The following is a 115,343-nucleotide window of genomic DNA, read 5'->3' as shown; positions in this document are numbered from 1 at the left end:
GCGACCGCCTGAACCGCCTCGCAATGGTCAGGCACGATTGCACTCTCGCGCCGATAGCCAGCGAGGAATCTGACATTCGCGGCCCTCCGCGGCGGCGGCTCGGTGGCGACCTCGTATCGCCACCCCTTGGCCTCGACGACATCCCGAGTCAAGTTCAAAACCCTTGCAACATCATCATTATCAAGCCTTCGAGCAGGCTTTACGTCAACGACGACCGGGCCGGAATCAGTATCGAGTAGGAAGTCCGGAACGTGCCTCCGCAGGACACCATCGACCTCAGTCGCGAGAAGGAAAGGCTGGGCCACGATGCCCCGAACCCGATCGTCGAAGTCTGCGAGCATCAGGTTAGCGAGCTCCAGGCGGGACTCATAGATCACCAGATCGCGGGTAGTGCTCGACCAGTACCACCCCGAGTAGTGTTTCTGCCCTCGATACCAGCGAAATGTGCGCCACGGCGCTGCCTCGCGAAGGTCCTCCATTGCGGCCGACTTCCACTCCACGGTCCGCTCACAGAGGTCCTCACCGCGGCGGAACGATACTTCCACCGCGGTCCCCGCGGAGCTGCCGGGCGACATGGTCTTGACGGTGCCACTTCCGCCCTCAGATGCGGGGACGTGCCCCGGCGTGTCCCAAACAGTTGGCGGATCCGCCAACTGTCCGCCACGTAGCTTGGGATTCCGCCACGGAATCTGGGACCCTACAGCAGGAGCGTCAGCCCTTGGCCATGTCCACGAAGCGGCTGTAGTGCAGCTGGTGGGCGACGGTGACGGTGGCGGTGGGGCCGGCGCGGTGCTTGCCGAGGATGAAGTCGGCCTCGCCTGCGCGGGGGTCATCGCGCTCGTAGGCGTCGGGGCGGTGCACCAGCACGACCATGTCGGCGTCCTGCTCGAGCGAGCCGGACTCACGGAGGTCGGCGACCTGTGGCTTCTTGTCGGTCCGCTGCTCGGGACCACGGTTGAGCTGCGCGACGGCGATGAGCGGAACTTCGAGCTCCTTGGCGAGCAGCTTGAGCTGCCGGGAGAACTCCGAGACCTCCTGCTGACGCGATTCGACCTTCTTGCCCGACGTCATCAGCTGCAGGTAGTCGATGACGATGAGCTTGAGATCGTGCCGCTGCTTGAGGCGGCGGGCCTTCGCACGGATCTCCATCATCGTGAGGTTCGGCGAATCGTCGACGAACAGCGGCGCCTCGGAGATCTCCGACATGCGGCGCGCGAGGCGGGTCCAGTCGTCGTCGGACATCTTGCCCGAGCGCATGTCCGCGAGCTTGATCCGCGCCTCCGCCGAGAGCAGACGCATGACCACCTCGGTCTTGCTCATCTCGAGGCTGAACAGCACGCCCGGCATGTGGTGCTCGATGGTGCAGGAGCGCAGCACGTCGAGCGCCATCGTCGACTTACCGGCACCGGGACGACCGGCGACGATGATCATCTGCCCGGCGTGCAGTCCGTTGGTGAGCGCGTCGAAGTCGGTGAAGCCCGTGGGCACGCCCATGCTCACGCCGCCCTGGGAGGCGATCGCATCGATCTCGTCCATCGTGGGCTGCAGCAGCTCCTCGAGGATCACGTAGTCCTCGGAGGCCTTGCGTTCGGTCACGTCGTACACCGCGGCCTGGGCGCGATCGACCACCTCCGCCACGTCCGCACCGTCGGACCCCGAGTAGCCGTACTGGACGATCCTGGTCCCGGCCTCCACGAGGCGGCGCAGGATGGCCTTCTCGGCCACGATCTCCGCGTAGTAGCCGGCGTTGGCCGCGGTGGGCACCGTGGAGATGAGGGTGTGCAGGTAGGGGGCGCCGCCGACGCGCTTGAGCTCGCCCTTGCGATCGAGCGTCGCGGAGACGGTGACGGCGTCCGCGGGCTCACCCGCGCCGTAGAGATCGAGGATCGCGTCGTAGACGGACTGGTGCGCGGGCCGGTAGAAGTCACCGGGCCGCACCACCTCGAGTACGTCCGCGATGGCGTCCTTGGAGAGCATCATCGCGCCCAGCACCGACTGCTCCGCCGCGATGTCCTGCGGGGGCTGGCGGCCGAAGTCCTCGGCGGGCGGACCGTCGGGAGCGGACTCCGCGCGCTTGACCGGTCCCGGAGTGAACTCCTGCTCGTCCGTGACCGACACCGCGCACCCACCTCTCCTCGTGTCCCCCGCCCGCCGGGGGCGGCGAGGGCTCGCCAATACACACTTCTCTACCGCGCGGCACCGACAGTTTCCGGAGGGACCGCACGGGCGCGCGCTCAACGCACGTGAACGCTAGGCGCTCCGCTCATCACCGCAAAGCGGAGCTGTGGACGAAACTGTGCATCCACTGTGGACGGCGCGCGGTCAGGGTGGGGACGCCGGTGTGGACCGATGGGGAAAACCTGTGGAAACTCCGCGGCGCATCGCGCATCGCTCCAGTTCATCGCGGGTGGGGTGGAGGTGCGCCGTTGTGGACTGAAGTTCCTCAGCGTGTCGCACCGTCCTGACATTCGGGCGTGTCGCGAGTGAATCGGCCACCGTCGCGCCGACAAAACCACCCTCCGTTGTTACCGGACGGTCACCTGCCGGGGCCCCTACCAGCATCAATGGGTCATGCGCCCACGGTGCACCTTCTTCCCGCGCGCGTCGCCGCGTATTCTGAACGCTGCATCACCCACTGCGGAAGGACCCACCCGATGAACCTCTCCACGATCACGACGCGCACAGCCGGCGTCGCGGTCGCGCTCGCGGCTACCGCCACGTGCGCCATCGGAACCGCAGGGGCCGCCCCGAACCCCGCGCCGCCCGCGCCGCCCGCGCCGAAGCCCGCCTCCGTCACGGCGACCTGCTCGAGCGCGAACCCCATGTTCGTGGTGGGCGGCCAGATGCTGAACTGGAAGGTGACCGCCACCGTCGGCGGCAACGGCCAGATCCTAGTCTCCGCATCCGGCGACGCGGGCGCGCGCGACCTCGTGCTCAGCCAGTTCGCCTCCACCGCCACCCTGTCGTGGAACAACACGACCAGCGGGAAGTTCGGCAGCGGCAAGCTCAGCGGCACCGGCCAGCTGCCCGTGCTGAACAAGACGCCCTTCACCACCGGCAAGGGCGCGGTGACCTTCAACGTGATCATCAAGGCCGGCGCCGGCACCGAGTGGATCGGCACCCAGACCAGCACCCCGTGCGTCGGCACGATCGTGGTCTGATCCGACCCCCGAACAGCGAAGAACCCCCACCGCCCCGAAGGGCGATGGGGGTTCTTCCGTTCTACGCGTCTTACTGCGCGGCGACGGTGAGCGCGAACTTCGCGCGCACGTCGGGGTGCAGCACCACGACCACCGGGAACGAGCCCGTGGACTTGATGTGGCCCTGCGGCAGCTCGATGCTGCGCTTGTCGACGGCGGGGCCGCCTGCGGTCTTGAGCGCGGCGGCGACGTCGGCAGCGGTGACCGAGCCGAAGAGCTTGCCCGACTCGGCGGTCTTCACGGTCAGCGAGACGGACTCCAGGCCCTCGATGGCCTGCTTCAGCTCGTTGGCGTGATCGAGGCCGCGCACACGCTTGGCCTCCTGGCTACGACGGATGCCCTCGACCTGCTTCTCGGCGCCACGGGTGGCGACGATGGCCAGGCCGCGGGGCAGCAGGTAGTTGCGGCCGTAGCCGTCCTTGACCTCGACGGTGTCGCCGGGCGCGCCCAGGTTGTCGACGTCGGCGGTGAGGATGAGCTTCATTTCTTCACCCCTCCTTAGCGGGTCGTCGACGTGAACGGCAGCAGAGCCACCTCACGCGCGTTCTTGACGGCGATCGCGATGTCGCGCTGGTGCTGGACGCAGTTGCCCGTCACACGACGGCTGCGGATCTTGCCCCGCTCCGACAGGAACCGACGCAGCAGCGTGGTGTCCTTGTAGTCGATCTTGGTGTTCTTCTCCTTGCAGAACGTGCACGCCTTGGCCTTGACGGCCTTCTCGACGCGCACCTTCCGGCCATTGCCCTTACCGGCCATGGTGTTGGTACTCCTTGATGAGGTCTACTGGGCCACCGGCGAACCGGTCGGGCCCTTCACAGTGTTCGATCCCGGGGATCAGAACGGCGGATCGTCGTTGCCGCCGCCGAAGCTGCTCCCGGCCGCGGGGGCACTGCCCCACGGATCGTCTGCGGGCTGGTTCTGGCGCGGAGCCTGCTGGACGGGCTGGCTGTAACCGCCACCACCGCCCTGGCCGCCGCCGCTGAAACCGCCGCCGCCACCACCGCCGCGCTGAGTGCGCGTCGGCTTCGCAGTCGCGTACCGCAGGGAGGGGCCGATCTCGTCGACCTCGAGTTCCACCACCGTGCGCCGCTGGCCCTCGCGATCGTCGTACGACCGCTGCTTGAGCCGGCCGGAGACGATGACGCGCGTGCCCTTCGTGAGCGATTCGGCGACGTTCTCCGCCGCCTCACGCCAGATGTTGCAGCGCAGGAACAGCGCCTCGCCGTCCTTCCACTCGTTCGTGTTCCGGTCGAACGTGCGGGGCGTGGAGGCGACGGTGAAGTTGGCCACCGCCGCACCCGACGGGGTGAAGCGCAGCTCCGGGTCCGCCGTCAGATTGCCGATGACCGTGATGATCGTGTCGCCTGCCATGGTGTCTCTCCCTGTAGTTAGTGCGCGACTAGTTCTGCCGCAGCACCTTAGTGCGCAGCACCGACTCGTTCAGCTTGAGCTGACGATCCAGCTCGTTGACCGTGGCCGGCTCGGCGGTCAGATCGATCACCGCGTAGATGCCTTCGGCGTTCTTGGAGATCTCGTAGGCAAGACGGCGCTTGCCCCAGATGTCGACGTTCCCGATCGATCCGCCGTCCTTGCGGACCACGTTCAGGAAGGTCTCCAGCGAGGGCGCGACGGTGCGCTCATCCAGGCTCGGATCCAGGATCACCATCAGTTCGTAATTACGCATGGGCTTTTCGCCTCCTCCTATGGACTATGCGGCCGTGGACTCTCCACGGCAGGAGTGTTGCCGACAAGGCAACCGGACCAGGGTACCCCAACCCGCCGCCACCAGCGAAATCACCGGACTGACGAGCGAGCCCGGAAATTCGTCTCAAAACCCTACCCAGATAGAGAACATTCCCTAACATGTGGCAGGAAGGAGGTGAGCTATGACATCGCAACCGTCCCAGGAGGCGCCCGCCGCCAGGCCCGGCCCCGTCGACGCGCTCCGCAGGAACCTCGACGACAACGCGCTCGGCCCCGTCCGCACCCTCGGGCGCACCGTCGAACTCGTGCTCCATGCGCTGGTCTCGATGGTGACCGACCTCCTCCGCGGCCGCATCCAGTTCCGCGAGATCGTCGTGCAGTCCTGGTTCCTGGTCAGCGTCACCGCCGTCCCCGCCTTCCTCATGGCCATCCCGTTCGGCGTCATCGTCACCATCCAGATCGGCAGCATCGTCAACCAGATCGGCGCCGGATCGCTCATGGGGGCGGCGAGCGGCCTCACCGTCATCCAGCAAGCCGCCCCCATGGCCGCCGGCCTACTCCTGGGCGGCGCTGGGGCCTCCGCGATCGCCGCCGACCTCGGCTCGCGCACCATTCGCGAGGAGGTCGACGCCATGCGGGTCATGGGCATCGACCCGGTGCGCCGGCTCGTGGTGCCGCGGATCCTCGCGGCCGCCTTCGTCGCGCCGCTGCTGTGCATCTTCATCACCGTGGTCGGCATCGGCGCCGCCTACTACCTGGCCGTCGCCGGGCAGAACGTGACGCCGGGCAGCTACTGGCTGAGCTTCGGCGCCTACGCCACCACCAGGGACTTCGGCTTCTCCCTGATCAAGGCCGCGATCTTCGGGGTGATGATCGCCGTCCTCGGCTGCCAGCACGGGCTCGAGGCCAAGGGCGGCGCCCGCGGCGTCGCCGATGCGGTGAACACCACCGTGGTGGTCTCCACCGTCGGCATCATCGTGCTCAACTTCGCACTCACCCAGATCTACACGACCTATTTCCCCATGAGGGTGGGCTGATTCCATGACCATCGCCCCGTACCGCCCGAGAGGCTTCCGCTTCCTCGGCCGCCTGACCGACTCGGCGCGCGGCGCGCTGGCCCGGCTCGGCCAGATGGTGTCCTTCGTCGCCGCGTCCGTCGCGCTGATCCCGCACGCGCTGCGCAACTACCCGAAGCAGACGATCCGCACCGTCACCGACCTGACCTGGGGACGGGGTGCCGTGATCGTCGGAGGCGGCACGTCGCTGATGATGGTCGTCCTCGGACTCGCGGTCGGCGGCACCGTCGCCGTGCAGGCCTTCGCCTCGCTCGATCTGCTCGGCATGGGGCCGCTCACCGGCGTCATCGCCGCCCTCGCCAACACCCGCGAGTTCGCGCCGATCCTGGCCGCCGCGGGCTTCGCCGTCCAGGCCGGATGCCGGATGACGGCCGAGATCGGCGCCATGCGCATCACCGAGGAGATCGACGCGCTCGAGGCGCTCGGCCTGCGGTCCATCTCCTTCGTGGTCAGCACCCGGATGATCGCCGGCGTCGTCGCGATCGTCCCGATCTTCCTCATCGCGATCATCGTCAGCTTCTTCGCCTCCAGCACCATCGTGACGCTGGCGCAGGGCGACGCGGCCGGCACCTACGAGCACTACTTCGAGCAGTTCCTCTCCCCCGCCGACCTCGTCGCGTCCATCGCCAAGGTCGTGGTCTTCATCTGCGCGGTCATCCTCATCCACTGCTACCAGGGCTTCTTCGCCGCGGGCGGCCCCGAGGGCGTGGGCGTGGCGTCCGGCCGGGCCGTGCGCGCCTCGATGGTCGCGATCGTGGTGCTCGACATGCTGATGACGATCGGCATCTGGGGCACCACCAGCGAACTGGTCTTCCGGGGGTAGCGGCATGACGACGAGATGGCCCTCGCCCGTCACGGGCATGATGACGCCCGGCCCCGTCCTGCTGCGCCGCGGCATCGCGGTGATCCTCGCCGCCCTGCTCGTCGGGCTCGCGTTCTGGGCGGTCCGCGCGATCGTCACGACGCCGCCGAAGTCCCTCACGCTCGTCGTCCGCAACGTCGCCCCCGGCGTGGCCCCCGGGACGGCCGTCGAGATGGATGGCCTGCGCGTCGGCGAGGTCACCGACATCGTCGACCGCGGCGCGGGGCGACTCGGCGTGGCCATGCGGCTGAACGGCGCCGCTGACGATCTCGTGACCGACGCGGTGAAGGTCTCCTACGCCGCCGGCAACACCTTCGGCATCACCGTCGTCGCGCTCACGCCGGGCCGCGGCGGCCGAGTGCTCGCCTCGGGCGCCTCGTGGGAGCCGATGTCGGCGCCCGACGACAGCACGATGGCCTCGCTGCTGCGATCGCTCAGCACCATGGAGCGGGAGAGCTTCCGCCCTCACATGGCCCAGCTGATCAGCCAGCTGGACACCACGACGCGGCAGTTCCTGCCGTTCCTCGGCGCCGTCGGCGCGATCGCCGAGGCGAACGCCGACACCCAGCGGATCCCCACGTCGCAGACGCTGCCGACGATCGCCGCCACGCTCAAGGCCCTCGACGCGTCGAGCCGGCAGATGCTGCCGGGCCTGCGGGAACTGTGGTCCTGGCGCGGCCCGGACACACCGGGATACCCGGAACGGCAGACGGCCACCATCGACGCCCTCGCGAAGGACTTCTCCCCCGCGCTGGCGGCCCTCCTGAGCAAGCCGAACGTCGCCGCGCTCACCGAGGTGCTGGTGCCCGTCCGCGAGCTGTCCACCCGGATGGTCGCGAGCTTCCCCGACGCCGCGCGCAACGGGCGCCAACTCGAGGAGCTCATCGAACGCGTGCGACGGTCCATGCCGGACAACGGTTCCGGGCCGGTCCTCAACCTCGACGTCACCTTCCAGCGGTTCCCCGCCATCGCATCCCTGCTGCCGCCCGCCCCCCAGTTCTCGGTGACGCCGCCCGGAAAGCCCGCCCCGGCGAAGCCCGGCGCACCGTCGGGCACGACGACCGCACCGTCGGCCTCCGCCGCACCGACCACTGCCGCGCCGACCACGACGAGGGGCCGCTGACGTGCGCACCGCCCGCCATCCCGGAACACTGCTCCTGATCTTCGTCGTGCTGATCGCGGTCGGTGCGGCATTCACCGTGCGCGCCCTCACGCGGCCCGCGCAGGCCGCGCAGACCTCGTACACGGCGATGTTCACCAACGCCTCGGGGCTCCGCTCGGGCGACGACGTGCGACTACTCGGGGTACAGGTCGGCAAGGTCCGCGACGTCACGCTCGACCAGGACGACGCGGCCCGGGGCTCGCTCGCCAGGGTCGAGTTCACGGTGGACCGCGATCAGCGGCTCACCTCGGCCACCACCCTGTCCATCCGGTTCCAGAACCTCACCGGCCTGCGCTACCTCGATCTCTCGCCGAGCGACGCGCAGGCCCCGGCGATCGCCGCGAAGTCCACCATCGGCACGGACCGGACGGTGCCGTCGTTCGACGTGACGACCATCTTCAACGGCCTCCAGCCCGTACTGGCGGCCATGCAACCCGAGCAGATCAACCACCTCGCCCAGTCGATCGCCGCCGTCGTCGAGGGCGACGGTTCCGGGCTCGGACCGCTGCTCGACGCGCTGCAGACGCTGAGCCGCTTCACCAACGACCGCTCGGCACTGCTCCAGACCCTGGTGCGCAACCTCAAGACGATCAACGAGAGCCTCGGCGGGAAGTCCAGCGCACTGCCCACCGTGATCGGCTACCTGCAGGGCATCGGCACGGTGATGCGGGACGCCGCACCGTCCACGAAGACCCTGTCCGACCAGGGCGCCGAACTGATGACCGCGGCCGACGCGCTGCTGCGCGGCGCGGGGCTGCAGCCCGCCGGCTACACCCTGCTCGAACTCGCCCGTCCCGAACTACCCCGCCTGCAGGGCCTCGTCGACCTCGCGGCGCTCCTGCCCGGGCTCTTCGCGAACCTGACCCAGCAGCCCGTCCCCGCCGCCGGCGGCGACACGGGGTGCAGCCGCGGCGAGGCGCAACTGCCCGCCGGACTACTCGTCTTCCTCCGAGGATCGAAGGTGACGCTGTGCAAGCGCTGAGCCTCCCCACGAACCTGATCCGCGACGGCTACCGCCTCGCCCTCACGCTGGCCTCCGGTGCCGAAGAGGCGTGGGCCCGTCCGAGTTCGAAGCGACGGCAGCTGCTGTTCGGCGTCGCCGGAGTCGCGGTCGCGGTGATCGTCATGATCGCGAGCTCGGTCCTCGCCGTTCGCCCTCCCGGAACCACCACCTACACCGCGGACTTCCCGGAGGCGGGAATGATCCGCGCCGGCGACGACGTGCGCGTGGCCGGAGTCTCCGTGGGCTCCGTACAGCAGGTCGCGCTCCAGGGCGACCGCGTGCGGGTCGGGCTGCGCATCAAGAAGAAGGTGCACATCGGCGATCAATCGCGGGTGGCCGTGAAGATGCTGACGGCCGTCGGCGGGTACTTCGTCGACATCGACTCCCTCGGCACCGCCTCCCTCGGCGCGGCCCCGATCCCGCCGTCCCGAGTCCGCATCCCGTACAGCCTGGTCCAGACCTTCCAGCAGGCCGAGCCGAAGATCCGCGCGATCGACCCGACGCCCCTGCGCGAATCGCTCGCGCAGATCCAGCGGGCGACGAGCGGCAAGCCGGGCCAGATGAAGGAGCTGCTGTCCACGCTGCAGGGCGTGGTGCAGAGCATCTCCACGCAGAAGGACGAGGTCGGCGGCTTCGTCCAGACCCTGTCGGACTACTCCGCCGCCATCGACCGCAACGGCGACATCCTGACCCAGGCCATGCGCGATATGAACATCTACTTCTCCACCGCGCGCCTGAACGTTGCCGGGTACAAGCGGTTCATGAGCGCCCTGGACATGGTCCTCAAACGCATCCTCCCGGCGGCCAACTTCTACCAGGAGAACCTGGCCTCGATGGAGGCGCAGGTCAATCTCATGTCCGGCCAGATCGGCGGGCTGCTCGCCAAGTACCGGAAGATGATCGACGACGCGATGTCCACGCTCCGGCGCCTCCAGTCGTCGGTGAAGCCCGACGGCACGATCGTCTTCGACGGCTCGGTACCGACCCTCTCGTCGCAGTACTGCATCCCCCTGGAAGGGGCACCGTGCTGATGTTGACCAAGGCCCTCAGCTCGAAATGGCTCGTCACCGCCGTCGCGGTCACGGTGGTCGGATCGATCATCGCCGCGGCCCTGTACATCTCGCGCACGCCGGCCACGAAGCAGGCGAACTACTGCGCGCTCATGCCCGACGCCATCGGGCTGTACGTGGGGAACCCCGTCACCCGGCTCGGCGTTCCGATCGGGAAGGTCACCGAAATCCGGCCCGAGAACGCCTCCGCCCGCGTCGAATTCACCATCGACGCCGATCAGCCCGTGACCTCGGGCACCGGTGCGGTCACCGTCGCCGCCTCCCTCATCGCCTCGCGGCAGCTCGCACTCGTCGACGAGGCCCGCAAGGGCGGCCCCGCGCTCCGCACCGGGACGTGCCTGACGAGCACCAAGACGCCGCAGTCGCTCAGCCGCAGCCTCAGCTCCATCGGCGACGCGGCGGCCAAACTCACCACCGGCGGCGGCCCCGAGCAGGCCAAGCAGGTCCAGGACTCGATCACCTCGCTCGCCGCTGCTGTCGACGGCACCGGGCCCGACGTCAACGGGGTCATCGGGAGCCTCGCCACCCTGCTCGACGATCCCGGGCCGGGCATCGGCGACGTCGGCCGCACGATCGATTCGCTCTCCTCCCTCACCGGCGGCATGACGTCCAACTGGGCGCCGCTCAAGCAACTGCTGGTGACCGCCCCGAACGGCCTTGCGGACATCATCGTCCCCACCGCGAAGACGACCGACACGCTGGCGCAGGCGCTGATCCCGCTCGGAAAGCTGCTGCGGGACCTCATCTCCCACTACGGCCACAACCTGTGGCCGATCCTCGACACCGTGATCCCCGCATCGCGCCTGGTGAGCGCGGGAGTCCGCAACTGGGGTGACCTGCTCGGCTTCCTCCCGCCGCTGATCGACGCCTTCAACGTCTCCTTCGACCAGCGCACGCTGGGCCTCAAGGTCGTCTTCACCCCGCCGTCGACGAACATGGCCGCGCGGAATCCGGAGCTCACCTGCTCGAACATCAACCGGATCGCGCCCGGACAGTGCCGGGTCGTCGATCCCGGCCACATCAACGTCGATCTGATCTCCGCCATCCTCCGTGGGACGGGAGCCGCCCGATGAGACGTACTTCGCTGCGCAGCCGGATCACCCGTGGTCTGCTCCTCCTCGCCGTGCTCGCGCTCGGCGTCGTCGGAGTGCTGCGGGCCAGCCCCTCGACCCTGCCCAACCCGGCGTCGTGGGGATCGTCGGGATGGCCACTGCGGGTCGAGTTCTCGAACGCCCTGAACCTGCCCGATCAAGCGCAGGTGCGGTTCAACGGGCGGGCCGTCGGCACGATGAAGTCGGTGCGCCTCGACGGCGACCGCGCCGTGGCCACCCTGACCATCACCGAACCCGCCAGCATTCCCGCCGACACCACCGCCGAGCTGCGGCAGGACACGATCCTCGGCGACGTCTACATCGGGCTGGTCTCCGCTCCCACCTCCACCGCGCAGCCGATCCGCGCCGGCGGGCTCATCCCGCTGGCGCAGAGCCGCCCGCCGGACCACGTCGAGGACCTCATGACCAGCCTGTCGGGCTTCCTCGGCAGCGGCGGTGTGGCCCAGCTCGGGAACACCGTCCAGCGCATCGACGGTGCCTTCCCGGACGATCCCGCCCGGACCCGCATGATCACCGACAACCTCGCGTCGACGGTGATGGCCTGGGCCAACGACACCAAGTCCCTGGACGAGGCGCTCCGGTCCGTGGTCTCGGTGACGGGCGCCGTCGCCGCCGAACACCGGATGCTCAGCGAGTACCTCGCTCCCGAGGGCCTGCGACGCTGGGCCGTCATCGCCGAGACCGCCCGGGTGACCGAGGTCTTCGCCTCCCTCGCCCCGCTCCTGCAGAACTCCGCACCGCTGACTCCCGGCCTCCGCGATCTGGCGGCGCTCCTCACCCAAGTGGTGAGCCCGGTGCTGCTGCTCGACCGTCCCGTGGGGGCGACGCGGCCCGATAACCTGATCAACCTGCGGAACCTGTTCCGCGACACCATCATTCCTTGGGTCGAGCACGGACCGAAGGTGAACGTGGTCAAGGTCTCCGACGGCCCGGAGGTCCCCTCCGCGGAGAAGGCCGAGCAGGCGCTGCGCGCGATGCGGATGATCGGGGCGGTGCGATGAGGAAGGAGTTCCTCGCGAACGCGATCACCTTCACCGTGGTGCTCCTCGTGGGCCTGTTCATCCTGCTGTACGGCTACATGGGGATGCGGCCCGGCGTGCAGTACACGACGCTGTCCCTCAAGCTCGCGCACACCGGGCAGCTGGCGCCCGGATCCCCGATCCTCCTGCGCGGCGTCCGCATCGGCGACGTGACGGGGATCGAACCGTCGACGGAGGGGGTGAAGATCGCCCTGCGCTACCCGTCCGAGTACCGGATCCCCGTGGACTCGGCGCTGTCCGTCGAGCAGCTCAGCGCCCTCAGCGAGCCGTACGTGGAGATCGCGCCCCGCTCCTCCGGCGGGGCCGTCTTCACCTCGGGTGCGGTGATCCTCGCGACCGCGGTCACGCAGTCGCGCTCGGTCAGCGATGTCTTCCAGGCGCTCTCCGCGCTCAACCGCACCGCCGACACCGGTGCACTCGGGAGCATCGTGAAGACGGCATGGCAGGCCACGTCCGGGCGCGACGACGACCTGGCCGCCCTCAGCCGCGCCGGCCAGTTGCTCAGTTCGACGGTGCTCAGCCGGATGCCCGCGATCCGAACGATGTTCGGCAACACGCAGATCTACTCCGCGGATCTGGGGTGGACCGCCGACGCCGTCCGTCGCCTGGGGGCCGAGTTCGAGAACACGTCGACGGTGGTGCTCGGCGCCATCAACACCGTGCTGCGATTGGTGACCGAGCTCGATGCGCCGAAACCCTTCGTCGAGACCATCGACCCGTTCATCAAGCGGCTCACGCCCTACCTCGACGAGCTGCTCCCCGCGTTGGCCACCACCGGTGGCCCGTTCATCTCGATCTTCTCGGCGCTCAACCGCACGGTGCCGCTGATCGACCTGAGCGCGCTGCTGTCCAACGCACTGCAGGTGGCCGGGACCGACGGTGCCGCCCGCGTGACCCTGACACTCCCCCGCCCGTGATCAGAGAGGATCCCATGCCGCACGAGCAGGACGACCCCGACGAGGTCTCCACCGAGCAGCCGGCTCCGGCGAAGCCGGCGAAGACCGCACCGGAGTCGAAGGCGAAGCCGCGCAGCGGCGCTCCGCACCGCACCGACGACGCGGGCCCCACCCGCCGCACACCGTCGGGCACGTTGCGCACCGTGCTCGCCACGGTGGTCGTGGTGGCGCTCGCCGTGGTCTCCGTGCTGTTGTACCTGCAGACCCGGACGCTGAACTCCGAGCGGCACGCGGCGTCGGACCGCGCCCGCGCGGAGCAGATCGCCTCCGACTACGCGGTGAAGGCCGCGACGATGGACTACCGGGACCTCACACCGTGGCTGAACGCGGTGAAGGCCGGCACCACACCGGAACTGTCGAAGAAGTTCGATTCCATCGTCGATCTCATGCGCGAGGTCATCACACCGCTCCGCCTGACCTCCAGCGGCAAGGCCTCGTTCGCCCGGACCACGTCCGAGGTGAACGGGATCTACCAGGTCAAGGTGGCGGTGGACGTCTCGACGCAGAACATCCAGGCGCCGCAGGGCACGCTCAGCACCAGCACCTACTCGGTCAGCCTCGACAAGAACCGCAACTGGGTGATCACGGAGGCCGGCGACCCCGCGAACCCGTCCGCCGTGCTCAGCGGCGTCGGCGGCGCGCCCTCGGCGGCCCCGTCGGCCTCCGCCCCGCCGCAGCAACCCACGACCCCGACGATGCCGGCGCTGCCGGGCACGCCCAACTGACCCGCGCGACCGGCCGCCCACGAAGGACGAACGATGCTGCAACGCTTCCTCGACTACGAGATGAAGGTCTCCGAGTTCATCGGCTTCTTCATCCTGATCGGGATCCCGTACGGGATCATCGGCCTGGTCTGGTCACTCACCCACATGGATCATCTGGGGAACCTCAGCGGCGTGGACCGCATCGTCTCCTTCCTCGGCGCGATCGTCTGCTGGCCCGTGCTGCTGTTCGCGAATGTGACGATGCGGTGATGGCGCTGGTGTGGATCATCGACCTGGTGGTCCAGTACGTGAAGATCCTCGGCGGGCGCCAGCGGGTGCCCGCCGTGGTGCGGCTCGCGGCGTGGCTGCTGCTGCTCGCCGCCGCCGTCGCGGGTGCCGCTGTCATCGCGTTCGGCCTGGTCCGTCTCGACCAGTACCTCGCGCCCCTTCCGCCGACCCGCTAGGAGCACCACATGTCGTCCTCGCAGCATCCGTCCGGGAGCGTCGATCCGTCCGACGGTGCGTCGCTCACCCTCGAGCGCACGCGCATCGCGATCCCCGGGGTCCATCGTCGCTACACCTCGCGCGATCTCGCCGTCACCGATGCGCTCGACTTCTGGGGCTTCGCCGGCGCCGCCGCCAATGTCGCGATGCAGATGATGAATCCCGGTGTGGGACACGGTGTCGTCGAGTCGACGGTGGAGAGCGGAGCGCTCATGAAGCGGCCGTGGAAGCGCGCCCGCACCACCACGCAGTACCTGGCGGTCGCGATCCTCGGCAGCGAGAAGGAGAAGGAGGCCTACCGCGAGGCCGTCAACGTGGCGCACCGGCAGGTGAAGTCGAAGCCGGGAGCGGCGGTGAAGTACAACGCCTTCGACCGGAATCTGCAGCTCTGGGTGGCCGCGTGCCTGTTCGTCGGGTTCGAGGACGCCTACCAGTTGCTCAACGGGAAGCTCCCCGAGAACCAGGCCGAGAACTTCTACCAGTCCTGCGCGACCCTGGGCACGACGCTGCAGGTGCCGCGCGACATGTGGCCCGCGACGCGGGCGGAGTTCGACGACTATTGGCTTCGCGCGTGCGCCGCGACCTCGCTCGACGAGCCCGTCGCGACGTACCTCGACGACCTGCTGAATCTGCGGATGATCAACCGGCCCCTGCGCTTCGCCTTCGGCGGGCTCCTGAAGTTCCTCACCGCGGGTTCGCTCGCCCCCTACTTCCGCGAGCAGATGGGCGTGCGGTGGACGGCCGCGGATCAGCGGCGTTTCGACAACCTCTTCGTCTTCGTCGGGTTCGTCAACCGGTTCATCCCGCGGTTCCTCCGGTTCGGCCCGACCCGATCGCTCATGTTCGATTTACGGCACCGGATCGCCGCGGACAAGCCCCTCGTCTGAGCGCGGCGTCAGGCCGGGAACAGCACGGCGCACACCAGCGCGTAGACCTCAGCCTGGAACTGCGCGTCCTGATCGAAACGGCGGGTGCGGCCCACATCGAAGACCACGGCGAAGGCCGCGTGCACGAGGAAGGTGGCCTCCGCGGCGCTGAGCTCGGGCCGGACGGCCACGACGGCGTCGGCGAAGGCCGCGATGTTGGCGCGCTGGACCCCGGCGAGCCGGCTGCGATCGGCGTCCGGCACGTTGCCGATCTCGCGGAAGTAGACGGACATCATCTTCGAGGTGCGGAAGGACAACTGCACGTAGGCCTCTGCGAGGGCGGCCAGGCGCGCCCGGGGCTCGTCGACGGCGGCGACGACCTCGTCGATCATGCGGACCGTCGCCTCGCCGGCGCGGTCCAGGGCGCTGACGAGGATGCCCGCCTTGCTCGGGAAGTAGCGGTACATGCCCGACGGGACGATGCCCGCCGCCCGGCCGATCTGCCCCATGCTCACGTTGTGGAAGCCGTGCTCGAAGATCTGCTCGATCGCCACGTCGAGCACCTGGCCCTGCCGGCCGGCGTCGGGCTCGGGCTCCGGTTCCGGCGCGACGGTGTACGGGGCCGGCGGGGCGGGCAGCGCGAGCACCTGCCGGGCGGCGGCGGCCAGGACGGCCTCGGCCCGCTTCTGCGCGAGGACGGTGCGGTGCGCCGTGACGCTGCCGGTGACGCTGATGAGCGCGACACAGCGCAGGTCGATCTCCGTGCGCTCGACGCCCGGGAGGGCCGGCTCCGCCGCGTCCGCGACCGTGTCGATCATGGCGGTGAGCTGCTCGCGGATCCGGGCCCGGTCCTCTCGCTCGAGGAGCCGCTGCTCCCACCGGAACAGGCCGCCGGTGTTGCGCCGCTCGAAGGAGACGCCCAGGGCGGCCTCGATGATGGCGTCGATCCGCTCCTGCGGGGGCTCGTCCGCGATGGCCGCCGCGGCGGCGTCGACGGCATGGCACAGCGCGTCGGAGGCGGAGGTGATGGCGTGCTCGAGGAGCGCGTACTTGTTCGGGAAGTGGCGGTAGACGGCCGGGCCGCTGATGTCGAGCGATGCGGCGATCTCCTCGATCCCCACACCGTGATAGCCGCGCCGGGAGAAATCCTCAGCGGCGACCCGCGCGATCTGCTCGCGCCGGTCCTTGGGCCGCTTCCGCCGCGCCTGGGTCACGTCTACTCCTCTTCACACACGTCCGCATCGAGAATACTCACTGTCCGGAGCCTGTCCGCGGTGTACCGTCAACTCTATAAGTAAGTGAACGTTCACACACCGGATCGGTGAAACGACCGAGAGGAACCCGCATGACCACGAGCGCCGAGCCGAAAGCCCCGGGCCCCGCGGCGGTCGGCACCGCACCGTCGTCGCCGCCCGAGCGCGTCGTGGACCCCGTCGGCGACGGCTATCGGATCGCGATCGCCGCGCCGCAGCGGCCGGCGCACGTGCTCGCCACGATGGCGGAATCCATGGACATCGCCTCCCTCGCAGAGGGCGCCGCCAACGTGGTCATGCAGCTTCTGAACCGGCCGGTGGCGTACGGCGTGATGGAGTCGCCCGTCGAATCCGGTGCGCTGTACAAGCACCCGGTCAAGCGCACCCGCACCACGATCTCGTACCTCGCGGTCGCGGTCCTCGGCACGCCGGCCGACAAGGAGCGCTACCGCGAGGCCGTGAACACCGCGCACCGTCAGGTCCGCAGCACCGCCGCCAGTCCGGTCAAGTACAACGCGATGGACCGCGGGCTGCAGTTGTGGGTCGCGATGTGCCTCTACGTGGGCTTCGAGGACACCCACCAACTTCTGCACGGCAGGATGGACCGCGAGCAGCGGGCGCTGTTCTACCGCGACTCCGCACCCCTCGGCACCACGCTGCAAGTGCCCGCCGAGCTGTGGCCGGCCACCCCTGAGGAGTTCGACGCCACGTGGGTACAGCTCTGCCGGCAGAAGATCACCCCCGATGAGACAACCCGCGCGTACCTGCGGCAGCTGGTCGATCTCACCTTCGTCGGCAGCCTCCCGGCACCGCTCAAGGCCTTCAACCGGTTCCTGACCGCGGGCTTCCTCGCGCCGCGCTTCCGGGAGGCGATGGAGATCGAATGGACCGCCCGCGACCAGCGCCGGTTCGACCGGTTCTGGCGCGCGGTCGCGTTCGCGAACGGATTCGTCCCGCTCGCGCTGCGCCGCCTGCCCTACCGCCTGCTGCTCGCCGACCTGCGCCTGCGCTCAAGGCTCGGCCGACCGCTCGTCTGACGGCGGGCTTCGTCGCCGATCGACGGGCGGGCCCGCGGGGAGGGCGCCCTCGGTGCCGCGCGGCCTGCTGCCCGGGTGCCGCCCGCCGTGACCGGCGTGTGGTGGATCGTGCCCGCTGGGCGAACACGATCCACCGCGGGGCGAGGACCGCCCGGGATCAGCCGAACTGCTGGCGCAGGACGGGCTTGGTGACCTTGCCCGTGGGGTTGCGCGGCAGCGCGTCGATCACGATCACGTCGCGCGGGTGCTTGTACCGGGCGATGTGGTCGTTGAGGAACTCCGAGAGCGCCTCCACGGTGAGCGCCGCGCCCTCGCGCAGCTGCACGACGGCGACCACCGCCTCGCCCCACTTCTCGTCCGGCCGGCCGATCACCGCCACCTCGGTGACATCGGGATGCGCCGCGACGGCGTTCTCGACCTCGACCGAGTAGATGTTCTCGCCGCCCGAGATGATCATGTCCTTCGCGCGGTCGATCACGTAGACGAATCCCTCGTCGTCCATGCGCACCAGGTCACCGGAGTGGAACCAGCCGCCGTGGAAGGCCTCCCGCGTGGCCTCGAGGTTGTTCCAGTAGCCCGACATCATGTTGGGCCCGCGGTAGACGATCTCGCCCACCTCGCCGCGCGGAACGTCGTTGCCCTCCGAGTCGATCACCCGGGCGGCGACGGTGCGGACCACCTTGCCGACGGAGCCGAACTTGCGGAGCGTGTCGGCGCCGGAGAGGGCGCAGGTGACGGGCGACATCTCGGTCTGGCCGAAGACCGCGCAGATCTCGGCGTCCGGGAAGGTCGCGGCGAGCTCACGCAGGAGGATCTCGCTCGCGGGGGCGGCGCCCCACCAGACGAACTTGAGCTTGAGCGTGCGCGGGCGCACCTTCTGCTCGTTCACCGCGAGCTGCCACTGCATGGGGACCATGAACATGCTGGTGATGCCCTCGCGCTCCAGGGCGTCGAGCGTCTGCGCCGGGTCGAAGGCGCCGAGCGGGAAGACGACCGAGGTCAGGCCCTGCAGGAACGCGGTGGCGAGCACGCCGAAGCCTGCGATGTGGAACAGCGGGACGGCCACGGCGCCCACGGCGTCGGGGTCGACGACACCGGGCGCGACCAGGTTGTTCCAGCCCTGCGCCGCCATGTTGACGTGGGTGAGGACCGCACCCTTGGGGCGGCCCGTGGTGCCCGAGGTGTACATGATCAGCGCCGGGGAGTCCTCCGGCACGTCGACGTGCGGGTCCGGCCGGCCCTCCCCGACCAGATCCTCGTAACCCAGGGCGCCGGCGGCCTCGTCGGCACCGTCGAACCGGATGCGCAGGCCGAAATCGGCCCCCGTCGCGGCGACGCCCGCGACCAGCGGATCGAAGGGCGCCTCGTAGATCACGGCACTGCACATCGTGTCCTGCACCAGGTAGGCCACCTCGGGCGGCGCCATGCGGAAGTTGACCGGCACCGCGATCGCGCCGAGCGCGGTGACGCCGAGCGCGGCCTCGACGTACTCGATGCGGTTCAGGCCCAGGATGAGCACCCGGTCCCCGGCCGCGATCCCCCGCTCCGCGAGCGCACCGGCGAAGGCGCCCACCCGCTCCGCCAGACCCGCCCAGGTGACCTCCTTGTCGAGGTAGCGCAGGGCCGCCTGCCGACCGCGCATGACGGCGTGGTTGCGGACGCTGTTGTTCCAGGTGTTGCGCTGCGAGCTGCGCGGTTCCTCGGACCGGGGGAACCAGGCGATGTTCTCAAGAGACGTCATGTATGCGATTGTGTTCTAGAACATGTTCGACGGGAGCCGAATCGCGCAAAGTTAAAGAATAGTGATTCACTTGTGACATTCCCCGAGACAGCACCCGATGGAAGGAAGACCGTGCCCGAAGCATTCATCTACGAGGCGATCCGCACGCCGCGCGGCAAGCAGCGCGGCGGAGCGCTGCACGCGACCAAGCCACTGGACCTGGTGGTCGGCCTGATCGACGAGCTCAAGACCCGTTTCCCCAGCATGGACCCCGCCGCGATCGACGACATCGTGCTCGGCGTGGTCTCCCCCGTCGGTGAGCAGGGCGGCGACATCGCCCGCACCGCCGCCACCGTCGCGGGCCTGCCCGAGACCGTCGCCGGCGTGCAGATCAACCGGTTCTGCGCCTCGGGCCTCGAGGCCACCAACATGGCGGCCCAGAAGGTCGCGGCAGGCCTCGGCGACGACCTCGTCCTCGCGGGCGGCGTCGAGTCGATGTCGCGCGTGCCCCTCGGCTCCGACGGTGGTGCGATGCACCAGGACGTCACCACCAACTACGACACCTACTTCGTGCCGCAGGGCATCGGCGCCGACCTGATCGCGTCGATCGACGGCTACACCCGCGAGGACGTCGACCAGTACGCCGTGCAGTCGCAGGCCAACGCCGCCGCCGCGTGGGACAACGGCTGGTTCGCCAAGTCCGTCGTGCCCGTCAAGGACATCAACGGCCTGACGGTGCTCGACAACGACGAGCACCGTCGCCCCGGCACCACGCTCGAGGGCCTCGGCAAGCTGCGCCCGGCCTTCGACGGCATCGGCGAGATGGGCGGCTTCGACGCCGTCGCGCTGCAGAAGTACTACACCGTCCCGAAGATCAACCACGTCCACACGGGCGGCAACAGCTCGGGCATCGTCGACGGTGCCGCGCTGCTGCTGATCGGCAACGAGAAGGGCGGCCAGAAGGCCGGCCTGACCCCGCGCGGCCGCATCGTCGCCACCGCGGTCACGGGCTCGGAGCCCACCATCATGCTCACCGGCCCCACGCCGGCCACCGAGAAGGTTCTCGCCGCCGCCGGGCTGAGCAAGGAGCAGATCGACCACTGGGAGCTCAACGAGGCCTTCGCGTCCGTCGTGCTGCGGTGGATGAAGGACATGAAGCTCGAGCGCGAGCAGGTGAACCCGCTCGGCGGCGCCATCGCGCTCGGCCACCCGCTCGGCGCGACCGGCGCGATGCTGGTCTCGACGGTGCTCGACAACCTCGAGCGCACCGGCGGCCGCTACGGCCTGATGACCCTGTGCGTCGGCGGCGGCATGGGCATCGCCACCATCATCGAGCGCCTCTGACCGGCCGGAAAGACTACGGAGAGACACAATAGACATGGCTGAGAACATGATCCGCTGGGAGCAGGACGCCGACGGCATCGTCACCCTGACGATGGACGACCCCACCAGCTCCGCGAACACCATGAACGACCTGTACCGCGAGTCGATGGCCGCGACCATCGACCGTCTGGAGGCCGAGAAGGACTCCATCACGGGCGTCGTGCTCACCTCCGCGAAGAAGACCTTCTTCGCCGGCGGCAACCTGACCCTGATCCGCCAGGCCACGAAGGCCGACGCGCAGCAGGTCTTCGACAACGTCGAGTCGATGAAGGCGCAGCTTCGTCGCCTCGAGACCCTCGGCAAGCCCGTCGTCGCCGCGATCAACGGCGCCGCCCTGGGCGGCGGCCTCGAGATCGCCCTCGCCACGCACCACCGCATCGCGGCGGACGCGCGCGGCTCGCAGATCGGCCTGCCCGAGGTCACTCTGGGCCTGCTCCCCGGCGGCGGCGGCGTGACCCGCACCGTGCGGCTGCTCGGCTTGCAGGGCGCGCTCATGGGCGTGCTGCTGCAGGGCCCCCGGATGAAGCCTGCGAAGGCGAAGGACGTGGGCCTGGTCCACGAGGTCGTGGGCACCGTCGAGGAGCTGATCCCGGCTGCGAAGGCGTGGATCAAGGCCAACCCCGAGGGCGGCGTGCAGCCCTGGGACGTCAAGGGTTACAAGATCCCCGGCGGCTCCCCGAGCTCGCCCGCGATCGCCGCGAACCTCCCCGCCTTCCCCGCGAATCTGCGCAAGCAGCTCAAGGGCGCCCCGATGCCCGCGCCGCGCGCCATCATGGCCGCCGCGGTCGAGGGCGCGATGGTGGACTTCGACACCGCCTCCGTGATCGAGGGCCGCTACTTCGTCTCGCTGGCGACCGGCCAGGTGTCGAAGAACATGATCAAGGCCTTCTTCTTCGACCTGCAGACGATCAACGGCGGCGGCTCGCGCCCCGACGGGTACGACAAGTACACCGCCAAGAAGGTCGGCGTCATCGGCGCCGGCATGATGGGCGCCGCCATCGCCTACGTCTCCGCCAAGGCCGGCATCGAGGTCGTCCTCAAGGACATCGACATCGAGGCCGCCAAGCGCGGCAAGGCCTACTCCGAGAAGCTCGAGGAGAAGGCGCTGGCCAAGGGCCGCACCACCGCCGAGAAGTCGGCGGAGCTGCTCGCCCGCATCACGCCCACCGTCGACGCCGCCGATTTCGCCGGCGTGGACCTGGTGATCGAGGCCGCCTTCGAGTCGGTCGAGGTCAAGCACAAGGTCTTCCAGGAGATCGAGGACATCGTCGAGCCCGACGCCATCCTCGGCTCGAACACCTCGACGCTGCCGATCACCATCCTCGCCGAGGGCGTCAAGCGCTCCGAGGACTTCATCGGCATCCACTTCTTCTCGCCGGTCGACAAGATGCCGCTGGTGGAGATCATCCGCGGCGCCAAGACCTCGGATGCGGTGCTGGCGAAGGTCATCGACTACACCCTGCAGATCAAGAAGACCCCGATCGTGGTCAACGACTCGCGCGGCTTCTTCACCTCCCGCGTGATCGGCACCTTCGTCAACGAGGCCATCGCGGCCGTCGGCGAGGGCGTGAACCCGGTGCTCATCGAGCAGGCGGGCCAGCAGGCCGGCTACCCGGCCGCGCCGCTGCAGCTGATGGACGAGCTGACCCTGACGCTGCCGCAGAAGATCCGCAAGGAGACCCGCGCCGCCGCCGAGGCCGCCGGCAACCCGCTGCCCGTGCACGGCAGCGACGCCGTGGTCGACGCGATGGTCGACGCGGGCCGCACCGGCCGCAAGGACGGCGCCGGCTTCTACGACTACGTGGACGGCAAGCGCACCGGCCTCTGGCCCGGCCTGAAGGATCTGTTCCCCGGCGGTAACGACATCCCGCTGCAGGACATGATCGACCGGATGCTCTTCGCCGAGTCGCTCGAGACCGTGCGCTGCTTCGACGAGGGCGTCATGGACTCCGTCGCCGACGCCAACATCGGCTCGATCTTCGGCATCGGTTTCCCCGCGTGGACCGGTGGCGTGTTGCAGTTCATCAACGGCTACGAGGGCGCCGACGGCACCGTGGGTCCGAAGGCCTTCGTCGCCCGCGCCCGCGAGCTGACCAAGTACGGCGAGCAGTTCACCCCGCCCGCCTCGCTGGTCGCCAAGGCCGAGGCCGGCGAGACCTACGAGTAGGACTCACTGAGTCGCAGGCCGTAGTACGCCGAGGGCCCGGCACCGTCATCCGACGGTGCCGGGCCCTTCGCGGGGGAGCGGTAGTACCGCCCGGCCTTCGGCTACGGCTGCGCGTCGAAGCGAGCGCCCGCGGGATCATTCTTCAGCACGCCGATCACGATGGCGCCGACGATGCTGAGGAGGCCGACCACGGGGATCAGATTCACGATGAACAGCGCGAGATACCACCACCCTGACTGGTTGGCATCGTGCAGGCGCCGAATCGTCAAACCGATCGTCCCGAAAGCGACGGCGAGCAGGCCGAGCATGACGATGACCGCCAGCACCAGGAACACCCCCGCACCGGCGCCGTCACCGAATGCCGAGCTCATCCCCGCGAGCGCACCCGCGGCAAGCGCGATCAGCATGACGAGGGCCAACGCCCACCAGTACTCGCTCTGCGACGCGCGACCTGCGGCGACGAAGTAGTTCTGGAAGAAGCGCTTCACCGCTTCGCCGAAGGTCGCACCGCGCAGCGGGACGGTCAGGTCCTGCGGGTCCCGGTCCACCGTCGGCGGTGCGGTGTAGTCGTACGTCATGACATCCCCCTTGCATCAGTCGGCCGCCTGCACGGCCATGAACAGGGGAATTCAGGATTCAATATCTCCAACCGCCAATGTGCCGTCCGTCACGGAATCGGCCGGCACCAGGTGGCTCCGCTCACCGTGGTGGCTGCGGCCGAACATCTTTCGAAGCGTTCTGCGACGGAACGCCCTGGATTCGTCGCAGAGCGCTTCGAAAGATGTTGCCCGGCCTTCGGACTGCGCCCGCGCCGCCCCTGCGGTCAGTCGGTGAAGCGGGCGGGGCGCTTGTTCAGCATCGCGTCCACGCCCTCGCGGTGGTCGTCGGTCTTGAGCAGGATGACCTGCGACTCCGTTTCGCGACGAAGGGCATCGTCGAGGCCGGCGAGGGTGGCGGCGTTCATGGCGCGCTTGGTGGCGGCGATGGCCTCCCGTGGGCCGGATGCGAGCTTCGCGGCGGCCGCGGCGACGGCACCGTCGAGCTCCTCGGCCGGGTGCACCGCGGTGACCATCCCAGCGGCGAGCGCCTCCGGGCCGTAGAGACGCTCGCCGAGCAGCGCCATCCCCATCGCACGGGTCCGGCCGATCGCCGCGGGGACGAGGGCGGTGGTGCCCGCGTCGGGTAGCAGCCCGATGCCCACGAAGGGCAGCAGGAAGTAGGCGGACTCGGCGACGAAGGTCAGGTCCGCGGAGAGGGCGAGGCCCACGGCCATGCCCGCGCACGGCCCGTTCACCTTCGCGATCACGGGGATCGACGCCCCGACGATCGCGCGGATGTACGCGTTCACGGCCTCGAGCGCCTCCTGCGGCTCGGCGGCCTCGCCGGCGAGGTCGGCGCCGGTCGAGAAGGCCCGGCCCTCGCCGGTGACCACCACGACGCGGACCGCGGGGTCGGCGTCGGCCTCCTCGATGATGCGCGCGAGCTCCCACGCTGCACGGATACCGAAGGCGTTCATGCGCTGCGGGCGGGCGATCGTCACCGTCAGGACGCCGCCCGAGAGGTCGCGCCGGAAGTCCTCGCTCACGCCACGCCCTCCGCGACCTTCGCGAGCGGAGCGAGGCGGCGCTCGATGATCGCGCCGCCCTCGGCGATCATGCGCTCGATGAGCGCGGCGCAGGTCGGGACGTCGCGAATCAGGCCCTGGCACAGGCCCACGCTCCAGATGCCGGCCTCCACGTCGCCGTCCTCGAAGACCTTGCGGCCGCGGGCGCCGGCGACCAGGTGCCGGATGTCCTCGAACTCGCAGCCCTGCGCCTCGGTCTCGACCACCTCGACGGAGACCGAGTTCTTCGCGACGCGGGCGGTGTTGCCCAGCGTGCGGAAGATGAGTTTCGTGTCCAGCTCCGAGTTCTCGACGATCTGCGCCTTGACCTCCGGCGCGATCGGCGACTCGACGGTGCACAGGAAGCGGCTGCCCATGTTGATGCCGTCGGCACCCAGGGCGATGGCGGCGACGAGTCCGCGCGCATCGGCGATGCCGCCCGAGGCGAGGATCGGGATCTCGAGCGCGTCGGCCGCGGCGGGGATGAGGACCAGGCCGGGGATGTCGTCCTCCCCGGGGTGGCCGGCGCACTCGAAGCCGTCGATCGACACCGCGTCGACACCGATGGCCTGGGCCTTGAGCGCGTGCCGGACGCTGGTGCACTTGTGAATCACCTTGACGCCGTTGTCCTTCAAGTAGGGCAGGAACTTCGCTGGATTGGACCCGGCCGTCTCGATGATCTTCACGCCCGACTCGACCGCGGCGCGCAGGTACTCCTCGTAGGGCGGCGGGTCGATCGTGGGCAGCACGGTGAGGTTGACGCCGAAGGGCTTCGACGTGAGCTCGCGGGCGCGCGCGATCTCCTCGCGCAGGTCCTGCGGCGAGGGCTGCGTCAGCGCCGTGAGGATGCCGAGGCCCCCGGCCTCGGACACTGCCGCGGCGAGCCGAGCGCGCCCGACCCACATCATGCCGCCCTGGACGATCGGGTACTGGACACCGAACTGCTCGGTGAAGCGCGTGGAGAACATGTTCCGAAAGCTAGCACAGATGAGAGAACAGTCTCTAACATATCGAGCAGAAACCTGCTTCGAACCTGGAGGACCCCATGACCGCACCGTCGAAGACCGCGACCGGCGAGTTGATCTCGACCGACCCGCGCACCGGCGCCGAGGTGGCCCGCTTCCCCATCGCCGATGCCGCTACCGTCGCGGAGACCGTCGACCGCGCCCGCGAGGCCGCACAGTGGTGGGCCGGCCTGGAGCCCAAGGCCCGCCGGAGCTGGCTGCTGCGCTTCCGCGCGGAGCTCTCGCGCCGCGCGGAGGAACTGGCCGGGGTGGTCTCCGCCGAGACCGGCAAGCCCACCGACGACGCGCTGCTCGAGGTGATGCTCGCGGTGGTGCACATCGACTGGGCCGCGAAGAACGCCGCGAAGGTGCTCGGCCGCCGCAAGGTCTCCGCGGGCCTGCTCGGGGCGAACCTCGCCGCCACCGTCGAGTACCTGCCCTTCGGTGTGGTCGGCGTCATCGGCCCGTGGAACTACCCCGTCTACACGCCGATGGGCTCGGTCACCTACGCGCTGGCCGCCGGCAACGCCGTCGTCTTCAAACCGAGCGAGCTGACACCCGCCGTCGGGCAGTTCATCGCCGATGCCTGGCACGCCGCGTGCCCCGGGCAGCCCGTTCTGCAGGTGGTCCACGGCGCCGGGGAGACCGGCGCCGCGCTGTGCCGCTCCGGCGTGGACAAACTGGCCTTCACCGGCTCCGCCCGCACCGCGCGCACCGTCATGGCCGCCTGCGCGGAGAGCCTGACCCCCGTCACCATCGAGGGCGGCGGCAAGGACGCGTTCATCGTGGACCGCGACGCCGACATCGACACCGCCGTCTCCACCGCGGCCTTCGGCGCCTTCGGCAACGCGGGCCAGACCTGCGCCGGCGTGGAGCGCGTCTACGTCGTGGACGAGAGGTTCGACGAGTTCGTCGAGAAGCTGGTCGCGACCTCGAAGAGCATCCGCGGCGGCGATGACGACGGCGCGAACTACGGCCCGGCGACCATGCCCAAGCAGCTGCAGGTCATCGCGAGCCACATCGACGACGCGCTCCGCCGCGGTGGCCGGGCGCTGGTCGGCGGTCGCGAATCGGTGGGCGAGACCACCGTGCAGCCCGTCGTGCTCGTGGACGTCCCCGAGGATTCGACGGCCGTCACCGACGAGACCTTCGGGCCCACCGTCGTCGTGAACCGGGTGAGGTCGGTCGAGGAGGCCATCGAGCGCGCGAACGACAGCACCTACGGGCTCTCCGCGGCGATCATGACCCGCGACGTCGCCCGCGGCCGCGAACTGGCCCGCCGGCTACGCACCGGCGCGGTCGCGGTCAATTCCTTCCTCTCCTTCGCCTCCGTTCCGGCGCTCCCCTTCGGCGGGCTCGGCGACTCCGGATTCGGCCGGATCCACGGTGCGGACGGGCTCCGCGAGTTCAGTCGACCGCAGTCCGTGGCGGCGCAGAAGTTCGCGGCCCCGATGAACCTGCTGTCCTTCGAGCGCAAGGCGCGCGACATGACGACGGTCCGGCTGATGCTCAAGCACGTCTACGGGCGGTAGCCCTCAGAAGGTGGTGGTGTTCGCGACGTCCACGCTCACCCCGTGACCGTCGCGGGTGAAGACCGTCCTACCCGCCGAGGCCTCCACCGTCCAGCCGAAGGCGCTGTAGGTGTGGCCGTACCGGATCGTGGTGGCGGGGTCGGTGACCGCCATGTTGCCGTAGTACCAGCTCAGGTCGCCGCCGCGGTAGACGAAACCGGAGGCGGGCTCGCCCGTCTTCGCGCGGTAGATCTTCCCGAACTCGCCGGACTGGCACTCCACCAGCTCGGCCCGGATGTTGCAGGTGGTCTTCCCCGACTCGCTCACCACCCGGACGGCCCTCCCCGGGGTGGTCGGCAAGGCCGTGACACTCACGCGGACCGTCGCCGACGGTGCCGCCGGCGTCGGCTGCGGCGTGCCGGTGGAACCGGTGCCCTGCTGGGCGCTCGGCGCGGCGGTCACCGTCACCGTCGATCCCGAGCCGGAGGACGAGCGATCCCCGCACCCCGCCGCGGCCACCGCCACCAGGACCAGCGCTCCCGCGACCTTCATCGACGACCTCATGTCCGCTCCTCCCGTGCCGCATCGGAGCGGCTCATATCCTGGGGATCGGCCGGCGATGCACGATCGTTAACAAGGGTCCTGACTCTGCCGTACGGTGGGCGGCGTGAAGGCATGGGCGGGTCCGACGGTGGCGGTACTCGGCGGGGGTGCGATCGTCGCGTCCTCGCTCGTCGCGGCGGTCACCGGCCGCGGCCTGCGGTACACCGCGGATTCGATGGACACCGTTCCCTGGTGGCAGCCGTGGGCTCCCGTGGCCGCCGGCCTCCTGGTCGCGCTCGCGACCCCCGCGCACCGGGTGCAGACCGACGCGCCGTCGAACCCGAGGCCGCAGGCCTGGGCGCTCCTGGCGTGCGGAGTCGCCTTCGCGGCCGCGCTGATCGTCCTCGGACCGGAGGAGCCGAACTACACGGTGCTCAAGCTCGTGCTGCTGCTGGCGGTCCCGGTCGCGGTCTTCGCGCTCGACCGGCGGCGGGGCCGGCGCTGGCCGGGCCCGACGGCGCGCGCGGGCTGGACACCGGCGCCCACCGTCGTCGCGTACCTGGCCGTGTACCTGGCGCTCGACGACCGCAGTGGCGACTTCCTCGCCGGTATACCGCTGCTCGATGCGGTGCTCCTGCTACTCGTGGGCTTCGCCATGAACGCGCTGCTCGAGGAGGTCTTCTACCGGCGCTGGCTGCTCACCCGCTGGCACGCGGTGCTCGGGCCGTGGGCGGCCGTCGCGCTCTCGGCGGTGGTGTGGGCGTCCTGGCACGTCGCCATCCAGGGCACGGGCGATCTCCCGCTGGACGCGATGAACGTGCTCGCGAACCAGGGCGTGAGCGGGCTGTTCCTCGGCTTCCTGTGGCTGCGCTACCGGGTGATGTGGCCGCTACTGGTGATCCACGGCGTGTGGAACGCGAACCCGCTGCAGCTGCTCACCGGCGGATCGTGACAGCACCGTCGACCGGACCGTCCGGCCCGGGCCGATAGGGTGGGGCGCATGTCCCGGCCCAGTTTCCGCCCAGATCGGGTGGCGTGGACCGTGCTCGGTCTCACCGTTGCAGCCCTCGTCATCGGCTACCTGATCAAGGCGCAGTGCACCGGAGCCCCCTTCGACGAGTTCGGCCGCTCCGAGGGCTTCGCCTCGACTCCCGGCCGGATCTGCTACTCCGACCTGCAGTTCCTGTGGACGGGCCGCGAGGTCAACAATCACGTCTTCCCGTACCTCACCGGGTGGATCGACGGCGACGGCAAGCTGCAGGGCGGCGCCATCGAGTACCCGGTGCTCAGCGGCCTGATGTTCTGGATCGGCGCGATCGGCGCGAACAACGACGCCGAGTTCCTGCTGCACATGGCGCTGCTGCTCGCGCCCTTCGGCATGCTCACCGGCTGGGTGCTGGCGAAGGTCTCCGGTCGCACCGCCGCGCTGTGGGCGCTCGCGCCGCCGCTCGCGCTGTACGCCTTCCACAACATGGAGCTGCCGGTCGTGGCCGCCGCGACCCTGGGCTTCGGCATCATGGCCTGGGCCGACCGGACCGGCGGCTCCGTCCGGATACCGGCGATCGCGACGGCGGCGGTCCTCGCCGTCGGCTTCGACCTGAAGATCTATCCGGGCCTGTTCGTCGCGCCGCTGGTGCTGTACGTGCTCACCCACGGGAGGGACGGCACCGTCGTCCTGCCCGACGGTCCCGGGCGGCGCGCCCGCGTCGACTGGCGCCTGCTGGACTGGGTGGGCGCGGCGGCGACCGCGGCGACCGCCGTGGTGGTGGCCGTGGCGATCAACGTGCCCTTCATGGTCTTCGGCTTCGAGGGCTGGCGCGCCTCGCTGAAGTTCCAGGAGCTGCGCACGGCCGACCTGTCGACCAACTCGATCTGGTACTGGGGCGTGCTCAAGGCCTTCGACGATCCGAAGGCGTACGACGATCTCGTCGGGAAGCTCTCCCCCCTGCTGATCGTGATCTCGATCGTCGCGCTCCTCGTCGTCGGCTGGCTGCGCTTCCGGCGTACCGGCGTGTACCCGTGGGTCGGCGTGAGCGGCGCGATCCTCGCCGCCTTCATGCTCTTCCACAAGGTGCACTCACCCCAGTACGTGCTGTGGCTCCTGCCCTTCTTCGTGCTGCTCAAGGTCGACTGGCGGCTCGTCGCGGCGTACCTGCTCTTCGACCTGAGCCTCGAACTCACCGTGTGGAACTACTTCTCGGAGCACGCGGCGAATCTGCCGATCACGTGGTGGGTTCAGTGGGGCGTGTGGATCGGCGTCTGGGGCCGGGCGGCACTGCTCGTGGTCTTCCTCTGGTACCTGCCCCGCTGCGCGCTGCGGCTGCGCAGTGAGGAGGGCAACGACGGGGAGTCCGGCGCACCGTCGAGCACGCCGCCCGCGGGATCGTCGAGCGGAGGCGAGTACGGCCCCGGGAAGGTCGATCGGACCAGGTCCTCGTCGGGCCGGTAGATCTGCCGGATCACCAACGCGCACAGGCCGATCACCGCCAGGTCGCGCAGCAGGACGGTGGCGGTGAAGGCCTGCTCCGGCAGCCCCTTGTTCTGCATGCCGAGGAAGAACATCATCCGCGGCACCCAGACCAGGGCGTCGATCGTCATCCAGGCCAGCAGGATCCGGGTGTGCGGGATCGCGAGCACCGCCAGGGGCACGAGCCACAGCGAGTACTGCGGGCTCCAGACCTTGTTCACCAGGAGGAAGCCGGCCACCAGGAGGAAGGCGAGCTGCGCGACCCGCGGCCGGCGGGGAGCCTTGAGCGCGAGATAGCCGACGCCGGCGATCACCGCGAGGAAGAGCACCAGCGTGATGGCGTTGGCCAGCGACGAGGCGCCACCGCGCGGGCCCGCGCCGCCGAACACCCAGCCGCCGGTGAAGGAACTGATCACCGCGTAGATCGAGTCCATGTCGACGGGGCGGATCGAGTTGCGGTGGAAGAACTCCCACCATCCGCGCGGCGCCGCGACCAGGATCGGCAGGTTCACCGCGACCCAGGTCGCGGCCGCCAGCGCCGTCGTGGTGAGCCAGGGGCGCAGGCGTCCCGCACGTAGGCACAGGAAGAACAGCACCACCAGCAGGAAGGCCGGGTACAGCTTCGCCGCGGCGCCCAGGCCCAGGACCACGCCCGCCCATGCGTGTTTCTCGCGGGACCAGAGCAGCATGCCCACGGCCATCGCCGCCACGGCGATCGCGTCGAAGTTGGTGAAGGCGTGCACGATCACGAGCGGCGACGCCGCCATGAGCATGACGTCCCAGGGGCGCCGTGCGGCGGGCCGGTCCGGCGAGGCGGCGCCGCCGGCCAATCGCGTGGTCGCCCAGACCGCGATCAGCCAGAACAGCGCGAGACCCACCGCCGCGACGGTGAAGAAGAGCACCACCTCGATCGCCCCGGGCACGCCCCACTTCTCGTGCAGGACCGTCCAGGCTTTGGCCACCTTCATCGCGCCGTACTGGTACATCCCGGTGAGCACCGGGTACTCCATGTAGCGCTCCTGCCGGGCGCCCGTGGGATCGGTGTCGAAGAACTGCGTCACGTAGGGCATCAGCCCCTCGTTGAGGCGCTCGGCGCCGTAGAGCGGCACCGTGTCCGAGTAGCACATCGCGGTGTAGGGCCGGTTGCCCGACCAGTCGAGCACCAGCTGACCGCCGTCGGACTTCTGCTGCAGGCACCCGGCCTTGGTGGTCCAGCCCAGCGCCAGGAAGAGCACCGCCGCCAGCAGGATCAGGCGCAGCGGCGTGAAGAAGCGCTGGAAGCCGACGAGGGCGTGCGCCCCGACGGGGCCGCCGACCGCCGTCGAGAAGTCCCGCGCCACCGCGTCCGTGTGGCTGGGCACGTCCCGATCCGGCTCGATGACCGTCGCCGGCTCGAAGCGCCCCGGACTGACGTGGAGACGATCGTCGTCCACGCCGTGCTCCCCCTGGGGAACCGTCACGGCACCGGGTTCGTCACCCGCGGAGGCACCGTCCGGCCGCCGTTGCCGGGCACGGTCCCGTTGCCGCCCGGCCGGGGCCGCGTGGTCTGCTGACCGCCCGGGTTGTTCGGGTTACCCGGCTGGGTCGTGGTCGGATCCCACGGGAAGGTGGGGAGCGGGACGCCGGGCAGCCCCGGCACCGTGCGCGTCGCGGAGCCGCTCTCGCCCGCCGAGGGCGATGCCGACGCGGAGCCGGTCGCGGAGGTGCGCACCCGGGTCTCGACGGGGACGCCCGCCTGGCCGCCGATCGAACCGGGCGTCGGGAAGGACTCGTAATCCGAGTCCGCCAACGCGCCGTCCATCGTCTGCTTCCAGATCTGTGCCGGGACACCGGACCCGTAGATGATGCCGCCGTAGGAGTTGGTGATCGGGCCGCCCTTGTCGTTGCCGACCCACACCGCGGTCGAGATCGACGGGGTGTAGCCCACCATCCAGGCGTCCTTGTTCTGGCCCGTGTCCTGGTACTGCGCCGTGCCGGTCTTCGCGGCCGAGGCGCGACCGCCGGCCAGCCCGTTGCCGTTCGAGTACGACGCGATCGGCTGCAGCGCGGCGGTCACGTTGTTCGCGACGTCCTTGCTGAAGCGGCGCTCGCCCGGGTCGTTCTGCCGATCGAGCAGGGTGCGGCCGTCGGCCGTGGTGACCTTGGTGATCAGGTGCGGCGCGCGGTAGACGCCCTCGGCGGCGAGGGTGGCGTACGCGGAGGCCATGTCGATCGGGCGGCTCTGGTACTGGCCGAGGACGACGCCGCCCTCGACGCCGCTGCCGTCCGCCTGCTCCAGCGTCTTCTTGATGCCGCCGAAGCTCTCGGCGACGCCCGCCTTGTGCGCCGCGTCCGCGACCGCCTGGGCCTGGCCGTTGAGGTCCATCATGAGCCGGTAGAAGACGGTGTTGAGCGACATCTTCATCGCGGTCGCCAGGTTGCAGCTGCCGCAGGACTCACCGTCGGAGTTGGTCACGGTGACGCCCTGCGCCTTGAACGGCGAGGAGGAGTAGACCCGCGAGAGCGGGATGCCCTGCTCCAGGGCCGCGACCAGCGCGAAGACCTTGAACGACGAGCCCGTCTGCAGCCCGGCCTGTACGCGGTCGTAGCCGTTGCCGTCGCTACCGCCGTAGTAGGCGAGCACGCCGCCGGTCTTCGGGTCGACGGAGACGATCGCCGTGCGCAGGTCCTTCGGCTGGTTCTCCGTCATGTTCGCCGCGGCCTTCACAGCGGCGGCCTGCGCCTGCGCGTCGATCGTGGTGGTGATCTTGAGGCCCTGGGTGCTCAGCGTCGACTCGTCGATGCCGGCGTCCTTGAGCTCGCGCAGCACCTGCGTCTTGATCAGGCCGTTGGGGCCGGCCGAGAGGTCGTCGCCGCCGGTGCGGCCGGGCGCGATCGTCTTCGGGAACTGCAGCTTCGCGCGCTGCGCGGGATCGAGGGTCTTCATGTCGACCATGCCGTCGAGCACGTAGTTCCACCGGCCGGTGGCGTCGGCCAGGTGCGTCGTGGGCTCGTAGAGCGACGGTCCGCGGACCAGGCCGGCCAGGAGCGCCGCCTGCTCGACCTTGAGGTCCTTGGCGTTGACGTTGTAGTACGCCTTCGCCGCCGCCTGGATGCCGTAGGCGCCGCGGCCGAAGTAGATGGTGTTCAGGTACGCCGCCATGATGTCGTCCTTGGACCAGGAGTTGGACATCTTGGTGGAGATGATGAGCTCTTTCCACTTGCGCGTCAGCGACGACTCGTCGCCGACCAGCGCATTCTTCACGTACTGCTGCGTGATGGTCGAGCCGCCGCCGGCGTCCTCGCCGTCACCCGCGACACCGGGGATGCGCTTCCAGACGGCGCGGGCGAAGCCCTTGACCGAGAAGCCGGGGTTGGTGGCGAACTCCCGGTCCTCCGCGGCCATGATCGCGTTCTTCATCACGTCGGGGATGTCCTGCGCGGGCAGGATCTCGCGGTTGCCCTCGGGCGGGACGACGCGCGCGATCGGCGTGTTCCCGTCCTTCATGACGATGGTCGCGACCTGGTTCGTCTGGATCTCGCCGGGCTGCGGCACGTCGGTGCGCCAGTAGCCGATGAGGAAGGCGAGCAGGGCCACCACCATGATCAGCGCGACCGCGGCCACGCCGCCGGTCACGACACGTCGGAGGAGTGATCCGCTCACGAGCTCTCGGAGGCCCTTCTTATGGGAGTCGTCGTCATGGGAGCCGTCATCCGGCTCGTCGGGTCCGTCGCCGTCACCACCGCCGGGGCCGTCGCCGCCCGGACCGTCACCACCGGGGCCGTCACCGCCGGGGCCCTTGCCGCCCGGTCCGTCGGTGCCGGCGGCGGGTGCCGCGGCTGCGCTCTTGCGGATCACGACGGGCTGCTCGGCCGGGGCCTCCTGCTTCGCCACGCCGCCGCGATCGGCCTCAGCGGCCAGTTCGGCGTCGTCGACGGGCCGGCCCGAGAGGGGCTGGTAGGCGGTCCTGGGTTCGCCGGGCCCCGGCTGCCCCGAGCCCGACGGTCCGCGCCCCGCTCCGGGCGCGGCGGGCGGCGGGGGCGTCGGAGCGTCCTTACCGCTGGGCGGCACCACCGGGAACTGCGTGGTGGGCGCGGCCTGTGGCGTCGCGGGTCGCGGCGGAACCGGTGGGGTGGCGCCTGAAGGCCGCGACGGGCCTCCGGCCGCTCCGCTCCGCTCGTCCTTGCCACCCGGGTTCGTCACCGCTGGTCTCCGCTCGTCTGTTCGTCGTCGTCTCGTACGTTCCGTGCCGGTCGGCCGCTCAGCCGGGAGCGGCGCGGCGCCTGCGCCGCGGCTGCGGGGGAAGCCCCGCCACGTACGACTGCACCAGATGATTCCAGTTGCACGACCTGCACACCTCCACGACATGCACGGAGAACTCCACGCGAGTGGATTCCAGCTCGCTGAGCTCCGCGTCCGTCCTGGCGGAGCCCGACGCCGGGCCGAGGGAGTCACCGAAGACCCACGACACGAGCGTCAGCTGCTCCTTACGGCAGATCGGGCAGAGTACCTCGGACGGGCGGCCGTGGAACTTGGCCGCACGCAAGAGGTACGGATCGGCATCGCACACCGCCTTGACCGCGGTGCGCCCGGCGTTGACCGACGCGAGCAGCGATCGCCGCTGCAGCGCGTAGTCCACCGTTTGCCTCTGCGTCCGCACGGATCCAATGTACGTGGCCGGACCCGCAGACGCCTCGACAAGGGCATACCGCCCGCGACCGATCGGCCCCCGGTCCGGCGCGCGCATCGACCCCGTCGCCGCCTGGCGTTCATCGGCGGTTCACCGCTGGGGTATCGTTCTATATATCGGCTCGATACAACTGTCGATCGATTGATGAGATAGATCCACTCGCGTCAGCCACTCCGGCTCGGCGCCGCGCCCGGGAGAGGAGGCGGCAGTGCTCGAACTCGCAGTTCTCGGATTGCTGCACGAGTCCCCCATGCACGGCTACGAGATCCGCAAGCGGCTGACGGAACTGCTGGGCCCGTTCCGCGCCTTCTCCTACGGATCGCTGTACCCCGCCCTGCGCCGCGCGCAGGACGCCGGATACATCGCCGAGGAAGAGGCGCCCGGGCCTGCTGCAGCTACGCGCAAGCGCCGCGCGCGCCGTGTCTACGGGCTGACGCCGGCCGGTCAGGAGCGGTTCTCCGCCCTGGTGGCCGACACCGGTCCGCAGAACTACACGGACGACGGGTTCGGCGTGCATCTCGCCTTCTTCACCGCTACTCCCGCCCAGGCCCGGCTGCGCATCCTCGAGGGTCGCCGCCGGCAGGTCGAGGAGCGGCGGGAGGAGCTCCGTCGGGCCCTCGCGGCCGGCGGGACCAGCGAGACGTACACGCGGCAGTTGCACGAGCTGGGACTGGAAACAACGGAGCGGGAGGTGCGGTGGCTCAACGAGTTGATCGCCGCCGAATCGCGCCCCACTCCACAGGATCGGCCCGCTCCCGGCGCCGAACGACCGACACCGACTGAAGGGAACAACGGTGACTGACAACTCCAAGGTGCGCGTCGCGATCGTCGGCGTGGGCAACTGCGCCTCGTCGCTCGTGCAGGGCGTGCACTACTACAAGGACGTGGCCGACGACGCAGAGGTCCCCGGCCTCATGCACGTGAAGTTCGGCCCGTACCACGTGCGCGACGTCGAGTTCGTCGCCGCGTTCGACGTGGACGGCAAGAAGGTCGGCTTCGACCTCGCCGAGGCCATCAACGCGTCGGAGAACAACACCATCAAGATCGCCGACGTGCCGCCCACCGGCGTCACCGTGCAGCGCGGCCACACCCTCGACGGCCTGGGCAAGTACTACCGCCTGACCATCGAGGAGGCTCCGGGCGAGGGCGTCGACGTGGTCCAGGCGCTCAAGGACAACGAGGTCGACGTGCTGGTCTCGTACCTGCCCGTGGGCTCCGAGGAGGCCGACAAGTTCTACGCGCAGTGCGCCATCGACGCGGGCGTGGCCTTCGTCAACGCGCTGCCCGTCTTCATCGCCTCCGACCCCGAGTGGGCGGCGAAGTTCCGCGACGCGGGCGTCCCGATCGTCGGCGACGACATCAAGTCGCAGGTCGGCGCCACCATCACGCACCGCGTGATGGCGAAGCTGTTCGAGGACCGCGGCGTCACGCTGGACCGTACGTACCAGCTCAACGTCGGCGGCAACATGGACTTCAAGAACATGCTCGAGCGCGACCGCCTCGAGTCGAAGAAGGTCTCCAAGACGCAGGCCGTCACGTCGAACCTCAACGGCCCGCTCGCCGGCAAGGTGCACGACAAGAACGTCCACATCGGCCCGTCGGACTACGTCGAGTGGCTCGACGACCGCAAGTGGGCGTACGTGCGCCTCGAGGGTCGCGCCTTCGGCGACGTGCCGCTGAACCTGGAGTACAAGCTCGAGGTCTGGGACTCGCCCAACTCGGCCGGCATCATCATCGACGCCGTGCGCGCCGCGAAGATCGCCAAGGACCGCGGCATCGGCGGCCCCGTGATCCCCGCCTCGGCGTACCTGATGAAGTCCCCGCCGGAGCAGATCGCCGACGACGTCGCGCGCAAGCAGCTCGAAGAGTTCATCATCGGCGCGGAGTAATCCCCGCCCGGCCGGAGATCCGGCTGGATCGCAGAGCCTGCGCGTCGTCGAGCCCGTCACCGGTTTCCCGGTGGCGGGCTCTCGGCGTTCCCGGGTCGCTTCGCCCTGGGCGAAACGCCTGAATCACTCAGGTTCTCGTCAGCCGCGCGCCGCCCGCTCTGGGTACCGTCGGGTCATGGCTCCCGTACTGCTCATCGTCGCCCTCGTCGCCGTCGTGCTCGTCGTGCTCGTCGTGGTCCGGGGGAACAGGAATCGGTCCACCGCGCTGGCGGACGCGCAGGCGGATGCGCGCGCCGCGATCGACCGGCTCGCAGGTCAGGTGAACAACCTCGTCGGCTCGAACGACGCCGCCCGCCAGGCCCTCGCGGACGCGGGCGAGCGGTACACCGCCGCCGGCGCCCAGGTCGGGGGCGCGAACACCCCCGCGCAGGCCAGGCTCGCCAAGCAGACCGCGATCGAGGGCCTCTACTACGCGCGGGCCGCCCGCGTCGCGATGGACCTGGACCCCGGCCCGCCCATCCCCGAGCTCGACGGCCAGCGCACCGCCGGCTCCGTCACCGAGGAGCGGACCGTGGACGTCGACGGCCACGCGCTCACGGCGTCGCCGGCACCGTCGGACCGTACTCCCAACTACTACCCCGGCGGCGTCGTCGCGGGCCGCCCGGTGCCGGCCGGCTGGTACAGCGAGCCCTGGTGGAAGCCCGCCCTGGTGGCCGGCGCCTGGGGCGTGGGCAGCTACCTGCTGTTCAGCAGCATGTTCGCGGGGATGGCCGGGGTGGGCCCGGCGGTCCTCGCCGACTCCGGCGTCGACGGTGCCGCCGACCTGGGAGCGGACGGCGGGTGGGACTCCGGTTCCGACGGCGGCTACAGCGACAGCGGTTTCGGCGACGGCGGTTTCGGCGACAGCGGCTTCGGCGACTTCGGTGGCGGCGGCGACTTCGGCGGCGGGGGCTTCGACTTCTAGCCACCGTCGTGCAACCGCAGTGACGGTATAGTCGACGCGCGTGTTCCGCATCTTCGGGCTGTCCTTCGTCATCACGATCCTGGCCCTGGTGGTCGCGTTCCTCTACGGCGGTCCGCAGGCACTCGTTCTGACGCTGATCCTCGGTGTTCTCGAAGTCAGCCTGTCGTTCGACAACGCGGTCATCAACGCGACGGTGCTGCAGCGCATGAGCGCCTTCTGGGTGCGGATGTTCCTCACCGTCGGCATCCTGATCGCCGTGGTCGGCATGCGGCTGCTGTTCCCGCTGGCGATCGTGTGGATCACCGCGGGACTCGACCCCGCGCAGGCGCTGGAACTCGCGTTGAACCCGCCGGACGGCGGCGCCGCGTACTTCCCGGACGGCAGTCCCAGCTACGAGACGCTGATCACGGCGGCGCACCCGCAGATCGCCTCCTTCGGCGGCATGTTCCTGCTGATGCTGTTCCTGGACTTCGTCTTCGATCCCGAGCGGGAGATCACCTGGCTGAGCTGGATCGAACGGCCCCTGCAGCGGATCGGTGCGCTCAGCCGCGTCCCGATCGTCGTGGCGCTGGGGATGCTGCTGCTGACCGGCACCGTCTTCGCGCACGACGGCGAGCAGACCACGGTGTACGTCTCCGGGCTCCTCGGCCTGATCACCTACATCGTGGTCAACGGGCTCGGCGACTTCTTCCACGTGGAGGAGCTGGAGGAGGAGGCCGCATCGGCGCGCTCCGGGCCGTCGGAGCTGGCGAAGGCCACCGGCAAGGCCGGCTTCTTCCTGTTCGTCTACCTCGAAGTGCTCGACGCCTCGTTCTCGTTCGACGGGGTGATCGGCGCGTTCGCCATCACCGCCGATCCGATCATCATCGCCTTGGGCCTCGGCTTCATCGGCGCGATGTTCGTGCGATCACTGACGGTGTACCTGGTCGAGAAGGGCACGCTCTCGGAGTTCGTGTACCTCGAGCACGGCGCGCACTGGGCGATCGGCGCGCTCGCCGGCATCCTGCTGTTCTCCATCATGACGCCGGTGCCCGAGCTGGTCACGGGCCTGATCGGCGTGGTCCTCATCGCGGCGGCGCTGCTGTCCAGCATCATCCGCAATCGCCGGGTGGCCGGCCTCGGCTGAGCCGTGCGGTGGATGGTGCCCGCTGAGCGGGCACCATCCCGCAGGATCGGGCGGAATCAGGCCGCCGCGGCGATCTTCTTCGTCCGCAGGTACAGCGCCGCGCAGATCGCGGCGAAGACCACCACGCCCAGCGCCTCGCCCCAGTGCAGCCAGCCCTCGTCGATGAAGGGCAGGGCCAGTGGCTCCTCCTTGCCGCCGATGCCCGGCAGGCCGGGCGCGCGGTCGGCGAGCACCACGATGCCCGCGTAGATCACGCCGAACAGCGACTCACCCACGATGAGACCGGTCGCGAGCAGCGTTCCGAGCCGCTTACGGCCCTCCGCGACCTCTCCCGAGGCGGAACGGTCGGCCCACTTGTTGTAGACGAGGCCCAGTACCGCGCCGACGGGGATCATCAGCGTCACGCTCATCGGCAGGTACATGCCCATGCCGACAGCCAGCGGCGGAAGCCGGAACTTCGAGGTCCGCGAGAGCACCTCGTCGATGACGATCACGACCGCGCCGATGAGCGCGCCGAGCCCGATGAGACCCCAGTCGAGGTCGCCGCCGAAGACGCCCTTCGACAGGCTCGACAGCAGCGAGGCCTGCGGCGCCGCGAGCGCGTTGTCGCCCGCGCCCGGCGCGCCGACGAAACCGAAGCCGCTCTGCAGCAGGTCGAGGACGGGCGGGATGATCGCGGACCCGAAGGCCACGCCGATCACGAGCGCCACCTGCTGCTTCCACGGCGTCGCGCCGACCAACTGACCGGTCTTGAGGTCCTGCAGGTTGTCGTTGGAGATGGTCGCGATGGAGAAGATGATCGCCGCGGTGAACAGCGTGTACGCCACCAGCGCGGTGGCGATATCGCCCTCCGAGGGACCCCAGACCGCGCGGATGAGCAGCGCGGCGGACAGCACGACGAGGATGCCGACACCGGAGACGGGGCTGTTGGACGCACCGATCAGGCCCGCCATGTAGCCGCAGACCGAGGCCACGACGAGGCCGAGCACCAGGATGTAGACGATGCTCAGGGCGATGATTCCGCCGGCCCGGCCGTCGAGCGCGGTGCCGCTCGTGAACATCCACAGCAGCACGCCGATCGGCACCAGCGAGGCGATCACGATGGTGGCCACGTACGGGAACGGCATGTCGCGCTCGGTGATGTCCACGAGCTCTCCGCCGCGGCGCTTGCGCGACGAGGCGATCGAGTCGGTGATGCCGCGCAGCACCGGGCCGAGGATCTTGATCAGCGTCCAGACTGCGGCGATGGCGATCGCTCCGGCGCCGATCAGGCGGACCTCGGTGCTGAACGCGGTCGAGATGACCTTGGTGATGCTGCCGGTCGCGGGCAGATCGCCGGAGGTCCACATCGGCAGCAGCACGAAGTAGGAGATGACGAGGCCCACGATCATCGCGAAGCCCACGGTGACGCCCACGAGGTGGCCGACGCCGATGAGCGCGAAGGACAGGCCCGGTACGAACAGCGTGCCGCCGTTGCCGATCCGCAGCGTGGTCGACAGGCCCTCGGCGACGATCTTCATCTTGGCCAGCAGGGCGTAGCCGGCGGACGCGAGCGAGCCCAGGACGATGAGACGCAGGCCGCGCTTGTTCTCCTGCGCGCCTTCGACGGTGTCGCCGACCTTGAGTACCTCGGCGGCGGCGACGCCCTCGGGGAACGGGAGGTCGGATCCGGTGACCAGCGCCCGTCGCAGCGGGATGGAGTACATGACGCCGAGCACGCCGCCCACGAGGCACACCAGCATGGTGGTCCAGTAGGGGAAGTCCGCCCACCAGCCGACCATGACGAGTCCGGGGAGGATGAAGACGATGGCCGAGAGGGTGCCCGCCGCCGAGGCGATCGTCTGGACGATGTTGTTCTCGACGATCGAGTGGTTCGCGAAGTAGCGCAGCAGCGCCATCGAGATCACGGCCGCGGGGATCGAGGTCGCGAAGGTCAGGCCGACCTTGAGGCCCAGATAGGCGTTGGCCGCGGTGAAGACGAGTGTGATGATGCCGCCCAGGACGACGGCACGGGTCGTGAACTCGCGGACGCCGGATTTCGGCGCGGCGGGTACCGGTGTGGACATTGGTGTATCCCCTTCTCAAGGATGTGGCCGGTTCGGCCGAACGTGAAAACCCTAGGTCCAAGCAGGCGATCGTACGACGCGAACGCGCCAGGTCGTGCGACGAGGTCACGAGTCGTAAGCTCGATGCGTGCGATTCGGCGTGTGCATCCTGCCCCAGTACCCGTGGCCCGAGGCGCGCCGGCGCTGGCGCAAGGCGGAGGAACTGGGCTTCGATCACGCCTGGACCTACGACCACCTGTCGTGGCGCACGCTCGCCGATCAGACCTGGGGTGCGACGGTGCCGCTGCTCACCGCCGCGGCCACGGCGACGGAGCGGATCCGGCTGGGTACGTTCGTCACGTCGCCGAACTTCCGCCATCCGGTCCCGTTCGCCAAAGACCTGGCCTGTGTGGACGAGATCTCCGGCGGCCGCATCCTCCTGGGAATCGGATCCGGCGGAACGGGTTTCGACGCCTTCGTACTCGGGCAGCCCGAGCTCACCCCACGGCAGCGCCACGACCGCTTCGTGGAGTTCACCCGCGACCTCGACGTGCTCCTGCGGTTCGAGCAGGAGGGCCCCATCTCCTTCGACGGTCCGCTGTACCGCGCCGTCGACGCGCGCATGGTGGGGGCACCCGCGCAGGCGCCGCGCATGCCCTTCGTGCTCGCGGCGAACGGCCCGAAGGGCCTGCGCCTCGTGGCCGAGCTGGGGCAGGGCTGGGTCACCACCGGGCCCGACGGTGACGGTGGGGACGCTTGGTGGTCCCGCGTGGCGGAACTCTCGAAGCGCCTCGACGACGCCCTCGCCGCTGCCGGCCGGGAGCGGAACGACATCGACCGTTACCTGTCGATCGACTCGGGCGGTACCTACTCGCTCAGCTCTCCGGGTGCGGGTGACGACGCCGTGGGGCGTGCCGCGGAGCTCGGCTTCACGGACGTGATCCTGCACTGGCCGCGCGACGACGAACCCTACTTCGGCACCGAGGACGCGCTCGATGCCTTCGCGGAGCGCCACCTCCCCGCCCGCACCCGCTGATCCACGAGGCGAGCAGGTCCTCGCGCAGTACTTCCTATGGGTAGGTAAAGGTGCTTTGCGCTTGCTTTACCCAACCTTTCCCTCACGATCACGTCGCCCTGAGACATTGACCGGGATTCAGCCACCGCCGTACCCGCTCACCCCTCAGCCCCAGGGAGACCCCATGCGCCTGCCCGACCTGCGCCTGCTCACCGATCACGACGGTAAGTCGGCCCGCTCGCACACCACCTGCAAGTACAAGTGCGGCAACCAGTGCTTCCGCGAGCACGACAACCAGTCGGCGAACGAGTACTTCGGCGACATCACGCGCCGCACCGTGCTCCGCGGCGCGGGCGTGGCGGCGCTGGGCGCCGGCGCGGTCACCGTCCTCGCGGCGTGCGGCGACAACGGCTCCCGTGGCGCCGGGGCCTCGTCGAGCGCGGCGGCGGGGAACGGCGCACCGTCGGGCGACGTGACGGCGCCCGGACTGAACTTCCCGGCCATCGCCCCGAACAAGAAGGACGCCGTGACCGTGCCCGAGGGTTACGAGCAGGCGGTGGTGATCCGCTGGGGCGACCCCGTGCTGCCGGGCGCCCCGCAGTTCGATTTCGACAACCAGACGCCCGAGGCGCAGGCGCAGCAGTTCGGCTTCAACAACGACTTCACCGATCTCATTGCGGTGGAGGGCAAGCCGGATACCTTCCTCATGGTGTGCAACCAGGAGTACACGACCGGCACGGCGATGTTCAAGGGCTACAAGGAGGGCGATCCCACCGAGAACCAGGTGCGCGTGGAGATGGCCGCGCACGGCATCTCGGTGGTCGAGGTCAAGGGCGAGCCCGGCTCGGGCAAGCTGACTCCCGTTCTCGGCGAGTACAACCGGCGCATCACCGCGTCGACGCCCTTCGAGGTGCGCGGCCCGGCGGTGGGCTTCTTCACGAAGACCGCGGCGGACCCGACCGGCACCCGGGTGCTCGGCACCATCGCCAACTGCTCCGGCGGAATCACGCCCTGGGGCACGATGATCTCGGGAGAGGAGAACTACACCAACTACTTCTCCGGCACCGACACGCCGCCGCTGGACGGCCTCAAGGAGGGCTGGAAGCGCTACGGCGTGGGCAAGGACGAGGAAGCCCACCACTGGATGAAGTACGAGGACCGGTTCGATCTGTCCAAGGAGCCCAACGAGATCAACCGCTTCGGTTACCTCGTCGAGGTGAACCCGCACGATCCGACGTCGACCCCGGTCAAGCATTCCGCGCTGGGCCGGATGAAGCGCGAGGGCGGCAACATCTTTCTCACCCCCACGGGCGATGTGGTCACCTACTGCGGCGACGACTCGAAGTTCGAGTACATCTACAAGTTCGTCAGCTCGCGGAAGATCGAGCCCGGCAAGGGTGCCGCCGCGATGGGGGCGAACATGCGGATCCTCGACGAGGGCACGCTGTACGTCGCGAAGTTCGAGGGCCGGAAGGTGGAGAACGGGAAGGTCCCCGAGGGCGGCTACCAGGGCACCGGGAAGTGGATCCCGCTGCTCACCACCAGGGCCGACGGCAGCGCCGAGTCGCACGTCGAGGGCATGCCGGCGGAGAACGTGGCGCTGTGGACCCGTGTCGCGGGCGACAAGGTGGGCGCCACCAAGATGGACCGCCCCGAGGACATCGAACCGAACCCCCGGACGGGCAAGATCTACTGCGCACTGACCAACAACAGCGACCGCGGTACCGAGGGCAAGGCGGGCATCGACACCCCGAACCCGCGGGTGAAGAACAAGAGCGGTCAGCTGCTCGAGATCACCGACGACCACACGGGTACCGACTTCTCCTGGGATCTGCTGCTGGTGTGCGGCGATCCCGCCGCGGCCGACACCTACTACGGCGGCTTCGACAAGACCAAGGTCTCGCGGATCAGCTGCCCCGACAACGTCACTTTCGATTCCCACGGCAACCTGTGGATCTCGACGGACGGCACCAACAGCACCTTCGACAGCAACGACGGCCTGTTCGGCGTCGTCCTGGAGGGCAAGGACCGCGGCCTGACCAAGCAGTTCCTCACGGTGCCCTTCGGTGCGGAGACCTGCGGCCCCGTCGTGCGCGACAACCGCGTGCTCGTCGCCGTACAGCACCCGGGCGAGACCGACGACGCCACCGCCGACAAGCCCACCTCGCACTGGCCCGACGGCGGCTCCTCGCAGCCCCGTCCGTCGGTGGTCGCGGTGTGGAAGAAGTCCGGCAACATCGGCTCGTAACCCCCGGTTCCACCGGTCCGACGATGCCGGGTGCGCCCGCCTGTGTTCCCGGCATCGTCGTTCCTGCCCTTAGTATCGAGATCATGACTTCCGCGTCCGAAGCACCCGACGCTCCGTCGACGCCGTCCGACGCCGAGCACCACGACCTCGCCTCGCGGCTGCGCCCCCCGCTGCTGCAGCTGCACTTCCTGGTGCGGCGCAACACCCCCGGTCCCGACCTGACCCCGGCACAGCAGGCCGCCCTGCAGAGCCTGCTGCTGCTCGGACCGGTGCGCATGGGCGAACTGGCGCGCTACCTCCGCATCCGCCTGCCCTCGGCCACCAGTGCCGTCGACGGCCTCGAGCGCCTGGGACTCGCTGAGCGCAGCCCCGATCCCGACGACGGGCGGGCCGTCGTCGTCCAGCTCTCCGAGCACGGCACGCAGCTGACCTCCGAGCTGATCTCGGCGCGCAACGCCATGCTCGCGGAGCACCTGAGCGAGCTGACCGACGAGGATCGCCGCAGCCTCGACGCTGCGGTGCCCGCCCTCAATCGGCTCATGACGCTCTACCGGGACGCGCTCTGACGCGAGTCCCCCACGGGCGATGCGCCACCGCCGCCGCGCGGTGAAAGAGGAATCGGTCACACGGCTTGCCATTCGTGCGTCGTATTACTTAGACTTTCGTAGTAACCGAAAGGAGCTGCGATGACGACCACCGCCGAACGTACTGAGACCGATCACGGGCATCCGAGCCTGCGTGAGACCCTCTCCCATCAGCCCAAGGCGGTGTGGGTCACGGCATTCGCCGCGGTCATCGCGTTCATGGGGATCGGCCTCGTCGATCCGATCCTGGTCTCGATCGCGGAATCGCTGCACGCGACGCCCAGCCAGACCACTCTCCTCTTCTCCTCGTACCTGGGCGTCCAGGTCGTGGCGATGCTGTTCATCGGGTGGTTCACCTCGATGTTCGGCGCCAAGCGCACCGTCATCGCCGGGCTACTGCTCATCGTGATCGCCGCCGGGGCCTGCGCCCTCGCGAACTCCATCGGCATGCTCGTCGCCTGGCGCGCCGTGTGGGGCCTGGGCAACGCGCTCTTCATCGCCACCGCGCTCGCCGTGATCGTGGCCGCCGCGACCGGCGGCCAGCAGGGCGCGATCCTGCTGTACGAAGCCGCGCTGGGCGTGGGCCTGGCCGTCGGCCCGTTGCTGGGTGCCGTGCTCGGCGGCGTGTCCTGGCGCGGCCCCTTCGCCGGCACCGCGATCCTCATGCTGATCGGCGCCGTGCTGTGCGCGACGATGCTGAAGACCGATGCCGCGGAGGCGAAGGAGAAGCGGCAGCGCGAGGGCACCGTCTCGCCCCTGGCACCGCTGCGGGCGCTCCGCCAGCGCGGCCTGTTCCTCACCGGCCTGGGTTCCGCCTTCTACACCGCGGCCTTCTTCACGATCCTCGCCTGGTCGCCCTTCGTGCTGCACCGCAGTGCCTACTTCGTCGGCGCCGTCTTCGTCGGCTGGGGTCTGCTGGTGGCCGTGAGCGGCGTGTGGCTCGCCCCGAAGGTCGCCGCCGCCGTCGGTGAGCGCACCGGTTCGATCGCGGCGGTCCTGGTCTACGGCGTCCTCCTCGTGATCGCCGCCGTCGGACACGAATCCGTCGCGGTCGTGGTCACCGTCGTGATCCTCTCCGGCATCCCGTCGGGCGTGCTGAACACCCTGTTCACCGGTACCGCGATGTCGATCGCGGATGCGCCGCGCCCCGTCGCCAGCGCCGGCTACAACTTCCTCCGATGGGCCGGTGGCGCCCTCGCCGCCACCCTCGTGGCGCACTTCGCGAACTGGTTCGGCAGCCCCGCCGCCCCGTTCTACATCGGCGCGATCGCCTGCGTCGTCGCCGCGCTCATCCTGACCCAGGTGCGCGGCAAGGGCGCCGACTCCCGCGAGGTGCCCGCCGAGGCAGCCCTGGTGGGCGACGCGGAGTTCTGACGGTCCGCCACACGCCCTCGACCCAGCGGTGCCCCTCCCCATCATCGGAAGGGGCACCGCTGTCGTTGCGCCGCACTTCTGACTACCGTGAGGAATCATGAGTTCCGACACCAGGCCCACCGCCCTGATCACCGGCGCCTCGCGCGGACTCGGCGCGGAGATCTCCCGCCGGCTCGCGCCGAGCCATGACCTCCTGCTCGGCGGGCGACCCTCGCCGGCCCTCGACGCGCTGATCGGCGAACTCGCCGCGCGTCCCTTCGTCGCCGACCTCACCGATCACGCGGCGGTCGCCTCGCTGGCGTCCCGGATCGAGCGGCTCGACGTCCTCGTGCACAACGCGGGGGTCGGCCGCATCGGCCGCATCGAGGACACGCCCGCCGCCGACTGGCGCGAGATGTTCGAGGTGAACCTGCTGGCCGTCGTGGAGCTGACCCGGGCCCTTCTCCCCGCCCTGCGCGCCGCCGGCGGCCATGTCGTGCTGATCAACTCCGGCGCCGGCAAGCGCGCGAACCCGGGCTGGAGTGCGTACGCCGCGAGCAAGTTCGGGCTCACCGCCTTCGCCGAGGCGCTGCGCGCCGAGGAGCCCGGACTCCGCGTGACCAGCGTCTTCCCCGGCCGGATCGACACCGAGATGCAGCAGGGGATCTTCGCCGCGGAGGGGCGCGAGTACGCGACCGACGGGCTCCTTCGGCCCTCCACGGTGGCCGCCGCAGTCGTCTCCGCCGTGCACACCCCGGGAGATGCGCACCCGACGGAGATCGTGCTGCGTCCCCGGTGACCCGTCGCCCACCGTGTCCCGAGGGCGTACCGTCGGGACTGTGACTGGCGACGTGTGGGCCGAGACGGACGACTACCTCGAGCGGACGGTGGCCGTCGATGCCGCTGATCTGGCCCCGATCCGAGCGGCGCAGGCCGAAGGCGGGCTACCGGACATCGCGGTCTCCGCCACCCAGGGCAAGTTCCTGTATCTGCTCGCGAGCATCGCCCACGCGGACCGGATCCTGGAGATCGGCACCCTGGGCGGCTACAGCACCGCATGGCTCGCGCGCGCGGTCGGTTCCGCGGGTTCGGTGGTGACGCTGGAGTTCACACCCGAGCACGCCGAGGTGGCTCGCACCAGTCTGGATGCCGCCGGACTCGGCGATCGGGTCGAGATCAAGGTCGGCGCCGCACTCGACACCCTTCCCTTCGTCGAGGGCCCCTTCGGCCTCGTCTTCATCGACGCCGACAAGGCCAACAACCGTGCCTACCTCGATTGGGCCCTGCGGCTCAGCGTTCCGGGCACGGTGATCGTGCTGGACAACGTGGTGCGCCGCATCCACGAGGAGGGCCCGGACGCCGACGGTACGCGCGGCGCGCTCGAACGGCTCGGCTCTGATCCGCGGCTGGACGCCACCGCACTGCAGACCGTGGGGATCAAGGGCTGGGACGGCCTGGCTATCGCCGTGGTCCGCTGATCAGGAACTGTACCCGGGCACCGTGATCGGGGACTTGTACAGCGAGTTCACCCGCTCCCCCGCCAGCCACTCCCCCAGCCGAGCCGCTTCCGCCGCCAGTGCGGTGCGTGCGGCCCGGGGCGTCTGCGGCGCCAGCACCGGTTCGACGGTGCCGTCCTCCCCCTGCGTGTAGGCCCCGACGATGCGCCCGTCCCACCACGCGGTGGTGCCGGCGTTACCGGCACGGTCGTAGATCGCCGGCGCGAAAGCGGGATCGAGGTAGAAGTCGCGCTCCTTCCAGCCCATCGGCGTGGGGTCCAGCGCGGGGAGCAGTGCCGCCCAGGGCTCGACGGGAGCGACGGGTTCTTCGTCCCCCGGCAGCACCCAGCCGGTACCGTCGCGCTCCAATCGCACCTGCACGGCGCCGATCTCGGCCAGCGCCGCGCGGATCGCGGCCTTGGTGGCGCCGAACCACCACACGACATCGGTCTCGGTGACCGGCCCGAACGCCCGGAGGTACTCGCGTACCAGAACCGCGTACCCCTCCGCCGTCCCGGTGCGCTCCGGCGGTGCGCCCAGCCAGTCGTCCGCGCGGGCCCACAGATTGCGGTTCACCCGCCAGTGGCTGGCGTTGTGGGCACGGACGAGATCACCCGCGGCGCCGAGCCAGGTGAGCACCCGCGGCGCGAGGTGCTGATCGCCGCCGTACTTCTTGCCCTCGAACCGGGTGACCTGCCCGACGAGCGCGGGAACCGTCTCCCGCAGTTGCTGCGCGCTGAGTTCGCGGCCCCGCAGCGCATCCAGCACCGCGCGGCGCGCCTCGGCCAGCCACGCGCCACCGTCGTCCGCGATGCCACCGGCCTCCACGTCCTTGAGCACCTTGGCGCGCTCCTGCTCCGCCACGCGCGCCGACGGTGCGCCGAGCGCCGCGGGCACGAGCGCCCGGGGGAAGACGAACATGGTGCGGCGCATCGCAAGCTGCTTGACGAGGGTCCGCCGGTCGTAGAGCTCGCGCTCCAGATCCCCGATCGCGAAGCCCTCCACGCGCGCACGGACCGAGAGGTACGGAGTGGCGGGCTCGGTCGCGTGCAGCACTCCGACGGCGCGCACCGCATCGAGAACCTCGTGCACCCGGTAGTGCGGGGCGAGCGCATGGCGCCGCCCCATGCGAGCGCGACGCTCGGCATCGTCGATCAGGCGCATGCGGTTTCCCCTCGTCCTTCACCAGGCTAGAGCATAGGACCCGAATTCGATGGTGTCTTCGAGTCTGCGGCGATTATCCGAACGATCGGATAGAATTGCAGTAGCGACGGGAGGGGTGGATATGGTCGAGACAGTTACTGCTGCTGACTATCTCGCTGCCCTCGCCTCCTTCGAACACGCGGTGGAACAGCTCGCCGCGACGAACCCGGTGATGCTGTCCTCGTCCGAAGTTCTCGACTCCCTACGCCGGCTCGAATGCGCAGCGCGAAAAGTGCCCAGTAGCCAGCATTGGCTCACCGAGGTCGGTATCGAGCAGGGCGTGTCTGCGCAGCTCGGTTACACGAGCGCGAAGGAGATGCTGGTCGATCAGCTGCACCTGGCCGGATCGGAAGCGCAGGAACGGATTCGGGGTGCCCGCTCGCGCGCGCCGCGGCAGGAGCACGGCCATGCACCAGGGCCGGTGCGTGCGGTTCTCGCCGCCGCCCAAAGGGAGGGGCTGATCTCCGAGCGGCATGCGGTCTCGATCGAGAAGGCGCTCGACAAGTGCTCGCGCAAGCTCTCGCTTCCCAAGCTCCACGACCTGGAGGACATGCTGGTCACCGCTGCGGTCAGCGGGTGCACACCGGACGACATCGCCGTGCTCGGGCGCCGCGCCTACGAACACATCGACCCCGACGGTGCCGAGCCGTCCGCCGAGGACATCGCCCGCGCACGGGAGGTGAGCATCGGAAAGCAGGGCGATGACCTGATGTCCGGACTCCAGGGTGTGCTGTCACCGGAGGCGCGGGCGCTGGTGGACGTGATCATGGAAAGGCTCGCACGGCCGGGCGTGAACAATCCGGAGGATGCGGACGATCCCATCGATATCGATGACGCCGATGCCGTCGCCGCTGCGGCGAAGCGGGACACGCGCACCGCGGCGCAGCGTAATCACGATGCCTTCGTCGCGGCCCTGCGCGCGGCGATCACCTCCGGGGTGCTCGGGCAGCACCGCGGTCTCCCCTGCGTTCCGATCATCACACTCGGCATCGACCAGCTCGAGTCCGAGACCGGCATCGCGACCACCGCCACGGGCGGACGGCTCCCCGTCGAGGACGCGCTCCGGATGATGGGCGCCAACCCGCGGTACGTCCTCCTACTCGATGTGGCCGGGCGCCCGCTGTACCTCGGTCGCGAGAAGCGGCTCGCCTCAGCGGATCAACGCATCGCTCTGTACGGATCGGAGAAGGGCTGCAGCGCACCGCGTTGCGATGCCCCGGCCACACGCTGCCAGGTCCACCACGTCACCGAATGGGCGGACGGTGGCCGCACTGACATCGACGTCCTGACGCTCGCCTGCGACGCGCACCACGGCAAGGTCGTGCCCTCTCGCGACGAAGTCCGCCGGGGGTTCGAGACCATCACTCTGCCCGCGGACGACGCGTTCGCGGGCCGCACGGGCTGGCGGCGCACAGCCGATCCCGACGGGGAGTTCCGGGTCAATCACGGTCATCAACCGGCGGAGCTGTACCGCCTTGCGCTCGAACATCATCGGCAACGCCACCAGCAGTACGCCGACGCTTGGCGTGCGGAGGACGAGCGCGCTCTGTACCGGGACTTCGTCGGCACGATCCATGACGACATCGCCGCGATCCTCGACGGGCCGCATGGTCCGCCGATTCTCGAAAGCCTCCTCGCCCAGCACGACGCCGAGAACCACTGGCGCGTCGATCCGCCGTGGCCACTCTCCGATGCGGCATGAGGGTCAGAGGCGTACACCGAGATTGCGCGCCAGTCGGTCCCGACCGGGTCCGGTGAGGTCACGGAGCGCGTCGCCGCGGCCGCCGAGCGCCATCAGCACCGCCTCCCCCGGGCCGTGAACCTCGGGTCCGCGACCGAAGGCCCAGTCCAGATCATCGGCGATCAGGCGAACTCCCCTGCCGTGCACCACGCCGCGGATCGGTGGAGCCCAGATGGAGAAGTTCAGCGCGGGCACGATCCGCTCGACGGGAATGGTCCGCGTCAGCCCGAGGGGGCGGCGGATGTCCTGCTGGTGGTGCATGCTGTCGGTGAGTGCCACGCGGCACCCGAAGGCCGTGACGATGCCGCGCGGATCGAGGTGCCGGCGGACGGTCTCGACCAGTTCCTCATTGCTCAGCCGCCCGAGATGCTCGATGCCCAGCGCGTTCGGGCCTCCGGGGTACCGGAGGCCGGCGGCCACCCGTCGCGCCGTCTGCACGGGCGTGAGCATGTCGTAGCTGAAGTGGTGCGCCACCACGTCGCGCACCGTCCAGCCCGCGCACAGGCTCGGTGCGGCCCACTGGTCGGGGGTGAGGGTCTCGATGAGCTCGAGCAGGCTGGCGCACTCCGCGGTCGCCAGTTCCCGGACCGAACCGATCACGCCGTCTCCTCCGTCGGGTGCCACAGGTCGTCGTCCCGATTCTTGACGAAGATCCGCCCCACGGGCTCGGTTTCGACCACATCGGTGAGCCAGTACGTGTCCCCCGGCGCCCACCCCGCGATCACGGAGTGCACGCCCGGCTCCACCTCGATCGCAGTACCGCTCGCCGCGAGGTAGGCACCAACCTGCAGGTGCACCGCGTCGTACTCCCGCGCCACCGAAGCCCAGTCCGGCATCACCCAGCGGGTGTCTGCAAGCGCAGTCGTGACCAGCCAGTCCCCGCCCCGGACCGCCGTGACGTCCAGCGGATGATCACGACACAACGCCGCCCAGGCCTCACCGGAAGCGATCTCGAAGACGCTCGGCTCGGTGGCAGTCGACGAGTAGACGGCTGCCGCCTGCTGTCCGAACCCGTCCTCAACCAGGAACAGGCCACTTGGCTCCCCCTCTGGGGCCGGACATGTCCGCACCAGGCCGAAAGGCGGCGCCGACCACCATCCGCTCATGTACCCCGGAGGCTCGCTCACCGCACGAACCCGGTACACCTCTGCCAGAATCTGCGCCGGTGACTCTTCGCGCGTCGCTCGCCCAGCGAGCGGCAAGAACCTGACTCGGTACTGCTCAGCGGTGAGACTCGCTGTCCACCAATCGGTCTCCGTGAGTCCTGCTATCTGATGAGCAACTCGCCGCAGCTCAGGAGCGAGCTGCGGCATAGATCCCACTAGCTCTTCATCGCGCGGATCCTGCCAGTACACGGCATTGTCAACGGTGTGCGCCAATGCGAGACGGAGCTCAGCAGCACCTACCTCGACAGATCCGCCCAGGCCGGCACTCAGCTCCTCGACCAATCCTGCCTGCTCAGCAGTGAGTACTCTGTCTCGTTCCGCGTCGTACCAAGGCACACCTCGTTCTCGGTCTGGCTCGAGTGCCATGTTCCACAATGGCCGCCAGTGCCCATGATGCAGTCCGACGTACAGACACAGCGCGCGCCCACGGGGCCCGGCCATGAGCTGTTCAGCGAGCGACGTCATGGCCGGACTCCCCTGCTACGGAACGATGTTGACCAGCTTGCCGGAGACGACGATCACCTTGCGCGGGGCGCCGTCGAGCAGCTCGGCCACCTTGGGCTCGGCGAGCGCAGCCGCCCCGAGGGCCTCGTCGGAGGCGTCGGCGCCCACGGTGATGCGAGCACGGACCTTGCCCTTGACCTGTACGGGGATCTCGATCGTGTCCTGCACCAGCCACTGCCCCTCGGCCACCGGGAAGGGCCCGTGCGCCAGGGACTCTGTGTGGCCCAGCCGGTTCCACAGTTCCTCCGCGATGTGCGGGGCGACGGGAGCGAGCATCAGCGTGAGCGGCTCGGCCAGCGCCCGCGGGGCGCCGCCCGGGTAGGCCTTCGTGAGGTGGTTGGTCAGCTCGATCAACTTGGCGATGGCGGTGTTGTCGCGCATCTCCGCGTAGTCCTCGCGCACACCCGCGATCGTCTTATGCAGCACACGCATCGACTCGTCGGACGGCGTCTCGTCGGTGACGCGCACGGCACCGGTCTCCTCGTCGACGACCGCGCGCCACGCGCGCTGCAGGAAGCGCTGTGCACCCACCACGTCCTTGGTGGCCCACGCGCGGTCCTGATCCAGTGGGCCCATGGACATCTCGTACACGCGCAGGGTGTCGGCGCCGTAGTCGCGGGCGATGTCGTCGGGTGCGACGGAGTTCTTCAGGGACTTGCCCATCTTGCCGTACTCGCGGTTCACCTCCTGCTCGCCGAGGAAGAACTTTCCGTCACGCTCCACCACGTCCTCCGCGGGCACGTACACGCCGCGGGAGTCGGTGTAGGCGTAGGCCTGGATCATGCCCTGGTTGAACAGCTTCCGGTAGGGCTCGCGCGAGGTGACGTAGCCCAGGTCGAAGAGCACCTTGTGCCAGAACCGCGCGTACAGCAGGTGCAGCACCGCGTGCTCCACGCCGCCCACGTACAGATCGACGCCGCCGGGATCGCCCGCGCCGTTGACCTCGGGACGCGGCCCCATCCAATAGGCTTCGTTCTCCTTGGCACAGAAGGTCTCCGCGTTCGTGGGGTCCACGTAGCGCAGCTGGTACCAGGAGCTGCCCGCCCACTGGGGCATCACGTTCGCGTCGCGCGTGTAGTCCTTGAGCCCGTCACCCAGATCCAGCTCCACGTGCAGCCAGTCGGTGGCCTTCGCGAGCGGGGGAGAGGGCTGCGAGTCCGAGTCCTCGGGATCGAAGGCCACGGGCGCGTAGTCCTCGACCTCCGGGAGCAGCACGGCGAGTTCGGATTCCGGCAGGGCGTGCGGCGCACCGTCGGCATCGAAGACGATGGGGAAGGGCTCGCCCCAGTAGCGCTGCCGCGCGAACAGCCAGTCGCGCAGCTTGTACTGCACGGTGCCCCGGCCGGCGCCCGTCTTCTCCAGGTAGGCGATCACGGCGGCCTTGGCCTCCGCGACGGCCAGGCCGTTGATGTCGAGCTCGGCGTTCGCGGAGTTCACCGCGGGGCCCTCGCCGGTGTAGGCCTCGTCGGCGACGCCGGCCTCGCTGCCGACCACCTCGACGATGGGCAGGCCGAACTTGGTGGCGAACTCGTGATCGCGCACGTCGTGGCCGGGGACCGCCATGATGGCGCCGGTGCCATAGCCCATGAGAACGTAGTCGCCGATGAACACCGGAACCTGCTGGCCGTTCACCGGATTCGCAGCCGTGGTGCCGAGGAAGACACCCGTCTTCTCCTTGCCCTCCTGGCGCTCCAGGTCGGACTTGGCGGCGATCGAGGCGCGGTAGGCGGCGACGGCCTCGGCGGGGGTGGCGGCACCACCGGTCCACCGCTCGTCGACACCCGTGGACCAGGCGGGGGCCGTCAGCTGATCGACCAGCGGATGCTCGGGGGAGAGGACCATGTAGGTGGCCCCGAACAGTGTGTCGGGGCGGGTGGTGAAGACCTCGATCCGCTCGCCCGCGGCGGTGAACGCCACTCGCGCGCCGCGGCTGCGGCCGATCCAGTTGCGCTGCATGGACTTGACCTTCTCCGGCCAGTCCAGCACGTCCAGATCGTCGATCAGCCGGTCCGCGTAGGCCGTGATCCGCATCATCCACTGCCGCAGCTGCTTGCGGTAAACGGGGAAGTTGCCGCGCTCGCTGCGACCGTCGGCGGTGACCTCCTCGTTGGCCAACACGGTGCCCAGGCCCGGGCACCAGTTCACGAGCGAGTTGCTCTCGTAGACCAGGCGATGGTCGTCGAGCACGGCGCGCCGCTCGGCCACCGTCAGGCCCGACCAATCGCGACCGTCGTCCAGGGCGCGGGCACCGGAGGCGAACTCGGCCTCCAGCTCGGCGATGGGCCGCGCGCGATCCTGGGCGCCGTCGTACCAGGAGTTGTAGATCTGCAGGAAGATCCACTGGGTCCAGTGGTAGAACTCCGGGTCCGTGGTGGAGACGCGGCGGCGCTCGTCGTGGGCCAGCCCCAGCGAGCCGATCTGCTCCAGGTACCGCTCGATGTTCTTCTCGGTGGTCACGCGCGGGTGCGTGCCCGTCTGCACCGCGTACTGCTCGGCGGGCAGGCCGAAGGCGTCGAAGCCCATCGTGTGCAGGACGTTGGCCCCGTTCATCCGGTGGTAGCGGCCGAAGACGTCCGTCGCGATGAAGCCCAGCGGGTGGCCCACATGCAGGCCGGCACCGGACGGGTACGGGAACATGTCCAGGATGAACAGCTTCTCGGCGGGGAGCGCACCGTCGCCCTGCAGTGGACCGACGGGGTTCGGGGCGTTGAAGACGCCACCGTCGCGCCACTGATCGCGCCACCGCTGCTCGATGGCGCCCGCGAGCTCGGCCGTGTACCGGTGGGCGGGGCCGGCCGAGGGGGTCTGTTCAACGTTCTGCGTCACCCCTCCAGCTTAGTGACGCTCCTGGTGGGCCCGGCAAACACCTCAGTGCGGGCGATTTGCACAGGTCTCTAAACTGGAGATCGTGTTCGTGCTGGTTGTGATCCTCGCCCTCGCCGCAGTGGCGGCCGTCATCGTGGGCGGTGCCGGGCTCGCCGGCCGCCTCCCGGAGAACGGCTTCGTGGGTGTCCGCACCGAACAGACCCTGTCCGACCCGCTCCTCTGGCGCACCGCCAACCGCGTCGCCGGGCCGAGTCTGGTGGCGGCGGGCGTCATCTTCGCCGCTGCCGCGCTGATCGGCCCCGCGATGGACGCACCGTGGTCGTTCGTGGCCGTCGGCGTCGCCGTCGCCGCGGGCGTGCTCCTGGCCGGCTTCGGTGCCCTGCAGGGCTCCCGGGCGGCATCGATCCAGGCCAGGCTGCAAACGCCCGACGCGACGTGCTGCAGTGCCGACGAGGCACCGTCGGATGACCCCGCGGACGACTGCGGTGTGACCGGCGGCTGCGGCGCCTGCGCCCTCAAGGGCATGTGCGACCACGAAGCGCGTCCCGCCTAGCCGATGAAGAAGCTGCTCAGCAAGCTCTCCATCGACGGCTTCATCCTCGCGATCTTCGCGGCCGTCGGCGTTGCGGCGCTGTTCCCGGCCACAGGGCGGGCCGAGCCGATCGTCGACGATGCGGTCACCGTGGCGATCGCGATCCTGTTCTTCCTCTACGGCGCCCGGATCCATCCGCGGGAAGCGATCGCCGGGCTGAAGCACTGGCGCCTGCACGCGGTGATCCTCGGCTTCACCTTCGTCGTCTTCCCGATCATCGGCGTGCTGCTGCGATTCGCGCCGGAGGTGCTCCTGCGGCCCGAGCTGTACGCGGGCGTGCTGTTCCTGACGCTGCTGCCGTCGACGGTGCAGTCCTCGATCGCCTTCACCTCGATCGCGGGCGGCAACGTGCCCGGCGCGATCGTCAGCGCGTCGGTGTCCAACCTGCTCGGCGTCTTCGTCACGCCACTGCTGGTGCTGGCCCTCATGGCGACCACGGGCGAGGTGCAGTTCCGCAGCAGCTCGATCATCGACCTGTGCCTGCAGCTGCTGCTGCCCTTCCTGCTCGGCCAGCTCCTGCGGCCATGGGTGGGCGGGTTCGTGGCGAAGCACGCCGCGGCCCTGAAGTACGTGGACCGCGGCTCGATCGTGCTCGTCGTCTACTCGGCGTTCTCCGCCGGCATGCGCGAGCACATCTGGAGCCAGGTCTCCTGGGTGGGCGTGGTGCAGCTGATCGTGCTGTCCGTCGCGCTGGTGCTGGTGATGCTGTGGCTCACCCGCGCGACCGCGGAGAAACTCGGTTTCGATCGGGCCGACATGATCGCCATCCAGTTCTGCGGGACGAAGAAATCCATGGCGACGGGCCTGCCGATGGCGGCCGTGCTGTTCGCCGGGCAGCCCGTCGGCCTGCTGGTCCTCCCACTGATGATCTTCCACCAGATCCAGTTGATGATGTGCGCCTGGCTGGCCGCGCGGTACGGGCGCGAGCTCGAGCCGGAGCCGGCCTCCGCCTGATCCCCGACTAGCCCGAGTTCGCGGCGGGAACCGATCCGTTGCGCCGACTCACCCACCACAGGAACGCGGCGGTCGGCACGATGACCACGTCGAGCAGCGGATGGAAGACGCTGAACGGGTTCGGATGGATGAAGATGAACCGGTAAACGCCGAGCAGGCCACCGATCGTCGGGAACACCACGGCGGCAAGGTAGCTCCACCGCGCGCCGCGGAAGACGAAGAATGCCAGCACCGCGTACACGACGCCGAAACCCGCCGAGCCTACGACGTTGCCGGCGGTTCCGTACACCGCGAGCTGACTCACGTGCGTGACCGCGGACAGAGCGAGGAGCGATCCGGCGAGGAGCCGCGCCCGATCGGCGGCGGACTGCGCGTGGGTCATGGACCGTCTCCCTTTAGTCAGTAGTACCTGACTAAAATGGTACGGGTAGACTGACCATGTGTCCAGGAGCACACCGCAGTCCCCCGACGCGCTCGCCGTCGTCGATCTGTCGCCGGACGCGCGGATCGGGGCACTCGCCCGCCGCGTCGCGGCACTCGTCACCGACGGTGTCCTCGACGCCGTCCACCGGCACGACTCCCGGATTCGAGGGGCCCATCTGCGCGTGCTGGCCGCCTTCGCGACGGGTCCCCAGCGCATCGTCGACATCGCCGCGCGGCTGGGCACGACCAAGCAGACGGTCTCGCCGATCGTCGAAGAACTCGTCACCTGGGGCTTCCTCGAGCGCGCCGTCGACCCGACCGATCGCCGAGCGAAGCTCATCGACTTCACGGCGGACGGGAAGGCGCTCGCCGCATCCGCCCTCGACGCCGCGCACGCCTTCGAAGACCGATGGCGGGCGACGCTGGGCGTGGACCGCACCGAGCAGTGCCGGGCGGCGCTGTGGGCCATCATCGAGACCCACGGCTGAACTCAGTTGACGGAGACGTCCACCGGATGCGTCGCGAGCAACGCGGTGGGCAGGCCCTGGCGCCGCAGGACCCGGCCCCACAGATCGACGCTGCCGGGCAGCAGCACGTCGGTGTGCAGGGAGCCGCAGGGGATCCAGTCGTCGCGACCGAGCTCGTCGTCGAGCTGGCCCATGCCCCACCCGCTGTACCCGGCGAAGACTCGGACCCCGTCGAGCAGTTCGTCCATCATCTCGACATCGGAATCGAGGTCGACGAGGACCACCCGGCCGTGCACCGGCTGCAGACCGCGGATGCCGCTCGCATCCACACCGGCCTTGACCACGCCCAGGCACAGCGCCGCGGACTGGTTCACCGGACCGCCCACGAAGACCGCCTTGGGCTTGGCCGCCAGATCGTGCCACTGGGGGAGCACCCCGTGCACCGCGGACTCACTGGGACGGTTGAGCACCACGCCGAGGCTGCCCGACTCGTTGTGCTCGATCAGGTAGACGACGGTGCGCGAGAAGGTGGGCTCGATCAGCTCGGGGGAGGCCACCAGCAAGGTTCCCGAGGACACCTCGAAGCCCGCGCCCTCGGACTCGCCGGAGGACGCGCCGCCCGCTGCGGATTCATTCGAACGATCAGGACCCACGCCACCATCATGGCACGCGGAGCACCATCGGGGTCCGCCGACGGGGAAGCCTTTGCGCCGATACGCTGTAGCACGTGACGACCAGCGGAGCGGACGCCCCAGCGGCCGCCGCGAAACCCGCGTGGCGGACCTTCCGGGACCTGCCCGACCTGCTGCGCCTGCTCGGCGTCCGACTCCTGAGCCAGTACGCGGAAGGCCTGTTCCAGGCCGGTCTCGGTACTGCCATCGTCTTCAACCCGCAGCGCAGCGCCTCGCCGGTCGCGATCGCGACCGGCCTCGCGGTGCTGTTGCTGCCGTACTCGGTGATCGGCCCCTTCGCCGGAGCTCTCCTGGACCGGTGGGATCGGCGGCGCGTCTTCATCGTCGCCAACCTCGTACGCGCGCTGCTCATCGCGGCGTGCGCCGGCGTGCTCGCGTCGGGCGCGGGGGAGACCGCGATCTTCGTCGTCGCACTGGCGGTGGGCGGCGCCGGGCGCTTCGTCGGCTCGGGCCTCTCGGCCGCGTTGCCGCACGTCGTGGACCGGCCGCAGCTCGTCGCTCTGAATTCGGTCACCACGACCCTGGGAGCCGGCGCCACGGCCGTCGGCGCCAGCACCGCGGTCGGGCTGCGCGCGTTGTTCGGCTCCGACGATGCCGGCGGCGCGGGCGTCCTGGCGTGCGCCGCGCTCATCGCGATCCTCGGCGCCCTGCTCTCCACCCGCTTCCCCGCGGGTGTGCTCGGACCCGACCACGACCTCTCGGGCAAGCACGAGAAGCCCGCGACCGCGTTCGCCGATGTCGCTGCGGGCCTCGCGCACGGCGCCCTCGCGGCGTGGCGCGCACCGTCGGTGACGGCGGCCCTGACCGGTATGGGGGCGCACCGCATCGTCTTCGGGTTCAACACGCTGATGCTGCTCCTGCTGACCCGGCACCACTTCACCGACGGCACGCTCGGCCTCGCGGGCTTCGGCTCGGTCGCGGGCGCGACGGCCGTCGGCATGTTCGTCGCCGCGGTGCTCACTCCCATCTCCGTGGCCCGGTGGGGGCGACGCAACACCGTGGTCGGGGCTCTCGTCGCCGCCTGCCTGACCCAGCTCACGGTGCTGACGATGAACTTCGCGGTGCTGGTGCTCGCCGCGGCGGTCCTGGGCCTCGCGGGCCAGGTGGTGAAGCTCTCGGGCGATGCCGCCATGCAGCTCGACGTGCCCGACGAGCGTCGCGGCCAGGTCTTCGCCTTCCAGGACGCCCTGTTCAATGTCACCTTCGTGAGCGCGGTCGCCTTCGCCGCCGCGGTGGTGCCGTTCGACGGTGTCTGCCGCCCCCTCGCCGCCGCCGGTGCGGTCCTGTACGCCCTCGCCGTCGGCGCGGTGGTGCTGCTGTACCGCCGGACGGGAAATGCCGAGGTGGGAACCCCGGAGGCAGCTGGCGCGTCCAATTGATATGGGCGACGGACTGATCGAGTACTGGTTCGGCGACGGGACCACCGTCACCCGTTGGACCTCACCTGCGGAGCAGGGCGTGGTCCTGCTCGACTTCGACGGGGACGGCCGGCTCGACGACGCGATGATCGACCTCGACGGCGACGGCAGAGCCGATGTCGCCGCCCTCGATCTCGACGACGACGGCACCCGCGAGACCGCCTTCCGCGACGACGGCTCAGGGCGCTGGGCGCAACCGACGGCAGCACCCGGGATCACGTCGGGGACGCCGCCCGAACCCGGCCGGTCCGGGCCCGTCCGCGGGGCGGAACGGGCGGCATCGTCGACCTGCCCTATCCCCGGCGTCGCGCGGGTGCCCGGACCGGTGGACGCGCCCGCGGCGGTCACCGCGGTGCCCGCCGAACCCGGACAGGCGGCGCGGCAGGCCGTGGTCGATACGGATGGCGACGGCACGCCCGACGTCCTGCTCTTCGACACCGACGGTGACGGGACCGCGGACGGCGCCGTTCCACTGGACGCCGGTCGGTAGAGATCGGGCGGGCCACCCCGGTACGTCACTGCCGTATTCGATGTTTCGATTCCCGCATATCGCGCTACGCTGGCCCCATGCGGAAGACCGTCGGCATCACCACAGTCCTTCTCGGCCTGCTCGCCGGGATGCTCCCCGCCCCGGTGACCGCCGCACCCGCGCCGGCGCCGAAGGCCCCCGCCGTCGTCGACGTGCGCACCCACGTCTTCCTCACGCCCGCCCGGGAGACGCCCCCGCGGACCACCGTCTACCCCGACGGGCGGATCATCACGAAGGCCGTGAACTCGAAGGGCGGCCTCGTCGAGCTGCGGGGCAAGCCCGCCGACGTCGCGGATCTGCGTGTGATCACCGAGAAGGTGCTGCGCAACGTCCCGCAGTACGACCGGAAGGCGCAGATCTTCGACGGCTGGATCGTCTCCGCCACGGTGCGCACCACCGACGGCAGGGTGCTGGAGGCCACCGTCGACAATCCCGAGCCACGCGGCTGGGCGGCCCTGTCGAAGCTCCCGAGCGACCTGGACAAGCGGATCGCGGCGATCCCCGGCCCGCGCACGCCGTACACCGAGCCGCGCTGATTCCGCCGCCGGCTCAGCCCTGGCGGTCGGCCCACCACTTCGTCAGCTCGGCCTCGGCCTCGTCGCGGTCCAGCGGCCCGCGATCGAGGCGCAACTCCTTGAGGAACTTCCACGCCGCGCCGACCTCGGGGCCGGGCGGCAGCCCGAGCAGCTCCATGATCGCGTTGCCGTCGAGATCGGGCCGCACGCGCGCGAGGTCCTCCTTGGCGGCCAGATCCTCGATGCGCTTCTCGAGCCCGTCGTAGGTCGCCTGGAGCCGGGCGGCGCGGCGCTTGTTGCGGGTGGTGCAGTCGGCGCGGACCAGCTTGTGCAGACGGGGGAGCAGGGGTCCGGCGTCGGTGACGTACCGCCGCACGGCCGAATCGGTCCACTGCCCATCGCCGTAGCCGTGGAAACGCAGGTGCAGGAAGACCAACTGCGCGACGTCCTCGATCACGGCCTTGGGGTAGGCCAGCGCCCGCATCCGCTTGCGCACCATCTTCGCGCCGACCACCTCGTGATGGTGGAAGGAGACGCCGCCGTTGGGCTCGTGCCGGCGGGTGTCGGGCTTGCCGATGTCGTGCAGCAGCGCGGCCCAGCGCAGGATCAGGTCCGGGTCCGACTCCTCCAGGTCGATGGCCTGCTGCAGCACCGTCATCGAGTGCCAGAAGACGTCCTTGTGCTGGTGGTGCTCGTCGATCGCCAGCTTCATGCCGGGGATCTCGGGAATCACGCGCTGCGCGAGCCCGGTGTCCACGAGCAGCACGATCCCGTCGACCGGGTGCTCGCCCAGGATCAGTTTGTCCAGTTCGGCGCGCACCCGCTCGGCCGTGATGCGGTCGATCTCGGGCGCCATGTCCGTCATCGCCGCCTGCACCCGCGGTGCCACGCTGAAGCCCAGCTGGGAGACGAACCGCGCCGCGCGGAGCATGCGCAGGGGATCGTCGGAGAAGGACTCCTCGGGGGTCGCGGGTGTATCGACCACACCCGCGAGCAGCGCGTCGAGTCCGTTCAGCGGGTCCTGGAAGTCCTCCGCGCCGTCCCGGCCGATCCGCACGGCCATCGCGTTGACGGTGAAGTCGCGGCGCACCAGGTCGTCGTGCAGGTTCTCGCCGAACTTCACGACGGGGTTGCGGGTGACGCGGTCGTAGGCCTCGGCGCGGTAGGTGGTGATCTCGATCTGCTGGTCCGCGAAGGAGGCGCTGACGGTGCCGAACTCGATGCCGGTGGCCCACATCGCGTCGGCCCAGCCGCGCAGCAGCGCCTGGACCTGCTCGGGGCGGGCGTCGGTGGTGAAGTCGAGATCGCTCGTCAACCGGCCCAGCAGTGCGTCGCGGACGGAGCCGCCCACGAGGTACAGCTCGTGCCCCGCATCGGCGAAACGGGCGCCCAGCGGAGCCAGCACGTCGGACAATCCGCGCAGCGAGATATGCGCCGCCGCCAGGAGGCGGGTCCGGCGTTCTGCGCGCGCGTCCGCGGGGCCGTCGGGAGAGCTGTCGGTCACGACCAACCAGTCTACTGCGGCGCGGAAAACGCGACGGTGGCGTATGGGAGCGCAACCGGCCAGTAGCATCGGGGGGTGACCTCCGCCGAATCCGCCGACACCCCGGGACGCCCGCAGCGCCCGGGTCCCGTCGGCGACTCCGCGGCGGGAGCGCCCTCCCGTCCGCGCCGGCGGCGTCGTCGCGGGGGCCGTGGACGCGGTCGCGGCCAGCTCTCGGCGGTCACCGACCAGAAGGCCGCACCGGAGAGCGGGGAGGCACCGTCGGAGCCCGCCCCGACGGCCAAGCCCGCGCGCAAGCAGGGCACCCCCACCTCGAAGGCCAAGCGCCCCACGCCCGGCCGGGTCCGGCCCGATCCGCGCATCCGGACGGTGCGCGAGACCTCCGCGGGCGGCCTCGTCGTGGCCGGCCTCGACGGTGGTGACGAGCTGCGCGCCGCACTCATCGGCCGCGTCGACCGGCGCGGCCGCACGCTGTGGTCGCTGCCGAAGGGGCATATCGAAACGGGCGAGACGGCCGAGCTCACCGCGATCCGCGAGGTCGCGGAGGAGACGGGCCTCACGGGTTCCGTGCTCGCGCCCATCGGGAAGATCGACTACTGGTTCGCCGTCGAGGGCCGGCGCGTCCACAAGACGGTGCACCACTTCCTGCTGTCCTGGCAGAGCGGGGACCTCTCGACCGAGGACTACGAGGTCTCCGAGGTCGCCTGGGTGCCCCTGAGCGAGCTCACGACTCGCCTCACCTACTCCGATGAGCGCAAACTCGTCGCCACCGCGCGCACGGTGATCGAGGACCTGACGGCCGATCCGGAGGAACTGGCCGCCCGCGTGGCCGCCGCGCCGCGCAGCGAGCCCTCCGCCTACGAGCGCGCCGCGGCCGAGCGCAACGCCGTGCGCAACGATCCGCCGAAGCCCCGTCGACGACGGGGCGGGCGCCGCTCGCGCGGGCGCCGCAGTGGCGGAGGCGGCGGGAGCGGTCAGACGTGACGCGGTCGGCCCGCCTCCTGTGCGTGCTGACGCTCCTGATCGCGATCACCGGCCTGCCCGCACCCAGCGGCGCCGGTCTTCCGGACGCGCAGTTCGTGCGGATCAACGTCGACGAGGTGACCTCCCGGATCACCGACACCTCCCCGAACGAGGTGGTGGTGCGCGGCAACGTCGAGAACTTCGGCGACCGTGACGTCAGCGAGCTGGACCTGCGGATCCAGCGCGCGCCCGCGGTCTCGACGTCCGCGCAGCTGCGCTCCGACCTGGTGGCCGACAACAACGTCTACGACACCCTCGGCCGGTTCGAGCCGGTCTCGAAGGTGCTCAAGCCGGGGGAGCGGACCGCGTTCACCGTGTCCATCCCGGTGCGCGCGACGCCGACCACCCGCGGCCCCACGCTCGGCATCGACCGCCCGGGCGTCTACCCGCTCCTGCTCAACCTCAACGGCAAGCCCGCGTACGGCGGCGCGGCCCGGCTCGACGACTCGCGGACGCTGCTCCCGGTCCTCGGCCTGCCCGACGGGTCCGCCGACGCGCCCGACGGCGTGGACAAGCCGGTCACGACCTCCCCCGCGCAGGTCACCCTGCTGTGGCCGCTGGCCGACAACCCCAAGCTCGCCGGCGGAGTCCCCGGCGGCGGCGACACCCCGGTCCGGCTGGTCGACGACGCGCTCGCCGGCTCGCTCGCCGCGGGCGGCCGGCTCGACGGCCTGCTGTCGGCCTACGAGGACGCGACCCGCGGCCCCGACCCGAGGCGCACCGCGCTCCGAACGGCGGCGTGCCTCGCGATCGACCCGGACCTCCTGGTCACGGTGCAGGCCATGACCGCCCCGTACCGCGTCTCCCGCAACCCCGCCGACCCGCGCGGGCCCAGCACCGCCGGCACCGGAAGCGACCAGGCGAGCGCCTGGTTGGACAAGCTCAAGCGCGTCGCGGCCGATTCGTGCGTGGTCGCGTTGCCCTTCGGCCAGGTCGACCTCGAGGCGCTCGGCCGCTCGGCGGAGCCCTCGCTGCAGCGCGCGGCCCTCGACACGCCCTCCGACGTCATCGACTCCATTCTCGGCGTGCAGTCGGTGCGGGGCGTCGCGATCCCCACGTCCGGCGTGCTCCTGTCCGACGGTGCCCGGCAGCTCCGCGCCTCCGACGTCTCGGCGACCGTCGTGGCCGCGACCGCGGTGAAGGCGCCGGACCGGGGGCGTGGCGCCCCGTCGGGCATCGTCAACGTGGGTCAGGGCATCGGCGCCGCGGTCTTCGACCCCAGCGTCTCCGCGGCGCTGGCCGCGATGGGCGGTGTCAGCGACGGCGCGGAGCGCGGCGTGGCCCCGGGCCCGACGGGGACCGTGCCCACCTCGTCGACCTTCACCATCGCCGAGGAGTCGGCGTCGATGCGCCGGCAGGCGGCCATCGGTGCCGTCACCGCGTCGGCACTCGACCCGACCCAGCGCTACGCGCCCCCGGGCGGGTCGGCGGCCAGCACGGCCGTCGATCCCGTCGCTCAGGTCACCGGGCGTTCGACGCTGATCGTGCCGCCGCAGGTCTGGGCCGCCGGGCCGGCGGACGCACGCGCTGTCCTGGACGCCGTCTCCGCCCAGTTCGGGGCCGGGCTCGCGGGGCCGCGCACCTTCCGCGACGTGGTCGCGTCCGCCCAGTCGGCGGGACGGGACCCGGTCCGCGCCGCCGATCCGTGGACGCTGCGGCAGCCGCACGACGCCGCGGCATCGCGGGTGCCGGACCGGATCGTCTCGGCCGCGGTGGCGCACGTGCGCCAGGTGGACCAACTCGGTGCCGCGCTGCTGCCGCTGCCGAAGACCCCGCTCACGCCGCGCATGTACACCTCGCCGCTGCGCGAGGACGGTGTGCGCGCCCTGCGGTGGGCACCGTCGAGGCCCGCGGTCGACGGTGACGCGTCGATCCGGCTCACCGCCGCGCGCGCGTCCATGACCGCGCAGCTGCGCTCGGTGCGCTTCGTCAGCCCGGGCGGCGCCTACACCCTGGCCTCGGACAAGTCGCCGCTGCTCATCGTCGCGCGGAACGACCTGCCGCTGCCGATCCGGACGGTGATCGACTGGTCCGCGCCCGAGGGCGTCACGATCGACGCTTCCGAGGTGCAGGAGCTGCCCGCCCGCGGCACCCGGCAGATCGAGCTACCGACCACGGTCGACTACTCGCGGCAGATCTCGGTGCAGCTGACGCTGCGCTCGAGCAGCAACATGCCGCTGGGCGATCCGATCTCCGTCTCGGTGCACTCCAACGCCTACGGCAAGTCGCTGTTCTGGATCACGTGCGGCGTCGGAATCCTGCTGGTCCTGCTGGCGGGGCGGCGCCTGTGGCGCCGGTTCCGCGGCCGTCCGGATCCGGCGGACGCCGACCGCCCGCCGGCGGACGAGCACGAGAAGCGGATCGCGAACAGTTACGCTGCACATCGACCGACCGCGTCGCACGAGAACCCGGAACCGAAGGACACATGAGCCGCGCCGAGCCCCGGCACATCCCGCCGAGCAGCACCCCCTCAGGTGGGAAGGCTGACGGCGGAACCGCCAGCCTCCTGCGCTCCACGGGTTCGGTCGCCGTCGCCACGCTGACCTCACGCGTCACGGGCTTCCTGCGGACCGTGCTTCTCGCCGCGATCCTCGGTCCCGCGGTCGCCTCGGCCTTCAGCATCGCGAACCAGATGCCCCAGCAGGTCTCCGAGCTGGTGCTCGGCCAGGTGCTCACCGCACTGGTGATCCCCGTGCTGGTCCGCGCGGAGATGGAGGACAAGGACCGCGGCCAGGCCTTCTTCGAGCGCCTGTTCACGCTGTCGCTGACGATCCTGAGCATCGCGCTGGTGGTGTCGCTTGCGCTGTCCCCGGTGCTGGTCGGGATGCTGGTGGGCGGCTCCAAGGTCGACGAGGGCCTCACTCACGCGCTCGTGATCATGTTCCTGCCGCAGCTGGTCTTCTTCGGCCTGTCCGCGCTGTTCAGCGCCATGCTCAACACGCGCGACGAGTTCAAGCCCGGCGCCTGGGCCCCGGTGGCCTGCAACACCGTGCAGATCGCCACGCTGGTGGCCTTCTACCTGATGCCCGGCGAGCTGACCCTGAACCCGACTGCCATGGGCCAGCCGAAGCTGCTCGTGCTGGGCATCGGCAGCACCCTGGGCGTGGTCCTGCAGGCACTGATCCAGATCCCCGCGATGCGCCGTTCGGGGATCAAGCTGCGCCTGCGCTGGGGCATCGACGACCGGCTCAAGCACTTCGGCTCCATGGGCGTGGCCATCGTCGCCTACGTCTTCATCTCGCTGGCCGGCTGGTACGCCGTCACGCCGATCCTCTCGCACGCCTCCGACGGCGGTCCCGCGATCTACCAGTACGCGTGGATGGTGCTGCAGCTGCCGTACGGCGTGATCGGCGTCGCCCTGCTCACCGCCGTGATGCCCCGCCTGTCCCGCAACGCCGCGGAGGGCAATCGCAACGCGGTACTCGACGATCTGTCCGTCGCCACCCGCATCACGATGGTGGCCCTGGTGCCCATCGTCGCCTTCATGACGGTCTTCGGACCCTCCATCGGCCGCGCCCTCTTCAACTTCGGCCAGTTCTCGCAGGACGACGCCAACTTCCTGGGCACGGCGATCTCGTTCTCCGCGTTCGTGCTGATCCCCTATGCGATGGTCCTGATCCACCTGCGGGTCTTCTACGCCCAGGAGCGGGCCTGGGTCCCGACCGGCATCGTCATCGCCATCGTGGCCGTCCAGATCGCGCTGTCCTACCTGGTGCCGGTGTTCGTGGACGACGATCACCGCATCGTCGAGTTCGTCGGCACGGCCCGCGGCCTGGCCTACACCGCGGGCGCGATCATGGGCTGGTACCTGCTGCGCCGCACACTCGGCCCGCTGCACCTGACCAACGTGACCCGCACCCTGCTGCAGACCACGACGGTGTCGGTCCTGGTCACCGTGACGGTGTACCTGATCATGCAGATCGACGGCCTGCAGCGCATGGACAAGAGCGGCTCGCTGGGCGCGCTGGTGTTCCTTGCAATCGCAGGCGTACTGTGCATGACGTTGATCTACGCGCTGCTCGCCCTGTGGCGAGTACCGGACGTGCTGGCGATCCTGGCACCCCTCAAGCGCATCGCGGCCCGGTTCGTCCCGGCGCTGCGGCCGAGCGCACCGCCGGAACCGGAGCGCGCGGCCTCCCGCGCCCCCGACACCCGGGAGATGCGCCTCGACGAGCTGGAGGCGTACGCCAGCCTCCGGCGCGAGGAGATCACAGCCCAGCTGCCGCGGATCGCCGACGACATCGGCCTCCCGTATGCTGGTCAGAGCCATGTTCCCCGGCGTCCGCGGGCGAGCGCAGAACAACCGACCACGGGCCTTCGATACCGCAGAAGAGGAGCATTCGCAGTGACCGAGGACGACTCCGCACGCACGTCCGGCAACGAGGCACCCGGGACCGGTCAGATGCGACTGCCGTCGCCCGCCGGACTCCCCGCGTCGCCCGAGTCCGCCCAGTCCTGGGACGAGGACGACGTGCCCCGCGGTCCCGAGCTGATCCCCGGCGCGGTGGTCGCCGGCGGCCGGTACCGGCTGATCGAGCACTACGGCGGCATCCGCGGGTTGCAGTTCTGGCAGGCGCGCGACATCAACCTCGATCGCGACGTGGCGCTCACCTTCGTCGATTCCGAGCAGCGCGCGCCGGTCCCCGAGCGCGGCGCGCAGATCAGCCTGCGCGGCGAGGGTCCGCAGTCCATCCTCTCCCGCACCCTGCGCCTGGGGCGCGTGCACTCGAACGGACTGGCCCGCGTCCTCGACGTGGTGCGCGGCAGCTCGGGCGGCATCGTGGTGGCCGAGTGGATCCCCAGCAGCTCCCTGGCCGACGTGGCCGGTACCCATCCGTCCGCGATCGGCGCGGCCAAGGCCGTGCGGGCGCTGGCGGGTGCCGCCGAGGGCGCCCACCGCGCCGGCGCCGCGCTGTCGATCGATCACCCGGACCGCGTGCGCATCTCCCAGGACGGCCACGCCTTCCTCGCCTTCCCCGGCACCCTCGCGGACGCCTCCAAGGAGTCCGACGTGCGGGGCCTCGGCGCGGTGCTCTACGCGCTGCTCCTCGAGCGCTGGCCGCTCGACGATGCGACGGGCCGCACCGTCACCACCGGGACGGGCACCGTCGCCGGGATCAAGCAGGCGGACGCGGACGCCAACGGCAACCCGGTCGAGCCGCGGGACGCCAAGCGCGACATCCCCTTCGAGATCTCCGCGGTCGCGACGCGCACGCTGGAGGGCGGGCAGGGCATCCGCACCGCCGCGACCGTGCAGCAGCTGCTCGACCAGGCGTCGGTGGTCGACGTCAAGACCGACCTGCTGGCCCCCGTGCGCGAGGAGGTGCCGCGCGAGGCGCCCCGCCCGGCGGCTCCCCGCGCCGAGCCGGGCCCCGTGCCCCTGTCCCAGCAGCCGACACCCGCCAAGCGAGTGGGGACGAAGCAGACGCTGCTGCAGCGCATCTCGGGTGGCAAGAAGAACGTGCCGCTGCTCGTGATCGCCGCGTGCGCGGTGGCCCTGCTGTTGATCATCGGGCTGACGCTGCTGATCAGCAGCTTCTTCAGTGAGAAGGACACGCAGTCGGGCGTGGGCTCGCTGTACACCTCGAGCGCGACGGCGGAGAAGAGCGCGGCCCCCGCGCCCGCGCCCGGTGTCGGCTCGCCGGTGAAGGCGACGGACGTCTCCCTCGTGGACTTCTCCTCGTCCAAGGACCCGTCGACGAATCTGGCCAACGTGCTCACCGGTAAGACCCCGTCGTGGAAGACCGACACGTACAAGGCGGGCCCCGCCTTCGGCAATCTCAAGAAGGGCGTCGGCTTCCTTGTCACGCTCGACAAGGCGGTGTCGCTGACGCGCGGCACGATCACCTCTCCGAGCGCGGGCAGCACCGTCGAGGTGCGCACCGCCACCAAGGATTCGGTCAAGACGCTCGACGAGACCTCGTTGGTCTGGTCCGGCACGCTGCGCCCGGGCGCCAACGACTTCCACGTGAGCAGCGTCGCGCCGCGCGCCCGCTACGTCCTGGTGTGGATCACGGGTCTCACCAAGGAGTCCGGCAACGACTGGTACACCACCATCAACCAGGTGTCCTTCCAGGGCGCGTAACGCCCCGCACCTCGGCGTCCTCGATCCGCGTCGGCCCCGCGTCGGGGACCGAGATCAGCAGCGGCCGGCCCGATTCCACATCGCGATAGTCGAGAAACCGCACACGCCAACCGGTTCGCGTGCGCAGGGCCGATTCGACCCGCACCTCCTCGGGGATCTGCAGGCCCCGGCTCCGCGCGTGCTCCGCGGCAGCGGCACGCGCCTCCTCCGGAGTGCGCCCCGGCACCCCGTCGTACCGGGGTCCCTCACCCGTCCACTGCGTGAGCCCCGCGTCGCGCAGTCGCAGCCAGGCCTCGTCGAGCAGACGCTCCGGGGCGAGAGAGCCGAAGGCGGTCCACCACGACGCCGCGTCGAGCCACTCGTACTCGCACATCCGCACCACGTGGTGCAGACCGCCGCCGCTCCCCAGCCGCGCGCCGAGCGCGCTCACGACCTCGTCCGGGCCGGACACCGGGGGGAGGGGCGCGCCCAGGGCCGGGTCCTCGGTCGCATGGAAGCCGTCGGCGTCCCAGACGCCCGTCCAGCCGTACCGGCCGGCGGCCAGCCGGTGATCGAGCGCGGTGACGTGCTCGAGCCACGACGGTCCGCCGTCCATCCGCTCCGCCGGTCCCGTCGCGCCGGGCACGTGCCACCCCAGGTCGCCGCAGGACAGGACGGCACGATCCGGGCCGAACCAGGCGAGGGTCGCGCCGGCGGTCGACGAGGCGTCGTAGCGCGCGACGCCCCGATCACCACCGTCGACGGTGACCCGGAAGGGCAGCGGCGCGCCCGCGGCGGCGAGCACGGGCTGCGCGGCCGCGAGCAGGCACCAACGGGCGCGGATCAGGCGCAGCGGATCGGGATGGACGGACATGACCGGATCGTCCACCCATCCGCTGAACACCGGCTTACGGCGAACTTGTCGGGGCCGTGCTCTACGGTGCGGAGACGGCGCCCACCGGGCGCACTCGATCGAGGGGGAGCGAGATGGCGGAGAACAACGACGGTGTGGTGATCGGTGAGGACGGGCTCGCGCGTCCGGCCTGGGCGGCGGACGGGTTGCTGCGCGAGTACTACGACACCGAATGGGGCATGCCCGTCCGGGACGAGCGGGGGCTGTTCGAGCGCATCGCGCTGGAGGGCTTCCAGGCGGGCCTGTCGTGGGCGACGGTGCTGCGCAAGCGCCCGGCCTTCCGCGCGGGCTTCGCCGACTTCGATCCCGACGCGGTCGCCGCGTTCGACGAGGGGGACGTCGAACGCCTGATGGCGGACGCCGGGATCATCCGGAACCGGCAGAAGATCGAGGCCACCATCGGCAACGCGCGGGCCGTGGTGGCCCTGCGGGAGGATGTCGGTCTGGTCGAGCTGGTGTGGTCCTTCCAGCCCGAGCGGACCCCGGCGCCGCGCACGATGGCGGAGGTGGCCGCAACCTCGCCCGAGTCGGTCGCCCTGTCGAAGGAGCTGCGCCGCCGGGGTTTCCGCTTCGTGGGCCCCACCACGATGTACGCGCTCATGCAGGCGGTGGGCATGGTCGACGATCATCTGGTCGGCAGCCACCGGCGCGGTACGTCCGGGGTCTGGGAGTAGGCGCCGACGCCTCGGCGGCGGACTACTCGGCGCCGTCGGCGAGGTGCCCGTAGCGGTGCCGGGTGGTGCTCACCGCCTGCTCCCGGAGCACGCTGAGCAGCTCGCGGCGGCCGGACAGCAGAACGGGTCCGCGGAGCACGCTGTGGCCGTACCGAGCCGCGGCCGCAGCCACCTCGGGCTCCGGCTCGCCGAGCACCCGGATGCGGACGGGTTCGGCGCGCTCGCCGAGGCCGTCGGCGTACTCCTGGGCGGGGTGGACGGGGGCGGCGAAGGGCATGGCGGGCGCGTCGGGGCTCACGGTCACGTCGAGCCGGGTACCCGTGCGCGCGGCGGCCAGCTGCAGCCGCACCAGGTCGCGGGCGCGCGCACCCGGGCCCACGCGCACCTCGAGCCGGGGGAGCGGCCGGTAACGGAAGACGTTCGCCTCCGACGCGAGGCCGGTCGGATCGTGCTCCACCCCGAACTCGGCGTCCCAGGCACGCTGGTCCGACGCGGCCGCGGCGTGCAGCCAGGACACGTCCTCGGGACCGAGTTCGGGGGCGGCGGCGATGATCCGCTCGCTGAACACGGTGGCCGCGATCTCAGGTGCCGATGGCACGGTGGAGTCGGTCCAGCGCCCGAACTGCGCGACGTAGTTGGGTCCGCCGGCCTTGGCGCCCGGCCCGATCGAGGAACGCTTCCACCCGCCGAAGGACTGCCGCTGCACGATGGCGCCGGTCATGTGACGGTTGATGTAGAGGTTGCCCGCCTCCACCTTCTCCCGCCACTGGGCGATCTCGTCGGGATCGAGGCTGTGCAGGCCGGCGGTGAGGCCGTATCCGGTGGAGTTCTGCAGCCGCAGCGCGTCGTCGAGGGTAGCGGCACGCATGATGCCGAGCACAGGTCCGAAGAGCTCGGTGGTGTGGAACCAGCTGCCCTCCGCCACCCCGTCGAGCACGCCGGGCGACCAGAGGCGACCGGTGTCGTCGAGCCGCCGCGGCTCGACGAGCCAGCGCTCGCCGTCCGCCGGCTCGGTGAGCCCGCGCAACAACTTGCCGGTGGCGGGTTCGATGAGCGGTCCCATCGTGGTCGCGAGGTCGTGGCCCTCACCCACGACCAGGGTCCGGACGGCGTCCTGCAGCTGGCCGAGGAAGCGCCGCGATCGGCCGACGCTGCCTACGAGGATCGCGAGCGATGCGGCGGAACATTTCTGTCCCGCGTGCCCGAATGCGCTGCGCACCAGGTCGTTCACGGCGAGGTCGGGGTCGGCGGCCGGGGTCACGACCATCGCGTTCTTCCCGGAGGTCTCGGCGAGCAGTTCCAGCTCGGGACGCCATCCGCGGAACAGCGCGGCGGTCTCGCTCGAGCCGGTGAGCACGACGGCGTCCGCCCCGGGATGCGTGACCAGGCGGCGGCCGGCGGCGGCCTCGTCGGCGTTGACCAACTGCACCAGATCCCGGGGCACCCCGGCGGCGTGCAGTGCGGCGATCGCCGCGGCGCCGCATCGCAGCACCTGCGGTGCGGGCTTGATGATGACTGCGGCACCGGCCGCCAACGCGGCGAGCACGCCACCGAGCGGGATCGCGACGGGGAAGTTCCATGGCGGCGTGACCACCACCAGCCGGTGCGGAGTGAAGACGGCCTCGTCGTCGTGCAGCTCGAGGGCGCTGTGAGCGTAGTACCGGGCGAAGTCGATGGCTTCGGAGATCTCGGGATCCGCCTCGGAAACGGTCTTGCCCGCCTCGTGGGACATCACGGTGAGCAGTTCGCCACGGCGGCGGGCGAGCTCGTCGGCGACCCGGAGCAGGAGAGCGGCACGCTCTGCGGCCGGGACGGTGGCCCATGTCTGCTGGGCCGCCAGGGCCGTGTCCACGGCGGTGTCCACCTGTGCCGGATCCGTCACCCGGGCAGGGGGTTCGACGCGATCGGGTCGTTCCAGAGCGGCGCGAGCCCAGGCCCGGTTGCCGGGCGTCGACGGATCGGTGTCCGGCTCCCCGACGAACGGACCTTCGTGCGCCACGACGGTCTCGGCGCCGCGGTCCTGCACGCGGTTCGGGCCGTCCTGGACCTGCTCGCGCCGGGCGACCGCGGTGCGGAACCGCTGCTCCTCCACCGCGATCGCGCCCGCATCGGGGCTGAACATCGAGTACAGGAAGTTCTCGCTCGACGCGTTCTCCTCGAGGCGCCGCACCAGGTAGCTCACGGCCACGTCGAAGTCGCCGGCCCGCACCACCGGCGTGTAGAGGATGAGCGAGCCCACGTCGGCGCGCACCGCGGCCGCCTCCATCGGCGCCATGCCCTGCAGCATCTCGATGTCCAACTGTCGCTGCACGTCCCGTCGCGCCGCCAGCTCGACGGCGTACGCCACGGAGAAGAGGTTCTGGGAGGCGACACCGATGCGCAGGGCGTCGGCGTTCTCGGGCCGCAGGGCCCGCTCGACCATGCGCAGGTAGTTCGCGTCGACGTCGGACTTGCTGCCGTAGGTGGCGAGCGGCCAGTCGTGCAGCTCGGCGTCCACCCGCTCCATCGCGAGGTTCGCACCCTTGACCAGGCGCACCTTGATCGGCGCGCCGCCAGCGGCGACGCGGCGACGGGCGAAACCGGTGAGCCGGGCGAGTGCCCCGGATGCATCGGGGAGATAGGCCTGCAGCACGATTCCCGCTGTCAGCGAGTGGAATTCGGGTTCGTCCAGCAGCGCGGTGAAGACCTCGAGGGTCAGGTGGAGGTCCTTGTACTCCTCCATGTCGAGATTGACGAACTTCCCGCCGTCGCGGGCCGTGCGGTACAGCGGACGCAATCGCTCGACGATGCGGTCCCGGTTGCCCTCGAGGTCCCACGGGACGAGCTGCGCCACGACGGACGAGACCTTGATCGAGACGTAGTCGACGGAGGGATTCGCGAGCAGCTCGTGCGTGCGCGCGAGCCGGTCGTCGGCCTCGCCCTGGCCCAGGACGGCCTCGCCGAGCAGGTTCAGGTTCAGCCGCACGCCCACCTCCCGGGCGCGCCGGAGGCGGCGCTGCAGCTTCTCACCCTCCGCGTCGAAGACCAAGTGGCCCACCAGTTGCCGCAGCCGCAGACGGGCTACGGGCATCGCGATCGACGGGGCGATCCCGGCCGCGACGGTGCCGGCGCGCAGCAGCGCCGCGTCGACGGGGCTCATGAACGCCCGGCCCGGCGCGCCGCCGGCCGCGGGGGAGACGAGGCGGCGTAGAGCCTTCGCGGCCACATGATCGTCCTCGGGCCTGGCGACCTGATCCACGAAACCCATGGTGAACTCGACGCCGTTCGGATCATGCAGCAGCGCGGCGAGACTGGCGGTGGCTGCCGCCTCCCGTCGACCGACTTCGGCCGGCCGGGCGCCACGACTGGCGCGCAGCCAGCGCTGCGCCCGCGCGACGACGGCGTCGACCAGTTGTTCATCGGCGGTATCGCCCGGAGCACCGGCGGACGGCAGGGGATCAGACGGACGGGACGATTCGACCATGAGAGGCCTCCTGATAGCTCACGCAGTGAAAGGAAGTTCCACAGCGACGGGTGCGCCACCTGGCCCAGCGACGATTGTAGTCCCGATCACCGAGAACCTGGGAGTGCATGCGTCATCGCAAACATCGGGTCTCGCCGACTGTCGGTCATTGAATTGCAAAGAATTCGTCTCATAACGGTATCGAGCCCCTCTAACATCCGTGCATGACCGAGCGGGGGAACACCATCTCGAGGCCGCCTGGATCGGGGGATCCGGTGGTCGACGTGCGCGGCACCGGCCGGCGACCGACCCGGGTCCCACCGCGTCCCGACTACGACGAGGCCTCCGACGAGGACCTTCTCGCCGACGCGGCCCGCGGCAACAGCGATGCCTTCGCGGAGCTCTTCCACCGGCACGCCCGCCAGCTCCGCGCGACCGCGCTGCGCACCATCCGCGACCACACCGACGCGGAGGACTGCCTGCAGGACGCGATGCTGCGCGCCTTCCAGCTCTCACCGAGTTTCCGCGGCGACTGCAAGGTGGGGAGCTGGCTGCACCGCATCGTGGTCAACGCCTGCCTCGACCGTGCCCGCCGCAACCAGGTGCGCACGTCGCTCCCCATGCCCGACGACCTGAGCGGCCTCGCCTCGGACGAGGGGAGGGGCGCCGAGGATCTGGACCGGCGGCTGTCCATCGAGGCGGCGCTGCGCATGCTGCCCGAGGACCAGCGGGCCGCCGTCGTCGCCGTCGACATGCACGGGCTGTCCGTCGGCCAGGCGGCCGAGCTCCTCGGGGTCGCTCCCGGCACGGTCAAGAGCCGCCGCGCCCGCGCTCGTACGCGGCTCGAGCGCCTGCTGCGCTGATCCGGGGCCGCTCCCGCTCCCAGTGCCGCCGCACTCCCGCTCCGCGGCGCGGAGCCGGCGCGCCGCGCGCCTCTCGCCGGACGGGTCGTTCGCATGCCGCACAACGGGTAATGAGATCGATGGGAACCGATCGCGCGGCTGGTGCGTCCAATTGATGAGAGGAGGTTCCGATGGGGCACGCGGAACGGCGGACGGACGACTTCGCGGACGACGGTCCGCAGCTCAGCCGTGCGGCGGAGGCGCGGCTCGACGCCGCCCTCGCCGAGTACCGCGACCGCACGTACGCGCAGTGGTCCGCCCCGGAGGGCTTCGTCGCCGACAACCCGCTCGGCGACCGCAGGATCGCGGCGGCCATCAGAGCCGCGCCCGTGCCGGTTCCGCCGCGGCGCCGCCGGCGCTTCGTCGTCCTGGGTGCTGCGGCGGCCGCGGTCGGTGTCCTGGCGGCCGGCGTCGCGGTGGCGACGGTGCGGGACTCGCCGACGGCGGACCCGGAGACCGGCGTGCTCCTCGCCGCGGCGGTGCCGGGCGGGGACCGCGGACCCTTCGCCGATGGCCTCGCGCTGACCCGGTGCCTGGATGCGGCGTCGGTGCCCGCCCCGCAACGGACGCTGCTCGGCGCGGGCTCCATGCAGCTGCGGGGCACGCACGCCACCGTCCTCCTGCTGCCGGGTACGGCCCTGGGCGAGCTGCGGGTGCTCGCCGTCGCTCCCTCGTGCGCGCAGGGTGAGAGATCGTCGGTACTGGTGAACCGCGTGCTCAGCCGTGCTTCGGCCGGGAGCGGGGGTACGTCGTAACCTTGGGTGAGAGCGGTGCGGGAACATCCAGGGGTCCGGCGCCGTTGGCACACATGTCGGCCCGGACGAACCGGGCACTTCTTCAAGGGTTGGGTAGGTAGATGACTGCAGCTGGCACCGACATCGCGGACGTGATCATCATCGGGTCGGGTCCGGCCGGGTACACGGCGGGCGTCTACGCCGGCCGCGCAGAGCTGAACACCATCCTGTTCGAGGGCACCAACTTCGGCGGCGCGCTCATGACCACCACCGAGGTGGAGAACTACCCCGGCTTCCAGAACGGCATCATGGGCCCGCAGCTCATGGACGAGATGCGCGAGCAGGCCATCCGCTTCGGCGCCGACCTGCGCATGGAGGACGTGGAGTCCGTCCAGCTGGACGGCGAGATCAAGGAGGTCGTCACCTCCGAGGGCACCTACCGCGCTCGCGCGGTGATCTTGGCGATGGGCGCCGCCGCCCGCTACCTGGGCATCCCCGGCGAGGAGGCCCTGCTGGGCCGCGGCGTCAGCGCCTGCGCCACGTGTGACGGCTTCTTCTTCCGGGACCAGGACATCGCCGTGGTCGGCGGCGGCGACTCGGCGATGGAGGAGGCGATCTTCCTCACCAAGTTCGCCAAGTCCGTGACCCTGATCCACCGCAGCGAGAACTTCCGCGCCTCCAAGATCATGCTCGACCGCGCCCGCGCCAACGAGAAGATCCGCTTCCTCACCGACGCCAAGGTCAACGCCGTGCAGGGCGAGAAGTCGGTCGAGTCGCTGCTCGTCGAGAACACCGTGACCGGCGCCGTCGAAACCCTCGAGGTCACGGGTCTGTTCGTCGCCATCGGCCACGATCCCCGCTCCGGTCTGGTCGCCGGTCAGGTCACCGTCGACGACGACGGCTACGTGCAGGTCGAGGGCCGCAGCACCGCCACCGGCGTGCCCGGCGTCTTCGCCGCGGGCGACCTCGTCGACCACACCTACCGGCAGGCGATCACGGCGGCCGGCAGCGGCTGTTCCGCCGCGATCGACGCCGAGCGCTGGCTCGCGCACCACCGCGAAGCCGCCGTCGCCCAGTAAGCCCCACCCCTTCCCCGAGGAGCAACCCATGGCCGAGATCGTCACCCTCACCGACGACACCTTCACCGAGCAGGTCCTGCAGTCCGACAAGCCCGTGCTCGTCGACTTCTGGGCCACCTGGTGCGGCCCGTGCAAGGTGGTCGCACCGGTGCTGGAGCAGCTGGCCGCCGAGCACGGCGACAAGGTGACCTTCGCCAAGATCGAGGTGGACCAGAACCCCGCCGCACCCCGGGACTACCAGGTGCTCAGCATCCCGACGCTGATCCTGTTCCAGGACGGCAAGCCGACCACCAAGTTGGTAGGAGCGAAGAGCAAGTCCGCTATCCTTAAGGAACTCGACGGCCTGGTGTGATTCGCCGTCGCGTTGGCCGGGGGGCCCGGTGGGCCGTATCGTGTACTCGATTTCCCGTCCTGGGGCGCCTCGCCCCAGGAAGCTAGCGAAGGGTGCTCCATGCCACGCATCAGCCTCGGTGATCACGGTGGCGCCGTGGCAGAGATCCGCGGGATCCTCGCCGACCACGGTTTCCTCCGCGACTACGTGGCACCCACCGACCTGGTGGTCGGCGGGTGGACCGTCCCCGAGGCGGTCTTCGACCGTCGGCTGGATCACGCCACCCGCGCCTTCCAGCAGCAGCGTGGACTGCTCGTCGACGGCATCGTCGGCCCCGCCACGTACCGGGCCCTGCGCGAGTCCACCTACCAGCTGGGCGCGCGCACGCTGAGCTACATCGCCTCCGCGCCCCCGTCGGGCGACGACGTGGCGGCGCTGCAGGCCCGCCTGCAGAACCTGGGCTTCTACGCCGGGATGATCGACGGCCTCTTCGGCCCGCAGACGCACCTGGGCCTGTCCGCGTACCAGCGCGAGTTCGGCCTCGTCGCCGACGGCATCTGCGGGCCGGCCACCCTGCGCTCCCTGACCTTTCTCGGCTCGCGCGTCACCGGCGGCTCGCCGCACGCGATCCGCGAGGAGGAGCACGTCCGCAGCTCGGGTCCGCGGCTCTCGGGCAAGCGCATCGTGATCGACCCGGGTCTCGGTGGCCCCGATCGCGGCCTCGCCGTGCGCGGTCCCGACGGCCGGCAGATCACGGAGGAGGAGATCCTCTGGGACCTCAGTTCGCGCCTGGAGGGCCGGATGGCGGCCGCCGGCATGGAGACCTACCTGTCCCGCCCGCGCGGCATGGACGCCGACGACAGCACCCGCGCGTACACGGCAAACACCTTCGACGCCGACATGATGATCGCGCTGCGTACCGCGCACTACCGCAACGACCGTGCGCACGGCGTCGCGTCTTTCCACTTCGGTAACACCCACGGCGCGAGCTCCAACATCGGGCGGAACCTGGCCGGCTTCATCCAGCGCGAGATCGTCGCGCGGACGCCGCTCACCGACTGCCACTACCACGGCCGCACCTGGGACATCGTGCGCCTCACCCGGATGCCCACGGTGCAGATCGACGTCGGCTACGTCACCAATCCGCACGATGCGGCGGTGCTGGCGTCGCCGCAGATGCGCGACACCATCGCCGAGGCGATCCTCGTGGCCGTGAAGCGCCTGTACCTGCTGGGCGAGAACGACCGTCCCACCGGCACTTACACTTTCGCCGAGCTCCTCGAACTCGAGGAGAACGCCGAGAACCGGGCCTGACGGTCCGCGAGCCCGTTCCCGCCGTTCCCCGCCCTGCGCGGGGGCATCGTCGGGCCTCAGCGGCGCGCTGCGGCGTCAGTACTCCCCGGCCCTCCCGACGGGTGCGGCCGTGTCTCCCGTGTCCTCCAGGGCGTTCCTGAGGGCCGCTTCGGCGGCGCTCGCCGCGAGCAACTGCTCGAGGGCGTGCTCGACACCGGCCTTCCAGCCGAGTCCCTCCGAGAGCTCGAGGCGCAACCGGGGGTAGCGATGGTGCGGGGCGACGGTCTCGAAGCCCATCTGCTCGAGGAAATCGGCATCCGTCAACGGCGGCGTGTTGCAGCCGCATGGTCCGCAATCCAATTGCGCGACAACGTCTTCCGTGAGCATTCCGACCGGCGTCAGCAACCCGAAGGCCTCGACGGCCCGCACACCACGGCGCACGAGATCGGTGCACACCGCGGTCACCAGCTCCTCCTTCACCCGCGCGTCCACGCCCGGTTCGGAACCCACCCAGGTGAGCAGCACCGCATCCGGGCTGACGGGCGCGGTGGGGAAGTGGCTGGACCGGGGCACACTGCGGGGCGGGGCGTAGAAGGCCACACCCACGACGCGCGCGCTGCCGTCCACGGCGTGGTCGATCGCGACCTGCCCACACGAACCCCACTCCAGCATGAGCATCGACAGCCACGCCTCTTTGTCGAACTCCGTGTCCGTGAGGGTCTCACCGTCCGGGGCGACCTCCCAGTAGACGCAGCGTCGGATGTGCCGCGGAAGGTCGTCGAAGCCGCCGAGCGTGAGCGGGACGATCGTCAGTGCCATGGGACGTCACTTCTCGGCGAGGAGGGCGACGATCCGCTCCAGGTCGTCGGCGGAGCCGACCTCCACGACGATCTTGCCCTTCCGCTTACCCATCGAGACGGTCACCTTGGTGTCCAGCCGGTCCGCGATGCGGTCCGCCACCTCTCGAAGACCGGGGTCGGCCGGCTGCCGGCGCTTGGGGGCCGTGGGGACGACGGTGCCGTCGCCCCGGTTGGCCAGCGTGACGGCCTCCTCGGTGGCGCGGACGGACAGTCCCTCGGCCACGATGCGGGCGGCGAGCGCGTCCTGCGCATCGGCGCCGGCCTCGAGCGCCAGCAGGGCACGGGCGTGCCCCGCGGAGAGCACGCCCGCGGCGACCCGGCGCTGTACGGCGACCGGAAGCCGGAGGAGCCGGATCGTGTTGGTCACGACGGGCCGCGAGCGGCCGAGGCGGGCGGCGAGCTCGTCGTGCGTCACGCCGAACTCCTCGAGCAGCTGCGCGTAGGCGGCCGCCTCCTCCAGTGGGTTCAGCTGCACCCGGTGGATGTTCTCGAGGAGCGCGTCCCGGAGCATGTCGCCGTCGGCCGTCTCCCGGACGATCGCGGGGATCGCCGTGAGACCGGCCTCCTGGCTCGCGCGCCAGCGTCGCTCGCCCATGACGAGCTGGTACCGCGCGTCTCCCTGCGGCCGGGGGAGCGGCCGCACCACGATCGGCTGCATGAGGCCGAACTCGCGGATCGAGTGGACGAGTTCGGCGAGGCCCTCTTCGTCGAAGACGGAACGGGGCTGCTGGGGGTTCGGCTGGATCGCGGTGGGCGCGATCTCCCGGTACACGGCGCCGGACTCCGCGAGGTCCGTCGGTGCCTCGTCGCCCGCCTCCTGCCGCGCGGGCCGAGCGGGCCGTTCCCTCGGCCGGTCGGCCGGCGGTGCCTCGGCACGCGCGCCGATGATGACATCGGCCGCGGCGTTCCCGAGGCGGGGCCCCTCGTCGGGGCCCGTCGGGATCAGTGCCGCGAGCCCGCGGCCGAGTCCGCCCTTCTTCTGCCCGGCCACGACTACACCGCCTGCCCGGCGCCGCGGAAGGCGAGCTCGCGCCCGGCGTCGAGATAACTCATCGCCCCGCGGGAGCCCGGGTCGTAGTCCAGGACCGTGGTGCCGTAGCCCGGCGCCTCCGAGACCTTGACGCTGCGCGGGATGGTGGCGCCGAGCACGCGATCGCCGAAGTGGTTGCGCACCTCCGCGGCCACCTGATCCGCGAGCTTGGTCCGCGCGTCGTACATCGTGAGGAGCACGGTGGAGACGTGGAGGTCCTTGTTGAGGTGCGCCTGCACGAGCTCGATATTGCGCAGCAGCTGCCCGACACCCTCCAGCGCGTAGTACTCGCACTGGATCGGGATCAGCACCTCCTTCGCGGCCACGAGCGCGTTCACCGTGAGCAGTCCCAGCGAGGGCGGGCAGTCGATGAAGACGTAATCGATGTCGTCGGCCGCCGCGCTGCTGAGCGCGTTCTTCAGCCGCGTCTCCCGGGCCACCATGCTGACGAGTTCGATCTCGGCGCCCGCGAGGTCGATCGTGGCGGGCACGCAGAACAGATTGGGGGAGTGCGGGCTCTGCGCCATCGCCTCCTCGAGCGTCGTCTCGCCGAGCAACAGCTCGTAGGTCGACGGGACACCCGACCGGTGATCGACGCCCAGCGCAGTGCTCGCGTTCCCCTGCGGGTCGAGATCGACCACGAGGACCCGGAGCCCCTGCAGCGCGAGCGCCGCGGCGAGGTTCACCGCCGTCGTCGTCTTGCCGACGCCGCCCTTCTGGTTGGCGATCGTCAGGACGCGACGCTCCAGCGGCTTGGGCAGGGTGCCCGCCGCTCCGGGCGTCAGGACCTGGCTGGCGCGGCGGGCGGCCGCGGCGATCGGGGTGTCGTCGTCAGCGGTTCCACGTGAAACGTCGAAGCCGGATTCGTGATCAGTCACGCGCTCTCCTCAGCAGTTGCCCCCATCCTAGTTTCTCCGTCCGAGTGCGTCAGCCCGGCACCCACGACGGGCGCTCGTTCCTCTCATGGCCTCCGCGTGTGCGCACGGTTCCACGTGAAACAACAGGATGCGGAGAACCGCGGCAGTGCTCCGGAGTTGCCGGCGCCGGTGGCCGCACGGCAGGGGAGCGGCCACCGTGCGGACCGTCGAGCTGTGCCGTCCACCCCGGACTCCGTCAGGTCTCCAGGGGAAGACGCACCCATCCCGACAGTGGGGGCCAGTCCGATCGACGTGGCGCGCGGCCACGATTCTCGGCACACGACTTGTGCTCGTCGGTCCACTCGCGAGGCGGAACGGAACACCGGTACCCGCGGAGCACGGTGCGCACGCCGCGTTCAGGAGCCGCGCCAGCACCCCCGCCACGGCGAACGGGCTTCGTCGACAGTCGGCATGCCGGACGGCTCTGTCGCTCGAGCGGGTGCCGACGGAGCGACGTCGATCGTGCGGTTCGTCGACGGCGGCGCGTCCCACAGCCAGTGGGAGCCCGAGTCCGTAACAACGCTGCACCGTGCGCGTCGTCGTCGCCATCCGGCCCGACCGCATCGACCCCTCGATCACCGCGGAAGTCTCATGCCGCCTTCTCCGCGCGCAGCGAGCACCGACGGACGATCCACCGCCAACGCCGGATAAGGGGCTCCGCGCTCCCTGAGCCGGACACGGGGACCGAGGGCAGGGATGAGGGCGGCTCCGTGTTCCACGTGAAACGACGCTCGCCCGCACTCGAGTCGTATGACCGATCGCTGCGTCCGCTTCGAGGTCGCAGGTGAGTCGCACGATCCCCTTGCGGGCGCGACCACATGCCGCCACTCCACGGTCTCCTACGAAGCGATCACCCCACCCCGCACGGCTCGGGAAGAGGAAGGCTCCGCGGCGGCGTTCCACGTGAAACGACGATGCTCATGCGGCGGATCGAGCCGTGACGCGGCGTCGCCTCCAGCCGGTGATCGTCACGTCATCCCCTCGCCGCGGCCGCTGAGTCCTCGATGTCGCCGGCCGCGCCCACCGCTCCGATGCCGACCGACAGGGGAGTGGGCAGTCCGTCGCCACACCGGCAAGCGAACAGACCGCTCTCCGGCACCGCCCACCCTCGGCGGGCCGCAGGGCCATGGAGTGCCGAACCGCGACGACCGACGACTGCGCCGGCTTCCGAGCTGGATGCGAGTGGTGCAGCGACGGCGCAGTGATCTCCATAGGTCCCGGGTCGCCACAGTTCCCGTCGCGATCGGCACCCACCGCGGTCGACCCACCAGTCGGGCCCGGCCATCCGAGCGTCGGCAGCGACGTCAGGAGCCTCCTCGCGGAGCAGTGCCGCAGCGCCACTCCCGGGGGCACATCCTCCGCGCGCCGCCGTGGATGCATCCGCGCACGACCGGAGACGCTCCTGCGATGCGCGGTGCACGCGGTGTACGCACCCTCTCGCGCTGTCGGTATCGGAGACCCCCAGTCACGATTCATCCCCACGAGTTTCACGTGAAACGGAGTTCCGTACGGATCGCGTCCACCCGTCCCGGGCCGAGCACATCCGTCGCTTCCATCGCCCGCCCGCCTCGATGTCGACCCCGATATCCTCCACGGAGCCTCACGTCCCGAGCGCCCTCCGCCGGTTCGCGGCCTCCCGATCCGACCGCTGGAATCCTCCCCGCGTTCGGTCGCACGAACCCCACACGGGGAGAGGGGAAGGCCGACTTCGTACCCCGCCTGACAGTGGTGCCGCCGTCACCGACCCCGCCGCCGGGTGCAGCGAGGCTCACGCCGCGACCACCGACACCCGATCGGTCCGGCGGTCGGCTCCCTCCGACGGATCGGGCGCCCGCCCGGATCGGGTAGCCACACCGTGAGCCCTCCACCGAGCAGAGACACCCCGAGATCGCTCCGGATCGGACGTCACACTCACTCGACACGGCAGGGGTCCGGGCACCTGCCACGAGCGCGCGGGGCGCCGGGGCGGCTCAGTCAAGTACCCGCCCGGCGGAGCCAGACCCACGGAACACGGACGCCGGCCACGACCATCGAACCAGGCTTGCGGGATCCGGTTCGACGATCGCATCGCACCTCCCGATACTCGGCTCCCGCACCGACGAATCGCGCCGGCAGCTCGCGGCCTCTCGCGCCGGGCCTCGGCCCTGCGTCCCGATCGCCGGGCACACGCACCGCCGAATTCTGGTACTTATGTCCCAGTTCGATGGTCACCGGACCATCGCGCGAACGCTCAGCAGAACGTATCTGTCACGTGTCGAAACTACCCGTGGGTCATCAGACCCGAACGATTCACGCCGGAAATGACCGTATTCCGGTCAGCGGCGGACCTTGGAACGCTTCTTCGCGACGGGCGCTCGACGCACGGCGCGCACCACCGTCGTCGCCGGCTCGACGATGCCGACACCGCACAGCACGACCTCCGGATCGCGGAGGCCCGCCTTGGTGAGGATCGCGCCGTGCTCCTCGATCTCCTCGGCGGCACGCGAGCCCTTCAACGCCAACAGTCGGCCGCCGTCGCGCAACAGGGGAGCGGACCACGGAGCGAGCTTCGGGAACCCCGACACCGCCCGAGAGGTGACCGCATCAGCGCCACCCACCGCGTCGACGACCGCGCGCTCCTCCGCGCGCCCGCGGACCACCCGGACGTTCGGCAGTCGCGGTCCGCAGAACTCCTCGAGGAAGACCGCCCGCCGCAACAGGGGCTCGACGAGCACCACCTCGACATCGGGCCGGGCGATGGCCACCGGGATGCCGGGCAGACCGGCACCGCTGCCGATGTCCACGAGCGTCTCGCCGGCCTCGAGGAGTTCGCCGAGTACGGCGCAGTTGAGGATGTGCCGCTCCCAGAGCCGCGGCACCTCACGCGGGCCGATCAGGCCACGGACCACGCCGTCGGTCGCGAGTACCTGCGCATACTCCTCCGCAAGCTCCAGCCGATCGCCGAAGACCTCCCGCGCGACCGGGGGAGTGGGTGGCAGCGCTTCCGTCGTCGCCCCACTATCGGCGGGTGTACCCGCCTCGTCGCGCTGTTCCACGTGAAACCTCTCCTGCCACACGGCTCTCATCCAGCCGGGCACCATCGCCCGGAAACGACGATGGGCCCCAGGCGCACGGCCCGGGACCCATCGTTCACCTACATCCAGTCTAGGCGTTGGGGAGCACCACGACGCGACGGTTCGGCTCCGCGCCCTCGCTCTCCGAACGGACACCGTCGACCTTGGCGACGGCGTCGTGCACGATCTTGCGCTCGAACGGCGTCATCGGCTTGAGCGACTCCTTCTCGCCCGACGCCGCGACGCGCTGCGCGACCTCGGCACCGAGGCTGGAGAGCCGCGTGCGGCGACCCGCGCGCCAGCCGGCCACGTCGAGCATCAGACGGCTGCGGTCACCCGTCGACTGCTGCACCGCGAGCCGGGTCAGCTCCTGCAGGGCGTCGAGCACCTCACCGCGCTGGCCGACCAGCTTGGTGAGATCCTCGCCGCCGTCGATCGCGACGATGGCGCGGCCACCCTCCACGTCGAGGTCGATATCGCCGTCGAAGTCGAGAATGTCGAGCAGCTGCTCGAGGTAGTCGGCGGCGATCTCGCCCTCCTCGACCAGCTCGTCGTCCTCGTCCACGGGGCTCTCGACCGGCGACTCGGCGGTCGCCTCGGTCGTGGTCTGCTCCTCCTCGACGGTCACGTCGTCAGGCATGGGTACTCCTTGGGAATTCGATCATCAGGGGTTCGTGGTGCGCGCGCTCAGCGCTTGCGCTTGCGGTTCCGGTTGCGCTGCTGCTGGTTGCGCTGCTGCTGCCGGGCGTTCGCGGACGGGTGCTGGGGCTTGGGCTTGGCGCCGGGCGTGGGCTTCGACGGCGCCGCCTCCTCGGCGGGCTCCTCGACGTCCTCGGCATCGGTCTCGACGGCCTTCGTCGCCGAGGCGGCGGCGCCCTTCTTGGGCTTCGCGCCGGGCTTGGGGGCGTTCTCCGCGCGCTTCTCCTGTGCCAGCCGCTTCTTCTCCTCGTCCTCCTTGTCGAGCTTGCCGAAGACGATGTGCTGCTGGCAGTACGTCCAGATGTTCTGGGTGACCCAGTAGATCAGGATGGCGACGGGCAGGAAGAAGCCACCGACCAGCACGCCGATGGGGAAGACCCACAGCATGAGGCGGTTCATGATGGCCGTCTGCGGATTGTCCAGCGAGGCGACCGGCTGGCGGGCGATGGAGGCGCGCGAGTTGAAGTGCGTGGCCAACGCCGCGATGATCATCAGCGGCACCGAGAGCGCAATGATCTGCCACTTCTGGAAGTTCGGCTCGATGTAGGCCAGGTCCGGTTTGACGGGCATGAACGCCTGGAACTGCGCGACGGGCTCCTGGACGTACGACGAGAGCGGCACGCCGAAGAGACGCGCATCGAGGAAACTCTGCACGTCGGTCGCGGAGAAGAAGTAGTTGGCCGTGTGCCGCGTCTCGTAGGCGTTCATGTTCGGCGAACCGAACATGCTCGTCGTGCCGCCGCTCATCCGGTTGAACGAGCGCAGCACGTGGAACAGGCCGATGAAGACGGGCACCTGGAGCAGCGCCGGCAAGCAGCCGAGCAGCGGGTTGAAACCGTGCTCCTTCTGCAGCTTCTGCATCTCGAGCGCCAGCTTCTGCCGGTCCTTGCCGTACTTCTTCCGCAGAGCCTGCATCTGCGGCTGGAACTCCTGCATCTGCCTGGTCGTCCTGATCTGCCGGACGAAGGGCTTGTACAGGATGGCGCGCAGCGTGAGCACCAGGAAGATCACGGAGAGCGCCCAGGTGATACCGCTGTCGGGGCCGAGACCGGGCACGAACGAGAACACCTTGTGCCAGACCCACATGATGCCCGACACCGGGTAATACACGTAGTCCAGCGAGACCGGATTGAAAGCCACGTTCCTTAGCTCCTAGCTGTTGCTGCGAAAGAAGTTCTCGGGCGCGATGATCCGCGCGGAAGGCGCCTGGCGCCGTAGTCGGGACGGACTACTCCGGGACGGGGTCCCATCCGCCGCGATGCCATGGACCGCACTTGAGCAGGCGAATGGTACTGAGGTACACGCCCTTCACCGCTCCGTGGGCCGAAAGCGCTTCCACCGCATACTCACTGCAAGTGGGGGTGAACCGGCACGTGGGCGGGCGCATGGGGGAGATCCAGGTGCGGTACAGCTGTACCAGGGAGATCAATGCGCGCCGGGGAACCGCCCGGAGGGTCCGGCCGGCGCTGGTCGCCGCCCCGTCACTCACAGCGCACCCAGCTTCGCCAGGCCCGAACGCAGTTGTGCGGCCAGCTCGTTCGCATCCTCGTCGGCGGCGGAGCGCAGCGCACGGATCACGACCAGGGCACCGTCGTCCAGTTCCGCGGTGACGGAAGCGGCGGCGGCGCGCAGCCGGCGGGCGACGGAGTGCCGGATCACCGCGTTACCCACGGCTTTCGAGACGATCAGCCCCACGCGCGGCGCCGGCACGACCGGATCGACCGCGGACACGACGAGGCCCGGTCCCCCCTCGGAAGCGGGGACCGGGCTCGAAGTCGTCGCTGTCGCCACGTGCACCACGATGGATCGGCGGCCCACACGTCTGCCACCCTTGACCGCCGCGCCGAAATCGCGCGACGAGCTCATGCGGTTGCGAGCGGGTAGCACTGCGGGCCTGCCTTCTCCATCGCCTTTGCAGCAGCGCCACCGCGTCCGGCGGAACCGGTACGCGGTGGCGCTACGCGAGAGGGAAAATCAGGCCGTCAGCTTCGCGCGGCCCTTGTTCCGACGCGCAGAGACGATGGCGCGCCCGGCACGGGTGCGCATACGGAGACGGAAGCCGTGCACCCGCGCGCGGCGACGGTTGTTCGGCTGGAACGTCCGCTTGCCCTTGGCCACGGTGACACTCCTTGTTCAGTGGACGGCGCTCGTGCGTCGTCTCGATGGATGGAAACTTCTCGGCGGCACATGAAGCTCGACTTGAGGTCGAACTCGCCCGACGGATCGGTGTGCGCACAGACCGGTCAAGACTACTTATCCCCGCTGACAAGGTCAAACCGACACCCGCGGGCGGCCGTGACGAGTCTCACAATCCGCAGGGCGCGACACGCCGAGCGCACCCGACATCCCACCTCTGCCTGGGACTATGTGCTTGGTGTTGAGGACCGCGCTCCACTCTGTTAACTTTGCCGAATGCGATTGCTGAGCACGGCCACGGCACCCCGTGGACCCCGAGCACGGCAGCTCCGGGCCGACGGGCGCCGGGCGTGTACCGGGTTCGGTGCCGCGCCGTAACCCGATTCCCGGCCGGCGCTGACCCGCAGTCCTGCGACCTCGATATTCACGGCCGAAGTAGCGGCCGACAACACCTGTGCTCCGGTCTTCCACACCTGTGGATGAACCTGTGGAGTACAGTTCTTTCGCAGGTCGGGTGGGGTGAGGTTATGCACAGCTCGACGTTGGACATGTGAACGAGAACACCGGTCGGAAGCCGGGGACCGATGGCTTCGAACCCGGTGTGGAGGACCTGATGACCGTTGATCCGCTGATCGAGACGTGGACCTCCGTGGTCGACGAACTCTGCGGAGACAACACCGATCGCACCCTCACCATGCAGGAGAAGGCCTGGCTGCGACTCGTCCAGCCGCTGACGCTGACCGAGGGCTTCGCCCTCGTGGCCGTGCCCTCGCAGTTGATGAAGGACGCGATCGAGCGCAGTCTCCGGGAGCCGCTCGTCGCGGCGCTCACCACGCGACTGGGCCAGGACGTCGAGCTCGGTGTCCGTATCTCGCCCGACGCCGCACCCCCGGCAGCCCCCGCCGCGCCGGCCCCCGTGGTGCCCGCTGAGACACCGTCGGGCCCCAGTACCGCGGATCTGACGGTCCCCGTCAACGAGATCGCCGCCGGCATGCCCGGAGCCCCGTCACCGTCGGTCCAGCTGCCCCCGCCGATGACCGGCCCGGCGAGCAACGGCACCGCCATGACCGGATCGTCCGGATCGAGCCTGAACCAGAAGTACACCTTCGAGACCTTCGTGATCGGCGCGTCGAACCGCTTCGCGCACGCCGCGGCCTTCGCCGTCGCGGAGGCGCCGGCCCGCGCGTACAACCCGCTCTTCATCTGGGGCGAGTCCGGTCTGGGGAAGACCCACCTGCTGCACGCGGCCGGCCACTACGCCCGACGGCTGTTCCCCGGGATGCGCGTGAAGTACGTGTCCACGGAGGAGTTCACGAACGACTTCATCAACTCGCTCAAGGACGACCGCCAGGTCCAGTTCAAGCAGCGCTACCGCGACGTGGACATCCTGCTGGTGGACGACATCCAGTTCCTCGAGGGGAAGCTGGGTATCCAGGAGGAGTTCTTCCACACCTTCAACACCCTGCACAACGCGAACAAGCAGATCGTGATCTCCTCCGACCGCCCGCCGAAACAGCTGGCGACGCTGGAGGATCGGCTGCGTACCCGCTTCGAGTGGGGCCTGATCACCGACGTGCAGCCGCCCGAGTTGGAGATCCGCATGGCGATCCTGCTCAAGAAGGCGCAGATGGAGCGGATCCACGTCCCACCGGACGTGCTGGAGCTCATCGCCACCCGCATCGACCGCAACATCCGCGAGCTCGAGGGCGCCCTGATCCGCGTCACGGCCTTCGCCTCGTTGACGCAGACCGACGTGACCTACGAGCTCGCCGAGATGGTGCTGCGCGATCTGGTGCCGGACACCACCACGATCGAGATCTCCTCCAGCACCATCCTTTCCGTGGTGGCGGAGTACTTCGAGATCTCCGTGGCCGATCTCAAGGGCACCGAGCGCGCCCGCGCAGTGACCCACGCCCGACAGATCGCCATGTACCTGTGCCGCGAGTTGACGGAGCTGTCGCTGCCGAAGATCGGGCAGATCTTCGACCGCGACCACACCACCGTCATGTACGCCGAGCGGAAGATCCGCAAGGAGATGCCCGAGCGGCGCCGCGTCTACGACCAGGTGCAGGAACTCACCACGCGGGTCAAACGCCGCAGCCAGTAATCCGCACACGGACCGCCGGAATCAGCGGCCCGCCGTGCAGATCAGCGGCCCGCCGGAGCCGTCGCTGCTGCTCTCCTGCGCGACCTTCGTGCCGTTGCGGGTGATCGTGCAGCCCACATCACCGGTGTAGCCGATCACGGTCACCGTCACCATGAACGAGTCCGAGGTGAACTCCTTGGACCACGGGAGCGGCTGCGAGCCGAAGAGATTCGTGTCCGGGACGCCGACCGTCACCAGCTGCGCCGAGCCGCTGCCCGTCACCTCGACGCGCCACTGCCGCGCGTTGGGACCCGTCGACGAGCCACCGCCGAAGATCGGCGGGATCGAGATGCCCGACGGTACGCCGCTGGGCAGCGTGACGCCGCCCGGCTTCTTACTCGTGGTGGTCGTGGTCGGTGGTGTGGTCGTGCTCGTCTCCGACGCCGTACTGCTCGACGGTCCGCCGCTGGTCGCGACGAGGGCCACGATCACGGCCAGGACGAGCGCGAAGACCACCGCGGCCGCCGCGATCCAGAGCAGCTTCCGGTTGCCGCCACCGCCGCCGTCCGAGCCGCCTCCCGGCCCCTGCGGATCGCCCGGTCCGGGCGGCGGGCCCTGCGGGGGCTGCGCCGCATACTGCCCGTACTGATCGCCGTACGCGCCCGTCGGGTAGCCGGCGCCCGGCGCGTAGCCGAGCTGATATCCACCGTCGTACCGCTGTGTGGGCGGGTCCTGGGGAGCCGGAGCACCGGGGGCGCCCGAGCCCGGGGGAGGGGTCGGAGGCCCCTGCGGAGCGCCCGGATCGACGGGTCCCGCGCCGGGTCGCTCGTACTCGCGCGTCGGTTTCGGCACATTTCCCGCCTGAGGGCCGACGGGGTAGTTCTGGCCGCCCGGGTGCTCTCCCGGGCGCTGCGGATCCGGATATCCCATGGTCACACCGTACGCGCCGAGCGCCGCCACCAGAACTGTGAGTTACTCACCAGTACTGCACACAGCCTGTGGATGAATCACCGAAAACCCAGGAGTGACCTGGGGAGAGTTCATCCACAGGTTTCCACAGGTCCCGTTCCTCACCAATCACATCCGTGTAGTTCCACAATCCCTGCGGCGCGTCGTCAACACCCCGACACGCCGACCGCGCTGCGTCGATGGCATGTTTCCACATACTCCACAGGGCTTATGACGATGACATATTTCTTCTCTAGATCCTTCTTTTGAAAAGAGGCGAGGTGAAGGTCCGGCACGCTCCGCGCCCGCGGACCCGAAGTTCCATCCGGCATACACCGGATCGGCTCGGCTCCTATAGCATCGAAGACCTCACGGCCGTGCCCGCCACGCCGTACCCGAACGACCCCCACCGAAAGGCCCCGTCGGCATGAAGTTTCGCGTCCCGCACGAGGAGTTCGCCGAATCCGTCGCGTGGGTGGCGCGCAGCCTGCCGTCGCGCCCCCCGGTGCCGGTACTCGGCGGCGTCCTGCTCTCCGCGGGTGACGACGGCCTGACCGTCTCGGGATTCGACTACGAGGTCTCGGCGCAGGTGCGCGTCGGTGCGGAGGTCGCGGACGAGGGCCAGGCCCTGGTCTCCGGCCGCCTGCTCGCGGACATCACCAAGGCGCTGCCGAACAAGCCGGTCGACGTGCAGCTGGACACGACTCGCGTGGCGATCACCTGCGGCAGCGCCAAGTTCTCCTTGCCGACGATGCCCGTCGAGGACTACCCGCAGTTGCCCGAGCTCCCCCAGCAGACCGGCGCCATCGAGCGCGGCACCTTCGCCGAGGCCATCGCGCAGGTCGCGATCGCCGCCGGCAAGGACGACACGCTTCCGATGCTCACCGGCATCCGGGTCGAGATCGAGGGCGAGAAGGTGGTTCTCGCCGCCACCGATCGCTTCCGCCTGGCGGTCCGGGAGTTCGAGTGGCAGCCGGCCTCCTCCGATGTCAAGGCCGCGGTCCTGGTGCCCGCGAAGACCCTGTCGGAGGCGGCGAAGACCTTCGCGGCCGATCCCGAGGTGGGTATCGCGCTCGGTGCCGGATCCGCAGTGGGCGCCGACGGGCTGCTCGGCGTGGTCGGTGCGGACCGTCGGACCACCACCCGCCTGCTCGACGCGGACTTCCCCAAGTTCCGGCAGCTGCTGCCGGCCTCGCACACCGCGATCGCCACGATGGAGATCGCGCCGCTGCTCGAGGCGATCAAGCGTGTGGCCCTGGTCGCAGACCGTGGTGCGCAGGTCCGGATGGAGTTCGCCGACGGCACCCTGCGCCTGTCCGCCGGCGGTGACGACGCCGGCAAGGCCGAGGAGGAGCTGCCCGCCGACTTCCAGGGCGAGCCGCTCACCATCGCCTTCAACCCCGGCTACCTGCAGGACGGCCTCGCCGCGGTCCACACCGAGTCGGTCACCTTCGGATTCACCACGCCCAGTCGCCCTGCGGTGCTGCGTCCCGCGGTGGACAATGGCTACGAGCCGGACGACTCCGGCGCGTTCCCCGCGCCGCAGAGCCCGTACACGTACCTGCTGATGCCGGTGCGCCTGCCCGGCTGATCACGTCGTCGTCTCGCACGGAAGGGTGCCGCGAACATGCAGTTGGGTCTGATCGGTCTGGGCAAGATGGGCGCGAACATGCGCCAGCGGATCCGCAACGCCGGGCACGAGGTCGTCGGGTACGACCCGCGGCCCGAGGTCACGGACGTCCCGTCGCTCGAGGCCCTGGCGGAGGCGCTGACGGCGCCCCGCACCGTCTGGGTGATGGTCCCGGCCGGTGAGCCGACCCGCGAGACCGTGCGCAAGCTGGCCGAGATCCTGGAGCCCGGCGATCTGGTGATCGACGGCGGTAATTCGCGGTACACCGATGATCAGGTGAACGCGGAACTGCTGTCCGGCAAGGGGATCGGTTATCTCGACTGCGGCGTCTCCGGCGGTGTGTGGGGTCTGGAGAACGGCTACGGCCTGATGGTCGGCGGTTCGGACGCCGACGTCGAACGTGCCCTGCCGATCTTCGACGCGCTGCGGCCGGAGGGCGATCGCGAGGACGGTTTCGCGCACAGCGGCCCGGTCGGCGCGGGTCATTACGCCAAGATGATCCACAACGGCATCGAGTACGGCCTCATGCAGGCCTACGGCGAGGGCTACGACCTGCTGGAGGCCGAGCCGCTCATCGAGAACGTCACCGGCACGCTGCGCGCCTGGAGCAAGGGCACCGTCGTGCGCTCCTGGTTGCTGGACCTGCTGGTCAAGGCGCTCGAAGAGGATCCGGGCCTGCAGGAGATCACCGGCTACACGGAGGACTCGGGCGAGGGCCGCTGGACCGTCGAGGAGGCGATCCGCCATTCGGTCCCCGCACCCGTCATCGCGGCCGCGCTGTTCGCTCGATTCCAGTCCCGGCAGGACGATTCGGACACGATGAAGGCCGTCTCCGCGCTGCGCAACCAGTTCGGCGGGCACGCCGTCCGTCGCGCCGACTAGTAGGGCGAAGACGCACCATTGTACGTCCGCCGGCTCACCCTGCACGACTTCCGGTCCTGGGACGACGTCACCGTCGACCTGGAACCGGGCGTGAGCGTCTTCGTCGGCCGCAACGGATTCGGTAAGACCAACCTGGTGGAGGCGCTGAACTACCTCGCCACGCTCGGCTCGCACCGCGTCGCCACGGATCAGCCACTCATCCGGGTGGGGGCGGAGAGCGCCTCGGTCTCGGCGACGGTGCACAACGCGGGGCGAGAGCTCACCGCCGAGGTCGACATCATCGCCGGCCGGGCGAACAAGGCGCGGATCAATACCGCGCCGTGTCGCCGCCCGCGAGAGCTCCTGGGCATCCTGCAGTCCGTCCTGTTCGCCCCGGAGGACCTTGCGCTGGTCCGCGGCGAGCCGGGCGGACGGCGCCGCTTCCTCGACGATCTGGCCATTCTGCGGACGCCGCGGATCGCGGCCGAGAAGGCGGATTACGACAGAGTTCTCAAGCAGCGCACCGCCCTGTTGAAGACGGCGTACGCGGCGGCCCGGCGCGGTGGCGCGGAGGCGGAGTCGATGCTCTCGACCCTCGACGTCTGGGACGCGCAGCTCGCTCGCTTCGGCGCGGAGGTGCTGTCGGCGCGGCTCGAGGTGGTCGCCTCACTCGCCCCTCACCTGACCGTCGCCTACGCCTCGCTCGCGCCGCATTCGCGGGCGGCCACCGTCGCGTACACGAGCTCCCTCTTCGAGGAGTACGACGGCGACCCGACCGCCGCGTCCGTCGCGGAGCTCGAGCAGCTCATGCTCGGCGGCCTGGCCGCGGCGCGGCAGCGGGAGATCGACCGCGGCGTCTGTCTCGTCGGGCCGCACCGCGACGACCTCGATCTGCGACTGGGCAACGAGCCCGCGAAGGGCTTCGCCTCTCACGGCGAATCCTGGTCGTACGCACTGGCACTGCGGCTGGCATCGCTGGAGCTTCTCCGCGCCGGCGGCTCGGAGCCGGTGCTGCTGCTCGACGACGTCTTCGCGGAGCTGGACGCCAAACGTCGGACCGCCCTCGCCGAGGTGGCGGCCGGCACCGAGCAGGTGATCGTGACCGCGGCGGTCCCGGAGGATCTTCCTCCCGAGTTGCGGGCGGCGACCTTCCGGGTCACCGTGGAGGGACCGGCGGATTCACGGGTCTCGCGCCTGGAGGGCGAGGAACCGGGCGGAGCAGGGGCGACGCCCGCTCCCTAGCCCGGCGCCGCGTACAGTTCCTGTGTCGAGCCGAAGATCGTTGAGGCTCAGCCACGTTCATTGAGTTCGCAAAGAAAGGGCAAAACGGTGCGCATCGCGATCGCATGCATGGGCTCGCGCGGTGACATCAGCCCGCTCCTGGCCGTGGCGCGCGTCTTCGCCGACCGTGGGGACACGGTGACGATCGGGTGCACCGTCGAGTCGCAGGCGTACGTCGCCTCGCACGGCTTCGAACCGCACGTGCTGACGACGCTGAACCTCAAGGAGTTCCTGCAATCGCCGCAGGGGCAGGAGAAGTTCTTCGGCGCGAGCACCACGACGCAGTTGCGCGAAGTGGGCAAGCTCGCCGATTCACATGCGGACGAGTTCGACACCCGCCTGGCCGCGCTGTGCCGGGACGTGGACTGCGTGATCAGCACCCGGATCATCGAGGAGCGCGCGGCGCTCGTCACCCACCGCGAGCGGGTTCCACTCGTGATGGTCGAATACTTCCCGGGCGATGTGCACAGCGCCGTCCCGAACCCGCTGCTCGGCCCGCGGATGCAGGACGTCACCGCGCGGATCCCCGCCCTGATCCCGTTGACCTACCGGATCTTCAACATCGGCTGGGCGCTGAGCATCTTCGCCAAGACCGTGGAACTCGCCAAGCGCGTCGAGTACCCGCGACGCGTGATCGATCCGCGCTCGGTCCTCGAGGGACGCGACATCCTCCGCTTCGAGGCCTTCGGGCGGGCGCTGGTACCTCCGCGCTCGCGCATCGATGCGCGGCACCCCCGGATCGGGTTCATCCGGATCGACGGGAGGCCGGCGGACCGTGCCGAGCGCGACGCGATGATCGAGGACTGGATCGCGCGGGACGAGCGTCCGATCGTCTACGTGGGATTCGGCAGCATGCCGGTCGTGGACTTCGACGGTCTCGTCACGGACCTGGCCGCGATGCTCGCGGAGAGCGGCATGCGGGTGATCGCCGTGCCGGGCTGGTCGGCACGCACCCGGGACGAGATCGTCGACACACCGGATCTCCTCGTCGTTCCCGACGTGGACCACGACGGCGTCTTCCCGCGGTGCGCTGCCCTCGTCCACCACGGCGGCGCGGGCACCACCGCCATCGCGGCCGCGTCGGGCCGACCCTCGCTGGTGTGCAGTCAGGCGTTCGACCAGCACTTCTGGGGCCGACGGATCGAAGCCGCCCGCGCCGGAGCCATCCTGCCGCGCCGGCGCATGACGGCGCGCAGCATCGCGGAGGGCGTGCTCGCACTGGTCGAGGACGAGCGGATCATCGAGGGAGCGCGGGAGACCGGCGTCCGCGCCGTCGCGGACCTCGGAGGGCGCGCAGAGTTCCTGGCCGCGTTCGACGCCTTCATCGCCGAGGTCGACGGTGCCCGTGCCGCGACCGATCCGCGCTGAGATGACCCGGACCCCGGGGTCGGCGTCCGGTGCGATGCGGTGGATCTCGCTCGCCACCGTCTGCATCGCGGTCCTGATGACGGGCATGGACAACAGCATCGTCACGATCGCCCTGCCCACGCTCAGCGAGGAGTTCGGCGGCGGGATGAGCGCGCTGCAGTGGATCGTCGACTCGTACACCCTGGTCTTCGCCGGGCTGCTCCTCGCGACCGGCTATCTCGGCGACCGGCTCGGCCGGCGGAAGGTGCTCGTCGCCGGACTGGTGGGTTTCGTGGTGATCTCGGTGCTGGCGACCAGGTCGACCTCGCTCGCTCAGCTCATCACGGCGCGCGCGGCGCTGGGGGCCGCCGCGGCGCTGATCTTCCCCGCCACGCTGGCGATCATCTCGGAGCTCTTCCCGGAGAAGGAGGACCGGACCAAGGCCATCGCGGTGTGGTCCGCCGCGGCGGGCGCGTCGATCGCGATCGGCCCGGTGGTCGGCGGCTACCTCGTGGAGCACTTCGCGTGGTCGTCGGTGTTCTGGATCAACGTGCCGATCTCGCTCGTCGCGATCGTCGGCTGCCTCGCTCTGGTCCCCGAGTCCTTCGGCTCCGAGCGGCCGTCGTTCGATCTGTTCGGCGTCCTGTTGTCGATCTCCGGGATCACGCTGCTGGTGTGGGCGCTGATCGAGGCGCCGAACTTCGGGTGGGGCAGCGTTCCCGTGGTGGGCGCGCTGCTCGGCGCCGTGGTCCTGCTCGTCGGCTTCGTGCTGTACGAGCGGCGGCACCGCAACCCGGTCCTCGACGTGACGCTGTTCCGTACCCGTGGCTTCGCGATGGGCTCCTTCGCGATCTGCGCCGGCTTCTTCTGCCTGCTCGGCTTCGTCTTCGTCACGATCATGTACTTCCAGGCGGTGCTGGGGTACGGCCCGCTGGAGACCGCGGTGCGGGTGATCCCGTTCGCGCTCGCGGCCGTCGCCGTGACCCCGCTCGCCGCGCTGGCGAACACGGAGCGGCGGATGCGGTTCACGATCGCCGTCGGGCTGGCGATCATGGCGGCAGGGTTCGTCCTGACCTCGCGGCTGACCGAGTCGGCCGACTACCTGACGCAGATCCTGCCGGCGATGGCGGTGATCGCGGTCGGCCTCGGTCTGCTGCAGGGGCCCGCGACCACCTCGGTCATGACATCGGTACCGGCGGACGAGGCGGGCGCGGGTTCGGCGGTCAACGACACCACCCGTGAGGTCGGCGGCGCGCTGGGGGTGGCCATCCTCGGTTCGGTGGTGGCGCATCTGTATTCGGCGAAGGTCACCGACGATCTCGGCCGCGTGCCACTCGCACCGGGCCTTCGCGCCGAGGCGGAATCCTCGGTGATCGGCGGTATCCGCGCGGTCGGCCAGGCGCCGCCGGAGTTGCAGGCGGTGCTGGGGCACACCGTGCAGCAGGCCTTCGTCGCGGCGATGCAGTGGGCGAATCTCGTCGCCGCGGGCGTCGGCGCGGTCGCCTGCCTCGTGGTGGCGATCTTCCTCCGCACGCGGCCGCCGGCGCGGCACCGTCGAACCGCTGTGAGCGGGCACATCAGCGTGAGCGAGCTCCTGGCCCGGGAATCCGAGGCCGTGACCGAGCCGATCAGGGTGCCGTCCGCGCGGTGAGCATCGGCGTCAGCGCGCGAGTTCCGGCAGTCCGGGGATCTCGAAGACGCCCTCGAGGACGTGGTCGTGATCCTCGGCCGCCAGCGTGGCACGATCCGCCTTCCCGGTGAGGACGCCGCACGAGACGGCTCCGGCGTTGCGGCCCGCGCGCACGTCGACCGCGGTGTCGCCGGCGACGAGGACCTCGCGGACGTCCGCGACGCCGGTCGCCTCCATGGCGCGGAAGATCATGTAGGGGAAGGGACGCCCGGCGGCGACGTCGGAGGTGGTGATCACCGCGTCCACGGTGGCCTCGAGGCCGGCCCCGATCGTCCAGCCGAGCGAGGAGAGCAGGGGATAGGCGACCTCGTCGTCGAAGCCGGTGGTGAGCGCGACCTTGACGCCGTTCGCGCGCAGAGTCTTCAGGGCTTCCTCGACACCCGCGATCGCGACGGGCGGGTGGGCGGCGTACTGCTCCTTGAGGTGCGCGCGGAAGCGCTGGAAGCCGTCCGCGACGAGCTCGTCCGTCGGCGTGACGCCGCCGAGTTCGAGCAGGTTGGTGATGGCCTCCACCTTGTCGGTGCCCATCCAGGTCTGGAGGTCGTGCGCGGCGACGGTGGCGCCGGCCTCCTCGACCGCGGTCTTGAGGGCGTCGTAGACGGTTCCTCCGTCGTCGATGGTGGTTCCGGCCATGTCGAGTGCGACGAGCGAGATCATGAGTTCCCTCCGGGAAGTGGCTGTGGCAGCGAGGTCTAGTTGACTATATAAGTTTGCCTCGGTCTCTGCAGGAAGTAGCTGAATATCACGCAATAGACCGAATTTTGCAGGACAACTAGTATTGACAAGTGATGTGACCGGGATCATAGTCAGTGCTCATGTCGAACAACATCGCTGAACACAGCCGCCGCCAGCACATCGTCGTCGTCGGAGCCGGGATCGTCGGGCTCGGCCACGCCTATCACGCGCACCGGCGTGGGCACCGGGTCACCGTGATCGATCACGCGGACGGGGTGATCGGCTCGTCCGTGCAGAACTTCGGCCACGCCTGCATCACCGCGCAGTCGGGGAGGGCGCTCGGCTACGCGCAGGAGGGCCGGCGGCACTGGCTCGACCTGGTCGAGAAGGCCGGCTTCTGGGGTCGCGCCAGCGGTACCACGATGGTCGCCCGCGCCGACGACGAGCTCGCCGTCATGGCGGAGTTCGCGGCCTCGCGCCCGCAGGGCGAAGCCGCGCTGCTCGGGCGCGAGGAGGTGCTGCGCCGGATCCCCGTCGACGGTGCCGGCGTGCGCGGAGGGCTGTACCTGCCGAACGACCTCCAGGTGGACCCGCGGGCGGCGGCACCGTCGATCGCGCAGTACCTCGAGAGCAGGGGCGTCGAGTTCCGGTGGCGCACCGCGGCCCACGGCTTCGAACCGGGCGTCGTGCACACCAGCCGCGGGCCGCTGCTCGCCGACGAGGTCTTCGTGGCCGTCAACTACGACGTCGATCGGCTCTTCCCCGAGCTCGCCGAGGGCGGCGGCCTCCTGCGGTGCCGCCTGCACATGATGAAAGCCCATCTGCCCCTGCGCTTCACACTGCCGACGCCGCTGTTCACGGGGTGGTCGCTCCTGCGCTACTCCGGTTTCGAGGACATGCCGTCCGTCGGGGCCGTCGCCGAGCGGCTGCGCTCCGAGTCCCCCGGCGGCATCGCGGTGGACCTGCACCAGATGTACACGCCGCAGCCCGACGGCTCGATTCTCATCGGCGACACCCACTACCGGGACATCAGCGCGCCGCCGTTCCAGACCGAGGAGGGCTTCGACATCCTGCTCGAGGCCACCCGCGAGCTCTTCGGCGTCGACCGGATCGACGTCCAGGAGCGCTGGCAGGGCGTCTACAGCTCCGCGCCCGGCTCGGAGTTCCTGTTCGCCGAGCCCGTCGACGGGGTGCACGTCGCCACCGTGACCACGGGCATCGGCATGACCACCGGCCTGGGCCTGGCGGAGGAACGCGTCGCCCGCGTCCTCGGCCCCGTCGCCGCGACCCCCGAAACCTCCTTGGCCCGTTAGGGCCCCGTCACAGCTAAGGACCGACATGATCGAACTCGAGACCACCGCGACGCGCACGAAGAACCCCCGGTACGAGCGCTGGAGGTACCAGATCTTCGGCGTCACCTGGCTCGCGTACGCGGGGTTCTACTTCACCCGGCAGGCCTTCTCCGTCGCGAAGCTGGGGATCCTCGAGGACCCGGTCCTGAGCGACACCCTGACCAAGAGCGTCCTGGGCAGCCTGGACGCCGTGTACCTCGCGGCGTACGCGGTCGGTCAGTTCGTCTGGGGTGCCATGTCCGACCGGTTCGGGCCCCGCAGGGTGGTACTCGGCGGCCTGCTGATGTCGGCGATCGCCACGGTCTTCATCGGTCTTCTTCCCGCGTTGATCTTCCTCGTGCCGCTCATGATCGTGCAGGGGTTCTCGCAGTCCACCGGGTGGTCCGGCCTGCTCAAGAACATGGCCCAGTTCTTCTCCATCGGTGAACGCGGCCGCGTCTTCGGCCTGTGGAGCACCAACTACGCGTTCGGCGGCCTCGTGGCGGCACCGTTCCTGGGGTGGGTCGCCTACGACCTGTTCGACAGCTGGCGGGTGGCGTTCTTCACCGGCGCGGCCGTCGTGGCCGTCGTCGCGGTGCTGTTCTTCCTCCTGCAGCGCAACACCCCGGAGGACGTGGGCCTGCCGCCGATCGAGGTCTACCACTGCGAGGAGGTCGCGGAGCTGATCGACGAGGACGCCGTGGTCGAGGCCGCGGAAGCGGCCGAGGAGCCGCGCCCGTCGTTCGGCGAGACGGTCCGCTTCGTACTGGGCAACAGGATGGTGCTGATCCTGGGGTCGTGCTACTTCCTGCTCAAGCCGGCGCGCTACGCGATCCTGCTGTGGGGTCCGGTGATCGTCTCCGAGCGGTTGCACGACGCCTCTGCGTTCACCGCGATCACGGTTCCCGTGGCGTTCGGCGTCGCCGGCGTGATCGCCCCCATCCTCATCGGGCAGGTCTCCGACCGGGTCTTCCACGCCCGACGCGTGCCGGCCTGCGTCATCAGCCTCGCCGTCCTCGTCGTGGCGCTCGCCGCCTTCGCCCCGCTCACGGCGACGGGCAACCTGTGGATCATGACCGCGATCCTCGCGGTGATCGGGCTGTCGATCTACGGCGCCGACGCCATGATCTCCTGCGTCGCCGCCGTGGACTTCGGCACCAGCAAGCACGCCGGCACGGTGACCGGTGCGATCAACGGCTGCGGCTCGGTCGGAGCGATCCTCGGCGGACTGCTGCCGGGCCTGCTCTCCGCCGGAATGCTGTTCACCGGCTTCTCCGTCGCGGCGGCGATCGCGATGCTGCTGCTCATCCCGATGTGGGGCCGGATGCCGGCCGCCGACTAGCGGCGAGTGCTGTTGACGATGCTGAACGTCACGCGATCGGGACGGTAGCGATCGTCGGCGAACTCGAACGGACGGCCGTCCTCGTTGGTGGACACCCGGCGCTCCCGCAGGAGGGCGGCGCCGGGTTCCACCGCGAGGTGCTCCGCGTCGGTGGCGTCGGCGTTCAGTGCGTCGAGCTGATGGCGCATCGATTCGAAGACCACCCCGTTCTCGGTGAGATGCTCGGTGAGCGAACCGGAATCGGTGTCGAAGTCGAGGAGCAGGCGGCCCACATCGAGGACGAAGGTGCTGCGCTCGAGCATGGCGGGGGCGTCGTCGATCATGCGGAGGCGCAGGATGAAGACGACGAAGTCGTCCGTCGTGAGGCCGAGGGTCTCGGCCTCGGCGACCGTCGCGCGACGACGGGTGATCTCGACCGTGCGGCTCGACGGGGCCTGCCCACCCAGTTGTGCCCACTGCGAGAAGGGCGTGAAGACATCCAACGTCTGGCTGGGTGCGTTGCTCGTCACCACCGCGGGCCGGCCCCGCGTGATGTGGATCAAGCCCTCCCGGTTGAGAGTCGAGAGCGCTTGCCGCACGGGCCCCCTGGAGACGCCGAACTTCTCGCACAGCGCCGCCTCCGAGGGCAGGGACTCGCCGATGCGGTACCGGTGACCGAGGATGTCGTCACGCAGGGCCGAGGCGACCACCGTGTACATCGGTTCCACCTGGATGTCCCTCCCGCCGAACGAGTGCTCCGGGCGAGTGTATCGGTCGCTCGTCCGCGCTCACGCCCTGCGCAGGAGGAGGATTCCGGCCAGGCCGCAGGCCCACGCGACAACGTAGCCCGCCGCGAGCCCGAGCGGAACGACGGGCCGCCCGTACTCCTGCATCACCAGCGGTGCGAGCACCGGCAGCGCCGCCGCACCGAACGCGATCCATCCCCAGCGCCGGGCCGACGGCGCGCCGTGACGGACCAGTCGCGCTGCGCCCCACCAGCAGAGCAGCCCGAGCAGGCCGACGGCGTAGAGGTAGGCGTACAGCGGACCGGCTTCGCCGTACTTGCCGACCGGCTCGTACAGCGCCCGCAGGTGCCGGTCGAGCCCGCCGAGAGCGAGTTGATCGGCGAGCGCGTAGCCGAGCCCGGCCGCGGTGGCGAGGGCGCCCAGCGCGTAAGCGAGGAGGGTGCGCCGTTCTCCGGTCGACGGTGCCGTCTCGGGCGGGACGATCGTCCGTGCAGTCATGATGTCTCCTTTTGGAACGCGGAGTACCAACTTGGTACACCACGTACCATAGGCGCATGAGCGCGACATTGGAACCCCGAGTACCAAAATCGGGGTCATCCCCGAGGCGGCGCCGCCTGGCACTCGATGAGACGCGCCGGCGCGTCCTCGACTCCGCGATCGACCGGGTCTTCACCGAACGCGGCGGGACGGGCCTCGAGCACGTGCGCCTCGAGGACGCCGTGCGCGACGCCGACGTCTCGCGGACCGCCGCGTACCGGTGCTGGCCGCAGCGGGAGGACTTCCTGGCGGATGTCCTCGCCGCTCTCGCCGAGCAGGCGCTGCCGATCGTCTCGACGCGCAGCGCGCGGGCCACCGAGGTGGTGCGAGCCGCGGTCGGCGACGACCCGTCGACCGTGCGGACCGTCGCGGGACGCCGGGCCGCACTGCTGCGCGCGGTGAGCGCGTCCGCGGACGACGACCTCCTCGCGGATCGCGACGAGGACCGACGGTGGAGGCTGTACCTGACCCTCGCGATGGCCGTGCCCTCGTTGCCGGACGGTCCGGCGCGCGATCGCGTGGTGGCCGCCGTGGACCGCGCGGAACGGACGGTCCGAGCCCGGCTCGCGGCGAACTACCGGCGGCTCTTCGAACTGTTCGGGTTCACGAGCACCGTCGACTACGGGGAACTCGCCGGAATCGGCCTCGCGCTCATGCGCGGGTACGTCGTCGGAGGCCACGCGGGGGCGCAGGCGGGTCGCCCCGGTCCCGGGTACGCGCTCCTCGCCGACGGCGCCGCAGCTCCGTCGGACACGGGGGAGTGGGACGAGGCGCGGGGACGGCGCCTGGTGGCAGCGCTCGCGGCGACGGACGTCTTCGACGGGGCACCGGCCGGCACCGGAGAAGATGTCGGTGCCGGCGAGTAGCCTCGAAAGAGAGGAATCCGGGCGCAGGGAGGTGTCATGACCGGGCAGAACGACGAGGGGCAGCTGCACGGCTCGGACATCGCCCGCCGTGCGCTCGAGGAGGCACGGGCGGCCGCCAAGGCGGCGGGGAAGTCCGTCGGCCAGGGGCGGTCCGAGCCGATGACCGGCGGGGTGCGCCGGCTGCGCCGCGGTTCCAAGCGGTGGAGCGGGCCGTCGCCGGACGGCCGGGATCCACAGCCCTTCGGCTCGTTGATCGGCGGCATCGCCAAGGCGCGGGGCTGGGACACGAAGGTCAACGAGGGCACGGTGCTCGGCTGTTGGGACAGCGTGGTGGGTGCGGACGTCGCCGCGCACGCGCAGCCCGTCAGCCTGCGGGAGAAGGTGTTGTACGTCAGCGCCGAATCGACGGCATGGGCCACGCAGCTGCGCCTGATGCAGTCCCAGCTGCTGGCCAAGATCAACGCCGCCGTCGGTCAGGGCGTGGTCACCTCACTGAACATCACCGGGCCCAGCGCCCCGAGTTGGCGCAAGGGCCCCCTGCACGTTCCGGGCCGCGGCCCGCGGGACACGTACGGTTAGGCCGACAGCTCACTGGTTCGCGGCTCAGAGTGGCCGTGACGCCATTGTCCATCGATCCGGGGTGATCGCGCCGAAACGCGGTCGGATTCGTCTGGGAGCATTTTAGGGCGCGCCACGCGTGTTCAGCCTGGCGAAGAGGAGTAGACTAGAAGGGCAAGAGCGCCCCGTCTGCTCGGGGTGCTGTCCTATCACCACCGCGGTGGCCGCGGCCGGAGAAGTTCACGGCCGTTCGCCCCGGTGGTTTCGACGAAGGAGCGCCAACACATCGTGGTGGCTGACAACAACGCCGGGAAGCCCGCGGGCTCGTACGGCGCGGATTCCATCAAGCAGCTCGAAGGCCTCGAGGCGGTGCGCAAGCGCCCCGGTATGTACATCGGTACCACCGGGCCGCGCGGCCTGCACCACATGATCTGGGAGGTCGTCGACAACTCGGTCGACGAGGCGATGGCCGGTCACGCCACGCGAGTGGACGTCAAGCTCCTCGCCGACGGCGGCGTCGAGGTCGTCGACGACGGCCGCGGCATTCCCGTCGCGATGCACGCCAAGGGCATCCCCACCGTGCAGCTGGTGCTCACCTCGCTGCACGCGGGTGGCAAGTTCGACTCCGACGCCTACGCCGTCTCCGGCGGCCTGCACGGCGTCGGCATCTCGGTGGTCAACGCGCTGTCGAGCCGGGTCGAGGTCGAGATCGACGTCGACGGCTACCACTGGCAGAACAACTTCCACTGGGACGAGAAGAAGCGCGACTCCGTCGCCGAGGACCTGATCAAGGGCGAGCCCACCACCCGTACCGGTACGACGGTGCGCTTCTGGGCCGACCCGAAGGTCTTCACCGAGACCACCCACTACGACTTCGAGACGGTCTCGCGACGTCTGCAGGAGATGGCCTTCCTGAACAAGGGCCTGACGATCACCCTCACCGACGAGCGCCCCGTCGCCGTCGAGGTGCCGGACGAGGACATCACCGAAGCCGCCCCGTCCGCGCACGAGGAGGACGTCGCCGCGGCGCTCGCCGAGGTGGCGCCGAAGAAGCGCGAGCGCATCTTCCACTACCCCGACGGCCTGGTCGATTACGTCAAGCACATCAACGCGCGCACGTCGAAGTCGCCGATCCACAGCACGATCATCTCCTTCGAGGGCAAGGAGAAGGGTCACGAGGTGGAGATCGCGATGCAGTGGAACTCCGGCTACTCGGAGTCCGTGCACACCTTCGCGAACACCATCAACACCCACGAGGGCGGCACCCACGAGGAGGGCTTCCGCACCGCGCTGACCGGCGTCGTCAAGGCCTACGCCAAGGACAAGAAGCTGGTCAAGGAGAAGGACGGCGAGCTCTCGGGTGACGACATCCGTGAGGGCCTCGCCGCGGTGATCTCCGTGAAGGTGGCGGAGCCGCAGTTCGAGGGCCAGACCAAGACCAAGCTCGGCAACTCCGAGGTCAAGGGCTTCGTGCAGAAGGTCTGCCGCGAGCAGCTGCAGTTCTGGTTCGACTCGAACCCCGCCGATGCCAAGACCATCGTGCAGAAGGCCGCGGCCTCGGCGCAGGCCCGCCTGGCCGCCCGCAAGGCGCGGGAACTGGTGCGCCGCAAGAGCGCCACCGACATCGGCGGCCTGCCCGGCAAGCTCGCCGACTGCCGCAGCAACGACCCCGACAAGTGCGAGGTCTACATCGTGGAGGGCGACTCCGCCGGCGGATCCGCCAAGAGCGGCCGCGACTCGATGTACCAGGCGATCCTGCCCATCCGCGGCAAGATCATCAACGTCGAGAAGGCGCGAATCGACAAGGTGCTCAAGAACACCGAGGTCCAGTCGATCATCACGGCCTTCGGCACCGGCATCCACGACGAGTTCGACATCGCCAAACTGCGCTACAAGAAGATCGTCCTCATGGCCGACGCCGACGTCGACGGCCAGCACATCTCCACTCTGCTGCTGACCCTGCTGTTCCGCTTCATGCGGCCGCTGGTCGAGCACGGCCACGTCTACCTGGCACAGCCGCCGCTGTACAAGCTCAAGTGGCAGAAGGGCGCCGACCCCGAGTTCGCTTACAGCGACGCCGAGCGCGACGTGCTGCTCGCCGACGGCCTGCGCAGCGGCAAGAAGATCAACAAGGACGACGGCATCCAGCGGTACAAGGGCCTCGGCGAGATGAACGCCAAGGAGCTGTGGGAGACCACGATGGACCCGACGGTCCGCGTGCTCAAGCAGGTGACCCTCGACGACGCCGCCGCGGCCGACGAGCTGTTCTCGATCCTCATGGGTGAGGACGTGGTGGCCCGCCGCTCGTTCATCGCGCGCAATGCCAAGGACGTGCGGTTCCTCGACGTGTAGCGCCGGACCCGCCCCCTCGGGGCGGGACCGCCCACCGTCGAACCGCTTGTACGACAAGGACGTGAAATGACTGACACCACCCCGCCCACCGAGACCGGTGGCCACGACCGGATCGAACCGGTCGACATCCAGCAGGAGATGCAGCGCAGCTACATCGACTACGCCATGAGCGTGATCGTGGGCCGTGCACTGCCCGAGGTCCGCGACGGCATGAAGCCCGTGCAGCGGCGAATCCTCTACGCGTCCTACGACGCCGGCTACCGCCCCGACCGCGGCTACGTGAAGTCGGCCAAGCCGGTGGCCGAGACGATGGGCAACTACCACCCCCACGGTGACAGCGCGATCTACGACGCCCTCGTGCGTCTCGCGCAGCCCTGGTCGCTGCGCTACCCGCTGATCGACGGCCAGGGCAACTTCGGCTCGCCGGGTAACGACCCCGCCGCCGCCATGCGTTACACCGAGGCTCGCCTCACCCCGCTGGCGATGGAGATGCTGCGCGACATCGACGAGGAGACCGTCGATTTCACGCCGAACTACGACGGTAAGACGCAGGAGCCCACGGTGCTCCCGTCCCGCGTGCCGAACCTGCTGATGAACGGTTCCGGCGGTATCGCCGTCGGCATGGCGACGAACATCCCGCCGCACAACCTGCGCGAGCTCGCCGAGGCGATCTTCTGGTGCCTGGACAACTTCGACGCCGACTCCGAGGCGACGCTCGAGGCCTGCATGGAGCGGATCAAGGGGCCGGACTTCCCGACCCACGGCCTCATCGTGGGCAGCCAGGGCATCAAGGACGCGTACTCCACCGGCCGCGGTTCGATCCGCATGCGCGGTGTCGTGTCCGTGGAGGAGGATTCCAAGGGCGCAACGGAACTCGTCATCACCGAGCTGCCCTACCAGGTGAACCCCGACAACCTCGTGCTCTCGATCGCCGAGCAGGTGCGCGACGGCAAGATCGCCGGCATCAGCAAGATCGAGGACCAGTCGTCCGATCGCGTCGGCATGCGGATCGTGGTGCGGCTCAAGCGCGATGCCGTGGCCAAGGTGGTGCTGAACAACCTCTACAAGCACAGCCAGCTGCAGACCAGCTTCGGCGCGAACATGCTGTCCATCGTCGACGGGGTGCCGCGCACCCTGCGCCTGGACCAGATGATCCGCTACTACGTGACGCACCAGTTGGACGTCATCGTGCGGCGCACCCGGTTCCGCCTGCGCAAGGCCGAGGAGCGGGCCCACATCCTGCGCGGCCTCGTCAAGGCGCTCGACGCGCTCGACGAGGTCATCGCCCTCATCCGGCGGTCCGAGACCACCGAGATCGCGCGTGCCGGCCTGATCGAGCTCCTCGATGTCGACGAGCTGCAGGCCAACGCGATCCTCGACATGCAGCTGCGCCGCCTGGCGGCCCTCGAGCGGCAGAAGATCATCGACCAGTTGGCCGAGATCGAGCTCGAGATCGCGGACCTCAAGGACATCCTCGAGAAGCCGGAGCGCCAGCGCGCCATCGTCCGCGACGAGCTCGGCGAGATCGTCGAGAAGTTCGGCGACGACCGCCGCACCAAGATCATCGCGGCGGACGGCGACGTCACCGACGAGGACCTCATCGCCCGCGAGGACGTGGTGGTCACCATCACCGAGACCGGCTACGCCAAGCGCACCAAGACCGACCTGTACCGCAGCCAGAAGCGCGGCGGCAAGGGCGTCAAGGGCGCCGACCTCAAGCAGGACGACATCGTGGCGCACTTCTTCGTGTGCTCGACGCACGACTGGATCCTGTTCTTCACCACGAAGGGCCGCGTCTACCGCGCAAAGGCCTACGAGCTGCCGGAGCAGAGCCGCACGGCGCGCGGCCAGCACGTGGCGAACCTGCTGGCCTTCCAGCCGGAGGAGCGCATCGCCCAGGTCATCCAGATCAAGAGCTACCAGGACGCGCCCTACCTGGTGCTCGCCACGAAGAACGGCCTCGTCAAGAAGTCCAAGCTGGAGGACTTCGACTCCAACCGCAGCGGCGGCATCGTCGCGATCAACCTGCGCGACGAGGACGAGCTGGTGGGCGCGGTGCTGACCTCGCAGGAGGACGACCTGCTGCTGGTGAGCAAGAATGCGCAGTCGATCCGGTTCAAGGCCACCGACGAGGCGCTGCGCCCCATGGGCCGGGCAACCTCCGGTGTGCAGGGTATGCGGTTCAACGGCGACGATCAGCTGTTGGCGCTCAACGTGGTTCAGGAGGACACCTACCTGCTCGTGGCCACCTCGGGCGGTTACGCCAAGCGGACCGCGATGGACGACTACCCTGTCCAGGGGCGTGGCGGCAAGGGCGTGCTGACGATTCAGTTCGACCCGAAGCGCGGCGACCTGGTGGGTGCGCTCATCGTCGACGACGAGACCGAGCTGTACGCCATCACGTCGGGCGGCGGTGTGATTCGCACCGCGGCGCGGCAGGTCCGCAAGGCGGGCCGGCAGACCAAGGGCGTCCGGCTGATGAACCTGGCCGAAGGCACTAGTCTTCTGGCCATCGCCCGCAACGCCGATGAGAGCGACGAACCCGAGCAGGCGGACGGCGAGGCATAGCCGCCGCGAAGCACGAAGGAGCGCATGTGAGTACCCCTGGAACCGGATCGGGACAGCCGCCGGAGTCCGGACCCGAGGCGGGCCGCCAGCCCGTCCGGATCCCTCGACGCGACACCGATGTCGGGCGTGTGATCGACGCGCCCACCGAGGGCGTGGAGCGCGACGAGCTGCCGAAGAACCTGCCCGACCTGGACAAGATCCACCAGGTGGCCCCGGCCGCGCCCGCGGCACCGTCGACGCCCGCGGCTTCGTCGACCCCTGCGGCGGAGCCCGAGACGGAGCCGGTGGCGGCCCCCGCCGCTGCGGAGGCGGCACCGTCGAACCTGCACACCGTGGGCACCACGCCCGCGCGTGCGGCGGGTGTGAAGACGCAGGCCGCGAGCGGGCCGGTGCGGGCGGGCATGCAGCTGCGCAGCATCGACCCGTGGACCACCTTCAAGCTGTCCGGTGTGGTCTCCGTGGTGATGTTCTTCGTGTGGATGATCGCGGTCGGCGCGCTGTACATCGTGCTGAGCGGCATGGGCGTGTGGAGCAAGATCAACGACAGCTTCCAGACGCTGACCAACGAGCAGGCCGGCGCGAGCCTGCTCACCGCCGGTGACGTCTTCACGTACGCGGGCCTCGCCGGCCTCGCGAACGTGATCCTGCTGACCGCGCTCGCGACCGTCGGAGCGTTCATCTACAACCTCTGCGCCGACCTCGTGGGCGGCATCGAGGTGACCCTCGCCGATAGGGACTGACCAGCTGTTTTGTAGAACTCGAGGTGCGCTGGTAATGTTCCACCTCGGTTCACGGGCCTATAGCTCAGGCGGTTAGAGCGCTTCGCTGATAACGAAGAGGTCGGAGGTTCAAGTCCTCCTAGGCCCACCACACCCCACCCGGGGCCTTAGCTCAGTTGGTAGAGCGCCGCCTTTGCAAGGCGGATGTCAGGAGTTCGAATCTCCTAGGCTCCACAGATAAAACAGCAGGTCAGAGCCGGTATCCGATTACTCGGGTATCGGCTCTTTCCGTCCCGTGCCCACATCTTGCCCACACTCGGCTGTGAGCATTGTCTGCAGCGCACTGCTGATGCCGTCGACGTCCGCCGGGTATAGGTGCCCGTACCGGTCCAGGGTGATCGACGCGCGGGCGTGCCCAAGCATCGCCTGGACGGCCTTGATGTTCGCTCCAGACCGGATCGCCAGCGACGCCGCTGTGTGCCGCAGCTCGTGCGGGTGAAGTTCTTCATCGAGTCCTGCCGCGCTGACCGCGACGTCGAACACACGCGTGCGCCAGTTGCCGTGTCGGATGAAGCCGCCGCCGGGTGCGGGGAACACCAACGCTTCATCATCGGGATTGAGTGGTAGTTGGGCCGCTATGAACGGGGGGAGCGGTACGGTCCGCCGCTTCCCGCCCTTCGGCGGGCCGACGTGGTGCTTGCTGTCCACGACAGTCACAGACCGGACGATGTGCAGAACGCCGGCCGAGCGGTCGATGTCGCCGTGACGTAGGCCTACCAGTTCGCCGAGGCGGAGTCCGCAGACACCTAGCGTCCAGATCGCGGGCGCATCATCCTCGGCGGCTGTAGCGAGCGCCCGCAGTTCCTCAAGGGTGAGGAAGCGCATCTCGGTCGGGGTGATGGCGGGGAGCTTGACGCCGTTGGCGGGGTTGACCGCCAGGCGTCCGTCCTCGACGGCCTGGGCGAGGATCCTCCGCAGTACGCCCACCTGTTTGTGCACCGTCTCCGCAGGGGTACCGGAGTCGACAAGCTCTGCGATCCATCCGCGCACCAGTGGGCGGGTGATCTTGCCGAGCGGCAGGTGCCCGAACCGCGTGGTGATCGTGCCCTCGGCAATGCCTCGGTACCGGCTGAGAGTGGACGGGGAAACCTGGTGCTGATCTGCTATCCACGCCGACGCCGCGTCCCGGAGGAGGAGGCGGCCGGCGGCCGGCGCGACGTACGTGCCCTTAGCGGCAGCGACTTGCTGCTCCGCGAGCCACTGCTGGGCATCTCGCTTTGTCGCGAAGCCTCGCTTGTCGGTCTGTCGGTGATCGGGGGTTCTGTATCGGACTCGGTACCGACGTCCAGACCTGGTGTCGTACGGCTCGATCGTCGCCATGAGCCTTCTTAGCCACGTTCTTCACGGCCGAGGTGCCCTGCGTCAGCGGCGCGGGCAATCCAACGCTTCATGGTCGCCAACGAGACGCCGAGCTCCCTGGAGAGCAGTGTGGTGGGCTTGCCCTCCTGCAGGCGTATCCAGCGGTAGGCCGCGGCTAGGTCGGGCAGGTCGTCGTCTTCGACACGACGGGCCTTCTCGACGCGCTCGAAAAACGCTTCGTAGTTTGGGAGCCCGAGTCGATTACCTCTCCTCGCGAGCACGTGGCTGGCCGTGAATCGGACGAACTGGTCGACACCGATCTTCGCCAGTTCGCCGCGCTGAATCGGGGGTCCGTCCCCGTGCTGCTCCGCGACCAGCTTCGTGACCAAGTATCGACCCCCGCTCGGCTGGACTGTGGCCGTCGTGATGTACGGCAGCTCTCCGGGCTCGGTGACGACCGTCGCGATGCCTGGCCCCCACAGCCCGGGCGCGACCTCGGTGCGATAGGGGGCCTGGTCGGTGGGCTCGATGAAGTGCATGCCGCCATGGTGGCACATCAAGTGAGCCACGTACACAAAGCGGGGTTTGCAAAGATAGCTCATTCGTGTATCTTTCTGGTGAGCCGTAGTTATAACGCTGGCTCATCGACCCGAGAGGAGTCCCACCCTGTGTCCATTGAGCTAGCCACCCCGAAAGAGGCAGCAGCGGCTCTCCGAACTACGGAAGCCAGCCTTGCCCAGGACAGGTATCGGAACCGTGGACTGCCGTACGTCAAGGCTGGGAAGCGCGTTCTGTACCGCTGGTCTGATGTTCAGGCTTACCTGGATGCCAACACCATCAACCCGGGGGTTGCCTAATGAAGCGGCGGGGCAGCGCCCCGCACGCAGTACCGGTGGAACCACAACAGGCCGACAGGCCCTCACCGGATCGCTATCAGCGGCTCGCAGACCAAGCAGACCTCGGATGCGGTGCAGACGAGTTTGAGGGGCCACGCCGATACACCCGGCCCTGTGAACGCGAGGGGCGCATCCCGAATGCGACCCCTGAGCAGAAGAAAACCCCGGAGCGCCATCCGACCAAGAACCGCGCTTCCGGGGTCAACCAGATCACCATCGCCAGCCAGCAAAGGAATCCGTCCCATGCAGTCTAACGCCATCACCCCACTCGACGAGCCCGTGAAGTACCGCACCGTCCGCGATGTGGAGCTCGCGCTGGAGGAGCTGCTTCCCGAGTCGGAGTTCTCACCCACCCAACTGTCCCGCATCGCGGCCGTGGCGCGGGAGCGGCACACGGACCGTCGCGCCCAGGTCGTCGCGATCCTCGACGCCGCCGCCCAGGAGGCAGCCGCCCACCGGCCGGTCGAGAGCAGCCCGGCAGTCAAGGCTCTCGACCAGTTCCGCTCCGAGTACGAGCCGAAGCTGACCGTCGAGGTCCTCGGCGTACCCGGCGCGCCGTGTCCGTGGTTGGAGGAGGACCGTCCCCGGTGGTCCGATCCTGACCGCGATATTCACGGCGGCGTGGTCCCCACCGAATCGCGGTGGCAGTCGGAGCCGGTGTCCGTGCCGCTGACGATGCATACCGGCAGCGTGACCAAGGAGGACACGATCGCGCTCGCGAGGTTCAGCGTCTGCCTCCTGCAGTACGCCGGCGAGCGTGACCCGTACGTGGCCCTCGGGTACATCGGTTGGCGGCCTGACGGGACGGCGAGTGCTGGCCGCAGCAGTAACAACCTCCGTCTCGACGAGGCCGCGGCTCTGGCTCGCGCGCTGCTGCTCCTCGTCGACGCCGCCCGCGAGGAGGTCTAGCCACCATGCCCGAGGACCACCCCGGCTACATCGACGCCGGTGACCGCCTACTCGATGCCGCGACGCGCGGCGGGCTCCTGGTGATCGGGATCCGCTGCGCCCGCTGCGGGGCCGTGCTGACCGCGCCGAAGTCGATGCGCGCCGGGGTGGGCCCGGTGTGCCGGAAGGAGACCGAGTAGTGACTCGGGGAGCACGCGCTGAGCGTGAACGTCTCGACGCCGCCCACCAAGCGGAGCAGGAACGGGAGTTGCTGTCCGCGACGTGGACCGCGGCACAGGCGAAGGCCGGCATCGACGTCGGCGACCTCACCGCCGATCAGGTGGACGTGCTCGCTGAGGCTCTGCGGATCATGCAGAAGCCCGACCCGCTCACCGCCGACGCCGCGGGCAGGCAGCTCCGCATCACCCGCGGCAGCAACGTCCGTACACGCCGGATCCTATGGGAGCTCGACGCCTGGATTCCCCGTGGCGCCCTGGTGCTGCTCGCCGGCCGCGAAGGTCTCGGCAAGTCCACCATCGCGTGCTCATGGTGCGCGAGGTGGACCGGGCAGGGCCGCAACGTCATCTACGTACACACCGAGGACAGCCGCGAGCACACCGTCGTCCCCAGGCTCAAGGCTGCCGGCGCGGACCTCGACCGGATCCTGTTCGTGGACGTCGCGACCGAGACCACCGAGACCGGCACCGTCGTGCTACCGCTGGACAACGACCGACTCGAAGAACTCGTCGAACGGGAGAACGTCGAACTCATCATCCTCGACGCCGCCACGTCCGCGATGGCCTCCCAGCTCTCCGGTAAGGACGACCGGCAGGTGCGGCAGTTCCTCGAACCGCTCGCGCAGCTCGCCGCTCGACGGGACATCGTCGTCCTGGGCCTGGTGCACTTCGGCAAGCGCGACGGTGCGGATACCGGCAAGTTGATCTTGGGGTCGATCGCCTGGTCTCAGGTCGCCCGTTCCGTGCTGTCCGTAGCGCACGACGAGGACGCCGATCACCTGGTGCTCACGAACACGAAAGGCAACCTCGCGACCCGCACCCGATCCGAGGCATGCCGCGTTGTCTCTCGACAGGTACAGCTCGACGACGGACCGGCCGAAGTGGGTGTCATCGACTGGCTCGGTGAAGTCGACACCGACGCCCGCGATGTCCTCGCCGGCGACGAACAGCGGGACGGCTCGACCACCGTCGGCGAGGTCACCCTGTGGCTGACCGACTACCTCACCGAGAACGCCCCGTGCCCGTCGGCGGACGTGAAGAAGGCCGCGGCACGGCTGGAGTTCTCCCGCAGCAGTGTCGACCGTGCGGCGAAGAAGCTCGGCGTCGTCTCCGAGGCGAAGGGCTTCCCGAGGGTCACCTGGTGGTCGCTGCCGAGCCAGGGGACGAGCGTCGTAGACGGGGAGGTCGTGACCAGTCACACCACCGCGCCGGATGCACCTCATGCACGTCAGGCTGACGCGACTGACGCAACTGGATCTGACCTGCACAAATCCGGTGACGCAACTGAGTCAAAAACACAGTCACGTCAGCTCTCATTGCATGAGGCGACTGGTGACGCAGCTGACCGTCCACGGCTTCACGCGGTGCCCGAACACCCCGCCGCGGAGCACCCGAAGACCTGCCGCGAGTGGCTCGACCGCCACATCCGCGGCCTCATCGCTGAGGGCCACACGACGGCCGACAGCGCCGTGATCTACCCGCTCGGCGAGGCCGCCGGCTGGGGTATCCAGAACCTCCGCAAGGTCGCCTCCAAGAGCCCCTTGATCGCGATCGCGGAGAAGCGCACCGATGGCGTCACCTGGGCCATCGGTGAGGGCGTGCAATCCACGTACGTGCCGTGCCCTGAGTGGCTCGTGGGCTACCTCGGTGAGTGCGGTGGCTGGGTGCCGGCCTCGGAGGTCTACGCGGCAGGCGGTGAACGGTACGGCCGCTCGGCGATCAAGTCCGCCGCCCAGGCCGCACACATCCTCAAGCGGGGTGCATCCATCGCGACCGAATGGAGCCTCGACCCGAACTACAGCAAGGAATCAGCATGACCGACCGTCCAATCGACCTCCGACTCGGCCACCTGCTGACCGCGTTCGTCCTCGCCGCATTCCAGCCCGGCGCGGGCGAAGGCGACGTGCTCGCCGAGATCTTCACCGCGTACCCCGACATGACGTTCCTCGAAGCCGTCCCTGCCCTCGTCGAAGCTCTGCACGTGCTCGGCGCCGGCACCCCGATGGTGCACAACACCGGCATCGACACACTCCGCGAGCAGCTCGCCCAGACCTACCCCGCCGCAGACCGCGGCCGACCCGAAGGGACCGACCAGTGAAATCCCCGAACCTGTGGCCGACACACAAGGGCCGCGCTCGCGGCAAGAAGGCCCGCCACCGCGCCGCTATCCGCGCCCAGCGCGCCGGCAAGAACACCCAGACGACCGTCCGGCGACCTGCCGCGCAGCCGAACGGAGCGGAGGCCGTCCGATGAACGACAACGACGAAGTGACCTGCAGGATCGAATCGCGGCCGGCCCGCGAGGGCAAGATCGAGATCACCTTCCACCGCGTCGACGAGTCCACCGGTATCCGCAGCAGCCTGTCGGGAGTCTTCACCCGGCAACAGGTGTCGAAGATCGTCCACCACCTCGGCCGCGACCTCCGCGTGTCGAGCCCGCTACGGCACACGGTCCGTGAGGCGGCCGGCGATGCAACGCCTTGACCTTGACGGCGTCCTTCTCGACGAGGCCGACGTGACACTCCTCGCCGGGATGCTCCGGGCGGCCACGTCGCGGATGAACGCGACGTGGTCACCGCCCGCGCAGCTACTCACCGCCCGAATCTGTGATGCGGCAGCCCGATTCGAGTCACCAACACGTGACGCGCGCATCACCAAGAGCGCCGACAGCGGCGGATCTGGCACACCGTTGCCTCATGACCTCCTCGACAGCGCCGAAGCGGCAAGGATTCTCGGGATCAAGCCCCACGCCGCCCGCGCCCTCGCCCGCCGCGGCACCGTCCCCGCGTACCGCGTCGGCGACCGCTGGCTCTTCCCCGCGCAGGACGTGGTTCGCCGCGCCGAACGCCGCGCCGGGTAGCCGCGTCACCATCCCGGGTGTCGAACTGGCCCGCGTCGGCCAGTTCGACGCATCCACCGGCCCTGTCGCGTTCACCGCCGTCGATCTCGCTGCGATGCTCGACGCCTACACCGCGAACGTCGCCCGCCGGCCCGTCCTCAAGATCGGCCACGCCGACCCCGTCAACGACGGCGCCCCCTCGTTCGGGTGGATCGAGAACCTCGCCCTCACCGAGGGCGGCACCTGCCTCGTCGGTGATCTCGCCGGCGTACCGCAGTGGCTCGCCGCCGCCATGCCGACCGCGTACCCTTCCCGGTCCATCGAGGCCGTCGCCGGGTACGTCGACGCCGACGGCACCACATGGCCGTGGGTCCTCGACGGGCTCGCGCTCCTCGGCGCCACCACCCCGGCGATGGGGAACCTCGACGAGATCCGCGAGCTGGTCACCGCCAGCCGCACCCGGACCACCGCGCGCCGTGTGGCCGCGGCCCGCGCCCGACGCCGTCGCCGCGCACACCACCAGTAGAAGGAGCACCCCGTGCCCAGCACCACCCTGTACCAGCCGTACGTCTACGACGACGGCGACGAA

At 69.9% G+C, this 115,343-nt stretch carries 103 protein-coding genes, 2 tRNA genes and 2 pseudogenes (1 of these 107 running past the window's edge); 67 read left to right on the top strand and 40 right to left on the bottom strand.

Annotated features, from left to right (window positions below; genetic code table 11):
* Positions 1 to 575: the 5' portion of a TnsA-like heteromeric transposase endonuclease subunit gene (locus FK268_RS20450; protein ID WP_225536084.1), read on the bottom strand. Its footprint begins 160 nt before the window's first position; the window shows 575 of its 735 coding nt (coding positions 1-575); the start codon lies at positions 573 to 575; its stop codon lies off the left edge, out of view.
* A gap of 136 nt (positions 576 to 711) precedes the next feature.
* Complete coding sequence (gene dnaB / locus FK268_RS20445) at positions 712 to 2,118, bottom strand: replicative DNA helicase (protein ID WP_146437303.1); 1,407 nt, start codon at positions 2,116 to 2,118, stop codon at positions 712 to 714.
* Between the two features lie 536 nt (positions 2,119 to 2,654).
* Here dnaB and FK268_RS20440 point away from each other — a divergent pair.
* The gene (locus FK268_RS20440) at positions 2,655 to 3,161 is read left to right on the top strand and encodes a hypothetical protein (protein WP_146437302.1); all 507 of its coding nucleotides are present in this window, start codon (positions 2,655 to 2,657) and stop codon (positions 3,159 to 3,161) included.
* A 70-nt stretch (positions 3,162 to 3,231) separates the two neighbouring features.
* Here FK268_RS20440 and rplI read toward each other — a convergent pair whose 3' ends face one another.
* The 4 genes from rplI to rpsF form a co-directional block, all read right to left on the bottom strand.
* Positions 3,232 to 3,684 carry a 50S ribosomal protein L9 gene (rplI, locus tag FK268_RS20435; RefSeq protein WP_068526175.1) on the bottom strand — a complete coding sequence of 151 codons (453 nt, stop codon included), beginning with the start codon at positions 3,682 to 3,684 and terminating at the stop codon, positions 3,232 to 3,234.
* Positions 3,685 to 3,698: 14 nt separating this feature from the next.
* Complete coding sequence (gene rpsR, locus FK268_RS20430; protein WP_068526176.1) at positions 3,699 to 3,956, bottom strand: 30S ribosomal protein S18; 258 nt, start codon at positions 3,954 to 3,956, stop codon at positions 3,699 to 3,701.
* Positions 3,957 to 4,034: 78 nt separating this feature from the next.
* Complete coding sequence (locus FK268_RS20425; protein ID WP_146437301.1) at positions 4,035 to 4,571, bottom strand: single-stranded DNA-binding protein; 537 nt, start codon at positions 4,569 to 4,571, stop codon at positions 4,035 to 4,037.
* A 28-nt stretch (positions 4,572 to 4,599) separates the two neighbouring features.
* On the bottom strand, positions 4,600 to 4,884 hold the full coding sequence (gene rpsF, locus FK268_RS20420; RefSeq protein ID WP_068570214.1) for a 30S ribosomal protein S6: 285 nt from the start codon (positions 4,882 to 4,884) through the stop codon (positions 4,600 to 4,602).
* A 202-nt stretch (positions 4,885 to 5,086) separates the two neighbouring features.
* Between rpsF and FK268_RS20415 the strand changes: the two genes are divergently transcribed.
* The 12 genes from FK268_RS20415 to FK268_RS20360 are packed head-to-tail and all read left to right on the top strand — an operon-like array spanning position 5,087 to position 15,280.
* Positions 5,087 to 5,941, top strand: coding sequence for an MlaE family ABC transporter permease (locus FK268_RS20415; RefSeq protein ID WP_146437300.1), 855 nt, complete (start codon positions 5,087 to 5,089; stop codon positions 5,939 to 5,941).
* Between the two features lie 4 nt (positions 5,942 to 5,945).
* Positions 5,946 to 6,803, top strand: coding sequence for an ABC transporter permease (locus FK268_RS20410; protein ID WP_146437299.1), 858 nt, complete (start codon positions 5,946 to 5,948; stop codon positions 6,801 to 6,803).
* Between the two features lie 4 nt (positions 6,804 to 6,807).
* A complete protein-coding gene (locus tag FK268_RS20405) occupies positions 6,808 to 7,965 on the top strand; it encodes an MlaD family protein (RefSeq protein WP_146437298.1) in 1,158 nt (385 codons plus the stop codon).
* 1 nt (position 7,966) lies between these two features.
* On the top strand, positions 7,967 to 8,986 hold the full coding sequence (locus FK268_RS20400) for an MlaD family protein (protein WP_146437297.1): 1,020 nt from the start codon (positions 7,967 to 7,969) through the stop codon (positions 8,984 to 8,986).
* Positions 8,974 to 10,038, top strand: coding sequence for an MlaD family protein (locus FK268_RS20395; protein ID WP_146437296.1), 1,065 nt, complete (start codon positions 8,974 to 8,976; stop codon positions 10,036 to 10,038). The genes FK268_RS20400 and FK268_RS20395 overlap by 13 nt, the downstream gene beginning before the upstream one ends.
* The gene (locus tag FK268_RS20390; protein ID WP_231707188.1) at positions 10,038 to 11,150 is read left to right on the top strand and encodes an MlaD family protein; all 1,113 of its coding nucleotides are present in this window, start codon (positions 10,038 to 10,040) and stop codon (positions 11,148 to 11,150) included. Before FK268_RS20395 ends, FK268_RS20390 begins: the two co-directional genes overlap by 1 nt.
* Positions 11,147 to 12,190, top strand: a complete 1,044-nt coding sequence (locus FK268_RS20385) for an MlaD family protein (protein ID WP_146437294.1) — start codon at positions 11,147 to 11,149, stop codon at positions 12,188 to 12,190. Before FK268_RS20390 ends, FK268_RS20385 begins: the two co-directional genes overlap by 4 nt.
* A complete protein-coding gene (locus FK268_RS20380; protein ID WP_146437293.1) occupies positions 12,187 to 13,146 on the top strand; it encodes an MlaD family protein in 960 nt (319 codons plus the stop codon). Before FK268_RS20385 ends, FK268_RS20380 begins: the two co-directional genes overlap by 4 nt.
* A 14-nt stretch (positions 13,147 to 13,160) precedes the next feature.
* Positions 13,161 to 13,910, top strand: coding sequence for a hypothetical protein (locus FK268_RS20375; protein ID WP_146437292.1), 750 nt, complete (start codon positions 13,161 to 13,163; stop codon positions 13,908 to 13,910).
* Between the two features lie 33 nt (positions 13,911 to 13,943).
* Complete coding sequence (locus FK268_RS20370) at positions 13,944 to 14,159, top strand: hypothetical protein (protein WP_146437291.1); 216 nt, start codon at positions 13,944 to 13,946, stop codon at positions 14,157 to 14,159.
* Complete coding sequence (locus FK268_RS20365) at positions 14,159 to 14,353, top strand: hypothetical protein (RefSeq protein WP_231707185.1); 195 nt, start codon at positions 14,159 to 14,161, stop codon at positions 14,351 to 14,353. The genes FK268_RS20370 and FK268_RS20365 overlap by 1 nt, the downstream gene beginning before the upstream one ends.
* 9 nt (positions 14,354 to 14,362) lie before the next feature.
* Positions 14,363 to 15,280 carry an oxygenase MpaB family protein gene (locus FK268_RS20360; protein ID WP_146437289.1) on the top strand — a complete coding sequence of 306 codons (918 nt, stop codon included), beginning with the start codon at positions 14,363 to 14,365 and terminating at the stop codon, positions 15,278 to 15,280.
* Positions 15,281 to 15,288: 8 nt separating this feature from the next.
* On the opposite strand, the gene FK268_RS20355 is transcribed toward FK268_RS20360, so the two are convergent.
* Entirely contained in the window at positions 15,289 to 16,473 is a 1,185-nt protein-coding gene (locus FK268_RS20355; protein WP_146437288.1) for a TetR/AcrR family transcriptional regulator, read from the bottom strand.
* A 131-nt stretch (positions 16,474 to 16,604) separates the two neighbouring features.
* Here FK268_RS20355 and FK268_RS20350 point away from each other — a divergent pair, with 131 nt between their 5' ends.
* The gene (locus FK268_RS20350; RefSeq protein ID WP_146437287.1) at positions 16,605 to 17,549 is read left to right on the top strand and encodes an oxygenase MpaB family protein; all 945 of its coding nucleotides are present in this window, start codon (positions 16,605 to 16,607) and stop codon (positions 17,547 to 17,549) included.
* Between the two features lie 157 nt (positions 17,550 to 17,706).
* Here FK268_RS20350 and FK268_RS20345 read toward each other — a convergent pair whose 3' ends face one another.
* The gene (locus FK268_RS20345; protein WP_146437286.1) at positions 17,707 to 19,290 is read right to left on the bottom strand and encodes an AMP-binding protein; all 1,584 of its coding nucleotides are present in this window, start codon (positions 19,288 to 19,290) and stop codon (positions 17,707 to 17,709) included.
* A 111-nt stretch (positions 19,291 to 19,401) separates the two neighbouring features.
* Here FK268_RS20345 and FK268_RS20340 point away from each other — a divergent pair, with 111 nt between their 5' ends.
* Together FK268_RS20340 and FK268_RS20335 are read left to right on the top strand one after the other, a co-directional pair.
* On the top strand, positions 19,402 to 20,613 hold the full coding sequence (locus FK268_RS20340) for an acetyl-CoA C-acetyltransferase (RefSeq protein ID WP_146437285.1): 1,212 nt from the start codon (positions 19,402 to 19,404) through the stop codon (positions 20,611 to 20,613).
* A 34-nt stretch (positions 20,614 to 20,647) separates the two neighbouring features.
* On the top strand, positions 20,648 to 22,819 hold the full coding sequence (locus FK268_RS20335; protein ID WP_146437284.1) for a 3-hydroxyacyl-CoA dehydrogenase NAD-binding domain-containing protein: 2,172 nt from the start codon (positions 20,648 to 20,650) through the stop codon (positions 22,817 to 22,819).
* Between the two features lie 101 nt (positions 22,820 to 22,920).
* On the opposite strand, the gene FK268_RS20330 is transcribed toward FK268_RS20335, so the two are convergent.
* From FK268_RS20330 to FK268_RS20320, 3 genes are all read right to left on the bottom strand, one after another.
* Positions 22,921 to 23,397 (bottom strand): DUF805 domain-containing protein, encoded by a 477-nt coding sequence (locus tag FK268_RS20330; protein ID WP_146437283.1) that lies wholly within the window; start codon positions 23,395 to 23,397, stop codon positions 22,921 to 22,923.
* Between the two features lie 245 nt (positions 23,398 to 23,642).
* Positions 23,643 to 24,404 (bottom strand): enoyl-CoA hydratase-related protein, encoded by a 762-nt coding sequence (locus FK268_RS20325; RefSeq protein WP_231707184.1) that lies wholly within the window; start codon positions 24,402 to 24,404, stop codon positions 23,643 to 23,645.
* Positions 24,401 to 25,390 carry an NAD(P)H-dependent flavin oxidoreductase gene (locus tag FK268_RS20320; protein WP_146437282.1) on the bottom strand — a complete coding sequence of 330 codons (990 nt, stop codon included), beginning with the start codon at positions 25,388 to 25,390 and terminating at the stop codon, positions 24,401 to 24,403. The genes FK268_RS20325 and FK268_RS20320 overlap by 4 nt, the downstream gene beginning before the upstream one ends.
* 77 nt (positions 25,391 to 25,467) lie before the next feature.
* Between FK268_RS20320 and FK268_RS20315 the strand changes: the two genes are divergently transcribed.
* Positions 25,468 to 26,958 carry an aldehyde dehydrogenase family protein gene (locus tag FK268_RS20315; protein WP_146437281.1) on the top strand — a complete coding sequence of 497 codons (1,491 nt, stop codon included), beginning with the start codon at positions 25,468 to 25,470 and terminating at the stop codon, positions 26,956 to 26,958.
* 3 nt (positions 26,959 to 26,961) lie between these two features.
* Here the strand turns inward: FK268_RS20315 and FK268_RS20310 are convergent, their stop codons facing one another.
* Positions 26,962 to 27,501 (bottom strand): hypothetical protein, encoded by a 540-nt coding sequence (locus FK268_RS20310; protein WP_146437280.1) that lies wholly within the window; start codon positions 27,499 to 27,501, stop codon positions 26,962 to 26,964.
* Positions 27,502 to 27,604: 103 nt separating this feature from the next.
* On the opposite strand from FK268_RS20310, the gene FK268_RS20305 reads away from it, so the two are divergent.
* Both FK268_RS20305 and FK268_RS25285 read left to right on the top strand, forming a co-directional pair.
* Positions 27,605 to 28,432, top strand: a complete 828-nt coding sequence (locus FK268_RS20305; protein ID WP_231707183.1) for a CPBP family intramembrane glutamic endopeptidase — start codon at positions 27,605 to 27,607, stop codon at positions 28,430 to 28,432.
* A 48-nt stretch (positions 28,433 to 28,480) separates the two neighbouring features.
* Positions 28,481 to 29,566, top strand: a pseudogene (locus tag FK268_RS25285) (glycosyltransferase family protein); the annotation flags it as partial.
* A gap of 149 nt (positions 29,567 to 29,715) precedes the next feature.
* Here the strand turns inward: FK268_RS25285 and FK268_RS20295 are convergent.
* The 3 genes from FK268_RS20295 to FK268_RS20285 form a co-directional block, all read right to left on the bottom strand.
* Positions 29,716 to 31,326, bottom strand: a complete 1,611-nt coding sequence (locus tag FK268_RS20295) for a glycosyltransferase family 87 protein (protein WP_231707187.1) — start codon at positions 31,324 to 31,326, stop codon at positions 29,716 to 29,718.
* Positions 31,327 to 31,403: 77 nt separating this feature from the next.
* Positions 31,404 to 34,130 (bottom strand): transglycosylase domain-containing protein, encoded by a 2,727-nt coding sequence (locus FK268_RS20290; RefSeq protein WP_231707182.1) that lies wholly within the window; start codon positions 34,128 to 34,130, stop codon positions 31,404 to 31,406.
* Positions 34,131 to 34,188: 58 nt separating this feature from the next.
* On the bottom strand, positions 34,189 to 34,587 hold the full coding sequence (locus tag FK268_RS20285; RefSeq protein ID WP_146437276.1) for a DUF5318 family protein: 399 nt from the start codon (positions 34,585 to 34,587) through the stop codon (positions 34,189 to 34,191).
* Between the two features lie 238 nt (positions 34,588 to 34,825).
* Between FK268_RS20285 and FK268_RS20280 the strand changes: the two genes are divergently transcribed.
* From FK268_RS20280 to FK268_RS20265, 4 genes are all read left to right on the top strand, one after another.
* Complete coding sequence (locus FK268_RS20280) at positions 34,826 to 35,419, top strand: PadR family transcriptional regulator (RefSeq protein WP_146437275.1); 594 nt, start codon at positions 34,826 to 34,828, stop codon at positions 35,417 to 35,419.
* Positions 35,412 to 36,506: an inositol-3-phosphate synthase gene (locus tag FK268_RS20275; protein ID WP_146437274.1), complete on the top strand. Its 1,095-nt coding sequence runs from the start codon at positions 35,412 to 35,414 to the stop codon at positions 36,504 to 36,506. The genes FK268_RS20280 and FK268_RS20275 overlap by 8 nt, the downstream gene beginning before the upstream one ends.
* 175 nt (positions 36,507 to 36,681) lie before the next feature.
* On the top strand, positions 36,682 to 37,470 hold the full coding sequence (locus FK268_RS20270) for a DUF1542 domain-containing protein (protein WP_146437273.1): 789 nt from the start codon (positions 36,682 to 36,684) through the stop codon (positions 37,468 to 37,470).
* A 40-nt stretch (positions 37,471 to 37,510) separates the two neighbouring features.
* Positions 37,511 to 38,596, top strand: coding sequence for a DUF475 domain-containing protein (locus FK268_RS20265; protein ID WP_146437272.1), 1,086 nt, complete (start codon positions 37,511 to 37,513; stop codon positions 38,594 to 38,596).
* A gap of 56 nt (positions 38,597 to 38,652) precedes the next feature.
* On the opposite strand, the gene FK268_RS20260 is transcribed toward FK268_RS20265, so the two are convergent.
* Positions 38,653 to 40,662, bottom strand: a complete 2,010-nt coding sequence (locus tag FK268_RS20260) for an OPT family oligopeptide transporter (protein ID WP_146437271.1) — start codon at positions 40,660 to 40,662, stop codon at positions 38,653 to 38,655.
* 127 nt (positions 40,663 to 40,789) lie between these two features.
* On the opposite strand from FK268_RS20260, the gene FK268_RS20255 reads away from it, so the two are divergent.
* From FK268_RS20255 to FK268_RS20230, 6 genes are all read left to right on the top strand, one after another.
* The gene (locus FK268_RS20255; RefSeq protein WP_146437270.1) at positions 40,790 to 41,677 is read left to right on the top strand and encodes an LLM class flavin-dependent oxidoreductase; all 888 of its coding nucleotides are present in this window, start codon (positions 40,790 to 40,792) and stop codon (positions 41,675 to 41,677) included.
* A 163-nt stretch (positions 41,678 to 41,840) separates the two neighbouring features.
* The gene (locus tag FK268_RS20250; RefSeq protein ID WP_146437269.1) at positions 41,841 to 43,904 is read left to right on the top strand and encodes a PhoX family protein; all 2,064 of its coding nucleotides are present in this window, start codon (positions 41,841 to 41,843) and stop codon (positions 43,902 to 43,904) included.
* Positions 43,905 to 43,987: 83 nt separating this feature from the next.
* On the top strand, positions 43,988 to 44,470 hold the full coding sequence (locus FK268_RS20245) for a MarR family winged helix-turn-helix transcriptional regulator (RefSeq protein ID WP_158636178.1): 483 nt from the start codon (positions 43,988 to 43,990) through the stop codon (positions 44,468 to 44,470).
* A gap of 120 nt (positions 44,471 to 44,590) precedes the next feature.
* The gene (locus tag FK268_RS20240) at positions 44,591 to 45,862 is read left to right on the top strand and encodes an MFS transporter (RefSeq protein ID WP_146437267.1); all 1,272 of its coding nucleotides are present in this window, start codon (positions 44,591 to 44,593) and stop codon (positions 45,860 to 45,862) included.
* A 97-nt stretch (positions 45,863 to 45,959) separates the two neighbouring features.
* Positions 45,960 to 46,640: an SDR family oxidoreductase gene (locus FK268_RS20235; protein ID WP_146437266.1), complete on the top strand. Its 681-nt coding sequence runs from the start codon at positions 45,960 to 45,962 to the stop codon at positions 46,638 to 46,640.
* Positions 46,641 to 46,680: 40 nt separating this feature from the next.
* Positions 46,681 to 47,319: an O-methyltransferase gene (locus FK268_RS20230; RefSeq protein WP_231707181.1), complete on the top strand. Its 639-nt coding sequence runs from the start codon at positions 46,681 to 46,683 to the stop codon at positions 47,317 to 47,319.
* Here the strand turns inward: FK268_RS20230 and FK268_RS20225 are convergent, their stop codons facing one another.
* Positions 47,320 to 48,501 (bottom strand): winged helix DNA-binding domain-containing protein, encoded by a 1,182-nt coding sequence (locus FK268_RS20225; RefSeq protein ID WP_146437264.1) that lies wholly within the window; start codon positions 48,499 to 48,501, stop codon positions 47,320 to 47,322.
* 52 nt (positions 48,502 to 48,553) lie between these two features.
* Between FK268_RS20225 and FK268_RS20220 the strand changes: the two genes are divergently transcribed.
* Positions 48,554 to 50,242, top strand: coding sequence for an HNH endonuclease signature motif containing protein (locus tag FK268_RS20220; RefSeq protein ID WP_231707180.1), 1,689 nt, complete (start codon positions 48,554 to 48,556; stop codon positions 50,240 to 50,242).
* Between the two features lie 3 nt (positions 50,243 to 50,245).
* On the opposite strand, the gene FK268_RS20215 is transcribed toward FK268_RS20220, so the two are convergent.
* The 3 genes from FK268_RS20215 to leuS all read right to left on the bottom strand — a co-directional run bounded on the left by FK268_RS20215 (position 50,246) and on the right by leuS (position 54,777).
* The gene (locus tag FK268_RS20215) at positions 50,246 to 50,881 is read right to left on the bottom strand and encodes a maleylpyruvate isomerase family mycothiol-dependent enzyme (RefSeq protein WP_146437263.1); all 636 of its coding nucleotides are present in this window, start codon (positions 50,879 to 50,881) and stop codon (positions 50,246 to 50,248) included.
* Positions 50,878 to 51,408, bottom strand: a complete 531-nt coding sequence (locus FK268_RS20210; RefSeq protein ID WP_146437262.1) for a hypothetical protein — start codon at positions 51,406 to 51,408, stop codon at positions 50,878 to 50,880. The genes FK268_RS20215 and FK268_RS20210 overlap by 4 nt, the downstream gene beginning before the upstream one ends.
* A 519-nt stretch (positions 51,409 to 51,927) precedes the next feature.
* A complete protein-coding gene (gene leuS, locus FK268_RS20205; RefSeq protein WP_146437261.1) occupies positions 51,928 to 54,777 on the bottom strand; it encodes a leucine--tRNA ligase in 2,850 nt (949 codons plus the stop codon).
* Positions 54,778 to 54,859: 82 nt separating this feature from the next.
* On the opposite strand from leuS, the gene FK268_RS20200 reads away from it, so the two are divergent.
* Positions 54,860 to 55,330 (top strand): SdpI family protein, encoded by a 471-nt coding sequence (locus tag FK268_RS20200; RefSeq protein WP_158636177.1) that lies wholly within the window; start codon positions 54,860 to 54,862, stop codon positions 55,328 to 55,330.
* Between the two features lie 3 nt (positions 55,331 to 55,333).
* Positions 55,334 to 56,323 carry a bile acid:sodium symporter family protein gene (locus FK268_RS20195; RefSeq protein WP_146437259.1) on the top strand — a complete coding sequence of 330 codons (990 nt, stop codon included), beginning with the start codon at positions 55,334 to 55,336 and terminating at the stop codon, positions 56,321 to 56,323.
* A gap of 7 nt (positions 56,324 to 56,330) precedes the next feature.
* On the opposite strand, the gene FK268_RS20190 is transcribed toward FK268_RS20195, so the two are convergent.
* Entirely contained in the window at positions 56,331 to 56,705 is a 375-nt protein-coding gene (locus tag FK268_RS20190; RefSeq protein ID WP_146437258.1) for a hypothetical protein, read from the bottom strand.
* A gap of 58 nt (positions 56,706 to 56,763) precedes the next feature.
* On the opposite strand from FK268_RS20190, the gene FK268_RS20185 reads away from it, so the two are divergent.
* Positions 56,764 to 57,234 carry a MarR family winged helix-turn-helix transcriptional regulator gene (locus FK268_RS20185; RefSeq protein WP_146437257.1) on the top strand — a complete coding sequence of 157 codons (471 nt, stop codon included), beginning with the start codon at positions 56,764 to 56,766 and terminating at the stop codon, positions 57,232 to 57,234.
* Positions 57,235 to 57,236: 2 nt separating this feature from the next.
* Here FK268_RS20185 and FK268_RS20180 read toward each other — a convergent pair whose 3' ends face one another.
* A complete protein-coding gene (locus FK268_RS20180; RefSeq protein WP_231707186.1) occupies positions 57,237 to 57,791 on the bottom strand; it encodes a YqgE/AlgH family protein in 555 nt (184 codons plus the stop codon).
* Positions 57,792 to 57,940: 149 nt separating this feature from the next.
* On the opposite strand from FK268_RS20180, the gene FK268_RS20175 reads away from it, so the two are divergent.
* From FK268_RS20175 to FK268_RS20165, 3 genes are all read left to right on the top strand, one after another.
* On the top strand, positions 57,941 to 59,284 hold the full coding sequence (locus FK268_RS20175) for an MFS transporter (protein WP_146437255.1): 1,344 nt from the start codon (positions 57,941 to 57,943) through the stop codon (positions 59,282 to 59,284).
* A 1-nt stretch (position 59,285) separates the two neighbouring features.
* Entirely contained in the window at positions 59,286 to 59,813 is a 528-nt protein-coding gene (locus FK268_RS20170; RefSeq protein WP_146437254.1) for a hypothetical protein, read from the top strand.
* A gap of 77 nt (positions 59,814 to 59,890) precedes the next feature.
* The gene (locus FK268_RS20165; protein ID WP_146437253.1) at positions 59,891 to 60,388 is read left to right on the top strand and encodes a hypothetical protein; all 498 of its coding nucleotides are present in this window, start codon (positions 59,891 to 59,893) and stop codon (positions 60,386 to 60,388) included.
* A 13-nt stretch (positions 60,389 to 60,401) separates the two neighbouring features.
* Here the strand turns inward: FK268_RS20165 and FK268_RS20160 are convergent, their stop codons facing one another.
* Positions 60,402 to 61,871: a CCA tRNA nucleotidyltransferase gene (locus tag FK268_RS20160; protein ID WP_146437252.1), complete on the bottom strand. Its 1,470-nt coding sequence runs from the start codon at positions 61,869 to 61,871 to the stop codon at positions 60,402 to 60,404.
* A 75-nt stretch (positions 61,872 to 61,946) separates the two neighbouring features.
* Between FK268_RS20160 and FK268_RS20155 the strand changes: the two genes are divergently transcribed.
* From FK268_RS20155 to FK268_RS20145, 3 genes are read left to right on the top strand one after another with little or no spacing between them, the layout of a single operon-like run.
* Positions 61,947 to 62,855, top strand: a complete 909-nt coding sequence (locus FK268_RS20155) for an NUDIX hydrolase (protein ID WP_146437251.1) — start codon at positions 61,947 to 61,949, stop codon at positions 62,853 to 62,855.
* Positions 62,852 to 65,323, top strand: coding sequence for a glycoprotein (locus FK268_RS20150; RefSeq protein WP_146437250.1), 2,472 nt, complete (start codon positions 62,852 to 62,854; stop codon positions 65,321 to 65,323). The genes FK268_RS20155 and FK268_RS20150 overlap by 4 nt, the downstream gene beginning before the upstream one ends.
* Positions 65,320 to 68,979, top strand: coding sequence for a murein biosynthesis integral membrane protein MurJ (locus FK268_RS20145; RefSeq protein WP_146437249.1), 3,660 nt, complete (start codon positions 65,320 to 65,322; stop codon positions 68,977 to 68,979). The genes FK268_RS20150 and FK268_RS20145 overlap by 4 nt, the downstream gene beginning before the upstream one ends.
* Here FK268_RS20145 and FK268_RS20140 read toward each other — a convergent pair.
* Positions 68,951 to 69,832: a hypothetical protein gene (locus FK268_RS20140; protein ID WP_146437248.1), complete on the bottom strand. Its 882-nt coding sequence runs from the start codon at positions 69,830 to 69,832 to the stop codon at positions 68,951 to 68,953. The genes FK268_RS20145 and FK268_RS20140 overlap by 29 nt on opposite strands.
* 113 nt (positions 69,833 to 69,945) lie before the next feature.
* On the opposite strand from FK268_RS20140, the gene FK268_RS20135 reads away from it, so the two are divergent.
* Positions 69,946 to 70,545 (top strand): DNA-3-methyladenine glycosylase I, encoded by a 600-nt coding sequence (locus tag FK268_RS20135; RefSeq protein WP_146437247.1) that lies wholly within the window; start codon positions 69,946 to 69,948, stop codon positions 70,543 to 70,545.
* Positions 70,546 to 70,567: 22 nt separating this feature from the next.
* On the opposite strand, the gene FK268_RS20130 is transcribed toward FK268_RS20135, so the two are convergent.
* The gene (locus FK268_RS20130; protein ID WP_146437246.1) at positions 70,568 to 74,008 is read right to left on the bottom strand and encodes a proline dehydrogenase family protein; all 3,441 of its coding nucleotides are present in this window, start codon (positions 74,006 to 74,008) and stop codon (positions 70,568 to 70,570) included.
* A gap of 203 nt (positions 74,009 to 74,211) precedes the next feature.
* Here FK268_RS20130 and sigM point away from each other — a divergent pair, with 203 nt between their 5' ends.
* From sigM to FK268_RS20105, 5 genes are all read left to right on the top strand, one after another.
* Positions 74,212 to 74,850, top strand: coding sequence for an RNA polymerase sigma factor SigM (sigM, locus tag FK268_RS20125; protein WP_146437245.1), 639 nt, complete (start codon positions 74,212 to 74,214; stop codon positions 74,848 to 74,850).
* Between the two features lie 170 nt (positions 74,851 to 75,020).
* On the top strand, positions 75,021 to 75,644 hold the full coding sequence (locus FK268_RS20120; protein WP_146437244.1) for an RsmA family anti-sigma factor: 624 nt from the start codon (positions 75,021 to 75,023) through the stop codon (positions 75,642 to 75,644).
* Positions 75,645 to 75,745: 101 nt separating this feature from the next.
* Positions 75,746 to 76,702: a thioredoxin-disulfide reductase gene (gene trxB / locus FK268_RS20115; RefSeq protein ID WP_146437243.1), complete on the top strand. Its 957-nt coding sequence runs from the start codon at positions 75,746 to 75,748 to the stop codon at positions 76,700 to 76,702.
* A gap of 28 nt (positions 76,703 to 76,730) precedes the next feature.
* Positions 76,731 to 77,054, top strand: a complete 324-nt coding sequence (trxA, locus tag FK268_RS20110; protein WP_146437242.1) for a thioredoxin — start codon at positions 76,731 to 76,733, stop codon at positions 77,052 to 77,054.
* 99 nt (positions 77,055 to 77,153) lie between these two features.
* Entirely contained in the window at positions 77,154 to 78,347 is a 1,194-nt protein-coding gene (locus FK268_RS20105) for an N-acetylmuramoyl-L-alanine amidase (RefSeq protein ID WP_146437241.1), read from the top strand.
* A 75-nt stretch (positions 78,348 to 78,422) separates the two neighbouring features.
* Here the strand turns inward: FK268_RS20105 and FK268_RS20100 are convergent, their stop codons facing one another.
* The 9 genes from FK268_RS20100 to rpmH all read right to left on the bottom strand — a co-directional run bounded on the left by FK268_RS20100 (position 78,423) and on the right by rpmH (position 87,003).
* Complete coding sequence (locus tag FK268_RS20100; RefSeq protein WP_146437240.1) at positions 78,423 to 79,145, bottom strand: acetyltransferase; 723 nt, start codon at positions 79,143 to 79,145, stop codon at positions 78,423 to 78,425.
* Positions 79,146 to 79,151: 6 nt separating this feature from the next.
* The gene (locus FK268_RS20095) at positions 79,152 to 80,177 is read right to left on the bottom strand and encodes a ParB/RepB/Spo0J family partition protein (protein ID WP_146437239.1); all 1,026 of its coding nucleotides are present in this window, start codon (positions 80,175 to 80,177) and stop codon (positions 79,152 to 79,154) included.
* 2 nt (positions 80,178 to 80,179) lie between these two features.
* Positions 80,180 to 81,094 carry a ParA family protein gene (locus FK268_RS20090; protein WP_146437238.1) on the bottom strand — a complete coding sequence of 305 codons (915 nt, stop codon included), beginning with the start codon at positions 81,092 to 81,094 and terminating at the stop codon, positions 80,180 to 80,182.
* Positions 81,095 to 83,448: 2,354 nt separating this feature from the next.
* Positions 83,449 to 84,198 carry a 16S rRNA (guanine(527)-N(7))-methyltransferase RsmG gene (gene rsmG, locus FK268_RS20085; protein WP_146437237.1) on the bottom strand — a complete coding sequence of 250 codons (750 nt, stop codon included), beginning with the start codon at positions 84,196 to 84,198 and terminating at the stop codon, positions 83,449 to 83,451.
* Positions 84,199 to 84,277: 79 nt separating this feature from the next.
* Positions 84,278 to 84,826 (bottom strand): Jag family protein, encoded by a 549-nt coding sequence (locus FK268_RS20080; RefSeq protein WP_146437236.1) that lies wholly within the window; start codon positions 84,824 to 84,826, stop codon positions 84,278 to 84,280.
* 47 nt (positions 84,827 to 84,873) lie between these two features.
* Positions 84,874 to 86,025, bottom strand: a complete 1,152-nt coding sequence (yidC, locus tag FK268_RS20075; RefSeq protein ID WP_269434242.1) for a membrane protein insertase YidC — start codon at positions 86,023 to 86,025, stop codon at positions 84,874 to 84,876.
* A gap of 88 nt (positions 86,026 to 86,113) precedes the next feature.
* Positions 86,114 to 86,272 (bottom strand): membrane protein insertion efficiency factor YidD, encoded by a 159-nt coding sequence (gene yidD, locus FK268_RS25765; RefSeq protein WP_414929899.1) that lies wholly within the window; start codon positions 86,270 to 86,272, stop codon positions 86,114 to 86,116.
* A 98-nt stretch (positions 86,273 to 86,370) separates the two neighbouring features.
* Entirely contained in the window at positions 86,371 to 86,772 is a 402-nt protein-coding gene (gene rnpA, locus FK268_RS20065) for a ribonuclease P protein component (protein WP_146437234.1), read from the bottom strand.
* Positions 86,773 to 86,859: 87 nt separating this feature from the next.
* The gene (gene rpmH / locus FK268_RS20060) at positions 86,860 to 87,003 is read right to left on the bottom strand and encodes a 50S ribosomal protein L34 (RefSeq protein ID WP_126195658.1); all 144 of its coding nucleotides are present in this window, start codon (positions 87,001 to 87,003) and stop codon (positions 86,860 to 86,862) included.
* A gap of 631 nt (positions 87,004 to 87,634) precedes the next feature.
* Here rpmH and dnaA point away from each other — a divergent pair.
* A complete protein-coding gene (dnaA, locus tag FK268_RS20055) occupies positions 87,635 to 89,128 on the top strand; it encodes a chromosomal replication initiator protein DnaA (protein WP_146437233.1) in 1,494 nt (497 codons plus the stop codon).
* 21 nt (positions 89,129 to 89,149) lie between these two features.
* Here dnaA and FK268_RS20050 read toward each other — a convergent pair whose 3' ends face one another.
* Entirely contained in the window at positions 89,150 to 90,037 is an 888-nt protein-coding gene (locus tag FK268_RS20050; RefSeq protein ID WP_146437232.1) for a hypothetical protein, read from the bottom strand.
* A 445-nt stretch (positions 90,038 to 90,482) separates the two neighbouring features.
* Between FK268_RS20050 and dnaN the strand changes: the two genes are divergently transcribed.
* The 5 genes and pseudogenes from dnaN to FK268_RS20025 all read left to right on the top strand — a co-directional run bounded on the left by dnaN (position 90,483) and on the right by FK268_RS20025 (position 96,825).
* Positions 90,483 to 91,646 (top strand): DNA polymerase III subunit beta, encoded by a 1,164-nt coding sequence (gene dnaN / locus FK268_RS20045; protein WP_146437231.1) that lies wholly within the window; start codon positions 90,483 to 90,485, stop codon positions 91,644 to 91,646.
* A 24-nt stretch (positions 91,647 to 91,670) separates the two neighbouring features.
* Positions 91,671 to 92,567 (top strand): annotated as a pseudogene (gene gnd, locus FK268_RS20040) (phosphogluconate dehydrogenase (NAD(+)-dependent, decarboxylating)); the annotation flags it as partial.
* A gap of 18 nt (positions 92,568 to 92,585) precedes the next feature.
* On the top strand, positions 92,586 to 93,788 hold the full coding sequence (gene recF / locus FK268_RS20035; RefSeq protein ID WP_146437229.1) for a DNA replication/repair protein RecF: 1,203 nt from the start codon (positions 92,586 to 92,588) through the stop codon (positions 93,786 to 93,788).
* 87 nt (positions 93,789 to 93,875) lie between these two features.
* Positions 93,876 to 95,195, top strand: coding sequence for a glycosyltransferase (locus FK268_RS20030; RefSeq protein WP_146437228.1), 1,320 nt, complete (start codon positions 93,876 to 93,878; stop codon positions 95,193 to 95,195).
* A gap of 1 nt (position 95,196) precedes the next feature.
* The gene (locus FK268_RS20025; protein WP_146437227.1) at positions 95,197 to 96,825 is read left to right on the top strand and encodes an MFS transporter; all 1,629 of its coding nucleotides are present in this window, start codon (positions 95,197 to 95,199) and stop codon (positions 96,823 to 96,825) included.
* A 9-nt stretch (positions 96,826 to 96,834) separates the two neighbouring features.
* On the opposite strand, the gene FK268_RS20020 is transcribed toward FK268_RS20025, so the two are convergent.
* Positions 96,835 to 97,521 (bottom strand): phosphonatase-like hydrolase, encoded by a 687-nt coding sequence (locus FK268_RS20020; protein ID WP_146437226.1) that lies wholly within the window; start codon positions 97,519 to 97,521, stop codon positions 96,835 to 96,837.
* Positions 97,522 to 97,679: 158 nt separating this feature from the next.
* Here FK268_RS20020 and FK268_RS20015 point away from each other — a divergent pair, with 158 nt between their 5' ends.
* Entirely contained in the window at positions 97,680 to 98,852 is a 1,173-nt protein-coding gene (locus FK268_RS20015) for a TIGR03364 family FAD-dependent oxidoreductase (protein WP_146437225.1), read from the top strand.
* Between the two features lie 25 nt (positions 98,853 to 98,877).
* Positions 98,878 to 100,212 carry an MFS transporter gene (locus FK268_RS20010; protein ID WP_146437224.1) on the top strand — a complete coding sequence of 445 codons (1,335 nt, stop codon included), beginning with the start codon at positions 98,878 to 98,880 and terminating at the stop codon, positions 100,210 to 100,212.
* Here the strand turns inward: FK268_RS20010 and FK268_RS20005 are convergent.
* Both FK268_RS20005 and FK268_RS20000 read right to left on the bottom strand, forming a co-directional pair.
* Positions 100,209 to 100,910: a GntR family transcriptional regulator gene (locus tag FK268_RS20005; protein ID WP_146437305.1), complete on the bottom strand. Its 702-nt coding sequence runs from the start codon at positions 100,908 to 100,910 to the stop codon at positions 100,209 to 100,211. The two genes, FK268_RS20010 and FK268_RS20005, sit on opposite strands and share 4 nt — an antisense overlap.
* Before the next feature lie 69 nt (positions 100,911 to 100,979).
* A complete protein-coding gene (locus FK268_RS20000) occupies positions 100,980 to 101,435 on the bottom strand; it encodes a hypothetical protein (protein WP_146437223.1) in 456 nt (151 codons plus the stop codon).
* Between the two features lie 56 nt (positions 101,436 to 101,491).
* Between FK268_RS20000 and FK268_RS19995 the strand changes: the two genes are divergently transcribed.
* From FK268_RS19995 to FK268_RS19965, 7 genes are all read left to right on the top strand, one after another.
* A complete protein-coding gene (locus FK268_RS19995) occupies positions 101,492 to 102,340 on the top strand; it encodes a hypothetical protein (protein WP_146437222.1) in 849 nt (282 codons plus the stop codon).
* A 36-nt stretch (positions 102,341 to 102,376) separates the two neighbouring features.
* Positions 102,377 to 102,919, top strand: a complete 543-nt coding sequence (locus FK268_RS19990) for a DUF721 family protein (RefSeq protein WP_146437221.1) — start codon at positions 102,377 to 102,379, stop codon at positions 102,917 to 102,919.
* Between the two features lie 270 nt (positions 102,920 to 103,189).
* Positions 103,190 to 105,250, top strand: a complete 2,061-nt coding sequence (gene gyrB / locus FK268_RS19985; RefSeq protein WP_146437220.1) for a DNA topoisomerase (ATP-hydrolyzing) subunit B — start codon at positions 103,190 to 103,192, stop codon at positions 105,248 to 105,250.
* Positions 105,251 to 105,316: 66 nt separating this feature from the next.
* Positions 105,317 to 107,818 carry a DNA gyrase subunit A gene (gene gyrA / locus FK268_RS19980; RefSeq protein ID WP_146437219.1) on the top strand — a complete coding sequence of 834 codons (2,502 nt, stop codon included), beginning with the start codon at positions 105,317 to 105,319 and terminating at the stop codon, positions 107,816 to 107,818.
* A gap of 26 nt (positions 107,819 to 107,844) precedes the next feature.
* A complete protein-coding gene (locus FK268_RS19975) occupies positions 107,845 to 108,558 on the top strand; it encodes a DUF3566 domain-containing protein (protein ID WP_146437218.1) in 714 nt (237 codons plus the stop codon).
* A 53-nt stretch (positions 108,559 to 108,611) separates the two neighbouring features.
* Positions 108,612 to 108,688 (top strand) — tRNA-Ile (locus tag FK268_RS19970).
* 10 nt (positions 108,689 to 108,698) lie between these two features.
* A tRNA-Ala gene (locus tag FK268_RS19965) sits at positions 108,699 to 108,771 on the top strand.
* Between the two features lie 33 nt (positions 108,772 to 108,804).
* Here the strand turns inward: FK268_RS19965 and FK268_RS19960 are convergent.
* Positions 108,805 to 109,917, bottom strand: coding sequence for a tyrosine-type recombinase/integrase (locus FK268_RS19960; RefSeq protein WP_146437217.1), 1,113 nt, complete (start codon positions 109,915 to 109,917; stop codon positions 108,805 to 108,807).
* Between the two features lie 8 nt (positions 109,918 to 109,925).
* Positions 109,926 to 110,435 carry a hypothetical protein gene (locus tag FK268_RS19955; protein WP_146437216.1) on the bottom strand — a complete coding sequence of 170 codons (510 nt, stop codon included), beginning with the start codon at positions 110,433 to 110,435 and terminating at the stop codon, positions 109,926 to 109,928.
* A gap of 600 nt (positions 110,436 to 111,035) precedes the next feature.
* Here FK268_RS19955 and FK268_RS19945 point away from each other — a divergent pair.
* Genes FK268_RS19945 through FK268_RS25335 form a run of 7 tightly spaced genes read left to right on the top strand, consistent with a single transcriptional unit; the run spans position 111,036 to position 114,775 of the window.
* Positions 111,036 to 111,701, top strand: coding sequence for a hypothetical protein (locus tag FK268_RS19945; protein WP_146437214.1), 666 nt, complete (start codon positions 111,036 to 111,038; stop codon positions 111,699 to 111,701).
* A 5-nt stretch (positions 111,702 to 111,706) separates the two neighbouring features.
* Positions 111,707 to 111,880: a DUF6011 domain-containing protein gene (locus FK268_RS24310; RefSeq protein ID WP_158636176.1), complete on the top strand. Its 174-nt coding sequence runs from the start codon at positions 111,707 to 111,709 to the stop codon at positions 111,878 to 111,880.
* Positions 111,880 to 113,733, top strand: coding sequence for an AAA family ATPase (locus tag FK268_RS19940; RefSeq protein ID WP_231707177.1), 1,854 nt, complete (start codon positions 111,880 to 111,882; stop codon positions 113,731 to 113,733). Before FK268_RS24310 ends, FK268_RS19940 begins: the two co-directional genes overlap by 1 nt.
* Positions 113,730 to 114,014 carry a hypothetical protein gene (locus FK268_RS19935; protein ID WP_146437213.1) on the top strand — a complete coding sequence of 95 codons (285 nt, stop codon included), beginning with the start codon at positions 113,730 to 113,732 and terminating at the stop codon, positions 114,012 to 114,014. Before FK268_RS19940 ends, FK268_RS19935 begins: the two co-directional genes overlap by 4 nt.
* Positions 114,011 to 114,169 (top strand): hypothetical protein, encoded by a 159-nt coding sequence (locus FK268_RS24305; RefSeq protein WP_158636175.1) that lies wholly within the window; start codon positions 114,011 to 114,013, stop codon positions 114,167 to 114,169. Before FK268_RS19935 ends, FK268_RS24305 begins: the two co-directional genes overlap by 4 nt.
* Positions 114,166 to 114,399 (top strand): hypothetical protein, encoded by a 234-nt coding sequence (locus FK268_RS19930; protein ID WP_146437212.1) that lies wholly within the window; start codon positions 114,166 to 114,168, stop codon positions 114,397 to 114,399. Before FK268_RS24305 ends, FK268_RS19930 begins: the two co-directional genes overlap by 4 nt.
* A complete protein-coding gene (locus tag FK268_RS25335; RefSeq protein WP_146437211.1) occupies positions 114,386 to 114,775 on the top strand; it encodes a helix-turn-helix domain-containing protein in 390 nt (129 codons plus the stop codon). The genes FK268_RS19930 and FK268_RS25335 overlap by 14 nt, the downstream gene beginning before the upstream one ends.
* The last annotated feature ends 568 nt before the right edge of the window (positions 114,776 to 115,343 follow it).

This window comes from Tsukamurella sputi (assembly GCF_007858445.1).
Classification (GTDB): Bacteria; Actinomycetota; Actinomycetes; order Mycobacteriales; family Mycobacteriaceae; genus Tsukamurella; species Tsukamurella sputi.
The sequence above is the reverse complement of the archived record's forward strand: the minus strand, read 5'-3'. Positions and strand labels throughout refer to the sequence as shown.

Bases quoted from the DNA above. Each gene is read 5' to 3' on its own strand.
- FK268_RS20440 (WP_146437302.1), top strand. From the start codon at position 2,655: ATGAACCTCTCCACGATCACGACGCGCACAGCCGGCGTCGCGGTCGCG.
- rplI (WP_068526175.1), bottom strand. From the start codon at position 3,684: ATGAAGCTCATCCTCACCGCCGACGTCGACAACCTGGGCGCGCCCGGC.
- rpsR (WP_068526176.1), bottom strand. From the start codon at position 3,956: ATGGCCGGTAAGGGCAATGGCCGGAAGGTGCGCGTCGAGAAGGCCGTC.
- FK268_RS20425 (WP_146437301.1), bottom strand. From the start codon at position 4,571: ATGGCAGGCGACACGATCATCACGGTCATCGGCAATCTGACGGCGGAC.
- rpsF (WP_068570214.1), bottom strand. From the start codon at position 4,884: ATGCGTAATTACGAACTGATGGTGATCCTGGATCCGAGCCTGGATGAG.
- FK268_RS20415 (WP_146437300.1), top strand. From the start codon at position 5,087: ATGACATCGCAACCGTCCCAGGAGGCGCCCGCCGCCAGGCCCGGCCCC.
- FK268_RS20410 (WP_146437299.1), top strand. From the start codon at position 5,946: ATGACCATCGCCCCGTACCGCCCGAGAGGCTTCCGCTTCCTCGGCCGC.
- FK268_RS20405 (WP_146437298.1), top strand. From the start codon at position 6,808: ATGACGACGAGATGGCCCTCGCCCGTCACGGGCATGATGACGCCCGGC.
- FK268_RS20390 (WP_231707188.1), top strand. From the start codon at position 10,038: ATGTTGACCAAGGCCCTCAGCTCGAAATGGCTCGTCACCGCCGTCGCG.
- FK268_RS20385 (WP_146437294.1), top strand. From the start codon at position 11,147: ATGAGACGTACTTCGCTGCGCAGCCGGATCACCCGTGGTCTGCTCCTC.
- FK268_RS20380 (WP_146437293.1), top strand. From the start codon at position 12,187: ATGAGGAAGGAGTTCCTCGCGAACGCGATCACCTTCACCGTGGTGCTC.
- FK268_RS20375 (WP_146437292.1), top strand. From the start codon at position 13,161: ATGCCGCACGAGCAGGACGACCCCGACGAGGTCTCCACCGAGCAGCCG.
- FK268_RS20370 (WP_146437291.1), top strand. From the start codon at position 13,944: ATGCTGCAACGCTTCCTCGACTACGAGATGAAGGTCTCCGAGTTCATC.
- FK268_RS20365 (WP_231707185.1), top strand. From the start codon at position 14,159: ATGGCGCTGGTGTGGATCATCGACCTGGTGGTCCAGTACGTGAAGATC.
- FK268_RS20360 (WP_146437289.1), top strand. From the start codon at position 14,363: ATGTCGTCCTCGCAGCATCCGTCCGGGAGCGTCGATCCGTCCGACGGT.
- FK268_RS20350 (WP_146437287.1), top strand. From the start codon at position 16,605: ATGACCACGAGCGCCGAGCCGAAAGCCCCGGGCCCCGCGGCGGTCGGC.
- FK268_RS20345 (WP_146437286.1), bottom strand. From the start codon at position 19,290: ATGACGTCTCTTGAGAACATCGCCTGGTTCCCCCGGTCCGAGGAACCG.
- FK268_RS20335 (WP_146437284.1), top strand. From the start codon at position 20,648: ATGGCTGAGAACATGATCCGCTGGGAGCAGGACGCCGACGGCATCGTC.
- FK268_RS20330 (WP_146437283.1), bottom strand. From the start codon at position 23,397: ATGACGTACGACTACACCGCACCGCCGACGGTGGACCGGGACCCGCAG.
- FK268_RS20320 (WP_146437282.1), bottom strand. From the start codon at position 25,390: ATGTTCTCCACGCGCTTCACCGAGCAGTTCGGTGTCCAGTACCCGATC.
- FK268_RS20315 (WP_146437281.1), top strand. From the start codon at position 25,468: ATGACCGCACCGTCGAAGACCGCGACCGGCGAGTTGATCTCGACCGAC.
- FK268_RS20310 (WP_146437280.1), bottom strand. From the start codon at position 27,501: ATGAGGTCGTCGATGAAGGTCGCGGGAGCGCTGGTCCTGGTGGCGGTG.
- FK268_RS20270 (WP_146437273.1), top strand. From the start codon at position 36,682: ATGGCTCCCGTACTGCTCATCGTCGCCCTCGTCGCCGTCGTGCTCGTC.
- FK268_RS20260 (WP_146437271.1), bottom strand. From the start codon at position 40,662: ATGTCCACACCGGTACCCGCCGCGCCGAAATCCGGCGTCCGCGAGTTC.
- FK268_RS20250 (WP_146437269.1), top strand. From the start codon at position 41,841: ATGCGCCTGCCCGACCTGCGCCTGCTCACCGATCACGACGGTAAGTCG.
- FK268_RS20245 (WP_158636178.1), top strand. From the start codon at position 43,988: ATGACTTCCGCGTCCGAAGCACCCGACGCTCCGTCGACGCCGTCCGAC.
- FK268_RS20240 (WP_146437267.1), top strand. From the start codon at position 44,591: ATGACGACCACCGCCGAACGTACTGAGACCGATCACGGGCATCCGAGC.
- FK268_RS20235 (WP_146437266.1), top strand. From the start codon at position 45,960: ATGAGTTCCGACACCAGGCCCACCGCCCTGATCACCGGCGCCTCGCGC.
- FK268_RS20225 (WP_146437264.1), bottom strand. From the start codon at position 48,501: ATGCGCCTGATCGACGATGCCGAGCGTCGCGCTCGCATGGGGCGGCGC.
- FK268_RS20195 (WP_146437259.1), top strand. From the start codon at position 55,334: ATGAAGAAGCTGCTCAGCAAGCTCTCCATCGACGGCTTCATCCTCGCG.
- FK268_RS20190 (WP_146437258.1), bottom strand. From the start codon at position 56,705: ATGACCCACGCGCAGTCCGCCGCCGATCGGGCGCGGCTCCTCGCCGGA.
- FK268_RS20170 (WP_146437254.1), top strand. From the start codon at position 59,286: ATGGGCGACGGACTGATCGAGTACTGGTTCGGCGACGGGACCACCGTC.
- FK268_RS20165 (WP_146437253.1), top strand. From the start codon at position 59,891: ATGCGGAAGACCGTCGGCATCACCACAGTCCTTCTCGGCCTGCTCGCC.
- FK268_RS20145 (WP_146437249.1), top strand. From the start codon at position 65,320: ATGAGCCGCGCCGAGCCCCGGCACATCCCGCCGAGCAGCACCCCCTCA.
- FK268_RS20140 (WP_146437248.1), bottom strand. From the start codon at position 69,832: ATGTCCGTCCATCCCGATCCGCTGCGCCTGATCCGCGCCCGTTGGTGC.
- FK268_RS20135 (WP_146437247.1), top strand. From the start codon at position 69,946: ATGGCGGAGAACAACGACGGTGTGGTGATCGGTGAGGACGGGCTCGCG.
- FK268_RS20130 (WP_146437246.1), bottom strand. From the start codon at position 74,008: ATGGTCGAATCGTCCCGTCCGTCTGATCCCCTGCCGTCCGCCGGTGCT.
- sigM (WP_146437245.1), top strand. From the start codon at position 74,212: ATGACCGAGCGGGGGAACACCATCTCGAGGCCGCCTGGATCGGGGGAT.
- FK268_RS20120 (WP_146437244.1), top strand. From the start codon at position 75,021: ATGGGGCACGCGGAACGGCGGACGGACGACTTCGCGGACGACGGTCCG.
- trxB (WP_146437243.1), top strand. From the start codon at position 75,746: ATGACTGCAGCTGGCACCGACATCGCGGACGTGATCATCATCGGGTCG.
- trxA (WP_146437242.1), top strand. From the start codon at position 76,731: ATGGCCGAGATCGTCACCCTCACCGACGACACCTTCACCGAGCAGGTC.
- FK268_RS20105 (WP_146437241.1), top strand. From the start codon at position 77,154: ATGCCACGCATCAGCCTCGGTGATCACGGTGGCGCCGTGGCAGAGATC.
- FK268_RS20100 (WP_146437240.1), bottom strand. From the start codon at position 79,145: ATGGCACTGACGATCGTCCCGCTCACGCTCGGCGGCTTCGACGACCTT.
- rsmG (WP_146437237.1), bottom strand. From the start codon at position 84,198: ATGAGAGCCGTGTGGCAGGAGAGGTTTCACGTGGAACAGCGCGACGAG.
- FK268_RS20080 (WP_146437236.1), bottom strand. From the start codon at position 84,826: ATGCCTGACGACGTGACCGTCGAGGAGGAGCAGACCACGACCGAGGCG.
- yidD (WP_414929899.1), bottom strand. From the start codon at position 86,272: ATGCGCCCGCCCACGTGCCGGTTCACCCCCACTTGCAGTGAGTATGCG.
- dnaA (WP_146437233.1), top strand. From the start codon at position 87,635: ATGACCGTTGATCCGCTGATCGAGACGTGGACCTCCGTGGTCGACGAA.
- FK268_RS20050 (WP_146437232.1), bottom strand. From the start codon at position 90,037: ATGGGATATCCGGATCCGCAGCGCCCGGGAGAGCACCCGGGCGGCCAG.
- dnaN (WP_146437231.1), top strand. From the start codon at position 90,483: ATGAAGTTTCGCGTCCCGCACGAGGAGTTCGCCGAATCCGTCGCGTGG.
- FK268_RS20025 (WP_146437227.1), top strand. From the start codon at position 95,197: ATGACCCGGACCCCGGGGTCGGCGTCCGGTGCGATGCGGTGGATCTCG.
- FK268_RS20020 (WP_146437226.1), bottom strand. From the start codon at position 97,521: ATGATCTCGCTCGTCGCACTCGACATGGCCGGAACCACCATCGACGAC.
- FK268_RS20015 (WP_146437225.1), top strand. From the start codon at position 97,680: ATGTCGAACAACATCGCTGAACACAGCCGCCGCCAGCACATCGTCGTC.
- FK268_RS20010 (WP_146437224.1), top strand. From the start codon at position 98,878: ATGATCGAACTCGAGACCACCGCGACGCGCACGAAGAACCCCCGGTAC.
- FK268_RS20005 (WP_146437305.1), bottom strand. From the start codon at position 100,910: ATGTACACGGTGGTCGCCTCGGCCCTGCGTGACGACATCCTCGGTCAC.
- FK268_RS20000 (WP_146437223.1), bottom strand. From the start codon at position 101,435: ATGACTGCACGGACGATCGTCCCGCCCGAGACGGCACCGTCGACCGGA.
- FK268_RS19995 (WP_146437222.1), top strand. From the start codon at position 101,492: ATGAGCGCGACATTGGAACCCCGAGTACCAAAATCGGGGTCATCCCCG.
- FK268_RS19990 (WP_146437221.1), top strand. From the start codon at position 102,377: ATGACCGGGCAGAACGACGAGGGGCAGCTGCACGGCTCGGACATCGCC.
- gyrA (WP_146437219.1), top strand. From the start codon at position 105,317: ATGACTGACACCACCCCGCCCACCGAGACCGGTGGCCACGACCGGATC.
- FK268_RS19960 (WP_146437217.1), bottom strand. From the start codon at position 109,917: ATGGCGACGATCGAGCCGTACGACACCAGGTCTGGACGTCGGTACCGA.
- FK268_RS19955 (WP_146437216.1), bottom strand. From the start codon at position 110,435: ATGCACTTCATCGAGCCCACCGACCAGGCCCCCTATCGCACCGAGGTC.
- FK268_RS19945 (WP_146437214.1), top strand. From the start codon at position 111,036: ATGCAGTCTAACGCCATCACCCCACTCGACGAGCCCGTGAAGTACCGC.
- FK268_RS24310 (WP_158636176.1), top strand. From the start codon at position 111,707: ATGCCCGAGGACCACCCCGGCTACATCGACGCCGGTGACCGCCTACTC.
- FK268_RS19935 (WP_146437213.1), top strand. From the start codon at position 113,730: ATGACCGACCGTCCAATCGACCTCCGACTCGGCCACCTGCTGACCGCG.
- FK268_RS19930 (WP_146437212.1), top strand. From the start codon at position 114,166: ATGAACGACAACGACGAAGTGACCTGCAGGATCGAATCGCGGCCGGCC.
- FK268_RS25335 (WP_146437211.1), top strand. From the start codon at position 114,386: ATGCAACGCCTTGACCTTGACGGCGTCCTTCTCGACGAGGCCGACGTG.